This window comes from Microbacterium sp. (assembly GCF_048259935.1).
Taxonomy (GTDB): domain Bacteria; phylum Actinomycetota; class Actinomycetes; order Actinomycetales; family Microbacteriaceae; genus Microbacterium.
The window spans coordinates 1-111486 of the sequence record NZ_JBLXHF010000007.1; the positions used below are offsets into that span (position 1 = coordinate 1).

Genomic DNA, 111486 nt, shown 5'->3' on the forward strand with positions numbered 1-111486 from the left:
GAGAGTTTCCTCGAAGGATCACACGGTGACCGCGCCTACGTCGGAAGCGACGAGCCGGCCACCGCGGGCTACACCACCTTAAGGGGCACTACTGCCTCCAGGCCGAGCAAGAGCGCGCGCTCCCCGCCTCCGTGGGCCGGGTGTTCTCGGAGGCCCTCGCGGGCACCGTCACGACCGGAGCATGGACGGAACTCCACCGCGCCGACCCGGAGACGTACCGAGAGATCCAGGCGGCGGAGATCCCAGGGCTCGCGGACGAGGTTCGCCGGTTCGGGATCCTCGCGGAGCGTCAGGTGGAGCCGGATCAGTTCGCGGTGCGCTGAGCCTCCCGGGCTGGTCGAGCGCCTCGGTGTCTGCGGATGCCGGGGCGCTCACCGGTAGTTGAGGCTCCGGTCATGTCATGATCGGCTGGACACTGTACTTAGGAGGGACCGTGGCCAAGCCAAACCGGTCGATGCTCGCCGCGATCGGCGAGGTGGCGAATGAGTCCGCTCGCGTCGATGAGCAACTTCGCGAGGTATTCACCCTCCTGATCGAGTCTCCGTACGGAGAAGTCATCAGTGCGGGAGAGGACACGGGCCGTCTCGTCCAACTGTGCTTGCGCGTAGCCGGATTCAACAGACGCGTCCCCGACGAAGCAGTGGAATTTCTGCGCACGATCTGTCAGTACATCGATCAAGTCCGGCTTGACCGCAACTTTCTCATCCACTCGGTCTGGGAAAAGGTCCCCGACTCGAAAGAGCATGTCGGGATACGGAGCAAGCGCCCCGCCACCTCCGGGCGAACTGAGACGAGCGAGGCCTTCAGGTGGACCCTTGAGCAAGCGCTCGACACCGCCGAGGCTTATCGGCTCGTCTCGCAGTCGCTCGGGCAATTCATTGACGGCGTCTTCCCGGGTGAGCGGAAGCCCCGGGTCATCTCTCGCCACAGGTGGGCCGAGATGACAGGTGCGATGAATAAACTGAGCGCTCTGCTGATGCCGCCAGCCGCCCCGTGACCCCGCATTGCAAGTGGCTGAAACCGTCGCTACTCTGCCGTCGCGTTCTCACGCTCGACTGCCAGCCGAGAACGGCTGAGACGCGACATCACCGAATCTGGGACCTCCTGATCACCACAGGCACCCACGTAACGCTCTAGGAACGCAAGTTCACGCGGGTACTCCCGGAGACGGCGCAGAACGACGGACATCTGCTCCGATGGCCAGGGGTCAGGGACCTCGCCGGTCACGCCCGTCTCGCGCTCGGCTGCGTAGATGCACTGCTCTAGCAAGTCGCGCGCCTCTTCCATTCGCTTCTGCCGCTTGAGTTCCGAGATCGTGGGCTTCAGTAGAGGCCAGTATTGGCCCTCGACTGCACCAGCGGCACGGCGGGCCTCCTTGTGGGCTTCACGCGCCGCTTTCTCAGCCTCCTTGCGCGCTCGCTCCGCCTCCCGCTCGGCGTAGTAGGCATCGGCCTGTTGACGCTCAGCGGCATAATCCTTCTCACTCTCACGGTCACCAGAGAACATGAGGGTCACACGCGAGCGCCAGGTCCCGTCGTCGTTGCGAGCCCAGATGCGGGCCAGGACAGTAGCGACGTTGCCTCGTCCGACCCCGGCGCAGACGCGGGCGATCGCCGCGCTGACCTCCTGCGGGACGTGTCCGACCTGCTCGCCCATGACAACAACGCGGACAGCGTTCCGGTCGTATTTGTTGTTCGGCTCAGGGACGAGGTAGGCGGTCTGCATGGTGACGCCGCCCTCCGCCCGCCCGAGTCCCCGGAAGATCTTGCCGATGCCGTCGCGGTAGTAGGCCTCTCCGGACACTTCGATATCCTCGCGGAACGAAACGAGGACCTCTCGGGAAGGTGGGACGGGAGCGGCTCGCGGTGTGGTCGCGGGCGTATGTCTCGCCTTGTCGCCGCCGAACAGTTTGGACAGGAACCCGGCCATTGGTGCCCTCTCGAGATTAGCGGGCACTCAAACCAGCCCGTTTGGCGAGAGTCTAGCGAGCGACCACTCTTCCGAGGCTATTGCGCTTCGACTAGATCCCGTGCATCTTCGACCGCTCCGATTTTCGCGGTCGCGGTCGCGACCCGGACGTTGAATCCGGCTCCGCCTGCCTTTCGACTTGCTTCAACGAGCATGCCGATCGGGCTGTCGGGACTCATCAGTTCCAGAGGCTCGGCTTCCCGTTCACGGAGCGATGACGCAGGGGGCAGGACGCTTGCGAGAGCGAGGTCGCCGTCCTCCATCATGACGAAGAGATTTGCGAACCCAGCACTCCACGCCACGCGCTCGAAGACGTCGCCGATCGATTCGTCAGCGAACGCGACCACAACGGGTTTTGAGCCGTCGATGCCGGTGACCTTCAGGAACGAGTTCACGCCTGGGCGAGAGATCGCGCCGAGGATGGCGGCGGTGTGTGCTCGACGCTCAGCGCTTACTGACGTGCGCATTGATCCATTCCTTCTCTCGTTGCTCCCATGTTGCAAGCATGAAGTCGTACTGTTCAGTGTATTGATCTTCTACTGTGTTGGGGCTAGTAATCGACTCGATAGTCGTTCTCACTTCTTTGCCCTTGGTGAAGTCGTGACTGTGAACTGTGTCGTGGGTGGAGTCTATGCGGAACAGGTCTTCCCAGCGGTAGGGCCCGCCGACCTGATGACAGATCGCGAAGTCGATGCACTTTCCACGATGACTATTGGACCTGACGAACAGGCGGCTCTTGGGAGACAACGCGAATGAAAGTTCGCTCGGTGGATCCCATTCCTCCTTCGGCGGACGTTCCCACAGGGTGGGCTCGGCGGCGGCGGACGCTTGCTTTTTTGCGACTCTCTTCGCCTGCCGGTTGTTCCGGCGGCTGAACTTGCCGTTCCGACCCACCTGGTCACTCTACTGATACAGCCAGACGACGTCGCTCCGCGCGTGCCAGATTCGTGCCACTAGGGGGCCATTCGTGCACAACTCCACCCAACAGGGCCGAACGACCGAGGCCCGGGATCCGCTTGATTCTGCGGGATCCCGGGCCTCCGGATAAGCCGTAGCGCCTGCTTTGCAAGCAGGATGTCAGGAGTTCGAATCTCCTAGGCTCCACAGATAGAACCCCCGGAATCGTCCAGATTCCGGGGGTTCTGCAGTTTTCCACATGTTAACAATTCCTGTTAACAACTTGGGTGCGCTCCGTGCCTTTCGCCCAGGTCGCAAAAAGCGTCGCTTTCAGCGCGGCTGAGCGGCCTCTTTTGCGACCTGAACCGTCATTCGCTCGGGTCTTCGGCGAGGACGTCGGCCGCGGCCGTGTCGTCGGAGTCATCCGTGTCTTCTGCAGCATCCGTGTCTTCGGAGTCGGAGGGAACGACCGTCGGCGGGTCGCCCTTCCCGTCCTCGGCACCGAGGTTGTCACCCTCTCCCGGCTCCGGCGACGGCTCCGTACTGATGTCGTTGCGGTTGCTCTCAATGCTCATCTTCGTTCCCTCCAGTCGGACGATGTGCTCGTGTGGGCGACGATACGCGCAGAGGCATCCACGCACGCGTCCCTTGACAACAACGACCTCGAGTGTTCTCGCATCGTCCGCCCAGGTCGCAAACGACGCCGCTTTCAGCGCGGCTGAGCGGCGTCTTTTGCGACCTGAGCGGCTCGTTGCGGCGGAGTCACGTGCGGCGCCGGCGCACTCCGTCGGCGAGTTCAGCGAGGGCTGCGGTCGTGGCATCCCACCCCATGCAGGCATCCGTCACGCTTTGTCCGTGGGTCAGGCGCGTGCGTCCGGCTGCGATGTCGAGCTTCTGGGCTCCGGCGACGAGGTTGCTCTCGAGCATGACGCCGGCGATCGCCGCACCGTCGGCAGCGATCTGCTCCCCCAGTTCGCGGGCCACGACGGCCTGACGCACGTGGTCCTTGCCGCTGTTGGCGTGGCTCGCGTCGACGACCACGCGCGGGGTGAGCAATGCAGCATCCAACCGGCGCGATGCCTCTGCCACGTGCGAGGCGGCGTAGTTCGGGCCATCGGCCCCGCCGCGCAGAATGATCGACGTATCAGGATTACCGGTCGTCGCCACCAGGCTCGCGCGCCCGTCCTCACCGATCCCGAGGAACGCCTGTGGAGCGGATGCCGCGGACGCAGCATCCAGCGCCACCTGAAGCCCACCGTCGGTACCGTTCTTGAAACCGATCGGCATCGACAGACCGGATGCCAGCTGACGGTGGATCTGGCTCTCAGTGGTGCGTGCGCCGATGGCGCCCCACGTGATGAGGTCGGCGGTGTACTGCGGGCTGATCGGCTCGAGGAACTCTGTGGCACACGGCATCCCGAGGGCTGTGACGTCGCGCAGGAATCCGCGCGCCATGCGCAGTCCGGTCTCGATGTCGTGGCTGCCGTCGAGGTGCGGGTCGTTGATGAGACCCTTCCACCCGATCGTCGTCCGTGGCTTCTCGAAGTAGGTGCGCATCACGATCAGCAGATCATCGCGGTGCGTCTCGGCCTCTCGCACGAGCTTGCCGGCGTACTCGAGACCCGCCGCGGTGTCGTGGATCGAGCAGGGGCCGACGACGACGAGCAGGCGATCGTCCTCCCCCGCCATGATCGCGCGCACCTCATCGCGGGTGCGCGCGACAAGAGCAGAACGCTCATCGCCGATCGGCAACTCAGCTGCGATGTCGCCCGGAGTGGGGAGAGTGGTGAATTTCGCGACGTGCAGGTCGGCGGTGGATTCGGTGGCGGTGATGGTGCTCATGGGTCCTGTCCTCTGTCGGAGACGGACCCCCGGATGCAGAGCCCGCCGAAACGGCGAAAGCCAGAGCAAATGCTCTGGCTTGTCGGCTCTGAAGGTTGGTGGGCGCTACTTCTGCACCGGCCCCTCCAGAGCCGACTCGAAATACGCATACCAACGGGTTGTCATGCGAATGATCCTACCCCATCCGCTACCCCTCGGTTCCACCGAACCTGCAAAACCACGCCGAGACCGCAGCGTATCGGCGCAGTCTCGGCGTGGTTTTGCAGGTTTGCGAGGGGGACGTCAGCGCAGGGGCGTGAAATCGCGGTTGGCGATGTGCGCCGGGCGAGAAGACTTCGCGGCGAACGGATCGACCAGCGCGTTCTCGACGCTGTTGAACACCATGAACACATTCGATCGCGCGTACGGGGTGATGTTGTTTCCCGAACCGTGCATGATGTTCGAGTCGAACCAGAGTGCCGAGCCTGCGGCTCCTGTGAACTGATCGATCCCGCACTTCTCGGCCAGCGCGGTGATGGCGGCATGACTGGGCACACCCGCCTCCTGTGCCTGCAGCGACTGCTCGTGGTTATTGTCGGGCGTCTCGCCGACAGCAGGCACGAACGTGCGGTGCGAGCCGGGCATCACCATGAGCCCGCCGTTGAACGGATAGTTGTCGGTCAGTGCGATCGACAGACTCACCGCCCGCGGCAGCGGCATTCCGTCTTCGGCATGCCAGGTCTCGAAGTCCGAGTGCCAGTAGAAGCCGGTGCCGGTGAAGCTCGGCATGTAATTGATGCGGGTCTGGTGCAGGTACACCTCTGACCCGACGATCTGCCGGGCCCGATCCAGCACCTTCGGATCACGGGCGAGAGCGTCGAGCGTGCCGCTCAGCTTCTCTACCTCGAACACCGAGCGCACCGTGCCGGTGGTGCGCTCGGTGATCATCCGAGGGTCGTCCTGCAACGCCGGATCCGCGGCCAGTCGGTCGAGCTCACTCGTGTACAGCGCGACGTCATTGCCGGAGATGAAATCGTCGATCATGGTGTATCCGCGCCGCTCGTGAGCTTCGAGCTCGGCCTCCTCGAAGGGGCCGTCGCCGTCAGATCCCCACACGGCCGGCTGCGTGCGAGCGATAAAATCACTCGGTGTGGCCAGTCGGGTCGGGAACAGGTCCTCTGCGGACGTCGTAGTTGTCATGCTTCGTTCTCCTGTCTCTCGTGCGGTGGTGAGTCGTGCGGTGGTGAGTCGTGCGGTGGTGAGGGATGCTGCGGATCAGACCGGTTCGGTCACCAGCGGGTACACGCCGTTCTCGTCGTGCACCTCGCGTCCGGTGATCGGCGGGTTGAACACACACACGGTGCGCATCTCGGTACGCGGACGCACCTCGTGCTTGTCGTGATCGTTCAGCAGGTACAGCGATCCCGGCGAGAGCTGGTGGGTCTCTCCAGTCGCGAGGTCGGTGATCTCGCCCTCGCCCTCGACGACGAACACGGCCTCGATGTGATTCGCGTACCAGAACTGGTTCACGGTCCCGGCGTACAGTGTGGTCTCGTGCACCGAGAAGCCCACCTGCTCCTTCGCGAGAACGATGCGCTTGCTGCGCCAGTTCTCGGTCTGGATGTCGGCGTCGGTGTCGGTGATCTCGTTGATGGTGCGGACGATCATGCGGGGGTGTTCTCCTTGTCTTCGATGTCGCTTTCGATGGTCAGGTGGGCGGATGCTGCGGCATCCGGGTTCGGCTCGCCCAGCACCGCACGCACAGACTCGTCGATGATGCGCAGGCCTCGGTCGAGCTCGGCATCGGTGATGGTGAGTGCGGGAAGGATCTTCATGACCTCGCCCTCTGGCCCTGAGGTCTCCATGAGCAGCCCGCGCTCGAACGCGGCCCGGCAGACGGCATCCGCCAGCTCACCCGAGGGGAACTGCAGTCCGCGGGCAAGCCCGCGTCCCTTCGCGAACAGCTCGTGCTGCGGGTAGCGCGCGGCGATCATGTTGAACCAGCCCTCGACGCGTGCGCCCTTGGTGATCGTCGAGTCGCGCAGCGCGTCATCGGTCCAGTAGCGGCGCAGTGCCGCGGCGCCGGTCGCGAACGCTGGACCGATTCCGCGGAAGGTGCCGTTGTGCTCGCCCGGCTGCCAGATGTCGAGTTCGGGCTTGATCAGGGTCAGTGCCATGGGGATGCCGTAACCGCTGATCGACTTCGACAGACACACGATGTCGGGGACGATGCCGGCCTCTTCGAAGCTGAAGAAGTCCCCGGTGCGGCCACAGCCCATCTGCACGTCATCGACGATGAGCAGCACTTCGTGCTTCTTGCAGAGGGTTGCCAGCTGACGAAGCCATTCAGCGCGTGCGGCGTTGATCCCGCCCTCGCCCTGCACAGTTTCGACGATCACTGCGGCAGGGGTGTTCAGGCCGCTGCCGGAGTCTTCGAGCAGGCGCTCGAAGTAGAAGAAGTCCGGGTAGTCGCCGTCGAAGTAGTCGTCGAACGGCATCGGCGTCGCGTGTACGAGCGGCACACCAGCGCCGCCGCGCTTGAGCGAGTTTCCGGTGACAGAGAGCGCACCGAGCGTCATGCCATGGAAGGCGTTCGTGAAGTTGATGACCGATTCGCGGCCGGTGACCTTGCGCGCGAGCTTCAGTGCGGCTTCGACGGCGTTGGCGCCACCGGGGCCGGGGAAGACGACCTTGTAGTCGAGGTTGCGCGGTTTGAGCAGCACCTCGTCGAACGCCTCGAGGAAGTCACGGCGGGCCGTGGTGAACATGTCGAGCGAGTGCATGACACGGTCATCGGCCAGATAGTCGATGAGGACCTTCTTCAGTTCAGGATTGTTGTGTCCGTAGTTGAGCGCTCCGGCACCTGAGAAGAAGTCCAGGTACTCGGCGCCCGACTCGTCGTACATCACGCTGCCGACGGCCCGGTCGAACACGACCGGCCACGAGCGCGAGTAGCTGCGGACTTCGGATTCCAGCTGGGTGAAGATATTCATTTGGAGTGGTTCTCCTCCTTGTTGTCGTCGTGCGGGGAGTGCACGCCGCCCGAGGTCAGGCGGATGGCGACGGCTACATCGGCGGACCGATCTCGTACAGCCGTTCAGGATCGTGGAGATCGGCGTCCGGCCCCTCGAGGCTCAGATGCGCGGTCTCGAAAAGGGGAGTGACGGTCATCGGCGCATTGCCCCAGCGCGCCGCGAGGCTGCCGAAAGTGCGCTGCGAGGCGACGTTGTCGTCGGTGATCGTCGTCTGCAGAGTGCGCACGCGGGGCTCGACCGTGGCGTCGTGAATCAGTGAATCGAGCATCCGTCCGGCGAGGCCCAACCCGCGGAACCCGGCATCGACGGCGACCTGCCAGACGAAAAGGCAGGAGGGGTCGGCAGGACGCCGGTAGCCCAGGACGAAACCGGCCGGATGCTCGTCGACGAGCGCGATCCGGCACGTCGAGGCGAAATCTCTGGCGTACAGAACGTAGGCGTAGGAGGAGTTCAGATCGAGGGTCTGCGAGTCGCGTGCGATGCGCCAGAGGTCGATGCCCTCGTCGATGCGTGGAGGACGAATCAGGCTCGTCCGGCCTGACTGCGCATCGATATGCGCAGCGTGTGGTGACCTTCTCGGCTCAGTCGAGCCGGCGGAAGTCAGAGCGTGTCACCACCCCGGATCGGGGCGCACGTGGAGAGAAGAAGCATCCTCTCCACAGTGTCATGCCGACCGCTCGACCTCAAATCAGCGTGCCGCCTGACGCACTCGCTCGGCGAGGAAGGTCAGATCAGCATCGGTCAGCGCTGTCACGGCGTACGCCGTCGGCCACACGTTTCCGTCGTCGAGCTGGGCTGCGGTATCGAACTCGAAGGTCGCGTAGCGCACCTTGAACTTGGACTTCGGCTTGAAGAAGCAGACCACTTTGCCCGCCTCGTTCGCCCACGCCGGCATCCCGTAGTAGGTCTTCGGCATCAGGTGAGGTGCGTTCTCGGTCACCATTGCAGAGAGCTTCTCGCCCAGCATCCGGTCTTCGTCGGGCATGTCGGCGAGTTTCGCGCGGATCTCTGCCGCGCCCTCGGCACGCGCCTCTTCTGGGCTCTTCTTCGCGCGCGACTTCTTCGTCTTGCTCTCCGCCAGCTTGGCCTTCATCGCGTCGCGTTCTTCGAGGGTGAAGTTCTTCTCGCTCATGTTGTTCTCCTTCGTCATGCCTCCAGAGTACGAATCCGCGGGTACCTGCCGCTTCTCGATTTCTGATGCATCCAGAGGCGATATGGGATGCTGGGGCCATGACCGCACTCCCGCACGATGACGTCGATTCCGGTGGCCTGCTCGAGTACTCCGTGGTCTTCACCGACCGCTCGCTCAACCACATGTCCGCCCGATTCATCGAGGCGATGCCCCAGATCCTGAACATTCTGGAAGAGGCATACAACGCACACACCTCGGCGATCGTCCCCGGCGGCGGCACCTACGCGATGGAGGCCGTCGCGCGCCAGCTCGCGACCGGTCGACGCACGCTCGTGGTGCGCAATGGCCTGTTCTCGTTCCGCTGGTCACAGATTCTGGATGCCGGGGGCATCAGCGACGACGTCACGGTGCTCACCGCACACCCCGAGAGCGACGACGTGCAGGCGGCCTGGTCTCCCGCACCGATCGAGAACGTCGTCGCAGCGATCCACGCTCGCCGGCCGGAGGTCGTCTTCGCCCCGCACGTTGAGACCGCTGCGGGAATGATCCTGCCCGACGACTACATCCGCACTCTCGCTGAGGCGACGCACGAAGTCGGCGGTCTTCTGGTGCTGGACTGCATCGCCTCGGGTGCGATGTGGGTCGATATGCAGGCCCTCGACGTCGACGTACTGCTCAGCGCACCACAGAAGGGGTGGAGCGGAACGCCGTGCGCCGGGTACGTGATGCTCAGCGAGGCGGGTCGGGATGCCGTGGTCACTCGGCCGTCGACCAGCTTCGCGATGGATCTTGGCAAGTGGCTGTCGATCGCCGACGAATACCGCGCGCGACGTGCGGCGTACCACGCGACGATGCCGACTGATGCGCTGCTCCGCAACCTCGGTGCCATGATCGAGACCCGTGACCGAGGCTTCGAAGCCCTGCGTGATGCGCAGATCGAACTCGGCACGCGCGTGCGCGAGCTGCTGGCGTCGCGCGGGTTGCCGTCGGTTGCGGCATCCGACTACGCGGCCCCCGGCGTCGTCGTCGTGCACACCGACGACCCCGCGCTGAAGTCGGGTGCGGCATTCAAGGAGCAAGGGCTGCAGATCGCGGCCGGCGTCCCGTTGCACTGCTATGAACCGGCCGGCTTCTCGACCTTCCGCCTTGGCCTCTTCGGGCTCGACAAGCTCGCTGACGTCGACGGCACGATCGCGCGGCTGGAGAAGGCACTCGACGCGATGGGGCGCTGAGCCCGCGTGAGGCCTGACAGACTGGCGCGATGACCACGATCTTCACCGGCCGCATCCGCCCCCTTGCCGCTGACCCGGACGAGATCGCCGAAGCGCTCGTCGTAGAAAACGGCCGCATCGTCGCACTGGGCACCGCAGTGGCGCTCAAGGCGCAGCATCCGGACGCCGACATCGTGGCGCTGGACGGCTGGGTCATGCCCGGTCTCATCGAGCCCCACGGGCACCCCGGGTACTCGTCCATTCTGCTGTCGCACCTGGTCGTCGACATCCGCCCGGTCACGATCCCGGATGCCGCGGGCGTCCTGGCGGCGCTCCGGGCTGCGCTGGCGGCATCCGGCGGCGAGGCCGTTTTCGCGAACGGCTGGGATGCGCTTCTGCAGCGCGGGCTTCCCGATCCCGACATCCACTGGCTCGACGATCTCGCCGGCTCCACTCCCCTGGTCATCATCCACAATTCCGGACATTCCGCGTACTTCAACAGCGCCGCCGCACTCGCCGCCGGTGTCGATGCCACTACCCCCGACCCACCCGGCGCGCGATTCGGACACGAGGATTCCGGTGCGCTGAGCGGCGTGGCCGTCGAGGAGGCGGCGGTCGAACAGGTCGTAGCCCCGATGCTCGCGACGGCGCAGCAGCATCTTCCCGAGCTGCTTCTCGCGCACCTTCAGGATCTCTCCCGCCGCGGGATCACGACGGTCTCCGACCTCTCGTGGAACGCCGAGCTCAACCCGCTGATTGACGCTCTGCACGCGCAGGGCGAGCTTCCCGTGCGCTTGCGGTGGTACGAGATGTCCCGACCGGGCGGTTCCGTCACCGCACGCGGTGAGGGCGACGCGGTATCCCGTCAAGTCGGCGTGAAGACCTGGTCGGACGGCTCTCCCTGGATCGGCAATATCGCCACGTCCTTCCCGTACCTCGACACCAAGGCGACGCGCGGCCTCGGCCTCGAGCCGCACCACGTCGGCGAGGCGAACTACACGGCGGCCGACCTGCTCGCCATCGCCGAGCCGTACGCCGCCGCGGGATGGCAGCTCGCCTGCCACGCGCACGGCGACCTCGCGGTCGAATCCACACTCGATGTGTACGAGCAGATCATCACCCGGCACGCGCTCGCAGATCACCGCTTCCGGCTTGAGCACTGCGGGGCCATGACGCCCGCGCAGTTCGCTCGCGCAGCATCCCTCGGCGTCACCGTCAGCCTGTTCGTCGACCACATCACCTACTGGGGTGAGGTGCTCGTCGATGATCTGTTCGGCGCGGAGCATGGCGGCGCGTGGGCGGATGCTGGCGCCGCCTTCGCCGCGGGCCATCGAGCGACGTTCCACAATGACGGCTGGGTGACGCCGAACGAGCCCTTCCGCAATATGGCGGTGGCGCAGACCCGTACCACGCGCGATGGCTACCGGATGCCCGGTGGCACACCCGTCACGCGCGCACAGGCCCTTGCGGCCCAGACGAGCAACGCCGCCTGGCAGCTGTTCAGCGAGCACGAGGTCGGCAGCCTCACCCCGGGATTGTTCGCGGACTTCATCGTGGTGGATCGGGATCCCGTGACAGTATCCGCCTCCGACCTTGCAGACACGGTCGTTCTCGCCACCTACCTGGCCGGATCGAAGGTCATCTGATCGGGATACGTAAGCGCTCCCACTAGGGTTGACGCATGGATCTGCGCGTCGCTGCGTACGCGGTAATCACCGATGATGACGACCGCGTCCTGCTTGCGCGCTGGACCGGAGGCCGCCGCGTCGCGTGGACGATGCCCGGTGGTGGCCTGGAGCCGGGCGAGGATCCCGAAGACGCCGTGCGCCGCGAGGTTCGCGAAGAGACCGGCTACTCTGCGCGGGTGCTCGAACTGCTCGGCGTCCACTCGCGGGTGATCCCCGCCAGTCGTCGGTCGCCGACATCGGATGCTCCGCTGCACACTCTGCGCATCGTCTATCGTGCAGCGATCACCGGTGGCAAGCTCCGCTTCGAGGAGAACGGCTCGACCGACATGGCGGGATGGTTCAGCGTGCCCGAACTGGCCGGCCTGCAACGCGTCAAGCTCGTCGACATCGCGCTGCGAATGGCCGAGATCCTCTGATTACTCGGGAGCCGAGTTACTCGGGAACCGAGATGTCGGCGACGGTCGCCCCGTAGGCGGCGATGAGCGCGTCGGCATCCACGAACAGGCTGTATCCGTGTGCTCCGGCGCCCATCGCGATGCGCTGGCCGACGATCGACTCGTCGGCGTAGATCGGCCAGTCGGTCGAGCTGCCGATCGGAACGATCGTGCCGCGTTCGAAACCGGTTGCGGAGAAGGCGAGGTCCGGCTCGGGAAGGCGCAGCTTGTTCACTCCGACGAGTGCGCGCAGCTTCGGCCACGAGATCGAGCGTCCGCCGGGGATCAGCGCGAACAGGTAAGTATCGTCGCGGCGCTTGACCACGAGGGTCTTCACGATGCCGGATGCCGCAATGCCGAGAAGCGCGGCAGCGTCATGGAGGCTGCTGGCTTCAGGCCGTTCGCGGATCTCGATGTCGAGGCCACGAGTGACCGCGGCATCCCGAACGCGGTCGAGGCTCACGCGTCAGGTGCAGAAAGCGGGTCGTCTGCGACCCAGAGCTCGTCGTCTGCGCGCAGTGCCTGCCACGCGGCGTAGAGCACGCCAGCGGCTGCCGCTGCACCGAGCACGATCGCGATGACCGATCCGATGCCAGGGCCCTGCTTCTTCTTGACGATGCGACCATTGGTGACGGTCAGTCCCTGGCGCTTGGCGTTCGCGACGTCCCATGCAGAGAGCGCACTGCCGACGACACCACCGACGAGAGGGACGACCTTGTCGTCGACGACGTGGCGACCGATCTTGACGCCGCGTTCGACAGTCGGTGCCACATTGCGCTTGTAGGCGTCCTGGACGATCGGGAAGACCTGCTCGCGGCCGACGTTGCCGAGCTGGCGACCGGCCTCACGTGCGATCCCGGCCGCGTGGCCGACGAGCTCCTGCTGGTGTTCCCAGAGCTCGTTCGCGTCGTTCTGCAGACGGCGCAGTTCCTTTTTCCGCTTGCGGGTGAGGCTCACAATGTTCTCCTGTCGATGTGGAGTACGGGTTCACTATCTTGCCAGACGAGTCTGTGTGCCCGCACTGATTGTGCCGACCCTTGTCAACGGATCGCCGGCGCGCTATGTTCACGTGCCGGCTTTGGGCCAGCATCCGGCAAGCTCTGAGAGAATATCCTCATGCCTCAGCACTCACACGTTGCCACCATCCACACCAACCATGGCGACATCGTCGTCAACCTCTTCGGCGATCAGGCCCCGAAGACCGTCAAGAACTTCGTCGGCCTCTCCGACGGAACCCAGGACTGGACCCACCCCGCCACGGGCAAGCCGGGCGAGGGCGCTCTCTACAAGGACGTCATCTTCCACCGCATCATCCCGAACTTCATGATCCAGGGCGGCGACCCGCTCGGTCAGGGCGTCGGCGGCCCCGGCTACAACTTCGACGACGAGATCAACATGGATCTCAACTTCAACGAGCCCTACATCCTCGCCATGGCCAACGCAGGTCTTCGCCGCAACGCCATCACGGGCAAGGCTGAGGGCACGAACGGCTCGCAGTTCTTCATCACCACTGACCCGACGCCGTGGCTGCAGGGCAAGCACACGATCTTCGGTGAGGTCGCAGACGACGCGTCCAAGAAGGTCGTCGACGCTATCGCGGCTGTTCCCACCGCTGCCGGTGATCGCCCGGTCGAGGACGTCGTCCTCCAGTCGGTCGACATCGTCGCGGTCTGATTCCGCACTCTCTGGCCGATCCGGATGACGTCTTCTGAATTCGCGAGCAACCGCGACAACTTCTGCTATCGCCATCCGGATCGGCAGAGCTTCGTGCTCTGCCAGCGCTGCATGCGCACGATCTGCCCTGAATGTCAGACGCAGGCTGCCGTCGGCGTGATCTGCCCGGAGTGCATGAAGCAGCAGCAGCAAAGCCGCACTCCCGCGCAGAAGCGCGCGCAGCGCCAGTGGGGACGCCGGTCCGCCAGCTCGCTCACCATGGCAACGCGCAGCGGGAAGCCCGTCGTCACCTACGCGCTTCTCGCCATCACCTCGTTCATCGGGCTGGTTCAGCTCATCCCGGGCCTCGGCGACCAGATCTCCGGCGCCCTCCTCTTTCACGCGGCTTATCTGTACCCGAGCCTGTCGGGGATGCCGTTCGAGCCGTGGCGTCTGCTCACGGCGATCTTCGTGCACGGCGGATTCATCCATCTGGCGCTGAACATGCTCGCGCTGTGGATGCTCGGTCAGAATCTCGAACCGATGCTCGGCCGCGTCCGCTATCTCGCGCTCTATCTGATCAGTGGGCTCGGCGGATCGGTGATGGTCGCCCTGCTCGCCCCGAATACAGCGACTGTCGGAGCATCTGGATCGATTTTCGGCCTGCTCGCAGCGCTCCTGATCATCGGCCGGCACATCGGTGCGAACGTCACCGGAATCCTCATCGTGCTCGCCGTGAACTTCGCCTTCGGTTTCTTCATCGGCGGCATCGCCTGGCAGGCGCACCTCGGCGGCGCCATCGTGGGCGCGCTGATCGCGTTCATCTACACGCGCACCCGGCGCCGCGCGCAGCGCAGGTGGCAGATTCTTCTGCTCATCGCGGTCGTTGTCGTACTGATCCTCGTGGTGGCGTTCATCCCACCTCTGATCATCACGGCTTAACCGCCCGGTCAGAAGTTGTTAACAGGCTTCTCCACCCCTGTGAATAACAACCGTGTAATTCTCCCCAGGCTGTGGACAGACCTGTGGATAACTTCGGGCTCGACGGGTAGGTCAGACTTCGAGGATTCCGTCCTTCGCCGCCGACGTGGGCGGGAGATGCCTCGTTGCTAGATCTTCCATCAGGTGCACTGACGCATAGAGCGCCGGAGAGACGCGTCCCGCGTCGTCGAACACCCGGATGCTCCGCCGCAGTCGTCCCTGTGGATAGTGAGGGTGACGGAAGCTGACCGCCACGCGCGTACTCGGCCATTCGCCGACGACCGTTGTTTCGGCGTCACGCAGACCGGGGCCTGTAGACCCGAATTCGCGCTGGACAGCCGCCACGGCGGCCTGCCGGTCGGCGACACTGATCTCGACGAGATTCCAGCGGATGCCACGAACGTCAGTGGCACGGGCTCCGGTGCGGATACGTGCACGATCAGAGCGGCATGCTCGCCGTCGTCGAAGGCGAATGCTGCACGATGGTCGACGGTGATGGATCTCTGGATGCCGTCGACGCAGAGCACCGCGAGCTCGTGGTCCACCGACCACGCTTCACGCCAACGGGCGAATTGTCCGCTCATGCCGATCAGTGTAGAAGCCGACTCCGCATCCGATAACGCAAAATACCCCCCGCCGAAGCGAGGGGCATCTCGAACAGATCAATGGGCAGTCATCGCCACCGGGTCGTCATCAAGAAGCCGATCAGTGCGATGCCGAGGCCGATGGCGAGGTTCCATGAGCCGATGCCGGGAATCGGGAACTGCATGCCCGAGATGTAGAAGACGAGGATCCACGCGAGCCCCAGCAGCATGAAGCCGAGCATGACGGGCTTGAACCAGACGGCGTTGGGGGCGGCGTCGCCCTCTGCCCGTTCGACGACGGGTTCTTCATTCTTGCGGTCACGTGCCATGCCGTCATTCTACCCATGAGAGCCCGTTCCGCCCGCTTCCGCGGGTGATGGCAAACTTCGCCGGATATGATCACGCCTATGACCGCACCCTCCTCGCTGCCCACTCGGCGCGCGCGACGTCGGCGCGTGCGGCCGCGAGCAACCTTCACAAGCGTCCTCGGCGAGCTGCTGCTGACGGCCGGCGTGGTCGTGCTGCTGTTCGTCTCATGGCAGATGTGGATCGGTGACATCATCATCGGCGCACAGAGCAACAGCGAGGGGCACGCTGTCTCCGAGGAGTGGGCTCAGCTTCCCGTGCCAGAGCCGCCACCGGTCACCACAGAAGAAGATGGCGACGTCTGGTACGAGCCACCGGTGCTGGCGCACCCGGAGCACGGCATGAAATTCGCGCAGATGCTGATTCCGCGCTTCGGCCCCGACTACAACGTCGCGATCGCCGGTGGCACCTCGCGCCCGGTCACCCTCGACAACGGATGGATCGGGGTGTACGACCAGTCCGCCATGCCTGGTCAGGTCGGCAACTTCTCGATGGCCGGGCACCGCACCACGTGGGGCGCACCGCTGAACCGCATGGACAAGCTGCGTCTTGATGATGCCATCGTCGTCGAGACGCAGGAGGGCTGGTACACCTACCGTTTCCGCACGCTCGAGTACGTCACCCCCGACAAGGTCGATGTGCTGCTGGACGTGCCGCAGGTGCCGGGAGCCGCGACAGGCGAGCGGTATATGACGCTCACGGCATGTTCGCCCCTCTACTCCCTCGCCGAGCGCATAGTCGGCTACGCCGTCTTCGAGGGCTTCCAGCCGCGCGCCGAAGGACCACCGGCATCGCTCGAACCCGTCGCCGAAGTCGCACCCCCGTCCATCTAGGAGCACTGACATGTACGCAGCGCTGTGGCGCATCCTTCCCGGCCCGTGGTGGCTGCGCGTGCTGATCCTGCTCGTGGCGGTCGCCGCGATCCTGTACGGGCTGTTCTTCTACGTCTTCCCGTGGGTGAGCCCGATCATCACGCCGAACGAGGTCGACCTGGAATGAGCGTGCGGGTGCTCGTGGTCGACAACCACGACAGCTTCGTGCACACGCTCGCCGGGTATCTTCGCGAACTCGGCGCGCTCGTCGACATGATCGAATCGGATGCCGCAGACACGGCCGGCTTCTCAGACCTGCTCCCCCGCTACGAGGGCGTGCTGCTCTCGCCCGGCCCCGGCCGACCACGAGACGCCGGAGCCTGCGTAGACATCGTGGCGCTGTGCGCCGAGATGCGGATGCCGCTGCTCGGCGTCTGCCTCGGACATCAGGCCATCGGTGCGGCGTTCGGGACGGAAGTGTCAGAGGCGCCGGAGCTCATGCACGGAATGGTCTCCACCGTGGAGCACGACGGATCGCTGCTGTTTGAGGCCATCCCCTCGCCCGTCGACGTCGGCCGGTACCACTCGCTCGCCCTCGCCGAAGCCGAACTGCCCGCAGAGATCGCCGTCACGGCGCGCACAGCATCCGGCACCGTCATGGCGATCGCGCACCGCGACCTTCCGATCGTCGGGGTGCAGTTCCACCCCGAGAGCGTCCTCACCGAGCACGGATACCGCCTGCTTGCGAACTGGCTGGCGTCGATCGGCGACACTCACGCTGTCGACGCGGCGGCCGCGCTGCATCCGCTCAGCCGGTAGTTCGGTAGTTCCGGTAGTCCCCGTCAATGATCGCCGCCGGCGAGCTGATCGAGCAGGTGATCGAGCACGCCGCCGAGCACCTCGAGGCCGTCGCGCACTCCCCCGGTCGACCCGGGCAGATTCATCACCACCGTGCGCCCTGCGATCCCCGCGCGTCCACGCGACAGCAACGCCGTCGGCGTCTTCTCGGCGCCCAGACGCCGCAGCTCTTCCGAGAGGCCGGGAAGTTCGGCATCCAACACCGAGAGAGTGGCCTCGGGCGTGCGATCATCCGGCGACACCCCCGTGCCCCCGGTGGTCAGCAGCACGTCGGGATGTTCGGCCAGTACCTGCGGAAGCGTGCTGGCGACGTCAGCATCCGCGACGATGATCGGCTCGGGTGCCTCGAATCCGCGCTCGAGAAGCCACTCGCGGATCACGGGACCCGTGCGATCGGCGTAGTGCCCGTTCGCCGCCCGCGTCGAGACGACGATCACGCAGGCGCTGCGGCTCATTCGATCGACCAGTCGCCGCTCTTGCCACCGGACTTCGCGAGCACCTTCACGTCAGTGATCACAGCGCGATTGTCGACCGCCTTGATCATGTCGTAGAGCGTGAGGGCGGCGATGTTGGCGGCGGTCAGCGCCTCCATCTCGACGCCCGTCACGCCATTGGTGACCGCGGTGGCAGTGATCGTGACGCGGTCGCCGGCCGGTTCGAGGTCGACGGAGAGCTTGGTCAGCGGGAGCGGATGGCACAGCGGAATCAGGGTGGACGTCTGCTTCGCGCCCATGATCCCCGCCAGCCGCGCGGTGCCGAGTGCCTCGCCCTTCGGCAGCGACCCGTCAGCAATGCGCGAGACCACCTCGGCGGTCGTGACGAGCACGGCCTGCGCGCGCGCTTCGCGTCGGGTGACCGCCTTGTCGGTGACATCGACCATGTGCGCCGAGCCGTCGGCGCGCAGGTGGGTCAGGTCAGTCATCGATCCTCCAGATCTTCACGTCGGCGCTCTCGGGGTGCATGCCTATCCCCCGGCGAACTGAGGCAGCACATCGATTGCGAGGCCTGCGGGCTGTGCGTGATCGCGGGTTACCACACCGTCGACGAGGAACGACCCCGATCGCAGCACGCGCGCCATCGGCTGCCCATAGGACGCGAGCAGGCGATCGTGCACATCACCCACCGTCGGGGCGGACTCGAACGCGAGCGATTCTTGCTCGCGCCCTGCCGCTTCGGCTGCTGCCGCGAAATAGCGCACTGAGACGTCCGACATGTCTCGATCCTATTCCCTGGCCCGACCCGCCCCGACGGGACACCGTGGTGGGTACGCTGAACGCATGATCCCGCTCGTTGATCCGGGTCCGGTGCTCGAGCCCGAACGCCTGGAACGCTACAGCCGACAGCTGATGCTGCCCGGCTTCGGTGAGCAGGCGCAACGGCGTCTGCGGGCATCGCGAATTCTCGTCGTCGGGGCGGGAGGACTCGGCAGCGCCGTCGTGCCTGTTCTCGCTGCTGCCGGGATCGGCACGATCGGGGTCGCGGATGACGACATCGTCGAGCTCTCCAACCTGCACCGTCAGCTCAGCCACGGCGTCGTCGACATCGGCACGCGCAAGACGTCGTCGTTGGCAGACACTGTGCGGGCGATCGACCCGGATTGCCGCGTGGTGACTCACGATCTTCGCCTCAGCGCTGCGAATCTGCCCGAGATCCTCTCGAACTATGACCTGGTGATCGACGGCAGCGACAACTTCCCCACCCGTTACCTCGTGAGCGACGCGGCATCCATGGCAGAAAAACCCCTGATCTGGGGGTCAATCCTGCGGTTTCAGGGGCAGGTGGGGATCTCGTGGGAAGCGCACGGCCCCACGTACCGCGACCTGTTCCCGTCGCCGCCACCGCCCGAGGACGCGCTCTCCTGCGAGCTCGGCGGCGTGCTGCCGAGCCTGTGCCCGGCCGTCGGATCCTTCCTCGCGACCGAGGCGATCAAGCTCATCACCGGGATCGGCGAACCGCTGATCGGACGCGTCCTCGTCTACGACGCCCTGAGTGCGAGCACGCGAGAGATTCGCTACGCGCGTCCCGCCGACGCGCAGCCCGTCACGGAGCTGATCGACTACGACCTGTTCTGCGGGCTGACCTCGGATGCTGATGACACCGCTGTCTCGGCCGCGGAGCTGCTTGCGCGGTTGCGGGCGGGGGAGAACCTCGCGCTCATCGATGTGCGCGAGCTCGTCGAAGTGGAGGGCCGCCGGATTCCCGGCAGCATCCACCTACCGCTCGGCGAGATCGAGGACGGCCGCATGCCGGATGCCACGGGCGAGGTGGTCGTGTACTGCGAACGTGATCCGCGCGCGCGGCGGGCTGTCCACGAACTCCGTGAACGGGGGATCGAGGCGCGCTATCTCGCCGGCGGCATCCGCTCGTTCGTCGAGATCGGGGGAGAGGTCCTCAGCGGAGCGATCGTGCACGTCTGAGCGCTCACCCGCCGATGTAGCTCATCTCGATGCGGTTGCGCGCCTGGCGAAGCCCCGGTGTGAGTTCGGATCGGATCTCGGAGTAGCGATCATCGCGCGCCCCCCAGATGGATGCCATCGCTGCGGCGAGCTCGTCATCATCGGCCCCGCCGCGCAGCAGAGCCCGTAGGTCGTGACCCTCGCTGGCGAACAGACAGGTGAAGAGCTTGCCCTCTGTCGAGATGCGGGCGCGATTGCACGTGCCGCAGAAGGCGTTCGTGACCGAGGAGATCACGCCGATCTCACCACCGCCATCGCGGTAGCGCCAGCGCTTGGCGACCTCACCGGTGACGACCGGGGCGATCTGCTCGAGCGGATGGACGGCGCTTATGCGAGCGATGACCTCGGCGGAGGGAACCACCTCGTCGAGAGACCAGCCGTTGGTCGTGCCGACATCCATGTACTCGATGAAGCGCAGCGTGAAGGGGGAGTCCTTGAAGTGCGAGGCCATTTCGACGATCTCACCATCATTCACCCCGCGCTTGACGACCATGTTGAGCTTGATCGGACCGAGCCCGGCTTCATGCGCGGCGTCGATGCCCGCGAGAACGCGTGCGACCGGGAACCGAACGTCGTTAATGCTCTGGAACAGCTCGTCATCGAGTGAGTCGATCGAGACCGTGACGCGGGTGAGTCCCGCAGCCTTCAAGGCTGTGGCCTTGGTAGCCAGAGCAGAGCCGTTCGTGGTCAGCGCGATCTCCAGCGGCTCGCCCTCTGGCGTGCGGAGGGCGGCGAGCCGCTCGATGAGCTCTTCGATGCCCTTTCGAAGGAGCGGTTCGCCTCCGGTGAGGCGGATCTTTCGGACACCGTGAGCCGCCGAGACCCGGCAGATCCGCTCGATCTCCTCGAAACTGAGGAGTTCATTCCGGTCGAGGAATGCATAATCACGACCGAATACCGTTTTCGGCATGCAGTAGACGCAGCGGAAGTTGCACCGGTCCGTGACCGAGATCCGCAGGTCGCGCATCGGACGGTCGAGGCGGTCGCGAACGCCCGAGGAGACCAACTGACGCGCGCCCGCACGGGAGGTGTGCTCGCCGTGACCTGCAGCAGTCGACATCGCAGAAACCTCCCTCTGAGTGGAACGCTAGCACCACTCAGCGCACGGGGCGCACTGAGACGTCCGTGGGTAACAGGGCGAACGACAGACGAGCACCAGGGCGCAGGTCGATCTCGACGGCCGCAGACGAAGAGCAGTCGACGGCGAACTCCGGGTGCTCGGTCGTCGTGATCCGGATGCCCCCGGGAATCGGCTCGAGAGTCTGCACGGATCCGGTCCACCCGATCGCCGGGTCAGTGCGCGGAGCGTCCGAGTCGCGCACCCGCACCGCGCTCGGAGCGAAAGCGGCCGAGAGCTCGTCGCCTTCACGGGCGCCCTCGGCAGCGGGGAGCACCAGCGCAGGTCCTTCGGCAGCCGAGAGCACCAGCCGGCCCTGGGCATCTGCGCGTCCGAACACGAGATTCACGCCGGCGAGGGCGGCGACGAACGCAGAGCCAGGGTGACCCAGCACCTCGCGAGTCGTGCCGTGCTGCACGACCGCACCACCCTGCAAGACCGTGGTGCGCCCGGCGAGCACGACGGCGTCGAGCACGTCATGAGTGACGAGAACCATCGGGATCCCGCGGCGATCGCGCAGCTCGGCGATCAGTCGACGTGCGTGGGCGGCCGTCTGCGCATCGAGTCCCGAGAACGGTTCGTCGAGCAGCAGAGCCCCGGGGTTTGCGGCGAGTGCACGGGCGATGGCCGCACGCTGCTGCTGTCCACCCGAGAGCTGCGATGGGCGTCTGCTCTCGAAGCCGGCGAGGCCGACCTCTTCGAGCAGACGGCCGGCTTCCGCGCGAGCATCCGATCGCTTCCTGCCCTGAGCCCGCGGACCGAAGGCGACGTTCTCGAGCACGGAGAGGTGCGGGAACAGCATCGATCGCTGACCGAGAAGGCCAACCCGGCGGTGCTCGGGCGGCACACGTCGCCCATCCGCGGCGTGGAGCGCGATGTCGCCCAGGCTGATCGTGCCGGTGACGTCACGGACGTGGCCGGCGATCGCACCCAGCAGCGTCGACTTGCCGGCGCCGTTCGCTCCGAGGATCGCGAGGATCTCGCCAGGCTCTGCGCGGATGGCCGCATCGAGCGCGAACCCACCGACCCGCGCACGGACGTCGGCGGTGAGGGCGCTCATCGGAGCGCTCCCGGGCGCCAGCCGCGCATGAGCACCAGTACGGCGATCGCGACGAGGATCAGCATGAGCGACAGTGCGATGGCGGTGTCTTCGCGCACGCCCGCACCGTTGAAGGCCGTGTAGATCGCGAGCGGCATGGTGCGCGTGACACCGGGGGAGTTGCCGGCGAACAGCGCCGTGGCGCCGAACTCGCCGAGCGCTCGGGCGAAGCACAGCACGGTTCCCGCGAGGATGCCGGGGGCAGCCAGCGGCAGGGTCACTCGGCGGAACACCGTCATCCGGTTCGCGCCGAGGCTTGCGGCGACGCGCTCATGGCCGGTGTCGATTGTGCGCAGTGCTCCTTCGACGGAGATCACCAGGAACGGCAGCGCGACGAACGCCTGGGCGATCACGACAGCGGTCGTTGTGAAGGGGACCCGGATGCCGACGACGTCGAGCGCGCCGCCGAGCAGGCCGTTGCGGCCGAGCAGCGAGAGCAGCGCGATACCGCCCACCAGCGGCGGCAGGACGAGGGGGAGCGTGGTCAGAGTGCGCAGAACCGCAGCAGGGCCTGCGGAGCTGCGAGCAATGAGCATCGCCAGCGGGATGCCGAGCACCACGCAGATGATCGTGGCGATGGATGCTGTCAGCAGCGACAGGCCGAGCGCCTGCTGAGCCTCGGGGGAGACGATCGCGGTGGCCATCTCTGACCAATCGAGCCGAGCGATCAGCGCGATGAACGGCAGCAGAAGCAGTACAGCGCCGATGGCTGCGGGGACGAGAAGCCAGAGCGGGAGCCCGCTCGACGTCGAACGCGCAGCTCGGAGAAGGCGCGGCTGACTCAAGGGGCACCGAACCCGAAGGACGCGAGCACCTTTTGACCTGTGGGGGAGAGCACGTAGTCGACGAAGGCGGCCGCGAGGGCGGGGTTCGGAGCATCCGCCAGCGAGACGATCGGATATACGTTCACGAAGTCGTCGGCGCTCGCGATCTCGACGCCGGTCGCTTCCTTGCCGGCCGCCTGGATGTCGGTGCGGTACACGAGCCCGGCATCCGCCTCTCCCGACTTCACCTTCGAGAGCACCGCGGTGACGTTCTGCTCCTCGCTGGAGGGGGTGATCGTGATTCCTGCCGCCTCCATCAGGTTCTGCGATGCCGCGCCGCAAGGAACGTCAGCCGTGCAGAGCACGATGATCAATTCGCTGTCCGCGAGGGAGTCGAGACCCGTCACAGCGAGCGGGTTGCCCGGGGCCACCGCGATCTCGAGGGTGTTCGTGGCGAATGGCGCGGCGTCGCCGGCGAGAGCGGTGTCGGTGACCTTGGTCATGGTGCGCTCATCTGCCGAGGCGAACACATCAGCCGAGGCGCCCTCCAGGAGCTGGGTGGCGAGCACAGAGGAACCGTCGTACGTGATCGGGCGCACATCGGCGCCAGGGTGCGCGGCTTCGAAGCCGCTAGCCAGCTGGTCGAAAGCGCCAGAGAGGGATGCTGCCGCAAACACCGTCAGCTCGCCGCCCGAAGAATCGGACGGGGGCTCTGCTCCCGCGGAGCATCCGGTCAGCGTGAGCGACAGCCCCACGACGAGTGCGGCAACGGCGCGCACCCTCACGCCGAGGCTTCCTTCTCGGTCTCGAGGATCACCATGGTCGCCTTCACAACAGCGACGCCCTTGGAACCGACTTCCAAGCGCAGGTCGCGCGCGGCCTCTGCCGACATCAGCGACACGATGCGGTGGGGTCCGCTCTGCAACTCGACCTGCGCCATCAGCCCGTCGATCGTGACTTTGGTGACGAGGCCGACGAAGCGGTTGCGGGCGCTGCTGCGGACCTGGCCGACATCAGCGGGATCGATCGACATGGTCTTGGTGTGCACGGCGAGCTCCGCGCCGTCAACGACCTGCACACCGGCCGAGTCGTGGTTCAGCGAAAGGACGCCGGTCTGCACCCAGCGCCGCACGGTGTCATCGCTCACACCGATGAGTTCTGCGGCCTCGCTGATCCGGAAATGCGTCATGAATGAGAGCATATCTCCGCATCTGCGGATCTGAGGGTCTGGCGGCCAGATGAAAGGATGGACGGATGCGTCAGATATCGGTGTGGCGGGAACCGGGCATGCCGGCGCTCATCGGCATGGTGACTGCGGGGTTCTCCGGGTACGCACTGCTCATGCCGATCGCTCCGTTGTGGGCGGCTCGCGGGGGAGCTGACGAGGCAGGCGTGGGCGCGGTCACCGGCGTCTTCATGCTGTTCACCGTGCTCGTGCAGCTGTTCGTGCCCGCGGCGATCCGGCGGTTCCGGTGGACGCCCGTGCTCGTCGTCGGACTCTTCCTGCTCGGGGCGCCTTCTCTCGCTCACCTGCTCTCCGACGCGCTGCTGCCGATCCTCGCACTCGCCGCGGTCCGGGGCGCGGGCTTCGCGGTGCTCACGGTGTGCGGCAGCAGCGCGGTCGCCGAACTCATCGACCCGGCCCACCGCGGTCGCGCGATCGGCGCCTTCGGCCTCGGCATCGCCGCACCCCAGGTGCTTCTTCTGCCGGCTGCTCCGTGGCTCGCCGAGCATCTGGGGGCGGGGGCGGTCTTCGCGCTCGCGACGATCCCGCTCGTAGGCATCTTCTTCGCCGTGAAGCTCGGGCGGCGCCTCGACGCTCTGCCGCCGCATCCTGAACCTGAGCCCGGCGCACATCGCGGACTGCGACGGTACATCGGTCTGCTGCCGCCGATGTTCCTGCTGCTCGGTGTGACACTCGCCGGTGGTGCGCTCATCACCTTCGTGCCGCAGCTCGGCGTCTCCGCGGTGACGGCGATGGTGGGTCTTCTGCTGCTCACCGGACTCGCCGCGCTCGCCCGGTGGGGGATCGGCACCTTCGCCGATCGGTTCGGGGCACGTCGCATCCAATGGCCGTTCGTCCTGATCGCGAGCGGCGGGATGGCCATGATCGCGTGGTCGGTGACCGCGGAGGGACGCACCAGCGCGCTCCTCGCTGGCATGGCGCTGGTCGGCATCTCCTACGGTGCGCTGCAGAACCTCACACTCGGGGTAGCGTTCGAGGCGGTACCGCGGCGGGATCACGTCGTCGCGAGCGCCGTGTGGAACATCGGCTTCGACACCGGAACGGGAATCGGCGCGGTCGTCGTCGGCGCGCTCGCCTCGGCATTCTCGTTTCCGCCCGCCCTGCTGTGCGCCGCGGCATTGTCTCTGGTGACGTTGCCGCTCGCGTTCGTCGGGGTGCTCGGCCGGGCTCACCCCGCCGCAGAGCCGGGCGGATGACCAGCGCGATCGAGGCTACTCGCCGGTGCAGTACCGCAGCTCGACGTCGGAGTGCACGTTGACGTCACCCGGCGCCGCGGACATCGACGACACCGTCGCCGGGTTCGTGGCGGGGCAGTCTGCCGACTCCGTCTTGAGCGCGTTCAGCCCGAGCTCTTCGAGCTTCGCGACGGCGGCATCCACTGTCCACCCCGTCACATCCGGAAGGGTGACGCGCCCGCTGGCGACGACGAGGTTCACGACGGTCTTGGGGGTCACCTTCGCCCCCTCCTTCACATTCGTCACCTCGAGGACGGTGTCGGCCTGACTGGCCGGATCATTCCGCGGAGTCACGCTGCCGAGTTCGAGACCGACATCGGTCAGCGCTTGCTTGGCTGCGGCCTGGGAGAGCCCGACGAGCGAGGGCACCTCGACCGTCTCGGCACCGGTGGATACGTACAGCGTCACCCGCTGGCCGATCTTCACAGACTGTCCCGCTATCGGGTCGGTGCGGATCACATTGTTCTGCGCGACGTCGGCACTGGACTCGTAGACGATCGCCGACTGCAGATCCAGATCGAGCAGTTCGTCCTGCGCGCGCTCGTACGACACATCGACGAGGTCGGGCACGAGCCTGGCGTCTGCAGGTGCCTGTTCGGCGCGCGGCATCATCAGCACCCACAGCAGCACCGAGACGAGCAGCACCGCCAACAGCGCGACACCCGCCCAGATCCACGCCACCGGCGGACCGGACTGCGTGCGCGTCATCGTCGTATCGGTGCTGAGCTGTCGCAGCGAGCGAGCCGTCTCCTGCGCCTGGCGCGGGCTCGGGCCGTAGAGCTCGCTGGTGAGAGCGCCGAGTTCCTTCTTCGTCGGCGCCTTGCCCGACATGGCTGAGTCGAGCGCGAGACGGAAACTCGCGGCATCCGGGTACCGCTGGTAAGGATCCTTCGCCATCGCGCGCAGCACGATCGGGTCGAGTGCTCGCGGGGCATCCTCATTGACCTCGGTCGGCGGCAGAGGCGCTTCGCTCACGTGCTGGTACGCGACAGCGACGGGGGACTCGCCGCGGAACGGCTGACGGCCGGTGAGAAGTTCGTAGAGCACCACGCCTGTGGAGTACACATCGGTCCTGGCATCCACCGGCTCGCCCTTGGCCTGCTCAGGGGAGAAGTACGCGGCTGTTCCGAGGATCTGCGTCGTCTCGGCCACCGTCGACGACGAATCCGACACCGCGCGTGCGATGCCGAAGTCCATGACCTTGACCTGGCCGCTGTCGGTGACCATGACGTTGCCTGGCTTGATGTCGCGATGGACGACGCCTGCGCGGTGCGAGTAGTCGAGCGCCTCGAGGATGCCGTCGACGTACCTGATCGCATCGTCGGCGGGGACGGGGCCCTTGGCGATGATGTCTTTCAGAAGCCGACCGCTGACGAGCTCCATGATGATGTACGGCTCACTGGCAACCCCCGCGCTACCGGAGGTCGACGGGTCGCCCGCATCGAAGACGCGCACGATCGACGGATGCGACATGCGTGAAGCGGCCTGCGCTTCCATCCGAAAACGCGTGCGGAACGCAGTGTCGCGAGCGAGATCCGGGTCGAGGATCTTGATGGCGACGTCGCGCCCGAGCGTCATGTCGTAGCCGCGATAGACCTTCGCCATTCCGCCATGGCCGATGAGTTCACCGACGCGGTATCGCTCAGCGATGATGCGCGGCTCTTCAGACACAGTGCTTTCCCCCTGAAATGGCAATGGTGTGGACTACGTAAAGGTAAGGTCAGCCCGCGTCTTCTTCGTTATCGCCACTATCGGGAGTGGGCTGTCCCGGGGTGATGGTGACCGACATCTGCGGGGAGACACCCGACTCGCGCTGGTCGGCTCCGCCACCGGAGCAGAGCGCCGTGTACGTGGCTGTGGCCTGCAGTCCTGCACCGCCGAGTGTGATGTCCGCGTTGCGAGTGCCGGGGTCGAAGGTGCGCGCGGTGCTGCCATCGGTGAAGGTCGCGTTCGTGATGCTCACCTTGTAGCCGCTGAGATTTCCCGTGCCGCTGGGGCAGGTGAAGTTCGTCCAGTTCAGCGTCACCGTGGTGCCCGTGATGGGGTCGCCCGAAATGGTCGGAGCGTTCTGCGGTGCACCGATCTGCACCCGGTCCGCGAAGAGCGTGAGGGTGATGGATGCGCCCTGCTCGAGGTCACCGCGCGGGTTCACCGACTCGACGGTTCCGACCTTGTCGTCCGACGGCGCTGCCGTGGAACCTGTCTGGCACACGGGGACGAGACCGGCAGCAGTCGCCGTCGCCATGGCATCGTCGCAGCTGAGGCCGACCAGGCCCAGTCCGTCGACGCTCACTCGCGTCGGCTCGGGCGTGGGAGTGTTCGTCGTCGGCTTCGCCGACGGTTTCGCGCTCGTGGCCGGCGCGGAAGTGGACGTCGGATCGGCGTCAGGGGTGCCAGGGTTCAGAAGCGCGAAGAGCGTTCCGCCCAGCACGAGCACCAGCAGCACAATCAGCGCGATCAACGGCCAGGTCCACGCGCTGCGCTTCTTCTTGCCGTTCTCTTCGGCGACCTCATCGGTAGGAACCTGAGCGGTCGTCGGCAGGATGCGCGTGGCGCCGTCGTCTCCGGTTGTGAGAAGACGGGTGGCGTCATCGCCGGCGACTCCGCCCGTTGCGATGGCGGGAACCGCGATCGCGGCGGAGTTCAGGTCGCCACGGCGAAGCGCCTGCGCGGCACGCGCGACGGTCGCCGACGAAGAGGGCCGGTCGGCTGGCTTCTTCGCGATCATCGCCATGACGAGGTTCTGCACTGGGATCGGCACGGTCGGCGGCAGCGGCGGAGGCTGCTCATTGATCTGCGCCATCGCGATCGCGACCTGCGACTCGCCCGTGAAGGGACGCTTGCCTGCGAGGCACTCGTACGCGACGATTCCCAGCGAGTACGTGTCGGTCGCGGGGGATGCCGGGTGACCCGATGCCTGCTCGGGGGAGAGGTACTGCACCGTTCCCATGACCTGGCCAGTAGCCGTCAGCGGCACCTGGTCGGCGATGCGGGCGATGCCGAAGTCGGTGATCTTGACGCGGCCATCCGGGGTGATCAGCAGGTTTCCCGGTTTGATGTCACGGTGCACGAGGCCTGCGGCATGCGCCGCCTGCAGCGCCGATGCCGTCTGAGCGACGATGTCGAGGGTCTTGTCGGCGCTCAGCGAGCCATCGCGCTCGATGACCGTGGAGAGGGCTTCGCCCGGGACGAGTTCCATGACGAGGAAGGCACTGCCGTTCTCCTCGCCGTAGTCGAACACACTCGCGATGCCCTCGTGGTTGACGAGAGCGGCATGTCTGGCTTCGGCGCGGAAGCGCTCGAGGAAACCAGGATCCCCCATGTACTCGTCCTTGAGGATCTTGATGGCGACGGTCCGCCCGATGACATGGTCGGTCGCTTCCCAGACCTCACCCATGCCACCGATCGCAATACGCGACTGGAGCTCGTATCGACCACCGAACGACACACCCTGCGTCGGCCTCATCTGTTAAGCACCGCCTCAATGATCTTCTTCGCGATCGGGGCGGCGAGCGTGTCACCGGATCCCGACTGTCCCATACCGCCGCCGTTCTGGACGACGACCGCCACTGCGACCTGCGGATCATCCGCAGGCGCAAAGCCGGTGAACCATAACGTGTACGGTTCATCGCCGTCGTTCTCGGCCGTTCCCGTCTTACCGGCAACGTCGATTCCGTCTATTCTTGCACCTTGTGCCGCGCCATCCCTGACGCTTGCCACCATGGATTTCGTCACGGCATCCGCGACGTCCGCCTCGGTCGCACGGCCGAACTCCTCGTTCGGGTACTCGCGCACCGTCGAGAGGTCGTTGCCGATCACGGCATCCACCAGATGGGGCTTCATCACCACTCCGTCGTTGGCGAGCCCAGCAGAGATCATCGCGACCTGAAGGGCGGTGGCAGTGACCTTGCCCTGACCGAAACCGGTCAGCGCAGTCTGCGCATCGTCGAGCACGCGCGGGTAGCTGGAAGCTGTCGTCTTCAGCGGCGTCTCGAGCTCCTGATTGAAGCCGAACTTCTCAGCCATCTTGAAGATCTCCTGGCTGCCGAGTTCGACCGCCAGCTCTGCCATCGGGATGTTGCAGCTGAGCTTGACCGCTTCGGCGATGGTCACCGTCGGCCCATCTCCGCACGTGCCGCCCCAGGCATTCGACACCTCTGCGCTGGAGCCGGGGAGGGTGTACCGGGCGGGATTGGGGAGGGTCGACTCTGGCGTCCACTCTCCGGTGGCGTACGCGGCGGCAGCGACGAGGACCTTGAACGTGGACCCTGGAGGGCTGGTCTGGCTCGTCGCGGCGTTGATGAGCGGGTTCGGCTTGAGCTCGTCGAGGGCGTTGTACGCCGCATCGGCCTCGCTCGCACTGTGGACGGCGATCTGGTTCGCGTCGTAGCCGGGAGTGGAGACCATCGCCAGGACTCGGCCAGTGGCCGGCTCGATCGCGACGGCGGCGCCCTCCAAGTCGCCGAACGCCTCATACGCGGTGCGCTGAGCCGCGGCATCCAGGGTCAGTCCCACGCTCAAGCCGGTCTGCGCCTGACCCGAGACGATGCGTTCGATCTCGGAGAAGAATGCCGCAGCGCCGGTGCCTGAGAGCTCGGCGTTCAACGCGCGCTCGATCCCGGTCGACGACTGCAGCGCGGGGTTGAAGTAGCCGGTCACATCGGACCACATCGGTGAATCGGTGTACACGCGCTGGTACTGGAACTCGTCGTCCGTCGGCACCGAGGTCGCGATCGGCATCCCATCGACGATGATCGACCCGCGCTGGATCTCGTAGCTGTCCAGCAGGGACCGCGTGTTGCGTTCGGACTGCGCGAGGCTATCGGCCTGCACGACCTGGATCCAGCTGGTCGCCACGAACAGCGACAGGAACATGAACAGCATCACGATGCTGAGGCGGCGCATCTCTTTCGTCATCAGCCGATCACCACCCGAGGCTGGCGGCGCACGCCGTCAGAGATCCGAAGCAGCAGAGCGACGATCAGCCAGTTGGCGACCAGTGATGATCCGCCGGCGGCCAGGAACGGCGTCGTGAGACCCGTGAGCGGGATGACGCGGGTCACGCCGCCGACCATGATGAACACCTGCAGAGCGATCGTGAACGACAGACCGGTTGCCAGGAGCTTGCCGAAGTCGTCTTGCCCTGCGACCCCGATACGAAGACCGCGGCTGACGAAGACCATGTACAGGCAGAGGATCGCGAACAGCCCGATGAGTCCGAGTTCTTCGCCGAGGCTCGGGATGATGTAGTCGCTCTGCGCGAGCGGCGTGATCTGCGGGCGGCCCTGTCCGAGGCCCGTGCCGATGAGGCCGCCGTGAGCGAGCCCGAAGATTCCCTGCACAAGCTGGAAGCTGCCGCCCTGCGCGTCGACGATCTCCGGGTTGAAGGCATCCAACCAGTTGCGGAAGCGCCCCTGCACATATGCGAGGATCTGCGTGGCGACGAGCACACCGGCCGCGACCATCGCGAGACCGATCAGCACCCAGCTCGTCTTGCCGGTGGCGACGTAGAGCATGGCGATGAACAGGCCGAAGATCAGCACGCCGGTGCCGAGGTCGCGCTGGCTCACGATGATTCCGAGCGAGATCAGCCATACGACGATGACGGGACCGAGCTCGCGCATGCGCGGCCAGGTGATCCCGAGGAACCGCTTGCCGACGGACGTCAGACTCTCCCGGGTGCGCACGAGATAGCCCGCGAAGAAGATCGCCAGACAGATCTTGGCGATCTCGCCGGGCTGGAACGCGAACATCCCGCCGATCGAGACCCAGACGTCGGCGTTGGCGCCGGTGGCCCCAAGCCCTGGGACGAACGGCAGCAGCAGCAGCAGGATGCCGGCCAGACCGAAAAGGTAGGTGTACCGGAACAGGATTCGGTAGTTGCGCAGCACGATGACGACGACGATGGCGCCAGCGAGCGAGATCGCCGTCCAGGCGAGCTGCTTCGTGGAATACGCCGTCCAGCCCGTGTAGTGCTTGGCGATGTCGATGCGGTAGATCATCGCGATGCCGAGGCCGGTCAGGAGCGTCGCGATGGGCACGACGAACGGATCGGCATCGGATGCGACGAACCGCAGCACGATGTGCAATGCGAAGGCGAGCACCGCGAGGCCGCCGCCGATGAAGAGGATGAACGGGTCGATGAAGCCGAGCGCGCCCAGCTGCACCAGCGCGAGGGCTGCACCGCTGATGGCGCAGGCGAACAGCAGGAGCCAGAACTCACGGTTGCGCTGGGTCTGCGGCAGTCGCATCCGCTTCAGTGCTTTGATGACAGCGGTATCGGCGGCGACGTCGGTGGTCATCCGATCACCTCGACGTCCGTTTCGTGCGCGGCGCCCTGCGGCGTCGACGTCGGCACGGGAGTCGGGGCCGGAGGCGGCGGCGTAGGAATCGGGGTCGACGAGATCTCGCCGGTGACCGCCTCTTCACCCGCGCGCAGACGGTCGACGATCGCCTGCGCGTCAGAAAGCGAGCGGGCGTTGATCGTGCGCTCGACAGAGGCGCGCTGGTACGGCGGGAGGTTCGCGAGCAGGATGCCGGTGTCTTCGATCTCGGTCGAGAGCGAGATCGGTCCGATGTTCTGCTGCACGCCCTGGAAGATCACGACGCTGTCCTCATCGGCGCCCACGAAGTAACGGGTCTGCGTCCAGTTGTAGGCAAGGAGCCCGCCGCCCGCGAGAGCGAGCACGACGATGACGAGGGCAGCGATCCATCCGGCTCGTCGACGCTTCGCGCGCCGACGGTCTTCTTCGATGAGCTCTTCGAGGTAGTCGGCGGCCGGTTCGAAGTGCGAAGGATCGTTCGCGGCCTGACGGACCGGATGCAGCCAGCTGGTGCGGCCCGCGCGCGCCGGCGGGATGAGAACGCCCGAGGGGGTCGAGGCTGCACCGACGATGGTCGGCGTGCCGGAGGAGAGCGGGTGGTGACCACCGGTCTCGACGATCACGATGGTGACGTTGTCTGGTGCGCCGCCGTCGAGCGCCTGCTTGAGCAGGTTGTCTGCCGTGCGTCCTGGGGTGAGGTCCAGACGCATCGCTTTGAGGATGTGTGCTTCGTCGACGACGCCGGAGAGTCCGTCCGAGCAGAGCAGCCAGCGGTCGCCGGGGAGGGTCGGCATGACGAAGAGGTCGAGCTCAGGGTCGTGGTCCATGTCGCTGAGTACGCGCATGAGCACCGAGCGGCGGGGGTGGTACCTGGCTTCTTCTGGAGTGATGCGCCCGGAGTCGACGAGGCGCTGCACGAAGGTGTGGTCGGCGGTGATCTGCGTCAGCTCGTCGTCGCGGTAGAGGTAGATGCGCGAATCGCCGATGTGGCCGATGACGGCGTGGTCGTCGACCATGACGATCGCGCTGACCGTGGTGCCCAGGCCCGCAAGCTCTGGCCGTTCCTTCGCCGCGCGGATGAGGTCGCCCGCCGCGGTGGTGACTGCGGCCTGGAGCTCGGCCTGCGCGTCATCGGTCGACGCGAATGCCTGATCGAGCTGCTCGAGCTGGTGGATGGCGATGCTGGATGCCACGTCTCCACCGGCGTGACCGCCCATGCCGTCGGCGACCACGAAGAGGTTCGCACCGGCGTAACCGGAGTCCTGGTTGTTGGACCGGACCTTCCCGGTGTGGGAGATCGCGGATGCAGATCCTTCGAAGACCATGCCGGCTTCAGGCTCGCAGCTCGAAGGTCGTGGCGCCGACCTTGACGGCGTCGCCGACACTGATCGATGCCGGAGCGCTACCGAGGCGCTTGCCGGCGAGGAAGGTTCCGTTCGTCGAGTCGAGGTCCTGGATCGCCCAGTTGTCGCCGCGCACCAGCAGCAGGCGGGCATGGTGACTGGACGTGTAGTCGTCGCGGATGACGAGCGCGGACTCGCTCGATCGGCCGATGGTCATCGATTCGTGCCCCAGGGGTAGTTCGAGGCCCGCTTTCGGACCGGAGGTGATGACGAGCTTCGAGACGCTGGAGGTCGTGGCAGGTGAGCCGTTCTTGGGGGCGGCCTTGGGCTTTGCGTCGCGGGGCGGGGCCGCAGGTGCGGCCGCGGGGGCGCCGGCGGATGCTCCGACAGGAAGCTTTCGCACCTTCACGCCGAAGAGGTCAGCGCGAAGAGAATAGACGACGCCGAAGACGAAGAACCACAGCAGCACGAGGAAGCCGATGCGCAGTAGCAGGAGGACGAGTTCACTCATCGTGCGCCTCCGCCTGCTGCGACGGCGATCACACGGAACACGAGGTCTGTGCGGCCGATCGTGATCGTGGTGTCAGTGGGCAGCGGTGCTTCGCGCACCTTCTCGCCGCTCACCTTCGTGCCGTTGGTCGAGCCGAGGTCGCGCATCATGGCGCGCTCGCCGTCCCAGAGGATCTCGACGTGCTTGCGGCTGGATCCGGCATCCGAAATGGTGACGTCGGCGTCGCCGCCGCGGCCGATGACGGTGCGGGCCTTGGTGATGGTGTGACGACGTCCGTCGACGTCGATGACTGCCTGCCAGGTGACGCGGCCCTCGGCCGTGCCCGAGCCCACGCGCACGGTGCCGGTGGCGACCTTCTCGTCGGCTTCGAGCGTGATCGAGAGCGGGCCGGCGAAGCTGTAACCCTGGGACTTCGCGTGCTTGGTGAGAAGCGCATGCAGTTCGTCAGTCAATGCGGCGCCGAGCCCGCGCATCCGATCCAGATCATCGGCGCTCAGGCGCACCAGATAGCTGTTCGGGGCGATGATGCGATCGCGGCTGACGACGGCCGCCTTGATGTCGGCCTCGCGGCGCAGCGCGGACGCGATCTCCACCGGCTGGATGCCGCTGCGGAAGGTCTTGGCGAACGCACCGTTGACGGCGCGCTCAAGACCCTTCTCAAAGCTGTCAAGTAGTCCCACTGGGCTCCTCTGGCATGGCGGCGGTAGACATATCGTAGCCAGGTGTCCTGGACGTGTGCCGTTTCGGAGTCCTCCAATGGCGTTCTGAGCCAGTGAAATCGCGTGATATCCTCGTGAAGTTGGGTTCTTCGGAACGCGACGCTCGCGCGAGTGGCGGAATGGTAGACGCGCTGGCTTCAGGTGCCAGTGTCCTTATGGACGTGGGGGTTCAAGTCCCCCCTCGCGCACGCGAATGAAAGGCTCCCGACCTGGGTTTCAGGATCGGGGGCCTTTCGCATATCCGCTGCCTCGTGAGACGAAGGTTCGGTAGTCCTCGAGCGATCGCTGGGCGTATGAGGTGGCCCAGTCGAAGAGCGCTTCACCCGCAGCCTTTCCCGTGCCGAGGTATCCACTAACCTCGGCGGCCTGCGGTGCCTGCGCGTGCGATCGTGCCAGTGTGATCGCGCAGGCCTGCGCATAGGTGGTGAAGGGTCCGTCTTCGAGCTCTTCGATTTCGATGCCGCCCTTCATGTCGTGAAACTGCCTGACATAGAGGTCGAGGTCGCTGATCGTCGAGTCCGAGTGGCGCAGCGATCCGAGGAAGGGGTCGCTCAGCGCTTGCAGAATGCGCTGCATCGCGACGACTCGAGCGCCCTGTCCGAATGCGTCGACGAGGGCGTCCAGCTCGGGCGGCTGCGCGATGCCGCCGTATCGCGCGAGCACGCTCGCCTCCGCCTGCTTCGACTGCAGGATCAGAGAGTTGCCGTCGCCGTCTTCGAAGAGCGAGAGCGCGCAGCGCGTTCCCACGCTGCCGACTCCAACGACGCGACGGATGACGTCGACCGCGGTGTAGTGGCGCAGGAGCATGTTGATGTCTGCGCCCGCAGTGAGCAGATAGCGCTGCATCAGCGCCGTGAGAAGTCGGTGCAGTTCGGCGCCGACCGGCACCATGGTCGGGGGTGCCGGGACGAAACTGAGTGTGCCGTGCTCGCTTCGCTGCGTGAGCTTGCGGGAGGCACGCTCACCGGTGCGCTTCTTGGCCTGCTTGATCGCACGCTTGAACACTCTGCGAGATTTCGGATCCATGATCGTCGTGCTTACCGCTGCATCGAAGTGCGTGAAATACCGTTGCAGTGGCGAGGCCTCGGCTGCGGCACGCATCGCGAACGCGTAGGTCGTCACCGCCGTGACCACAGCTTCTCGTACGACGCCTTCGTCGCGCGCGGTGCTCTGACCCGCGATGACCACGCTCGCGAGGAGCCGCTTCAGGTCCCATTCCCATGGCGCCCAGGCGGCTTCGTCGAAGTCATTGAGATCGAATACGAGGGTGCGCTGCGGCGAGGCGTAGAAGCCGAAGTTCGCGACGTGCGCATCTCCGCACGATGGCACCAGGATGCCGGTGTGCGGTTCGGCGGCGAGATCGGCGGCCATGATCGCTGCGCCGCCCCGGTAGAAGGCGAACGGGTTCTGGCCCATGCGCTCCGCGCGCAGAGGAACCAGGTCCTGAAGTCGCCTTGCGTTCTGCTCGTCGATGATCCCCATGGGATCGCGCGGAGCGCTTCCGATCGCAGCCAGCGAATTGCGGGGGAGAGCCTTGCGACGGTTCTCTCCGGACGCACGGCGCTCCGCGCGACTGGGCGGAAGGCTCGGTAGTGAGTGATTCATCGCGATCGCCCCTTCTGCGCCGGTTCCCCAAAAGCTATAGCTACGGGATGCCGCGGACAAGGGGCGCGCGGATCGCGGGCGCGGGGGTTGCCGGTGCGCGGGGGGATCGCAGGCGCGTGGGATGGAAAACGTGGCGGGGAGGGCGGGTTCGGCCGCGAAATCCATCCCGCGCGACCGATACGCGGCTCAGATCCAACCGCGCTCCTCGGCCATGAGTACGGCCTGCTGGCGGGTGGCGACGTGCAGCTTCGAGAGCACGGCCGAGATGTGGTTGCGCACGGTTCCGGGTGCGAGTGACAGGGCCCGGGCGATCTGACCGGTCGTCTCGCCGCGGCGGCCCGCGCGCAGTACGTCGAGCTCGCGTTCGGTGAGCGGGCTGCGCTCGTCGCTCAGCGCGTCCGCGGCGACCTCCGGGTCGACATAGCGCGTGCCGGCCGCGACGCGGCGGATGACCTCCGCCACTTCGTCCGCACCGCGAGACTTCGGCAGGAACCCCGCCACACCGGATGCCAGCGCTCGCCGCAGCACGCCAGGGCGAGCATGCCGGGTGACGACGACGCAGCGCGCGGTGCTCGTGCGCCTCAGCCGCTCGGCCACCTCTACGCCGTCGAGTCCAGGCATCTCGAGATCGAGAAGGCAGATATCGGGCTGAAGCTTCTCGGCGAGGGCCACTGCCTGCAGCCCGTCGGCGCACTCTGCGACCACGTCGATGTCGTCTTCGAGGCGCAGCAGCGCCGCCAGAGCCGACCGGATCATCGCCTCATCATCGGCGAGCAGCACACGGATCATCGGCCCGCCTCCGCACCGATCGCAGAACCGGGCACCGTCACGATCACGTGGAACTCTCCCTTGCCGCGGTCCATGTGCACGTCGCCGCCTGCTTCGGTCACACGCCGCGTGATCCCCTCGAGCCCCGAACCGCCGCCTGTGTCCGCAGAATCATGCGGCGCATCATTGCTGATCTCGTATCGCCAGTACCTGCCGTCCCGTGAGAGCGACAGCGACAATCGCGCCCACTTGCCGCCGCCGTGCCGCAGCACGTTGGTGGTCGTCTCGCGGATGACCGGACCCAGAACGGATGCCGGTGCCGCGGCCGCATCGGCAGACACCGCGGCATCCGCTGTCGTTCCTGCCGCACGCAGAAGATCCACGGCGTTGGCGATCTCGTCGGGCAACGGCACCCCGCGAAAGCGCATCGCGAGGTCGCGCGTGCCCTGGCGCGCGTCAGCCACGCTGGTGCGCGCGAGTCGCAGCTGTTCGAGCGCAGCATCCGGATCATCTTTTCCGAGCAGACGCTCGGCGAGTTCGAGCTGCAGGGCGATCACCTGCAGATGATGCCCCTGCAGATCGTGAACGTCCGTCGCGACCCGCAGTCGCTCCTGTGTCGCACCCAGGCGAGCCTCGGCGGCGCGCGCACGGTCGAGGGTGACCAGCACATCCCACCACCACAGCGACATCACCGTCATCGCCGGGAGCATGACGGCGAAGAACGTGAACAGCCACCAGCCGCTGCTCTCGCGCACATCCACGTCTGTGAACGACGTACGCAGATCGATGAACGACAGTGCGCCGAGCACCACCATCACAATGACCAGCAGTCGCACGCGAATGCCGCGCGGCCAGTTCAGCAGCATCAGCGATTGTGCAATCGGAAGTGCGCCGAACACCCAGATTCCGGTGAGGACGCCGGCCAGCACTCCGAAGACGACAGCGACTGCCATCGGGACGACGATGCCGCGCCAGTTCGCGAACGGCCCGGCGGAGTCATCGCGGTGGCGATACTGCAGCAGCAGAGGCACGCTGGCCGCACACCACAGGAGGCTCGTGACTCCGACGACCGCGACGACCAGCGGATCGGTGTCTCTGCCGACGAGCACCGTCAGCCAGATCAGCGCCACCATCACCTGGAAGATCATGACGCCGCTGACCGTGTACCACCAGGTCGCCGTGATGCCCTGACTCAACCGGCGTGCGCCGAGCGCATCGGGCAGACCGGAATCGGGCAGAAGGGCACTCATGCCTTCAAGCCTATGGGCGTGACAGATGTCACCCATCGGCCATGCGAACTGCCCGCACAGAGGTGACAGCATGACACTTCTGGAATTCCGGTCGCTCGACTGGACTGTAGTCATGAACCTCATCGAGACTTTCCAGAACCTTGTCGCCCAGGTGCCAGAGCTGGTGCAGCCGCTCATCATCGCCCTCGCCGGGGCCGTTCCCTTCATCGAGGGGGAGGGCGCTGCGACCATCGGCATCCTCGGCGGCATCCCTCCGGTGATCGCCGCGATCGCCGCGATCGTCGGCAACTTCGCCTGCGTTGCGATCGTCGTGCTGCTCAGTGCGCGGGCCCGTGCTGCGGTCGTGAATCGGCACCGCGCGAAGGCGCTGGTCGGCGCCGATGGCGTGGCCACCGGGAAAGCGGATGCTGCCGCTCACAGCGTCCACGTCGAAGACGAGAGCGCACGCAAGACCGCTCGCAAGCAGAAGTTCCAGCGGGCGCTCGACCGCTACGGCGTTCCCGGTGTGAGCCTGCTCGGACCTCTTCTGCTGCCCACGCAGTTCACCGCCACGATGCTCGCAGCGATCGGTGTCGGCACCGCCCGTGTGCTCATCTGGCAGGCCGTCGCGATCATCGGGTGGACGACGGGCATCTCGATACTGGTCAGCGGCATCGTACACTTCGCGGTCTGAGGCCACCGGCCTCGCGCCGCTAGATTGAGATCATCTCTCGCACTGCACCCTTCTCATCCACCGGCCGAGGCGTCGCGGCATCCGTCCTCGCTTCGGTCCTGTTCGGCGTCATCAGTCTGCTGGGCGGGCACCTGGACGGGTTCTCGTCCGAGGAGACGACAGCCTGGCGGGTGCTGTTCATCCTCGCAGCCCTCGGCGCGGTGCACGTCTCTTCTCAGGCGCGCAGACAGTTCAAGACGGTGGTGTCACGGATCGCGCGCAGCCCGAAGCTGATCGTGATCGTGCTCGTGAATACAGCGATCATGTGGGTGCAGCTGTGGGTGTTCATGTGGGGCCCCGCCAACGGGCATGCGCAGGACATCGCGTTCGGCTACTTCTTACTGCCGCTGGTGATGGTCGTCGTCGGGCGCGTGTTCTTCCACGATCGTCTGCACGCTCTGCAGTGGGCGGCGGTGATCGCCGCCGCCTTCGGCGTCCTCGCGCAGGCGGTGATCGCCGGGGGAGTGAACTGGCCCGTGCTGATCATCGCCGGTCTGTATCCGGTCTACTTCGCCCTGCGGCGGTGGGCGGGCATCGACTCGATGCAGGTGTTCTTCATTGAGATCGCCCTGCTCGCTGTGCCGGCCATCGTCGTGATCGTCACCTCATACACGGCTCACCCTGGCCGCGGAATACCGGCGGCATGGCCGATGGTGCTGATCATGGCGACGCTGAGCGCGGTGGCGATGATCTGCTACATCCTCGCCTCACGTCTGCTGCCGCTTTCGCTGTTCGGTCTGCTGTCTTACCTTGAGCCATTGCTGGTGCTGGGCGCCTCGCTGCTTCTCGGCGAGATCCTGACGACCGCCGACGCGTTCGTCTACGCCCCGATCGTGATCGCCCTGGTGCTGCTCGGTTTCAGCGGCGGACGCCGACGGCGCGCACACCTCGAAGAGCCGCCGCTGTAGTCATCAGGCCGAAGGCTACAAGGGTGGACGAACGAGACGGGGCTTGCCGGGCACCCGCAGGTGTCGGCAAGCCCCGTCTCATCTGGCGCTCAGATCACTTGTCGAAAGCGTCCTTGACGTCGTCGCCAGCCTTCTTCATGTCAGCCTTGGCCTGATCCATCTTGCCCTCGGCCTCGAGCTTCTCGTTGTCGGTCACCTTGCCGGCGGCTTCCTTCATGTGACCGGCCATGTCCTCAGCGGTGTGCTTCGCCTTGTCTCCAATGCCCATTGATCCATTCCTTTCGTCGGCGGGATCCGTGTTCCTCACCCTCGCACCGCGGTGTCGATCCGGCGAAGGGGTTGACGTCTCGCAGACGAAAAGCTAGTCATCCGACGAACGCGCCGACGCGTCATCCTTTTGATGGATCAGAAACGAGTTGCGCCGCGCTACGGTCAAGGTGTCGTCTGGCCGATCGAGAAAAAGGTGGACTCATGAGCGTCGAAGACACCGCGGTATCCGCTCCCACCCGCAAGGAGTGGATCGGACTCGCCGTTCTGGCGTTCGGGCTCGGCCTCATCGTGCTCGATGGAACCATCGTCGGCGTCGCGCTGCCGGTCATCATCAGCGATATCCATCTCGATCTCACCGACGCGCAGTGGGTGAACAGCCTGTATGCCGTACTGCTGGCGGCGCTGCTGCTGTCGACCGGGCGGCTTGCAGATCGGTGGGGACGCCGGCGGATGTTCCAGATCGGACTGGTGATCTTCGTCGGCGGCAGCATCCTTGCGGCCATGTCGGATGCCGCGGGAACCCTGATCGGGGCACGCGCCGTGCAGGCGGTGGGCGCCGCGCTGATCATGCCTTCGACGCTTTCGACTGTCAACGCGGTCTTCCGCGGCAAGTACCGGGCGGCCGCATTCGGGGTGTGGGGAGCGGTCATCTCGGGAGCTGCTGCCATCGGACCGCTCGCGGGCGGCGCGCTCACGCAGTGGGCATCGTGGCACTGGATCTTTCTGGTCAACATTCCCCTCGGCATCCTCGTGTTCATCGGGGCGATGCTGTTCGTTCCTGAGACGAAGGGCGGCAAGGCGCGCCCCGGCGCGGATGTCGACGGCGCGCTGCTGAGCGCGATCGGTTTCGGAGCGCTCGTGTTCGCCGTCATCGAGGGGCCGGATATCGGCTGGTGGAAACCGACGGCGAAGTTCGAGCTCTTCGGCTGGGCTTGGCCGATGGATGCTCCGGTCTCGGTTGTTCCGATCGCTTTCGCTATTGCGGTTGTCGCACTGACGCTCTTCGTGGTGTGGGAGCGCCACCGCGAGAAGGTGCGCCGCTCGGCCATCCTCGACCTCTCGCTCTTCGGCTTCCCCACCTTCTCGTGGGGCAACGTGACCGCGGCGATGGTCGCCGTCGGCGAGTTCGCGATCATCTTCGTGCTTCCGCTCTATCTCATCAATGCGCTCGGCCTCGATGTCATGGGCGCGGGGCTCGTCTTGGCCGCAATGGCCGTGGGGGCGTTCTTCTCGGGCGCATCCGCGCGCCATCTCGCCGCGCGATTCGGGTCACCGGGCACGGTCCTGATCGGCCTCGGGCTCGAAGTGATCGGCATCGGCGCCCTCGCCCTGCTCATCACGAGCACGAGCCCGGGGTGGCTCGTCGCGCTGCCGCTCATCGTTTACGGCCTGGGCCTGGGGCTCGCATCCGCGCAGCTCACCGGCACGGTGCTCCGCGACGTTCCCGTCGAGGTGTCCGGCCAGGGCTCGGCGACCCAGAGCACGGTCCGGCAGATCGGCTCCGCGTTCGGTACCGCATTCGCCGGAGCGACGCTGTCTGTCGCGCTCGCACTGACGCTTCCCGCCTCGCTCGATGCCGCAGGGGTGAGCGGAAAGGCCGCCGATCAGCTCGCAGAGACCGCGCGCCAGTCGGCCGGAACCGTGATCGGTCAGCTGCGCGGAGAGGGAGACAAGAGCGCGCTCGGAGACCAGACCACCGCAGCAGTGGATGCCCTCTCGGCAGGGTTCACCGACGCCACACGCTGGTCGCTGCTGATCGCCATGGTCTTCCTGCTGCTGGGCTTCATCGGCGCCCTGCGCCTTCAGCGCGCTTCACGCTAGCCGTGCCTGCGCGCGGCGGGCGGGGTGAGATCTCCACCTTTTGAGCGATGTCCGGATGCGCGTGCGCTGATGGGCTGGAAGCATGACAGCAATTCGTGCGCGTTTCTCCGATCGGCTCACCTCGCGAAGAGGCGCGTGGATCTCACTCGGCATCGTCCTTCTCGTCTTCGTCGCCCTGTTCGGCCTGTTCAGCCGAATCGATGCGCCGTCGGGAAATGAGACGGCGCCGGCCGACTCGGAGTCCGCGCAGGTGAGCGCACTGCTGGACGAATTCCCGGATGCTGACGAGCAGTCCGTCATCGTCGTCGCTTCGCGGGCGGATGCCGGGGTGCTGACAGCATCCGATCTTGACGCCCTTGACGCACTTGCACCGACCCTCGACGAGCACACCGGGCTGCAGTCCTCGCCGCCGAGCGTCAGCGACGATGGCAAGGCGGCGGTGATCGTCGCGCCCATCACGGTCGGCGAGGACAACTCCGAGACTGCTGAGATCGTCAAGGAACTGCGGGCGTCGATCCCACAGATCGACGGGGTGACGCTGCAGGTCACCGGCGGGCCCGCCTTCGGTGCGGACATCACGTCGTCGTTCGACGGCGCCGACTTCACGCTGCTTCTGGTGACCATCGTCATCGTCGCGCTGCTGCTGATCATCACCTACCGCTCTCCGGTGCTCTGGCTGCTGCCACTCATCGTGGTCGCGTTCGCCGATCAGCTGGCGGGCAAGGTCATCGGCGCGCTCGGCTCCTGGCTCGATCTGCAGTTCGACGCCGGCATCATCAGCGTGCTCGTGTTCGGAGCGGGTACGAACTACGCCCTCCTTCTCATCTCGCGCTACCGCGAAGAGCTCGCCGTGAACGACGACCATCGTGCCGCGCTCAGCACGGCGTGGCGCAAGACGGTCCCCGCGATCGTGGCATCCAACGTCACCGTCGTGCTCGCACTCCTCACCCTCGCGCTCGCCGTGATCCCCGGCACTCGCGGGCTCGGCATCTCGTCTGCCGCCGGACTGCTGATCGCGCTCGCCGCAGTGCTGTTCGCGCTGCCACCGATTCTCGCCGTGTGCGGACGTCGCGTGTTCTGGCCGTTCGTGCCGAAGCCCGGTGCGCCTGCGCGTCGAGAGTCGGTGTGGCACAGCATCGCCACCGGAGTCTCGCGTCGCCCCGTGGTGAGTCTGGTCTCAGGCCTGGCGCTGCTTGGAGTGATGGCAACGGGGCTCATCGGCACGAGTGTCGGTCTGGATCAGGTCGAGAAGTTCCGCGTGCAGTCCGAATCGGCGGCCGGGCTCGAGACTCTCGGGGCACATTTCCCCGCAGGGGAGGCGCAGCCGATGTTCATCGTCGCCTCGAGCGCTCACGCCGACGAGGTGCTGGCGGCCGTCGAAGACGTCGACGGGGTCGTGCGCGTGCATCCGACCGGCAAGACCGCCGACGGCGATCTCACACGGATCATGGTGACCGGTGAGTACGCGCCGGGCACCGCCGAGAGTCTCGACCTCGTCACCGAACTGCGAGACATCGTGCACGACGTGCCGGATGCCGATGCGCTCGTGGGTGGGGCGACGGCGACTGACCTCGACGCTCGCGCCGGCAACATGCACGATCTGCTGCTCATCGCCCCGCTCGTGCTCGCGGTGTGCTTCATCGTGCTCCTCGTGCTGCTGCGCTCGATCCTCGCCCCGGTTCTGCTGCTGCTGGTGAACCTCGTCAGTGCGGCCGCGGCGATCGGTGCAGGTGCGTGGCTCAGCCGAGTGGTGTTCGATCAGCCCGCACTCGACCTGCAGGTGCCGCTGCTGGCGTTCCTCTTCCTCGTCGCGCTGGGCATCGATTACACGATCTTCCTCGTGCATCGTGCGCGTGCGGAGGCCTCGGTCGTCGGCACGCGTGAGGGAATGGTGCGGGCGGTGTCGCACACCGGTGCGGTCATCACCAGTGCAGGCATCGTGCTGGCTGCGGTATTCGCCGCCCTTGGCGTGCTGCCGCTGGTGACCCTTGGCCAACTCGGACTGATCGTCGGGGTCGGCGTCGTGATCGACACTCTCGTGGTGCGCAGCGTCATCGTTCCGGCGCTGTTCAGCATCATCGGAGACCGGATCTGGTGGCCGAGCTCGCGCCCGACGGCCGCGAGGCCGTGAAACTCGACACGATTCGGGAATTGTCCCCCAAATGGGGGACAAGCCTGCCGATCCTGGGTTAGTGTATTTTCGACGCACCCTCCGGTCGTCTTTGGCCCTCACCGCTCCCCCCGCGGTGAGGGCCGTCTTCGTTCCTGGGCACTTGCAACATTTGGATTAACATCCGAGCGAAGCTATTCCCCTCAGACAGTGCGCAGATAATGTGGGCATCGTCGGGGCATCCAGCGCCGATGACATCCAGCAGAACGGCAGTACATGAGCACCCAAGGCACGGTCAAGTGGTTCAACTCGGAGAAGGGCTTCGGCTTCATCTCCCCCGACGACGGCGGCGCTGACGTCTTCGCGCACTACTCCGCCATTGATTCAAGCGGCTACCGCTCACTCGACGAGAACCAGCGCGTCGAGTTCGATGTGGCGCAGGGCCCCAAGGGCCTGCAGGCCGAGAACATCCGCCCCCTCTGAGGGTCGATTTCCATAGAGCTCCCTGCTCGAGAGCACGCTACCCGCGTGCATCGGCGGGGAGTTCTGTGGCTTAAGCGGCCTCTGCCTGCAGAAGCAGCGCGTGCAGAGTTTCGGCGTCGGACGCGCGGTATGCGGCGCCTTCCGCCTCGACGGCATCCCCGAAGCCCCACTCGGAGAAGATGACCGGGATGCCGAAGTGAGCTGCCCCTTCGACGTCGTGGTGCCGATCGCCGATGAGCACCGGCCTGGATACGTCAGCCCCAGCGGCCTCAAGGCGTTCCAGAGCCCACCCGATCACATCCGCCTTGCCGTCCGCGCGACCGATTGCGCCGCTGCGTGCGCCGGAGATCGCGGTGAACAGACCGATCAGCTCGTTGTGCTCGAGGATCGCGCGCACCTGATTCTCGGGCTTCGTGCTCGCCGTCGCCTGCGGGATCCCAGCCGCCGCAACCGCGCGGATCACATCGGGAACGCCGGGGTAGATGTCGACCGATGCCGCGTACCCGTCGCGGGCGGCGAGAGTGCGGTAGCGGATGAGAGCCTCATCGGCCTGCTCGGAGCTGAGCCCGGCCAGGAGCTGGAATGACTCGTGCATGGGCGGTCCGACCCAGCGCGGAAGGTCTGCGACGTCGGGGGCCGGCAGCCCGAAGGAGGCGAGCACCTCGAGCAGACGCGGGAAGATGCCGGGAGTCGCATCGGCGATCGTGCCGTCGACGTCCCACAGCACACAGGTGTAGGGAGAGAGAAGCATGCCTCCAGCCTATGGTCAGAACAGCCGCGGGATTCCGGACTCGATGCCCTTCATGTCGTCATAGTCGAGCACGAGGCAGCGGATGCCGCGGTCTTCGGCGAGCACGCGCGCTTGAGGCTTGATCTCCTGAGCGGCGAAGACGCCCTGCACCGGTGCGAGATGCGGATCGCGTCCGAGCAGCTCGAGGTAGCGGGTGAGCTGCTCGACGCCGTCGATGTCGCCGCGGCGCTTGATCTCGACCGCGATGGCGGCGCCCGTTGCATCCCGCACCATCAGATCGACCGGCCCGATCGCCGTCGGGTACTCGCGACGCACCAGGGTCGCGCCTTCGCTGATGCGATCGACCTGCTCCGCGAGGAGTCGCTGCAGGTCGGCCTCGACGCCGTCCTTCTGCAGGCCGGGGTCGATGCCGAGCTCGTGCGCTGAATCGTGCAGCACCTCGTAGATCTGCACGCGCAGCGCATCGCCGGTCTTCTTGTGCGTGACGCGCCAGACGTCGATCACACCTGCGTCGGCCTCATCTTCGCCCGGCTCCTCGACCGTGAGCGTGCACGGCGGGCTCATCCAGTTCAACGGCTTGTAGCTGCCGCCATCAGAGTGCACGAGCAGACTGCCGTCGCCCTTGTGCACCAGCAGTCGGGTCGCCAACGGGAGGTGGGCGTTGAGGCGACCGGTGTAGTTCACGGAGCAACGGGCAATGACGAGGCGCACGCGAAGAGCCTACTTCGTCTCGGCGAGGACGCTCTCTTTCACCAGCGGCTTCGCCGCCCCGGAGAACAGTCCGGATGCCACGACCAGCGCGACCAGGATGAACAGGGTGTTCAGCAGCCCGATGTGCTCGCTGATGAGGCCCAGCACCGGCGGGCCGCCGAGGAAGGCGATGTATCCGATCGTCGCCGCCGCGCTCACGCGCGCTGCCGCCTTCGCCGGGTCATCCGCCGCCGCCGACATGCCCAGTGGGAACCCGAGCGATGCGCCCAGGCCCCACATTGCGGCGCCGAGCAAGGCGAACGGAAGCGAGGGGGCGAGGATGAACAGCAGGATGCCGCCGGCTGCCGTCACCGCGAGAACGCGAAGCACGAGTACCCGGCCGAAGCGGTCGACGAGCGGTCCGCCGAAAACCCGCACTGTGGTCATGCACACCGAGAACACGGTCAGAGCGGCGGCGCCCATCGCGGTTCCACCGCCGTGGTCCTCGGCGGTGCCGAGTGCGAGCCAGTCGTTCGCCCCGCCTTCGGCGAATGACATCCCGAGCATCACGACGCCGAGGGCATAGGTGCGCGGTTCGCGCCAGGCAGACAGCGCGTCGTGCATCCGCTCGCGCCAGTGCGGCTTCTCGCCTGACTCTTGCGGGTCGAGCGTGGCTTTGCGGTCAGGGACGTGGGCGAAGCACACGAACGCCAGCACCAGGATGACCACGGTGATCACGGAGGTGTGCACGACGACAGAGAGCTGGGCGTCAGCCGCCACCCAGCCGAGCCCCGCTCCGATCACGGTGCCGAAGCTGAAGAAGGCGTGGAACAGCGGGAGGATCGTCTTCCCCGCCACCTGCTCGATCGCAGTCGCCTCGACGTTCATCATGACGTCGAGGGCCCCGTTGCCGAAGCCGAACAGCGCGAGACCGACGATCACGACCGGGAACGACATGAGCACGCTCGTGCCGACTCCGAGGAGCGCGAGGCCGATGGACAGCATGATCATCATTGCCAGCATCCCGCGGCGCGCGCCGGTGCGCGCCATCACCGCAGGTCCGGTCGAGATGCCGAGGATCGACGCGATGCCCATGCCGAGCAGCAGAAGACCGATCTGCGCATTGTCGATCTCGAGCATCCGCTTGATGTCCGGAACCCGAGAGGCCCACGTCGCGAACGACATGCCGCTGGCGAGGAAGATCGCGAAGACCGCGTTCCGCCAGCGTGAATACTGCGCGCGAGTGAGCGTTGATTCCATCCTCACAGAGTATCGAATCGATTCGATGCACAAAACTCGGAGCGGCTATCCTCGAGATATGACCGCACCATCCGCACCGCGTCGGGCGACTCTCTCCGATGTCGCCCATGAAGCCGGAGTGTCCACGTCGACAGCATCCGTCGTCTTCAGCGGTAAGACGAAGGTGTCAGACGCGACCCGTACGCGCGTGCTCGCCGCAGCGGAATCGCTCGGCTACACCGGCCCCGACCCGATGGCGGCTTCCCTCCGCCGCGGCAGGAGCGGAATCGTCGCCGTCGTCCTCGAAGGGCAGCTGCGCACTGCGTTCCTCGATCCGGTCACTATCCCGATGATGGACGGCCTCACCGACGGTCTCGCCGATCTCGGCGCCGGCGTGCTGCTGCTGCGCGATGAGCCCGGTGACGACGGGGTGTCCTCCCTCAATACCGCCCCGGTCGATGCGGCAGTCCTGATCGGATGCTCCGCTCGGTTCCGCGCATCGCTGGACATCGTGCGCGGCAGAGGGCTGCCCGTTGTCGTGATCGAAGGCGACGCCGGTGAAGGCATCCCGCGCATCACGCTGAACAATCACGACGCGGCAGCCGAGATCGCCGGCCACATCAGGGACCTCGGTCACACACGTGTAGCGATCGTGACGCTACCGGCGGGAGGCGACCGCCAGCGCGGCCTGCTCACACCAGAGCGGCTTGCCCTGGCCACGGTGGAGGTCACCGTCGAGCGGCTCGATGGCGTGCGCGAGGTCTACCCCGACGCGATGGCGCTCGCGACGAAGGCGAGCTCGATCGATGAGGGCGTGATCGCCGGGCGCACGCTGCTCGAGGACCCCGCGAACCGCCCCACTGCCGTCCTCGCACAGAGCGATCTGCTCGCGGTCGGTGTGATCCGCGCGGCAGAAGAGCTCGGGCTGCGCGTTCCTGAAGACCTCAGCGTCGCGGGCTTCGACGGCGTTCGCGTCGATGGCATCGGCGACCACGTGCTCACCACGATGGTCCAGCCCGCGGTCGAGAAGGGGCGAGCGGCCGGCGAGCAGGTCGCACGGATGCTGCGCGGAGAGCAGGCCGAATCGTTGCACCTGACATGCCGATTCCGTCAAGGAACCACCACCGGCGCTCCCGCACACTGACGGTTTCGCATCGGGGAGAGCCAGCTCCGGGTAAACTGGGAAAAACCCGCCCGCCTGTGCCTTTTCCGGCCGACGAGCCCTTGAGGAGCCGCCGATGATCGTGCTCCTTGCGGTGTTCCTCCTCGGGGCTCTCGTTCTTCCCGTTCTGGTGCGCTGGCTCGGAGCACAGGCTTTCGCGGTCGCGGCTCTCGTTCCTGCTGCGGCGTTCGTGCACGCGCTCACTCTGACCCCGCAGGTGCTCGCGGCAGACCCCTCGCCGTTCGAGTCCGTGGCGTGGATCCCGCAGCTCGGCCTGAATCTGTCGATGCACATGGACGTGCTCGGTTGGGTGCTCACTCTGATCGTCACGGGCGTCGGTGCCCTTGTACTGCTGTACTGCCGCTGGTACTTCTACGACGACACCACTGATATCGGGCAGTTCGCCGGCGTACTGCTCGGCTTTGCGGGAGCGATGTACGGGCTCGTCCTCACCGACGACATCATCATGCTCGTGATGTTCTGGGAGATCACCAGCATCCTCTCGTACCTGCTCATAGGCCACTACCGTCGTCGTGCAGCCAGCCGTCGTGCCGCACTCCAGGCCCTGCTGGTGACAACCCTCGGCGGTCTGGTCATGTTCGTCGGAGTGGTGCTGCTCGCGGTCGACACCGGAACGACGAGTATCTCGAGGATCTTGGAGATCGCGCCGTCCGGTCCGCTCGTCAACGCCGCGATCGTCATGCTGCTGATCGGTGCGATCAGCAAGTCGGCGATCTTCCCGTTCCACTTCTGGCTTCCTGGCGCGATGGCCGCTCCCACCCCGGTGAGTGCGTATCTGCACGCGGCGGCGATGGTGAAGGCCGGCATCTATCTGATCGCCCGGTTCGCTCCGATCTTCGCGCTGTCCGCGCCGTGGCGGCCGATCGTCATCTCGCTTGGTGTGTTCACCATGCTGCTCGGCGGTTTCCAGGCGCTGCGTGAGACCGACCTCAAGCGCGTGCTCGCATTCGGCACGGTGAGCCAGCTCGGCTTCTTCACCGTCATGGTTGGCTACGGCACGCAGGCCACAGCGCTGGCAGGGCTTGCGCTGGTCATCGGGCATGCGCTGTTCAAATCAGCGCTCTTCCTCATCGTCGGCGTCATCGACCGTCAGCTCTCCACGCGAGATATCGGCGAGCTATCCGGCGTCGGCAGACAGGCGCCGGTCATGGCGACCGCGGCATTCATCTCGGTGGCATCGATGGCGGGGATCGCCCCGACGATCGGATTCGTCGCGAAGGAATCCGCGCTCACCAGTCTTCTGGACGACGCGATGGGCGGCTCGGTCTGGGGCCTTGTGGCCCTGATCGGCGTCATCCTCGGATCTATGCTGACTGCGGCATATGGCGTGCGCTTCCTCTGGGGAGCGTTCTGGCGCAAGCGTGACAAGCAGGGCGCGCCGATGCCGGACACCGTCTGGCCGGACCCACCCGTCGGGTTCCTCTCGGCGCCGATCATCCTCGCCGGCCTCACACTTGCCGCGGGCCTCGGCGCCCCCGCACTCGACGTCGCACTACACGGCTATGCGGTCACCGCCATTCCCGGCCTGGATGCCGAGGGCGTGCCGACCGAGGGCACCGGCCACCTGGCGCTCTGGCACGGGTTCGAGCCGGCGCTGGGCATCTCGATCGCCTCGATCCTGCTCGGGATCGGGCTGTTCCTGCTCACTCGCCGCACTGGCTGGGATGCCAAACCGCGACTGCTGCCCTTCACCGCGGCGGATGCCTACGCGTTCGTGATGCGCGGTGTCGACCGGCTCTCGGTCCTCACCACGACGCTCACCCAGCGTGGTTCACTGCCGGTCTATGTCGGAACGATCTTCGTGGTCTTCGTGGCAGCAGAGGTTACTGCCCTTCTCGCGAGCGATGTCGAACAGCTCAATCTGTCTGCGTGGCACACTCCGACGCAGATCGCTGTCGCACCGATCATGGCGCTCGCCGCCGTCTTCGCCGTGCAGGCGCGCAAGCGCTACACGGGCGTCGTGCTCGTCTCGGTCACCGGACTCGGCATGGTCGCGCTCTTCGCGACGAGCGGCGCACCTGACCTCGCCCTCACACAGATCCTCGTCGAGACCGTCACCATGGTCACCTTCGCTCTCGTGCTTCGCCGCCTGCCGTCGCGCTTGGGGGAGCACAACGCGTCGGTGTCGCGCATCCCCCGTGCGCTCCTCGCGATCGGCACAGGTCTCACGATGGCGTTCGTCGTCATCGTCGCGACGCAGTCGCGCGTCGCAGAGCCGATCTCGGTCGGTTTCCCCGAACTCGCCTACCAGCTCGGACACGGACAGAACGTCGTCAACGTCGCGCTGGTGGACCTGCGCGGCTGGGACACCATGGGCGAGCTGTCGGTTCTGGTGCTCGCGGCCACGGGTGTGGCGTCCCTCGTTTTCGTCACCCATCGCGCCGACATGCTCTCGGCCCGCCCGGCCCTCCCCAAGCGGCTTCGGCGACGAGCGCGGATCATGCCGCTCGTCGAGACGACAGAGGGTGTGCGCTTCCAGACCGCAGAGAATCGCAGCAGTCCTCGTGCGTGGCTGGTGGGCGGTCAGCAGATGAACCCGGAGAACCGCTCGATTCTGCTCGAAGTCATCGTGCGCATCCTCTTCCACACGATCATCGTGGTCTCGATCTATCTGCTCTTCGCCGGCCACAATCAGCCAGGTGGCGGATTCGCCGGCGGCCTGGTCGCGGGAATGGCGCTGGTGATGCGGTACATCGCCGGCGGTCGCTGGGAGCTCGGGTCTGCGGCGCCCACCGATGCTGGCCACCTGCTGGGCGCGGGGCTGCTGCTCTCGGTCGGCACCGCTGTCATCCCGCTGTTCTTCGGTCTTGCACCGCTGACCAGCACGTTCTGGGAATGGGAGATACCCGGTATCGGTCACATGGAGTTCGTCACGTCGACCGTGTTCGACATCGGCGTGTACCTGGTCGTGATCGGTCTCGTGCTCGATGTGCTGCGCAGCCTCGGTGCCGAGGTCGACCGCCAGACGCAAGAGCTGCGCAGTCGGGCGGTGGGCGCCTGATGGATGTCTCACTCACCCTCATCATCGTCATGGCGATTCTCTTCGCCGCCGGCGTCTACGCGATGCTCGAGCGCAGCCTGACCCGGGTGCTCATCGGATTCATGCTGCTCGGCAATGCGACGAACCTGCTGCTGCTGATCGTCATGGGCGTACCAGGCAACGCCCCCTTCTTCGACCCTTCGGCAGGCTCAGGGACCGGCGACCTCAGCGACCCGCTTCCCCAAGCGCTCACGCTCACCGCCATCGTTATCACGTTCGCCGTCACCGCATTCCTGCTCGCGCTGATCTACCGCTCGTGGCAGCTGGGCCAGGCCGACACCGTCGAGGACGATGAGGCAGACATCGCGCTTCGCGCACGTACGGATGCTGACGAAGACGTGCTCGACGACGATGAGGACATCGACGACGAAGAAGCCACCACCGACTTCGTCGACGTGCGCACCTCGCCCATCACCGTGCTGCACATGCGGGATCACCCGTCGATTCACGATGACGCGCCCGTCGACCGGTCGTGGGATGCCGCGGCATTCGACCCTTCGACAGGCTCAGGGACCGAAGCGGGGCCAGGGACCGACTCCGACGATGAGGGGGACCGCACGTGAGCGCGCTCGTCCCGCTGCTCGTCGCGCTTCCGCTGCTCGGCGCTGCCATCACTCTCGTCTTCGGGCGGAGCCCCCGACTGCAGGTGCTCGTCACCGTGGCGAGCCTCACGGCCGTCGCCGTCATCGCGGCCATTCTGCTGTTCGTCGTCGATCAGGGCGCGCCGCTCGCGGTCTCGGTCGGCGGGTGGCCGGTGCCGTTCGGCATCGTGCTCTACGTCGACCGGCTCGCAGCGCTCCTCGTGCTGATCTCCAGCATCGTGCTGGTCGCGGTTCTGCTCTTCTCGATCGGTCAGGGTGCCGCCGATGGGGCGGATGAAACCCCGATCTCGATCTTCAACCCGTCGTATCTGATCCTCGCTGCCGGGATCTTCAATGCCTTCATCGCCGGCGACCTCTTCAACCTCTACGTCGGTTTTGAGATCCTGCTGGTCGCCTCGTACGTGCTGATCACTCTCGGCAGCACCGAGTCGCGCATCCGAACCGGCGCCGTGTACATCGTCGTCTCATTGGTCTCATCGATCATCTTCCTCGCGGCGATCGCGACGATCTACGGTGCACTCGGCACGGTGAACATGGCGCAGATCGCCGAGCGGATGACCGAGCTGCCGCAGGACACGCAGCTCGTGCTGCACCTCATGCTCGTCGCAGCCTTCGGCATCAAGGCCGCGATCTTCCCGGTCTCGTTCTGGCTGCCGGACTCCTACCCGACGGCGCCGGCGCCGGTCACCGCGGTGTTCGCCGGATTGCTGACGAAGGTCGGCGTCTACGCTCTGATCCGCACCGAGACGCAGCTCTTCGCCAGCAATGACATCAACATGCTGCTGCTGATCATTGCGCTGGCGACCATGACCGTGGGAGTTCTCGGCGCTGTCGCGCAGGCTGAGCTCAAGAGGATCCTGTCGTTCACCCTGGTCAGTCACGTCGGTTACATGATCTTCGGTTTGGCCATCGCGACCCCCGCGGCGATCGGCGCGACGGTGTACTACATCGTGCACCACATCATCGTGCAGACGACTCTGTTCCTGGCCGTTGGACTCATCGAGCGCCGGGCAGGAAGCACCTCGATCTTGCGAGTGAAGGGACTGCTGAAAGCGGCGCCGCTGCTCGCCGTGCTCTACTTCGTCCCCGCGATCAACCTCGGCGGCCTGCCACCGTTCTCCGGATTCATCGGAAAGTTCGCGCTGTTCGATGCTGCGGCCGAGGTCGGTACCCCGATCATGATCGTGCTCATCTTCGGCGGCATCCTGACCTCGCTCCTGACTCTCTACGCACTCATGCGCGCATGGAACCTCGCGTTCTGGCGCGAAGAGGAGGACTCCACCGAGACGGACGGGCGCGTCTCGTATCTCGGCAATGCTCCGGCCGCCGACGAGCAGCAGGAGCGTCGCCGCATTCCGAAGATCATGACCGTTGCGACCGGCGGGATGGTCGGTGTGACACTGATGCTCACCGTCTTCGCCGGCCCGCTCTACGAACTGTGCGCGAGCATCGGCGAGTCCCTGCTGCAGCCGGTGAACCTCATCCAGCTGGAAGAGGAGGCGAGTCCGTGAGCCCCGAGAGCCGGCGCACCATCGTGCGTGACATCCTTCTGCAGCTGCCGTTCCTCGCCTGGCTGATCGTGCTGTGGATGCTGGTGTGGAACCAGTTCACGGTGCTCTCTTTCGTCACAGGCCTGCTGGTCGCGATCTTCGTCACGCGGGTCTTCCGACTGCCGACGATCGAACTGTCCGGCCGCATCAACCTCTGGTACGTGGTGCTGTTCGCCGTGCAGTTCGTCTGGGCGATCGTGCGCGGCGCCGTTGCGGTCACCATTCAGGTGTTCGACTTCCGGCGCCAGCCTGGTGCCGCCATCATCGGCGTCGACCTTCGCTATGCAGACGACCTGATCATGACGCATGTCTCGATCACAGCGTCGCTGATCCCCGGTTCGCTCGTCGTCGAGACCGACCGCGACCGCGGCATCCTGTATCTGCATGTGATCGGCGTGCGCAATCTCGACGACGTCGAGGAGCAGCGCGCGGGCGTGCTGCGGTGGGAGCGCAGGATTGTTCGGGCGCTGGGTAGCCCCGCGCAGTATCGTGCACTGAAAGCCGACGAGCGGGCGGAGGGCAAGGCATGAACTGGCTCATGTTCGTGATCTTCGTCGTCTTCAGCGTCGCGGCGCTGCTGACGGTGGTCCGCATCATTCGGGGTCCGTCGATTCTCGACCGCGCCGTGGCATCCGATGTTCTCCTCACCGAAGTGATGTGTGTGATCGGGGCCGAGATGGCGATCAACGGACACACCCGCAGCATTCCGGTGCTGCTGATCATTGCCGCCGTGGGCGTGTTCGGGTCGATCGCTGTCGCACGATACGTCGCGCGAAGGGACAACACGACCTCATGAATGTCCTCGGTTTCGAAATTGCGGATGCTGTCATCGACGTCACCGTGCTCGTCTTGATCCTGCTCGGCGCACTGCTGTGTCTCTCAGCGGCGGTCGGACTGCTGCACTTTCGCGCCGTGCCTTCGCGGCTGCATGCAGCAACGAAGCCGCAGGTGCTCGGACTCATGCTGATCTGCCTGGCCATCGCGCTGTCGCAGCGGTCGGTGGGCGGAATTCTGCTCGGGGTGGCCCTTGTCGCCCCGATCGTGCTGATGCAGTTCGCAACCGCGCCGCTGTCGGCCCATATCGTCGGGCGCCAGGCGTATCGGAACGGGACATCCGAGGAGCGCACGCTCGTCGTGGACGAGCTCGCCGAGTCGAAGCAGACCCCACCCGCTGCGGGCTGAGGTGCGGAGGTAGCAGATGAGTGCACAGCCGGGGTGGTACGACGCCGGAGTCCCGGGGCAGCAGCGCTGGTGGGACGGCGTGCAATGGACCGGGCATGAGCGCGCGGTCGCAGTGGCGCCGCAGCCGGTATCTGCACCCTTGGTGCATACTGCGCCGATGGGCTGGTATCCCGTGGTCGGAACTGCGGACGTTCGGTGGTGGGATGGCGCAGGCTGGACCCCGTACCGTCTTCGCGACGGCAAGCTGCGGCCGGATGCGTTCGCCATCGAGCCCGGACGCCTGGGCATCGTCTTTGGCATCGTGTTCATCGTGCTCGCCATCTCGCAGTACAGCACATACAGCCTGTCGGGTGAGCCGGTGTTCGCCTTCACTCCGGTGCTGTTCTTCATCGCCGGAATTCTCTGGTTGATCGGCGGCATCCGCGTCACCCGCGTGCAGAAGCTCGCTGTGCCCACGACGGCGCCGGTGTTCGATCCGCTGACGCGGCCGTTGCCGGGCGAAGTAGAAGGTGCGGGCGCCGGCTGGTTCCCCGTGTCAGGGCAGATCGCGCGCTGGTGGACCGGTGCTCAGTGGAGCCCGTACATCGCGCAGAAGTTCGGTGTGCGGCCGACCCAGTACGGGCCGCGCGCCTACCGGAACTCGATGATCCTCGGTTGGGTACTCGTCGGACTCGGCGTGCTGGCCGCACTTCTCGGCGTCGCCTTCGTGGGCGCGCTCGGCTGGGCGGCAGCGGTGGTCATCATCCCGGCAGGGGTCTTCGCCTTCGTCGGTGGCCTCGTGCTGCTGATGGTCTACATCCGTCGCTACACGATGATTCTGCCGCCGCAAGCCCCGCCGCTGCGCTGAGGTGCCGCGCTCTGTCGTGGGCGCCGGTCGGGTCAGAGGCGGCGGGCGAACTCCGTGATCAGGTCGGCGGCGAGTTCCGCGTCGCTGATCAGCGTGCCGTGGCCATGGTCGGGGATCTCTTTCAGATCGGCCGGGCCCGGCACGAGGGAGAGGATCTCGCGGCACCACGACACAGGTGCGAGCGGGTCGCGCGCACCGCGCAGCACGAGCACGGGGCACTTCACCTGCGCATAGGCCTTCTCGGGTTCGTGCACCACGGTCGCACGGATCTTCCTGATCAGGTGCGGCCCGCCGCGCAGGTATTCGCGCGCACCGCGCAAAAGCACGATCGGACGTTCGCCCATCAGGTCGCGCAACAGGTAGGTCGCCTGCTCGCGCACGCTGCGTGAAGCGCTGTTGACGGTAGGTCCTGCCAGGACGAGTCCGGCGATGAGGGACGGATGCCGCGCCGCGAGCTCCGCACCGATCTGACTGCCCATGGAGTGGCCGATGATGACGGCATCCGAGACGTCGATACTGCGCAGGAATGCCGCAATGAGGTCGGCGTGCCGGGCCATCGTCAGAGTTCGAAAGGGTTCCGGGGCTTCGCCGAAGCCGGGCAGATCGAGCGCGATGATGCGCCCAGGAAGGCGTTCGCTGAAGTCGAGGTAGACGCTGCGGCCCATGCCGATGCCGTGCAGCAGCACATATGGGCGCTCGCCGGTTCCGAAGTCCTCCGCGACGAGCGTCGCACCACCATGCTCGGATTCGACGATGGATGCGGGAACACCCTCAGGAGCAAGCAGACGTTCTGGCACCATACGACCCTAACGCGTCACACCACGACCGAGAGGTCAGAGCACGGCCGAGAGGAAGTCCCTCGTCCGCTGCTCCTGCGGGTTGCTGAAGATGTCTTCCGGCGCGCCCTCTTCGACGATCCGCCCGCTGTCGAACATCAGCACCCGGTTCGACACGTCGCGCGCGAACTGCATCTCGTGCGTGACGATCAGCATGGTCACATCGGTCTCGCGTGCAACGTCGCGCAGGATGTTCAGCACCTCGCCGACCACCTCGGGGTCCAGCGCACTGGTGACCTCGTCGAGCAGCAGGATCTCGGGCTCCATGGCGAGAGCCCGCGCGATCGCCACGCGCTGCTGCTGACCACCGGAGAGCTGGGTCGGGTGCGCGTTCTCCTTGTCGGGGAGTCCGACCTTCTCGAGCAGTGCACGGCCCCGCGCCAGAGCATCCTTCTTCGACATGCCGAGCACGTGCACCGGGGCCTCGATGATATTCTCGATCACCGTCATGTTCGGGAACAGGTTGAACTGCTGGAACACCATGCCGATGCGCTTGCGCATCTCGTTCTTGTGCTTCTCTTTCAACTCGACCCGCTTGCCGTCCTTCTCATAGTGAGTGAGCGGATTGCCGTCGATGTGCACGTACCCGGCGTTGGCCTCTTCGAGCGTCATGACCAGGCGCAGGATCGTCGTCTTGCCCGATCCGCTCGGCCCGATCAGGGTCACGCGGTCGCCCTTGCGGACGGTGAAGTCGAGATCGTGCAGCACGACGTGATCGCCGAAGCGCTTCTCGACCTTGTCGAAGCGGATGGCGGGCACGGCACCGTCGTCCAGTGCGATGGCACCGGTGTGGGTATCAGGGTTTGTGGACAAGGCGCTTCTCCAATCGACCGATCAGCAGGGAGGTGGGGTAGCTCGCGGCCAAGAACAAGAGGCCAGCGAGAGTGATCGCTTCGACGTAGCGGAAGTGTTCGCCGCCGTAGAGCTGCGCGGTCTTCACCATGTCGGCGACGAAGATGACCGACACGAACGGCGTCTCCTTGAACATGGAGATCACGTAGTTGCCCAGGGACGGGACGGTCGCCCGTACCGCCTGCGGGATGACCACCGCGGTCCACGTGCGACGGCGTGACATCGACAGGGCGGTCGTCGCCTCCCACTGTCCGGGGTCGATCGAGTCGATTCCCGCCCGATACACCTCGGCCATATACGTGGCGTAGTGGATGCCGAAGATCGCAATGCCGATGATGATCGGCGGGATGTCGATGCCGAGCGCGAGCAGTCCGTAGAGGCCGAACAGCAGCTGCACCACGATCGGTGTCATCCGGATGAAGTTCATCACGAAGGTCACGATGGCGGCGACGGGGCGAGGAGCGCTGCGGCGGACCAGAGCGATGAGCAGCCCGAGGACAGCCGCGATCGCGCTGCTGACGACGGTGATCACCAGCGTGACGGTGAGGAAGCTCCAGAGCATGTCGGGCAGTGCGCCCCAGACGTGGTCCCAGTTCCAGGGGAAGGAGTCGTCGGACATCACACGCTCCCCTCTGGTTCGGTGATGGGCTCGGCGATGGCCTCGGGCTCGGCGACGGTCTCAGGGGCGGCGACCGCGTCGCGCCACCGCGTGCTCTGGCCGAGCCGGTGCTTGGCGCGCGCTTCGAGCGCGTTCATGATCAGCGAGAGCAGGTAGGCGATGACGAAGTAGATGATGAGCCCGAGTGTGTAGGCGAAGAAGACGTCGGTGTTGATGCGCAGTTTGTTCAGCTCGGCGGTGAGATCGACGATCGTGATCAGATAGACGACCGCCGTGCCCTTCAGAAGCTGGATGAGCAGGTTGTTCAGCGACGGGATCATCAGTGCCCATGCCTGGGGGAAGATCACTCGCCACATGCGCTGCGTGCGCGACAGGCTCAGCGCCGTCGTCGCCTCCCATTGGCCGGCTGGCACGGAGTTGATCGATCCGCGTACGACTTCGGCGCCGTAGGCACCGTAGTTCAGACCGAGTGCCAAGATTCCGGTGAACACCGGCGGCAGCTCGAGGTTGAACGGGGGGAGGGGCAGCACGAAGAAGAAGAAGAAGAGCTGCACGAGCAGCGACGTACCGCGGAAGAACTCGATCACCACGCGGGCGAACCCGCGCAGCAGAATGTTGTCGAACCGGGCGAGCAGCCCGAGTCCGATGGCGATGATGAACGCCAGCAGGGCGCCGCCCACAGTCAGCTCGAGGGTTATAAGGAGCCCGTCGAGGATCTGGGGCAGCGCCCGCTGGAGCGCTTCGAGATTGTCAGTCACTGAGACGGAGGGACTCAGCCGAGTTCGCCAGCGCAGAGCTGCTCGGTGGTCAGATCTGCCGGCGGCAGGTTCTCCGCGGTGAATCCGAACGGCTCGACGAGGTCGAGGTACGACTGCTCGTCACCGGTGATCTTGGCGAGCTCCTCGTTGTAGGCCTCCAGAAGCGCGGTGTCGTCCGGACGGAACACCGTCGCACCGGCGCCGATCTGCTCGACACCGTCGATCACCTGCACGAAGGCTTCGGTGGTCTCGAGGTCATCCATGTCCTCGGTCATCCAGTTCAGCGACACCGCGGTCAGGGCGAAAGCGTCGGCAAGGCCGGCCTGCACGGCCTCAAGGCCCGCGCTGGCGGAGTCGACCTGCACTGTGTTCGTGATGCCGAGGTCCTTGGCGTAACCGTCTTCGATGGCTCCGGATTGCACGGCGAGCTTGATGTCGCCCGCTGCGGCGACGGAGTCGAGATCACTGAGGTCCTTCGGGTTGCCTTTGGGCACGGCGAGCGTCGTGGTGTACATGATCTCGGGATCGCTGAATGCTGCTTCGGCGCAGCGGTCGGGGAGGATCGACATGCCTGCGCTGATGACGTCCCAGCGGCCCGCATTCAGCCCGGGGATCAGGTTGTCCCAGGCGACCTCTTCGATCTCGATGTTGTCGATGCCGAGGTTTTTGAAGATCTGCTCGTGCATCGCGATCGTCGCACCGGTGGGCTCGCCGTCCTCGACCCAGGAGTACGGCTGCTCGGAGGCGACGGCGAGCGTGATCGTGCCCTCCTCCTGTGCCTTCTCGAGCGTGCTCATCCCCTCGGTGTCATCGGAAGCGCAACCGGCGAGCAGGCCGAGAGCAAGGGTTCCGATCGCCGCGGTGGCAATGCTGGTTCGTAGCGTTCTCTTGGTCATGGTGCCCCAGACTATGGAATCTGTCGGCATATGTACAGTCAGACGCGCAGATTGTCGACACGTATACAAGAATGTGATCTTGGGGCAGACTGAGTTGCCGAGTCGGCTTCGCTTCTGGCCGAGGAGGATCGACAATGAGATGTTCGCTGTTTCACGCACGACCAGACGGCAACGGTCGAAAGGGATATTCATGGCCTCACACACACCTCGCGCGGTGACGCCGATTTCTATGGTGCGCGTCGCGCGCCCGTCAACGGTCGATCTGATCACTGCGGAGCTGCGCAAGGCGATCTTCACCGGCGCGCTCCCGGTAGGAAGCCCCATCGGCGAGGTCGAGATGTCCTCCCAGCTCGGCGTCAGCCGCAGCCCGCTTCGGGAGTCGACCCAGCGACTGGTGCAGGAAGGCCTGCTGACAGCATCCCCCGGTCGAGGTATGCGCGTCAGCGTGATCCGTCCCGACGAGGTCGCCGACGTCTACGACGTCAGGCTCGCGATCGAAGCACAGGCGGCACGGCTCATCATCAAGGCGGGTGCGGCCTCGGTGCTCGATGCGCTTGAGGCCGCGTACGCGCACCTCGTCGAGCTCAGTGACGGCGACGACGCCATCGCCATCGGTGACGCCGACCTCGAGTTCCACCGCCTGCTGGTCGACTCCGCCGGAAGTCGTCGCCTCTCGCACTACATGGCGACTCTCGTCATCGAGATGCGCATCGCCAGCTTCAGCGATCCGAACGGCTATGCCGTGCGGCGCTCGATCTCCGAGACGTACCGCGGACTTCTCGACGCGCTCGCCGCGGGTGACGCGGCGGCCGCTTTCGCAGCGCTCGAGCAGCAGTTCGCCGAGGCGGTCGCGCGACTCACCGGCAAGGACGAGAGCGTCGAGACGGTCGAGCGCGTGGTGACCGACGTGATCCCGACCATCACGCCGATCGAGATCACCGAAGAAGTCTGAGCGCTACTTCGCGGGCGTCAGCACCAGTGTGTCGACGGTCGCCTCGGCGACGGCATCCGGGCTGAAGGCCCATACCGTCTGGATGCCCGCGGCCCAGTCCTCGGTCTGATCGACGTAGTGCTGGTGGAACGCGTGACCGGATGCTCCGGTGAGGTGGTTCCACGAGGAGCTGTCGAAGTCAGCCAGATCGATGACCATGCGCATCGAGGGCACGGTCGTCGTGGCGTAGGACTCGCCGATGCTCCACCCGGTGGCATTGACGACGGATGCTCCGCCGCCGACCGGGTACGGTCCGCGGTTGAATAGCGCCTCGATCGGTGCGATTCCAGAGGAACCGAGAGTGTCACTGGTGAGTGTGATGGCGTGCAGGTCGCCCCAATTCCACCGCGAGGCGACATTGCCCTGCAGTGAGACGAGCTCGTCGTAGGCCTGCTCGGCAGAGAGGGTGAGCATCTCGTCCATGCCGTTCACGTCGATCTGCTCATTCGTCCAGAGCGGGTCGCTCGGATCATCGAGCAGTGCGTCCATGACGGTGAACAGGCGGCTCTGGCTTCCGTACGGCAGCGGCTCTTCGCGGTTCGCGAAGACGTTCAGCACGAGGTTCGACCAGAGCACGTTCGCGTAGGCGGCGGCTGCGGAGTCGGCGTTGTTCTGCGCGTCCCAGGTGCGAAGAAGCGCCACGGCCTCCTTCGGTCCGTCGCCTGCGACCTCGACGTCGGCCATGACCGTTGCCAGCTTCTTGCCGACCCACATCTGGTTGTCGTTCTGAATATCACGCATATCCTGCGCGGTGATGGGCCCGGCGGCCGCAGTGCGCTCGATGAGGTAGGCGATGCGAGCGGCACGGTAGCCGTAGTCCCAGTCACGCGAGAGGAAGTAGTCGTAGTCATCGGTCACGATGGCGTTGTTCGCCGTGACGATGTAGCCCGACGACGGGTTGTACGAGACGGGAAGTTCTTCGAACGGAATGTAACCGGTCCAGTCGTAGGCGCTGTCCCAGCCCGGCTGCGGCAGCCAGCCGTCGCCGGCGCCGCGGATCGGCAGCCGGCCAGGGGCCTGGTAGCCGATGTTGCCGTCGATGTCGGCGTAGATGAGGTTCTGCGCTGGCACATCGAATTGGGATGCCGCGGCGCGGAAGTCCTCGAAACTCTGCGCCGTATCGAGCGCGAAGATCGCCGTTGCGGTTTTCCCCGGATCGAGCGCGGTCCAGCGCAGCGACACGGCGTATTCGCCCGTCATGGCAGCTGCGGCATCCGTCTCGCCCTGCACGAGCGCATCGCCGTCTGCCCAGACGTCGCCGTCGGCGAGCGCGGTGAAGTCGTCGGTGAGTCCCGAGATGATCGGGCCGTGCGCGGTGGAGCGGATCGTCAGATCGATGTCTTCGCCGCCCGCGACCTTCACGGTCTCCTCACGCACATCGAGCGGTACGAGTGCGCCGTCGCGCCAGTATGAGTCGCCGTCGACCTTCTCGATGTAGAGGTCGGCAACGTCGGTCGTGAGATTCGTGAACCCCCACGCGACCTGACTGTTGTGCCCGATCACGATGCCCGGCAGGCCGGAGAAGGAGAAGCCGCCGACATCGAAGGGGCACTCAACGGTGACCTTTGAGCAGCGCAACTGCACCTGATACCAGACCGAGGGGAGCGATGCACCGAGGTGCGGATCATTCGACAACAGCGGCAAGCCACTCTCCGTGAGCGACCCGGAGACCACCCACGAGTTCGAACCGATGCCTTCGCCAACGTCGCCGACCAGCAGGCTTGCCGCCTCGACGACGCTCTCCGCCTCCTGCCACTCGACGGTGGTCACCGCGGTCTGGATAGTGGCGTCATCGCCGGGGTCAGTGGTGAAGATAGCGGGCGCGGCATCCGTTTCGTCCTCCAGCGCGGGGACCGTCGATATCTTCGGGACGATCACGGGGTTCTCATCGAACGGGTACGCCGGGTAGAGCTGCTCGAGCAGGTCCATGCTGTCGGCGGGCGCCGCTTCATCTCCGACTTCCGCGACCAGTAGTGCGCGCTCGGTTTCGTCTTCGATGTTTGTGCGCAGATCCCACGCCATCGCCTTCAGCCAGGCGACCGAGTCGGCGGGTTCCCATGGCTCGACTTGGTAGTCGGGGTTCTGTATGCCGAGAACGGCATACTCCAGCGAGAGCTTCGCACCGTCGCGCGTGGAGAGGTAGGCATTCACGCCGTCGGCGTAGGCCTGGTAGTAGGCGAGCGTGGTTTCATCCATCGCCTCGACTTCCTGCTCGGCGACGTCGCGCCAGCCGAGAGTGCGCAGGAACATGTCAGTCGGCGCCTGGGATTCACCGAACATCTCCGCGACGCGGCCGGATGTCACGTGCCGGCGGAAGTCCATCTCGAAGAAGCGATCCTGCGCGTGCACGAAGCCCTCTGCAAAGAACAGATCGTGCGAGGAGTCTGCCGTGATCGTCGGCACGCCGAGACTGTCACGCTGCACACTGACCTGGGCCTTCAGCCCGTCGAGCTCAAGTTCTCCGGACGTCTGCGGGAATGAGCGCTGGATTGTCCAGACGACGAAGAAGGCCGCCGCCACGGCAATGACGAGCAGCCCCGCAACGACGCCGAATGCAATGCGTCCGATTCGCGCGCCCAGCGGGCGGCGTGCTGCAGGTTGCGGAGATTCGGTCGTCATTGAGAAGCTCTTTCGGGGTCGTCGGTGGGACTCGGTCTCACCGTTCCCCAGAGCGCGTTTCGGGACGCGCTTTTGGAAGCCTAGCGGGGCCGGGACGATTCGGGATGAGCCGCATCACATGAGCTTCGTTGAATCCAGTGCGCGCAGGAGCTTCTGATTGAAGCTGATGAGCGGGAGTCGCAGCACCAGACCGAGCAGCAGGGCGGGCAGTGCGAACGCGGCGAGCAACCCCAGCGACACCCAGAAGTCGTTCTGATAGATGCCGGCGATGGCGGAGCGCATCGCGTTCACCGCATGTGTGGCAGGCAGGAACGGACTGATGTTCTGGAACCATTGCGGAAGCACCTGCAGCGGGTACGCACCACCGGAGGTGGAGATCTGCACGACGAGCATCAACACGGCCAACGCCTTGCCGGCGTTCCCGAAGGTCACGACGAACGTGTAGACGATCAGCGTGAACACGAGCGACATCACCCAGCCGGTGAGGATGAGCAGGAACGGATGCTCCGGCTGCACCTGCGTGAACAGCACGCTGCCCAGACACACCAGCGAGCTCTGCAGGAAACCGACGAGCGCGAAGATGCCGAACCTGCCGAGGTACTTCTGCGTCGGCGTGAGGACAGGGAGATCGGAGGCAGCGCCCTGCGGCGGATCGACGCGAATCGACACCGAGATCAGGAGCGCTCCCACCCAGAGGGCGAGCACGGTGTACAACGGCGTCATCGCTGCGCCGAAACTGACGACCGAGTAGACCGGCACTCGTTTCAGGGACACGGGCTCGGCAAGATGGGTGGCCAGCGCCTGTGGTTCCGCGCCGATCACCTCGGTGAGCTCACTGAGGTCGCCCGTATCCATGGCCTTGGTCAGAGCGTTGGCGAGAGCATCGAATCGATCTGCCGTCTCGGTGAGGGTGCTCGAGATGTCGGTCGTCAATGATTCTGCGTGCTCGAGTGCCGTGGTCAGCGAATCGGATCCGGAGAGCGACTCCGCGACGGAAGAGAGATCGCTGCCGATCGAATCGACGTCGCCGCCGATGACGGCCAGTGTCTCCGCGAGTGCATCGAGCTTCGGCTGCAGACTGCCTGTGTAGGCGTTCTTGGCGTCGTCCACGGCCGCCTTCGCGTCGGCGATCAGCCCCGTGATCTCGGCATGCGTGGCTTGAACGTCGGCATCGGTGTCGGTGATGTGCGTTGCTGCTTCGTCGAGGCGATCGTGCAGATCCTGTTGTCGTGCGATCGACGCGTCGATGCGGGATACCGCCCGATCGAACGAGTCCAATGCCGATTCCGGTAGGAGCGGGCGGACATTGTTCACGAGGGAGTCACGCAGCTGCTGATTCTGGTCGATCTGGGTCTGTACGCGCGTCGCCACGGCACTGATCGCATCCGCCGAGCTCTGGGATTGCGCATTCAGTGAAGAGAACACACTGTCGACGCTGTCGGCCACGGCCTGATAACTGTCGGCCGTTCCGGCCAGTGCGTCGCCGATCGTCGCGGCAGTCGATGTGAGAACGTCCTTCAGCGATTGAGCGGCGTCCTTTCCGGTGCCCAGCGCGCCGGTGGCGTCCTGGAGCGCGTCGCTTGACGCCGATACGAGCCCTGAGGCTCCGTCGACGAGCGGGCGGCTCGAAGCGATCAGTGAGGTGAACATGTCCGCTGTCGCTGATGCTGCCCGCATCTGCGCGGCCACCTCGCCGGCGTGTGCCTGCAGGCGGGACAGCGCTGTCTGGGTGTCTGCGTCCTCGAGATACCCGGACAGCGAAGTGATGATGTTGAGAGCGACCTCGCTGAGCTTCTCCGTGAAGACTTCGTTGATGCTTGTAGACACTTCACCCGCACCCTGCTCGGTGATCTTCGGTGCGAGCGCGTTCTTCTTCTCGTTCGTGTAGTACTCGATCTTGGTGTCGGAACCGTTCGAGTAGAAGGTCATCATGTCGGCGCTGAAGGTCGGAGGCAGCACGATGGCGGCGTAGTACTCGCCGGACTTCGTGCCGTCGATCGCCTCGTCCTCCGAGGTGATCACCCAGTTCAGATCGTTGTTCGCACGCAGCGCCGAGAGCACCTGCTCGCCGACGTTGAGGCGGATCGGAACGAGGTCGCTCTGATACCCCTCATCGGTGTTGGCGACGGCGACGGTGAGGTTCTTGGTGTTCTCGAACGGATTCCAGCTCGCGATGACGTTGAACCAGGTGAACAGGGACGGGATCACGACCAGACCGAACAGCACGATGACGGCCATGACGTTACTCGTCGCCCGGCGCAGGTCGTGCCGGAACACATGCAGGATGTTCTTCATTCGCGCTCCTGCTGTTCCTGGGTGCCGTCGGCGTCGTCGTCCGGCTCGGGCTTGGTGTCGTCGCGTTCGTCGTCGTGTCCGTCCTCGGGCACGTCATCGGCGGTGCCGTCCGCGTCGCGCGCCTGGTCGACGTCGGCATCCATCGCGAAAAGGTCCTCGAGATCTGCAGTGTCCTCGCCTGGTTCCTCCGCATCCGTGGCGTTGTCCGGTCGCTCGAGTACTGCTGTGCGGGCGGGGGCGGACTCGGTCGGGCCACCGGACGCGGCGACGGCGAGCAGAGACGCATCTCCACTGTTCTCGATGGCCAGCGCCTGGCGCAGGTCTGCTTCCGGCATCTCGCCCACCTCAGCGGCCTGTTCGATGCTCTGTTTGATGTACTCCAATGCGACGAGGACGCCGATGAGGATCAAGCACCACAGTGCCCACAGGCCGAGCATCGTCGCCTTGACATCCGGGACGAGCCAGGCGGCGACGGCGAGCACGGCCATGACCGTGACGCCCACGATGAGAGTGAGTCGCAGCACGGTCGGATACCGATCAGTGAACCGCCGCGCGCGCTGCGCGACCTCCTCGCGGTAGCCGTCGCCGTCCGTCAGCGCATGGATGACCTCCGGCGTGCGACGGCGGCCGGTGATCTGCACATCCTCGCTCACCATCAACTGGCTGTCGGCGAGTCGACGGTTGAACAGCAGTGCGAAGTTTCCCAGTCGGCGGCGCAGGAAGAGCCCCAGCACGAACGCGATCACGACGAAGAGCGCGAGCGCCCCCATGAACTGCCAGTAGTGGCCGCCGTAGAAGCCGCTGATGGTCTCGCGCAGCGCGTCGATGCCATAGGTGAACGGCAGGAACGGATACAGCCCTTGGAAGAAGTCCGGCATCATCTCGATCGGATAGAGCCCCGACGCTCCCGGGATCTGGAAGATCACCAGCAGGATGCACAGACCCTTGCCGACGATGCCGAAACAGACCGAGAGGGCGTAGATGATGCTGAGGTAAGCCAGGCCGATGAGCACGCTGGTTCCGACGAACGCGAATGCGTTCGCGGTCTGCACACCGATGACCAGGTTGCCGACCGAGACGAGCACAGCCTGGAACACGGCGATCGATGCCAGCAGCATCCAGCGCCCCAGGTACGCCTGACGTACGGAAACGCCTTCCACGCCTTCTGTGTCGACTTCGAGTCGCATGATGACCATCAGCACGAACGCACCGATCCACAGCGACAGGTTCGTGAAAAGGGCGGCCATCGCGGAGCCGTACGCCTTGGTGGGGAAAAGGACGTTCTGGTCGACTTCGACGGGGGAGGCCATGAACTGGGCGATCTGGTCCGCATCCAATCCACTGATCGTCGCGAGACGGTCCCACACGTCTGCAGCGCTGAGGGCCAAGACGTCGGTACGTACGCCGCCCAGGCCGGACTCTGCGCCGGCGAGGTTGTCGTCCAGCGCAGTGAGGGCGGTCGAGGTATCAACGAGCTGAGTCTTCAGGCCTGCCAACAGGCTCTGAGCTTGTGTCACCTGGGTTCGCTGCGCACCGAGCGCGGACGAGAACGCGTCGGCGCTAGAAGACAGTGCCGACATCGCGCTGTTGAGTGCGGGGACGCTCTGCAGAAGCGCATCCCGGATGCCACCCGCCGATGTCGAGGCGCTGCTGACAGCGGAGTTGATCGTGTCTGCAGACGCCTTGACGGACTCGATCGTGTTCGAGACGTCCGTGTTCAACTGCGTCAGTTGGTCGAGCACCTCCTGGTCAGCGGTGTTGCGTTCCTTCAGCGCGTCGATGGCCTCGCTGAGACGCTGTTCTGCCTCCGATCCGGCATCGGTGCCGTCGAGTATGGTCTGCAACTGGTCCAGAACCTTGCCGTTCGCCTCGATCACGGCGGAGAGGTCGTCGATCGCCGTACCCACTGCGACGTTCGCCTGTTGCAGGCTCGTCGACAGCGTCGCGATCGACGCATTCATCTTGGATGATGCGTCGGCGAGAAGGGTCGCGCCGGTGACGTACGCAGATGTGACTTTGTCGGTGAACGTCAACAACTCTTGCTGCGCCTCGGCAGCGATGGTCTGGGCCTGCGCGACGGCGCTCTGCACCTCGCCGAGCGCGGCGTCGACGTCACCCAGTGTCGACACGGCGCTGTCGAGCCCCGTCTGGGCATCGGCCAGTCCGGTCTGCAGTTCGGTGATGCGCGTTCGAGCCGTGGCGACTTTGCCGGCTGCGTCATCGAGGGCCGTGACGGTATTGTCTCGCGCATCAGTGAGCCGGCCCTCAGTATCCTCACCGGCATCCTTCAACTGGTCGGTGACGGTCTTCGCGACCACCGACACGAAGGTGCTGTTGATCTGAGTGTCGAGCGTCGAGGCGCCGACATCTGTGATCTTCGGGGCGATCGCGTTCGCCTTCTCGTTGACGTAGTACTTCAGCACGGGGCGCGTGAACTCGCCGGTTGTGATGCTGATGAAGTCGCGGCTGAAATCCTCCGGGATAACGATCGCGGCATAGCTGCGCCCGCTCTTGACGGCATCCATCGCCTCGTCTTCATCCATGAACTCCCAGCCGAGCTGATCATTCTTCTTGAGCTCGCCGACGAGTTCGCCGCCCACATCGATGTCTCCGGTCAGGTCGGAGGTGGCTCCCTCATCTTGATTGACGATCGCGACGCTGACGTTCTGCGTGTTCGAGTACGGATCCCAGAACGCGACGATGTTGAACCAGGCGTAGAGGGAGGGCGTCACGATGACGCCGACGATGATGATCCACGCCTTGCTCACTCGCGCGAGTCGGCCGAGGTCGCGCCGGAAGACGCTCCAGGCGTTGTGCATCAGACCTCGTCCGGGCGGTTCTGTGGCATGTCGAGCATAGGGTGAGATGCGGCCGACTCGACGATCTCGGGACGGGTGGCGATCAGCGCGTCAGCGTCGCGCCAGGACAGGCCGGCGATACTCAGCACGGTGCGCACGGCGGTGGCCGCGGCATCCGGTCCGACGGCGTCGACGCGTACGACCGTGCGGGCGGTCTCTTCGATGAGTCGGGCGAGAACGTCGGCGGGGATGTCGGTACGCAGCGTGTCGGCACGGCGGCCGCGCTCGACGATGCCTGCGACGACCTTTCGCAGCGGCGCCAGCGCGGCGGCGGTGTCGGCCACGTGGGCGTCGTCGAGCGCGATGGAGGTCACCGTCTGGATGTGTGCGACCTCGTGCCAAAGCCGCGAGGCGAGCTGGGCGAGGGCTATGCGGGCGTCGTCGTCGAGGGGCTGCTCGGCGATCGCGTTGAACCGCTGAGCGCCGGCCTTGATGAGCTCGCCGATCAGGGCGGATCGATCATCGAAGTGTCCGTAGAGCGCGCGGCGAGAGAGGCCGGCGGTGCGCGCGATCAGGTCGATCGAGGCGTTGGAGTCTTGCGCGAGCGCGATACGAGCGGCGACCAGGATGCTTTCGCGGTTCGCCTGCGCGTCGCGGCGCGGAGCGCGGAGGTCTGTCATGCCATCAGTTTACGATCTTGCACACTGATGTGCAAGATTGGGCGGCGGATGCTCAGGGCCGGTTGCACCTGCACGACCTGGGAACGCGTGCATGACGGATCCCGCCGCCTGGTCGTGCAAGTGTCCTCGGCTCGTGCATGTGGCCCATAGACGACGAATGGCGGATGCCGCAGCATCCGCCATTCGTGTCGTGAAGAGGTCAGTCGGTGCCGGAGTCGAAGGCTGCGCCCTCGGACGCCGAATTGACCGCATCCAGGTTCTCGTCGGCATCCTCGACCGAGCCGGTGATCTCGGATGCTTCGCCCGCAGTCACACGACCGACGAGCTCGCCGGTCGCACCGCCGACCAGGCCGAGGCTCGCGTACTGCTCGAGGCGCGAGCGCGAGTCGGCGATGTCGAGGTTGCGCATCGTCAGCTGGCCGATGCGGTCGACCGGGCCGAAGGCCGCATCTCCCACGCGCTCCATCGAGAGCTTCTCCGGACCGTAGGAGAGGTTCGGAGAGACGGTGTCGAGGATCGTCCAGTCGTCGCCGCGACGCAGGCGGACCGTCACAGTGCCCGAGATCGTCAGCCCGACCCAGCGCTGGATCGACTCGCGCAGCATGAGTGACTGCGGCTCGAGCCAGCGCCCCTCGTACATGAGGCGCCCGAGGCGGCGGCCCTGCTCGTGGTAGGTCGCGAGGGTGTCCTCGTTCAGGATGCCGTTGACGAGGCGCTCGTAGGCGATGAAGAGCAGCGCCATGGCCGGGGCTTCATAGATGCCGCGCGACTTCGCCTCGATGATGCGGTTCTCGATCTGGTCGCTCATGCCGAGGCCGTGGCGTCCGCCGATCGTGTTCGCCTCGTTCACGAGCGCCACCGGGTCGGAGTACTCGACGCCGTTGATCGCGACGGGGCGACCGGCCTCGAAGGTCACCGTGACGTCTTCGGTCTCGATGGCGACCGAGGGGTCCCAGAACTTCACGCCCATGATCGGGTCGACGGTCTCGAGCGAGACGTTGAGGTGCTCGAGGGTCTTCGCCTCGTGCGTTGCGCCCCAGATGTTCGCGTCGGTCGAGTAGGCCTTCTCAGCGGCGTCGCGGTACGGGAAACCGTGCTCGACGAGCCACTCGCTCATCTCCTGGCGGCCACCGAGCTCGGTGACGAAGTCCGCGTCGAGCCAGGGCTTGTAGATGCGCAGGCGCGGGTTGGCGAGCAGGCCGTAGCGGTAGAACCGCTCGATGTCGTTGCCCTTGTAGGTGGAGCCGTCGCCCCAGATGTCGACGCCGTCTTCCTTCATGGCGCGCACGAGCATGGTGCCGGTGACGGCGCGGCCGAGGGGAGTCGTGTTGAAGTAGGTCTTGCCGCCGGAGCGGATGTGGAACGCACCGCACTGCAGCGCGACGAAGCCCTCTTCGACCAGGGCGGTCTTCGCGTCGACGATGCGGGCGATCTCGGCGCCGTACTCGAGTGCGCGGCCGGGGATCGACTCGATGTCGTCCTCATCGGGCTGGCCGAGGTCACCGGTATAGGTGCAGGGGATCGCTCCCTTTTCGCGCATCCACGCGACAGCGACGGAGGTGTCAAGGCCTCCGGAGAAGGCGATGCCGACGCGCTCGCCGACGGGGAGTGACTGAAGGACCTTGGACATGGTGTCCAGTCTATCGGCGGGCGGCGTGTCGTCTGTGCGGGCGTAATTCGTCAGCGGTGACGCGTCGTTCAGGAGGTCGCGAGCTCGCCCTGGGGCAGATCCGCGTCGACCATGGCCTTGAAGAAGCGGATCACGGCCACGCGGTCATCGTCGCTCATCGAGGCGGCGACAGCGAACCGCCGCGCGTGCTGACGCCCGATCGTGTCACGCGACGACTGCCGGGTGCTCTCGGTGACTTCCAAGCGGGTCGTTCGTCGGTCGCTCGGGTGGGGAACACGCACCAGATGCCCGCCCTCGACGAGTCGGTCGACGAGCTTGGTGGTCGATGCGCCGGAGATGCCGACCTCCCGCGCGATGTCCTTCGGCGTCACGATGCGGTCCTGCTGCGCCGACCGGAGGATCATCCGAATGGCCCGCATGTCGCTCTCATTGAGCTTCATATAGCGCTTCGACGCCTCGGAGAGAGCGCGCGCGGCGTTCTGGTATTCGCGCAGTCCTTCGAGCACGCGGAAGCATCGATCGACTTCGTCCGCGGAGAGTCCGGACTGGTCGATGAGGTCGGAGTCTTCCGAGAAGTAGCGCATCGCTACCTTCCTGTGCCCTGCGCCTGTGCTCGGCGACGGTGCCCTGTGATCCCATGGTGCACGATCCCATCATAGCTGTTACGCTTGGCTAACTTCTAGCTGGGCTAATGAAAGGATCTCGTCGTGGAGATGATCGTGCTCGTCGATGACGAGGGTGCTCCCATCGGGACCCAGCCGAAGTCCGCGGTCCACGGCACCTCGACGCCGCGCCACCTCGCGTTCTCCTGCCATGTTCTCGATGAGGACGGTCGGCTCCTGGTGACCAGACGAGCGCTCGGCAAAGTCGCCTGGCCGGGGGTGTGGACCAACTCCGTGTGCGGGCATCCGCAACCCGGAGAGAGCATGGAGGACGCCGTCCGCCGGCGGGCGGAGTTCGAACTCGGGATCACGGTGTCCGAGATCGTCTGCGCCCTTCCCGACTTCGGCTATTCGGCCCGTGATGCCTCAGGCATCCAAGAGAACGAGCACTGCCCTGTCTTCATCGCGCGGGCCGTCTCGACGCTCGATCCCAACCCTGACGAGGTCGCCGAGATCCAGTGGACGACCGTGTCAGCTCTGACGACGGCAGTCGATTCCACCCCATGGGCGTTCAGTCCTTGGCTGGTCGCGCATCTTCCCGAGCTCGTCCCGCACTTCGCGTCCACCTCGTCGAGAGCGGGAGATCATGTCTGACGCAACCGCCGATCTGCGCCCGCTCACGCTCACCTTCGAGTCGAGACTGGCCGAGGTCCTCGCTCGAGGTCAGGAACGCTCACGAGGGTTCGGCGCACCGTATGCGCAGCTCTGGGAGTCGTTGACGGCGATGGCGCACGGCGGCAAGAAGGTCCGCCCCCGCCTGCTTCTGGATGCTTACGAAGCGCTCGGTGGCATCGACGAACGCGCTGCCGTCGACGCGGCGTGCGCCGTCGAACTCCTCCACCTCGCGCTGGTCATCCACGACGATGTGATCGACAAGGATCTGATGCGGCGCGGCGAGATGAACATCACCGGGCGGTTCGCGTCCGAGGCGATGGTGCGGGGTGCTTCCCGTTCGGACGCGCGCGCCTGGGGCGAGGCATCCTCGCTCTTGGCCGGAGATCTCATGCTCACGACCGCGCACTCTCTGCTCGCGCGACTGGACATTCCAGAAGATCGTCGGCACGCTGTTCTCGATGTCTTCGACGACACGATCTTCGAGAGCGCCGCAGGCGAGCACTGCGACGTCTGGCTCAGTCTGCACCTCGACCAGGCGCACCCAGAGGATGTGCTGACGATGATCGATCAGAAGACCGCGTCGTATTCATTCGCCGCTCCGCTCGTGCTCGCGGCCGTCCTCGCGGGTGCACCCAGGGATCTGATCGACGAGCTCACTGCGATCGCTCGTGGCATCGGAGTGATCTACCAGCTGCGTGACGACGTGCTCGGCGTGTCCGGCGATGAGCGGCAGACCGGAAAATCCACGCTGAGTGATCTGCGCGAAGGCAAGGAGACGCTGCTGATCGCCTGTGCACGCAACGATCCCTCCTGGTCCGAAGTCGCACATCTCTTCGGCGATGCCACCCTCAGCGTCGCCGACTCCCAGCTCCTGCGACGGGTGATCGAGGAATCCGGAGCGACGGTCTTCGTGGAATCGGTGATCGCAGAGCGCTGCGAACAGGTGCATGCCGCGATCGAATCCGCGACGCTGCCGATCGCGCTGCAGGAGCAGCTGACCGCTCTGACCACGGCGTGCGCCACCAGGACCTCATGAGCTGCGACGGACTCGACCTCTACAACGAGACTGCGCGCGAGAGCGCGTCCGTGGTCATTCGCCGGTACTCGACATCGTTCAGCTGGGCCAGCCGTCTCTTCGACCCTGTCGTTCGCGACCACGTCGCCCGCATCTACGCGCTCGTGCGGCTCGCGGATGAACTCGTCGATGGCCCCGCTGAGGCCGCGGGGGTGGATGTCGATATGCGTGGCGTGATGCTCGACGAACTCGAAGCCGAAACGGCACGCGCCCTGCGGCTCGGGTTCAGCACGAACCTCGTGGTGCACGCATTCGCTCTCTCTGCACGCGAGTACGGGATCGACATGGAGCTGTGCCGCTCATTCTTCGCGTCGATGCGGCGCGACCTTGATACGGAGACCTTCGACGCCGCAGAGCTCGACGAGTACATCTACGGGTCGGCCGAGGTGGTCGGGCTGATGTGTCTGGCGGTGTTCGAAGCGGGCGTGAAACGCGCCCCTGAGGAGCGGGAACTGCTCACAGGCGGCGCGCGAAGCCTCGGCGCTGCCTTCCAGAAGGTCAACTTCCTGCGCGACTACGCCGAGGACCACGACGATCTCGGACGAGCCTACTTTCCCGGTACAGCGACGGAGCTCACCGAAGCCGTCAAGACCGACATCGTCCGATCGATCCGAGATGACCTGCGGGTCGCCGATCGCGCCGTCCCGCTGCTCGCGCACAGCTGCCGCGCGTCGGTGTGGGCGGCGCAGGAGATGTTCCGAGAGCTCACCGATCGCATCGAATCGACACCGGCCTCCGTGCTGGCCCACACTCGAGTCCGCGTTCCGAACCTTGTGAAGGCTCGCATCCTCGCTCGCGCTCTGGCGAAGAAGGCGGCCCGATGAGTCCCTCACGCGTCGTCGTCATCGGTGGAGGAGTGACCGGCCTCGCGGTGGCGAGCCTGTTGGCCAAAGACGGGCATCGCGTGACCGTGCTCGAGAAGAACCTCGATCTCGGGGGCCGCGCCGGATCCTGGGAACAGGACGGGTTCACCTTCGACACCGGCCCGTCGTGGTACCTCATGCCCGAGGTCTTCGAACATTTCTACCGGATGCTGGGCACGACGACAGCCGAACAGCTCGACCTCGTCAGGCTCGACCCCGGCTACCGCGTCTACGGTGAGCCGCACGGCGGCGCATTCGCTGAGCCGATCGATGTTCGCAGCGGAGCAGATGCCGCGGCAGACATCTTCGAGAGTCGCGAACCGGGTGCAGGCAATCGCATCCGCCGCTATCTGGAATCCGCGACGAAGACGTATCGCGCCTCGGTGCGCTCGTTCCTCTACAACCCGTTCTCGTCGTGGCGCGACTTCACCGCGCGGGCGGTGCTCACCGCTGCGCCGGCTGTGGTTCCGCTGCTCACGCGCTCGCTGTGGGCGTTCGTCTCTCGCCGCTTCCGGGACCCGATGCTCCGACAGATCCTCGGCTACCCCGCGGTGTTCCTCGGCACGTCTCCGTTCCAGGCCCCGGCGCTGTACCACCTGATGAGTCACATGGATCTCGTCGACGGAGTGCAGTATCCGATCGGCGGATTCCGGGCGTTCATCACGTCTCTCGTCGATATCGCGTCGCAGAACGATGTCGAGATCATCACCGGGAGCGACGTGCGGTCGATCCTCAGCGTGAATGGGGCGGTGCAGGCGGTCGAGTACGAACGCGACGGTCAGATCCATCGCCTGGATGCCGACATCGTCGTCTCGGCGATCGACGAGCACCACACCGAGACTGCTCTGCTCGACCCAGAGGATCGCTCCTATCCGGCAGCGCGCTGGGAGAAACAGGTCACAGGTCCCAGCGCCGTGCTCATCATGCTCGGCGTCGAGGGCGAGCTTCCCGAACTCCTGCACCACACGCTGTTCTTCTCGGACGACTGGCACGACAACTTCGACGCGATCTTCGGCGCGTCGCCTCGCGTGCCCGGTGCGCCCTCACTGTACGTGTGCAAGCCCAGCGCTTCGGATGACGGTGTGGCACCAGCGGGTCAGGAGAACCTCTTCGTGCTCATTCCGCTTCCTCCCGACACGACCATCGGTCACGGCGGAGTAGCAGAGACGGGCGACTCGCAAGTGGAAGCCGTCGCCGATCGGGCGATCGGACAGATCGCCCAGTGGGCGGGCATCCCCGGCCTGGCCGATCGCATCGTAGTGCGACGCACAGTGGGCCCAGCCGACTTCGAAGCGCAGTTCAACAGCTTCCGCGGCAGTGCGCTCGGCCCCGCGCACACCCTCGGCCAGAGCGCGTTCTTCCGCGGCGTGACACGCTCGCGCCGGGTCGACGGGCTGTTCTACGCGGGAGCGACGTCTGTTCCCGGAGTGGGGCTTCCGATGTGCTTGATCAGCGCCGAGCTCGTGCTCAAGCTCGTGCGTGGCGATCATTCCCCCGGACCATCGGAGATCCGATGAGCTGGATCTATGCTGCCGCGCTTCTGACCAGCACTGCGTGCCTGGTGCTGCTGGATGTGCGCTTCCGGCTCGTGTTCCGACTCCGCCCCACAGCATCCGCGGTCGCGCTCGCCATCGGTGTGCTCTTCTTCATCGGCTGGGATGCCGCGGGGATCGGTCTCGGAGTGTTCCGGCATGTCGACTCGCACTGGGCCACCGGCGTGCTGCTGGCTCCGGAGTTCCCCATCGAAGAGCTGCTCTTCCTCATCTTCCTCAGCTATCTGACCCTTATCCTGCTGAGCGGCTGGCAGCGCCGGTGCGAGCGGAGGGACCAGCGATGACATATCTGCTTCTCTCGCTGCCGTTCGTCGGCGCAAGCCTCGTGGTGTTCATCGTCGGTGCGGTCCAGGCGCGTCGACGTGGCGACCTCGGCCGCTACTTCTCAGCATGGGCTGTGGCGACGCTCGTTCTGCTCGTTCTGACCGCAGTGTTCGACAACATCATGATCGCCGCCGGATTCTTCGACTATCGAGAAGACGGAATCTCCGGCATCCGTCTGGGGCTCATGCCGATCGAGGACTTCCTCTATCCTCTCGCCGGCGCACTTCTGCTCTCGGGCGTCTGGCAGCTGCTCGGTGCCACACCTGAAAAGAGGAGGTCACGATGACTGATCGGCCCTCGACGATCCGCACTCTGCTCATCGCATCCCGCCCACTCAGCTGGATCAACACGGCGTTTCCGTTCGCGGCCGTCTATCTGCTGACGACCGGGCGGATCGATGCCGCCTTCCTCATCGGAACGCTTTTCTTCCTCGTGCCGTACAACCTCGCGATGTACGGCGTGAACGATGTGTTCGATTACGAATCCGATCTCGCCAACCCGCGCAAGGGCGGGGCAGAGGGGGCGAAGCTTCCTCCCAGCCTTCACCGCACGACGCTCATCGCCGCCGCCGTGCTGGCGGCCCCGTTCGTGGTCGCTCTGGTCGTGCTGAGCGCGCAACGTCCGATCTCCTGGGCTGTGCTCGCCGTGAGCCTCTTCGCGGTCCTCGCGTACTCGGTGCGCGGACTGCGGTTCAAAGAGATCCCGGTGCTCGATTCGATCACCTCCTCCACCCACTTCGTCACCCCGGCGCTGTACGCCATCGCGCTCGCCGGGACGACGGTCACGCCGGCGATCACCGTGACGATGATTGCGTTCTTCTGCTGGGGGATGGCCAGCCACGCGTTCGGCGCCGTGCAGGACATCGTGCCCGACCGCGAGGCGGGCATCGGATCGATCGCCACAGTGCTCGGAGCGACCGCGACCGTACGATTCGCCGTGGCACTGTGGCTTGTCGCCGGTGTGCTGATGCTCTTCACCCCGTGGCCTGCGGCCCTGGCTGCGGTCGCGGTACTGCCCTACATCGTCATCGTCGCCCCGTACCTGAGCGTCGATGATGCGCACTCGGGGACGGCCAACCGTGCGTGGCGCCGGTTCCTGATCATCAACTATGCGGTGGGCTTCGTCGTCACGATGCTGCTCATCTGGTGCGCGACGGAGGGACTGTTCTCATGACGCGCGTGCTTGTCACCGGAGCAACCGGATACGTGGGCGGCCGCCTGGTGCCGCAGCTGCTGGATGCCGGATACGAAGTGAGCGTGTACGTGCGCTCGGCCTGGAAGCTGCGCGATGTCCCCTGGCGCAGCAGGGTGAAGGTGTTCTCGGGCGACCTGTCCGACCCTGTCGCCACCCGGCGGGCCACCAACGGCGTCGACGTCGCCTTCTATCTGGTGCATTCCATGAGCGCCGGCCGCGGATTCCAGGACGCGGAGAAGCTCACCGCCCAGACGTTCGCCGAGGCGGCCGCCGCGTCGGGTGTGCAGCGCATCGTGTATCTCGGCGGACTGCATCCGGACACCGGCGATCTCTCCGAGCATCTCGCCTCCCGCGCGGCGGTCGGAGAGGTGTTCCTGAACTGTCCCGTGTCGGCCATCGTCTTCCAGGCCGGGATCGTGATCGGATCGGGCTCAGCGTCGTTCGAGATGATCCGGCACCTCACCGAGGTGCTGCCATACATGCCCGCGCCCCGGTGGGTGCGCAACCGCGTACAGCCCATCGCCATCCGCGACGTGCTGCGCTACCTCGTGCGCGCGGTCGCGGTCACCGGTGACCTCAACCGGACCTTCGACATCGGCGGGCCCGACATTCTGCGCTACGGCCAGATGATGAACGGCTACGCGGTCGAGGCGGGTCTGCCGCAGCGGCACATCGCGGCGTTGCCGGTGCTCACTCCATGGCTCGCCTCGCAGTGGGTGGGTCTGGTGACCCCTGTTCCCCGGCAGATGGCCGTGCCGATCATCGCTTCGCTGCAGAACGACTGCGTCGTGCGCGAGCGCGACATCGACGAGTTCATCGCCCCGCCCGAGGAGGGGCTGCTGGCGTACCGCACTGCCGTTCGGTACGCCCTCCATCGCGAAGCCGACGGCGAGGTCGAGACCAGTTGGCAGAACGCGACCGTGCCCGGCGCTCCGAGCGATCCGCTGCCGAGCGACCCGGAGTGGGCAGGGCACACGGTCTTCACCGACCTGCGTGAGCGCCGCACCGCGGCATCCCCGGACGCAGTCTGGAACGTGATCGAGGCGATCGGTGGCGACAAGGGCTGGCACTCGTTCCCGCTCGCGTGGGCTGCGCGAGGGTGGATCGACAAACTCGTCGGCGGAGTGGGGATGCGCCGAGGACGGCGGCATCCCTCCCGCGTGAACAGCGGAGATGTCATCGACGTCTGGCGCGTCGAATCCATCGAACGCGGGCGGATGCTGCGGCTGCGAGCCGAGATGCGGATGCCGGGGCGAGGGTGGCTGGAGCTCGGGGTCGCGCCCGCCGAGGAAGGCAGTACCTACCGGCAGCGCGCCGTGTACTTTCCCAAGGGGCTCAGCGGTCGCCTGTACTGGCTCGTGCTGCTGCCGTTTCATGGGATTATCTTCAACGGCATGGCACGCAGCATCCTGCATGAGGCGGAGCAGAAGGGAACAGCACGATGAACGATTCGACGCGACGGCAGACGAAGCCACCGGCAGCCACGGGGGTGCACCTCGCGGAGGGCGCCGTCGTGCCTTCGGCGACGGATGCGACCCGCGACGGCGCCGAGCACACGACGGTGCCGCAGGCGTACGACGCGATCCTGCTCTCCGGCTTCGGCGGCCCAGAGGGACAGGATGACGTGCTGCCGTTCCTGCGCAACGTCACCCGTGGCCGCGGCATCCCCGACGAGCGGCTCGAAGAGGTGGCGCACCACTATCGCCACTTCGACGGCGTCAGCCCGATCAACCAGCAGAACCGTGAACTGCTCCACGCGCTGCGCACGGCTCTCGCGGGTGAAGGGATCGAACTTCCGGTGTACTGGGGCAATCGCAACTGGGCGCCGTATCTCGACGAGGCGCTGGCGGAGGCGTCGGCCGATGGCGTCCGGACGATGATCGCCATCCCCACGAGCGCCTACTCGTCATACTCCTCGTGCCGCCAGTATCGCGAGGACTGGGCCGATGCGCTGGAGGCGTCGGGATCGCAGAAGACCCTGCAGATCGACAAGGTGCGTCAGTACTTCTCGCATCCGGGGTTCATCCGTCCCTTCATCGAGGGTCTGCGAGACGCGCTCACCGCGGCACGCCTGGCCGGTCACGACGACTCGCACATCGAGGTGCTCTTCTCCACCCACAGCATCCCGACCGGGGACGCGGCGCACTCCGGTGGCGCGGTCTTCGCCGGCGTCGACGGCGGCGGGTACGTCGCAGAGCATCTGGCGGTCGCCCGCGAGGTGATCGCCAAATCGGCACCAGAGGTTCCCTGGCAGCTGGTGTTCCAGTCGCGCTCCGGTCCGCCGTCGCAGCCATGGCTCGAACCCGATATCAACGACACGATCGAGGCGCTCGAGGGACGGACGGCTGTGATCGTCGTCCCCCTGGGCTTCGTGAGCGACCACATGGAGGTCATGTGGGACCTCGACACCGAGGCGCGCGAGACCGCGGAAGAGCACGGTCTGTGGTTCGCTCGGACCCCGACTCCCGGCACGCACCCTGCCTTCGTCAGCGCGCTTGTCGACCTCGTACGCGAGCGGATTCTCGGCGTGCCGGTCGAACGACGCCTCAACGAGACCGAGATAGGCCCGTGGTTCGATGTGTGCCGCGGCGGATGCTGCGAGAACCCGCGGCTCGGATTCAAGCCGGCGATCGCGGGGCTTCAGCCGTAGCATCCGCCCCCGATTCGGGGCGGATGCTACGGACGAGGGGGCTCAGTACCCCGGGTAGTCCTGCATCCGCGTTTCGAACTCTTCTCGGTCAGCCTCGCTGAGCAGCTGCGGGGCGAGGAAGAAGATCTGCAGACCCTCCAGCGGCTCACCGGTCTTCGCGCTGTCGGCCTCGCGTTCGGCGCGCAGCTCGCCAGCGGGGTCATTCGAGAGGTCGTACACATTGGCGTAGAACCGCAGCGGATCGGGGTAGTTGTCGGTGTACCACTCCCACGTGTGCTGCGTGTACGGGTCTGCGGTGCCGTAGAACTTCTCCAGGATCGTGTCGTCCAAGCTCGAGGTCGGCTCGTTGAACGAGTACATCCCGTAGAAGCCACGATCGACCAGCACATCCTCGATCACGCGCATGACGGCGAGCTTGCGGTCGTAGTCCTGGATCTGCTCGTTCGTCATCCACGGTACGGAGATGTACTGCACGAGCATCGACTCGCCACCGTATCCGTTGCGTTCGGGGCGCAGGTCCTCTGGTCCGACTTGCGTCCACGTATACCCGAAGCGATCGCTGAGGCGCTGGCGGATCTCGGCTGACGCGGCATCGCTCTCTGCTCGCACCTCTTCGAGTGACGGCTGCGCGAGAACCTCTCCCGCCGATAGATCCTGGACTCCCGGATATGCGGCTTCGTGTCGCTGCTGCGCGGTCTGCTGCCCGCGGTAGCTTCCGGATGCCGAGGTCTGCAGCGCGCTCATCGCGCCCACCGTCGCGACATTCAGCAGCAGGGTGATCACCAGAGCGGATGCTCCGAGCACCCGTCCGCGCGGCGAGAACAGCGCGGCGACGATCGTTCCCCCCACGATCAGCTGCAGCACCAGCATCGTGGCGCCGTAGATCAGATCGGTTCCGCCGGCGAACAGCGTCGCGAGCAGGGTCAGTGCGAACAGTATGGCGGCGACCAGCGCGATCCACCCGATGGCACCGGCGGACTGCTTCTGGGCCGTGGTCTCAGTGCTGCTGACGAGCGGAGCAGTCGGGAACAGCGGCGGCTGCGCGTCCCGGCGCCTCGCGCCCTGGTAGCCACCGGGCGGCGGAAGAGGAGGCGCGCCCTCGGCGCCAGCGATGTAGCGGGCCCGCTTCGGATCTACCATGGCTTGTCCGTCCCGCCGCCGGGTGCGTCTTCATCGCCCTCGTTCTGCTGTCGCTCCTCGGCGCCCTGCTCGAGCTTCTTCTGCAGCTCGTCGAGCTTGTCCTGGTTTGGCTGAGTCTGCTGCTGCTCATCGCCCTGGTCAGGGTTCTGCTGCTGATCGCTCTGCTGCTGCTTCTCCTGCAGACGGGCCTGCAGCTCGCCGAGCGTGTCGCTCATGCTGCGGTCAGGGTCAGGTGACTGCTGATCGGCCTCTTCGCTGTTGCACTCCTCGGGCGTCTCGGCGGTCACCTTCAGCGCCTCGCCGTACCGCTGCACGGAACCCGGGCCATCACCGTCCGCGCGTGCGGCATCGCCCTGGCGCTCGATCACGAGCGCGAGATTCACGCGCACGGCGCAGACCTCGAGACCGGAGGCCAGTGGCAGCGCCTCCTCGAGCTTGCTGCGGGCGGCATCGAGCTCTTCCGCGCCCGCGAGGGCGGTGCCCAGGTTGTAGGGAGCCTTGTACGGCTCGAACCAGTTCAAGAAGTCCTGGCTCTGCGCGGCCGAGGCCGAGCCCGAGTAGTCGCCCACGACGTAGGTCGAGATCGCCTGGTGGGCGAAGCCGTACATGCTCAGCAGTTTGCCGACGAACAGCAGCGCCGCGAGAGTGAGCGGCAGAGTGCCGATCAGAACCCAGCTCCGGATGCGCCGGCGACGCCGATTCGCCGCGAGAAGAGCGGCCGGGGCATCCGCCTGCGTGGGAAGGGTCATGCGCCACCCCCTCGAATCGCGAGCCCGCGCAGCTGCGTCACGAGGATCGTGGCGCGTGTGAGCTCGACTCCGAGCAGCGCGACGATGAGCAGGGCGAAGATCCAGTACAGCTCGATGACGTTGCCCACCGATCCCCCGATCCCTGAGCCTGTCGAAGGGTTCGTCGTCGTGGTCGGCGCTTCTGGCAGGTCGAGTGTGGTCCCGGCGTCTCGAAGCTGGAGCGGTACACCCAGCTCATCCGCGATCGCCTGCAGGTTCGCCTCATCGAGCACCGACATGGCCGGTGCGCCCTGATACTCGATGTACTCGCCGCCCCCGCTTTCGGTCCCTGAGCCTGTCGAATCGGTCCCTGAGCCTGTCGAACCGGTCCCTGAGCCTGTCGAAGGGTCGCCGGAGGTGATCTTCATCGGGCCGCCCTCGCTCGTGCCGTAGCCGAGTACTTCACCGCCATCGATGAATTCCGCGCTGCCCGCGAATGATTCCGGTTCGGTCGTCACGGTCTGCTCACCATCGCCCAGATAGAACACCATGCGCGAGCGGTCGGGAGCGGATTCCGCCGCCGCGGCGAGCGTGGCTTCGAGCATCGTGCGTGCGATGCCGATCGAGCTGCCCCGCGACTGCGATGTGACCTCGGGCTGCAGGATGTCAAGCGATGAGATCAGCGCAGTGGTGTCTGTCGTCAGCGGTAGTCGCTGTTCCGCCGCGGCGCCGAAAGTGATCAGCGCGAAGCGCGCACCCGGATACTCATCGACGATCGACTGCACATCGGTGCGCACGCCCTCGAGCCGTGGCTGGTCGCCGTCCCAGTCCTCTGCGACGATGCTCGCCGTGGTGTCGAGCACGATGACGATGTCGGTATCGGTTGCCAGAGTCTGCACGGCACCGCCGGGGATGCCCGGACGCAGCAGCATGAAGAAGCACGCCAGCAGCATCACCAGGCGCAGCGACCACATACCGGTCCCTGAGCCTGTCGAAGGGTGTCCGCGCGTCAGCATCCACACGGCGATGGCCGCGACCGGCGCGAACAGCAGGATCAGCAGGAAGATGTTGAGGACGGGCTGGAAGATCACAGGCGCACCCTCCACATCAACACGATGAATCCGAGGGCCAGCACGAACAGCACGGCGATCCACACGTTCGGGGTGTCGGTCCAGACCACTTGTGCCTGGCCGCGCAGCTCGGTGGCATCCTGCTCCTGCACGTCGGCGATGATGTCGGCGACCGTCGTCGTGTCGCGCAGCCCGTAGGCCTCGCCGCCCGTCGCCTCGGCGGCGGCGACCAGCTCGTCGCTGATCTCGGTGTTCACTCCCTGCACGGGGTTGAGGGCGAAAACGCGCACACCGGCGGATGCTGCGTAGCTCGCAGCCTCCTCGAGCGAGACGATGGAGGCCCCGGCGAGCTCGTTGTCTGTGGCGAGGATGATCGAGCGGCTGCGTTCGTCGTCACGGTGATCGAAGCGCATGGCACAGGATGCGAGACCGTCGCCGATGAGCGAGGCGCCGGGGCCATTGAGAGTGCCGACCCAGTGCTCCGGGATCTCCTCCATGTAATCGAAGCTCGAGCGGATGCTCTCGAGGTGCGTGCGGATGAACTCGTAGTCATCGGTCAACGGGAAGACCTGCACAGGAGAGCTGTTGAAGATCGTCAGCCCGATGCGCTCGCCTTCGAAGCCGTCGAGCAGCTCTTCGAACACCGTGAGCACTTCGACGTCGACGTCGCTCATGGACCCTGAGACATCCAGGCACAGCATGATGTCGCGGCTGGTGTTCACCGGCTGGATCGTCTGGGACGACATCGGCCGGGCGGCGACCACGCCGCCGATGACCGTTGCGATCACGCCGAGGGCGATGACGCCGGCGAGGGCGGCAGTGCGTCGCTGCACGGCGCGACGGAACGAGGGGAGCGCCCGCAGACGTTCAGCACGGGCGATCGGCGCGCTCGGTGCCCACTGGTGCCGCGCGCCCCGCTGCAGGCCGATCAGCAGGCCGGTGCCGATCGCGACGACGATCACCGCGACGACGATGAGGACGACCCACCAGTTCGCTAGTGCCATGTGGCCACCACCTTGCGGGCGGCCTCTGCGCCGGCGTGCGGGTCGAGGGCTGCGCCTCTGCGGAAGGCGTTCGGATAGTAGTGCCGAGACATCGCTTCGACGAGCGCCGGCTGCACACCCATCTTCACGAGGTCGTCGAGCGCGAGCACGGGAGCCTCGAGCCCGCTGTACTCGTTGACGAACGCGCGCACGACGCGGCTCAGCTCGAGGTTCGCGCTGCGCGCAGTCAGGGTTCCCGCCCGGTATGCGGCCTCGATCCGAGTGATCTCCGCGTCATATTCCATTCGAAGCATAGAAAGCACATCGCCCGTCGGCGGAGCGATCGGCATGTGACCGGCAAGCGTGATGCTGCGCTTCGGACGCGTGAGGAAGAACAGCAGCCACACGGCGAGAGCGAGCAGGGCAAGGATGCCGAGGGCAAGGAAGATCCAGCCCCACCCGTACTGCGCGGGAGGGTACAGCTCGTCAGCGGCGGACATGCGCCCTCCGATTCAGCAGGCGCAGCAGTTCTCCCACCGCGGCATCCTGCGTATCGAGAGCGGTGCGGCTGATCTCCAACCTGTCGAGCAGATCATCGCGTCGCGCGGCATCCGCCTGGGATTGCGCGGCGATCTCGCCGAGCACCTCGGGGTCACCGTGCAGGAAGTCCGGGACCGCCCAGCGCGTGCTCACATCTGCACGCTGGCCCCCGAAACCCGGATCCCTGAGCCTGTCGAAGGGAAGTACGGGGTCGGCATCGCGCAGCGTGATCCACAGCACGTCATGCTGCACGCGCAGGCGGCGCAGCATCCGCTCGGTCTCATCGGTGACGGGCGCATCATCGGTGACGATCACGACGATGCACCGCTTCGCGACCGTGCGCGCGACGTACGAGAGCAGCGCGTCACGATCGCTGGGTGCGCTCGCGTTCGCGATCTCGTGATCGAGTGCGCGCAGCGCGTGCTCGAGCGCCCCTTCGCTGCGCCCCGGTGCGCGCCGGCGGATGCGCTGGGCGTCGCCGTGCACGACGCTGAAATCGTCACCGTGCCGAAGGGCGAGGATGCCGAGGGCGCCGGTGGCGAGGATCGCGAGATCCTTCTTCGGCTTCTCATCGTGTGCGAGCGCGGTCATCGAGAGTCCGGTGTCGACCACGAACAGCACCGTGTGCATGCGGTTCGCGCGGTGGCGCTTGACGAGCGGCTCCCCCATCCGCGCGGTCGCCCGCCAGTCGATATCGCGCACCTGATCGCCGTACTCGTACTGGCGCAGGTCCTCGAAGTCGAGGCTGCGCCCGTGCAGAAGCGACGCGTAGGCGCCGTCGAGCGCATGCATCGACTTCTGCGACGAGTGGATGAAGAGCTTGCTCTTCACCTGCGTGATCAGGCTTGCCATGTTCCTCCGGTCCCTGAGCCTGTCGAAGGGTCAGGGGGTCGGGACTGCGCCGAAGATCTGGTCGATGATCTCCTCGCTCCGGATGCCCTCGGCATCCGCCTCGAACGTGAGCAGCACCCGGTGGCGGAGCACGACGTGACGGAGGGTGCGGATGTCTTCCGGCAGCACGTGCGTGCGTCCCTGGAGCAGCGCGAGGGCGCGGGATGCCTGCAGGAAGGCGATGCTTGCTCGAGGGCTGGCGCCGTACTTGATGAAACGCGCGCGGTCCTCGCCGATGTAGGGCCCCGGGTTTCGCGTGACGTAAGCAAGCTGGACGATGTAGTTGCGGATCGAGGCATCCACATAGATCTTGGATGCTGTCTCCTGCAGCGCCAGGACATCTTCGAGCGTCACTGCGCTGGTGACATGCCGGTCGGGGTCGAGCACGCCCGAGTCGATGCGTCCGAGGATCTCGAACTCCTCTGCCGGGCTCGGGTACTCGACGATCTCCTTCAGCAGGAACCGGTCCATCTGCGCTTCGGGCAGCTCGTAGGTGCCCTCCTGCTCGATGGGGTTCTGCGTCGCGATCACGAGGAAGGGCTTGGGGAGGTGGTGCACCTCGCCGCCGATCGTGGTCTGGTGCTCCTGCATCGCCTCGAGCATCGCCGACTGCGTCTTGGCGCTCGAGCGGTTGATCTCGTCGAGCAGCACGAAGTTCGCGTGTACGGGACCGAGAACAGTGCGGAAGGACCCGGTCTGCGCGTCGTAGATCTGGTTGCCGGTGATGTCGCTGGGCAGCAGATCGGGCGTGCACTGGATTCGCTTGAAGCTCGCCTTGACGGTGTCGGCGAGGGTGGATGCCGCGGTCGTCTTCGCAAGTCCGGGAACGGACTCGAGCAGAATGTGGCCGCCGGCGATGAGCGAGACCAGCAGGCTGGTGCGCAGCCGCTCCTGCCCGACCATCTTCGCCGAGTAGGAGTCGGAGATGACCTTGAGGATGTCGCTGGCGTGCGACATCTCGGCACTGGTGGGGCCGTCGCCGGTGCCCTGGGGCGGGGTCGCGGGGGTCGCAGCGACTGCCGGCCGTGGCGCGGGGGGCCGAGGTGGGGGAGGGGGAGCGGCGGGAGCCTTCGGGCTGGCGGCGTTCGACTCGTCCATCACTGTCTCCTCGTGTGCGCGGGGGAAGGGTGCTCCGATCTCCCCCGACACAGCGTAATCGCCGCATCCGAATCGGGTATCCCGAGCGAGCGGGGAGAGATGCCCATCTGTCCCCGCTGGACGGTCAGATCGAGTCGTGGAGAACCTGGGGTGTCGAGCCGCGGCGGCGGCCCACCCAGACGACGAGGGCGGCGACACCGATGATCGCGACCGCGATGCCGATGATGTAGCCGGAGACACCCAGATATCCGCCTGGGACCTGGTGCGGGTCGAGGAAGGGATAGGGGTACCACCAGGGGTCGCCGGTCGCGGGTGCGATGATCATGTTCGCGCGGACAAGGGCGTAAAAGGCCCAGACGACCGGGAAGATCGCCGCGATGGGCACCGTGCTCCACGGCAGCACTCGCCGCTTCGGAGACGCGCGTATGGCCACCAGGTCGACATGTTTCCTCCGCGGTCACTGTAACCCCTCCGTTAGGATGGGAAGGCCCGAGAAGGGCCAGCTCATCAGTCGGTGCGAACCCGACGAAAGCAAGGGGGACACCCATGCCAGGAATTGTGATCGTCGGCGTCCAGTGGGGCGACGAGGGCAAGGGAAAGGCCACTGACCTTCTCGGTGACCGCACCGACTGGGTGGTGAAGTTCAACGGCGGCAACAACGCTGGCCACACGGTTGTGGTCGGCAACGAGAAGTACGCGCTGCACCTGCTGCCCAGCGGCATCCTGTCTCCCGGCGTCACGCCGGTGATCGGCAACGGCGTGGTCATCGACCTCGAGGTGCTCTTCGACGAGCTCGAGGCGCTCTCAGCGCGCGGCGTCGACGTCTCGAAGCTGAGGGTGAGCGCGAACGCGCACATCATCACGCAGTACCACCGCACGCTCGACAAGGTCACCGAGCGCTTCCTCGGCAAGCGCAACATCGGCACGACCGGCCGTGGCATCGGCCCGGCATACGCCGACAAGATCAACCGCGTCGGCATCCGCGTGCAGGATCTCTACGACGAGAACATCCTGCGCCAGAAGGTCGAGGGCGCACTCGACCAGAAGAACCACCTGCTGGTGAAGGTCTTCAACCGTCGTGCGATCACGTGCGACGAGATCGTCGACGAGCTGCTCTCCTACGCCGAGCGGCTGCGCCCGATGGTCGCCGACACCGGGCACCTGCTCGACGAGGCGCTCCAGCGCGGCGAGGTCGTCGTGTTCGAGGGCGGCCAGGCCACGATGCTCGACGTCGATCACGGCACCTACCCGTTCGTGACCTCGTCGACGGCGACGGCTGCGGGTGCGGCATCCGGATCTGGTGTGGGGCCTGGGCGTCTTGACCGCATCGTCGGCATCGTCAAGGCATACACGACCCGTGTCGGGTCTGGTCCGTTCCCGACCGAGCTGCTCGACGAGCGCGGCGAGTGGTTGCGCAAGACCGGTTTCGAGTACGGCACGACCACCGGCCGTGTGCGCCGTACGGGCTGGTACGACGCCCCGATCACCCGGTACGCGACGCGGGTGAACGGCATCACCGACCTGGTGCTGACCAAGCTCGACATTCTGACCGGTCTCGAGGAGATCCCGGTCTGCGTCGCATACGAGGTCGACGGCGAGCGTTTCGACGATGTGCCGGTGAACCAGACTGACTTCCACCACGCGAAGCCGATCTACGAGTACTTCCCCGGCTGGTCAGAAGACATCTCCGTCGCCCGCACCTTCGACGACCTGCCGAAGAACGCGCAGGACTACGTGCTCGCGCTCGAGAGGATGAGCAATACGCGCATCTCGGTGATCGGTGTCGGCCCGGAGCGCGACGAGGTCATCGTTCGTCACGACCTCGTGTGATCGTTGCCGTCCGGGTGTCGGGCTGTCGGGAGGGGTCGCGAGTTGTCGCTTCCTTTTGCGGGAGGGGTCGCGGATTGTCGTGTGAATGCCGATATGGCGACCAGATGCGACACCCGAACGCGGTGAAGGAGCGACGATGACGCAGTTCTGGATCGGCGGATACGGCACCGACATGGGCGGCGATGCCAGCGGCATCGGTCTGCTCGAGGGCGATGAGGGGCGCGAGCCCACCACTCTCGCCTACCGTGGCACCGTCGCAGCCGCTGCGTCGCCGTCGTGGCTGGCGCAGCATCCCTCCCTCGATGTCGTCTACGCGGCGCTCGAAGGATCCGGAACCATCCAGGCTTTCGTGCGCAACGGCGAAGCCTCACTTGCGCCGCTGGGCGCGCCGATCGACGCGGGCGAGGCGGTGTGCCACCTCGCGGTCGCGCCGTCCGGTGCGTATCTCGTGGCCAGCTGTTACGGCGACGGCCGTGTGGTGCGGATCGCGTTGGATTCCGCCGGACGGCCAGGGTCGCCGACGGTAGCGGATGCCGCAACCGACCCCTACGGCACAGCGGGAGATCTGCGCTCCGCCGATCTCACCGACGTCCTGGCCTCTCTCGCGGCGCCGGCCGAGGAGTTGTCCGAGCCTCCGCGCTCCGGACTGCTCCTGTTCGACGAGGTGCTGGGGGTGAACGCTTCTGCACCAGAGCCCGAAGAAGACGCTCCGGTGGAAGACGAGCCGGCTCGCCGCTCGCACGCGCACGCCGCGGCATTCCTGCCTGACGGGCGCATCGCGACGACCGATCTCGGCTTCGACCTCGTGCGCATCTGGCGCATGACGGCGAACGGGCTCACGCAGGACCACCGAGTCGTTCTGCCGCACGGCGTGGGACCGCGCCACATGGTCGTGCACCCGAGCGGGCACCTGCACGTTGTCACCGAGTACTCCGGCGAGGTCTTCACTCTCGCCGCCGGTCAAGACGGCTACTGGGGTGCGATCTCGGCTGTCACCGCGGCTCCTGGAATGCAAGAGGGCCTCGACTTCCCCTCTGAGATCTCGCGTTCGCGCGACGGAGAGACGCTGTACGTCTCGGTGCGCGGCAGCAACACGGTCGCGGCGCTGCGCGTGCGCGGCTCAGGCGAGAGCATCGAATCGTTCGCGCTCGCCGAGTCCGGAGTCGACTGGCCGCGGCACCACCTCGTGCACGACGGTGCTCTGCTTGTGGCGGGGCAACGATCAGGCGCTATCAGCGTGCTCGACCTCGATGAGCGCACGGGTGCGCCCCGCGGCATCCGCCATCGCGCAGCGGCGCCCTCGCCGACCAGCATCCTGCTCGCTCGCTGACCGCGCTCCTGCTCCTCCGGCGCGGACGGCGCACGTCCCGCCGATACACCTGTCAGTCCAGATCACGCTCGTATGTCCAGATCCGGCCAAATCGACTGACGTCCGTGATCCGGGCTGACGAGTGTGCGATGGTGCCCAGGCGGGAACAACCCCGGTGACATCGCGTTGCACTTGGGCAAGACTGGTGCGGTACCGGTTCCGACGGAAGGCGACGCTATGCCCACGGATGAATACGACCTGATCGTCCTCGGGGGCGGCCCGGTAGGCGAGAACGTTGCGGACCGAGCCGTGCAGGGCGGACTCACCGCGATCATCGTCGAGAGCGAGCTCGTCGGCGGCGAATGCTCATACTGGGCGTGCATGCCGTCGAAGGCACTGCTGCGGTCCGCGCAGGCGCTTCGGGCAGCCCAGCATGTGCAGGGCGTGATCGGTGGGGAGCTTGATCCTGCCGGAGTCCTCGCCCGGCGCGATTCGTTCACGAGCGACTGGTCGGATGCTGGACAGGTGAAGTGGCTGGAGTCGGCCGGCATTGATCTTGCTCGCGGTCACGGCCGCATCACCGGCCCGCGCGAAGTCACCGTGACGGCCGAAGACGGCACCACGCGGATTCTCACGGCGAAGCACGCGGTCGCGATCAGCACCGGCACGGATGCTTCGATCCCACCGATTCCCGGGCTTGCCGAGGCCAGTCCATGGACGAGCCGCGAGGCGACGAGTGCGCAGGAGATCCCGGCATCCCTCGCCATCATCGGCGGCGGAGTCGTCGGTGTCGAGATGGCCACCGCCTATGCCGGGCTCGGTGCACAGGTCACGCTGATCGCGCGCGGTGAGCTGCTCTCGGGGATGGAGCCGTTCGCGGGCGAACTCGTCGCCGCGAGTCTGCGCGATCTGGGCGTCGAGGTGCGCATGAACACCAGCACCGAGAAGGTGACCCGAGCTGGCGACGGCGTCATGGTCGCTCTCGGCGATGGCACAGAGGTCACGGCATCCGAGGTTCTCGTGGCGACCGGGCGCACCCCGCGCAGTGACGACATCGGCCTCGAGACGGTGGGTCTGGAGCCTGGGAAGAGCATCCCGACCGACGACACGCTGCGTGTGCCGGGCCACGACTGGCTCTACGCCGTCGGCGATGTCAACGGCCGAGTCCTCTTGACGCACCAGGGCAAGTACCAGGCCCGTGCGGCAGGCGATGTGATCGCCGCCCGCGCGAAGGGCGATGACGTCGATGACGCCGCGTGGGGGCGTCACGTCGCCACCGCGGATCACGCCGGGGTGCCGCAGGTCGTGTTCGCCGATCCCGAGGTGGCCTCGGTCGGTCTCACGGCCGCGGCGGCGCAGGATGCGGGATTCCAGACGCGCGTGATCGACTACGACCTCGGTGGGGTGGCAGGCGCGAGTCTGCGCGAAGACGGGTACAGCGGGCAGGCGCGGATGGTCACAGATTCCGAGCGCGACGTCATTCTCGGCATGACTTTCGTGGGTCCTGATGTCGCCGAGCTGCTTCATGCCGCGACCGTGGCGATCGTCGGCGAAGTGCCGATCAAGCGCCTCTGGCACGCGGTGCCGTCGTATCCCGCGGTCAGCGAGATCTGGCTCCGTCTGCTGGAGGCATACGGGCGCGAATCTGCCTAGATCCGCCCCGCATGTCCGACCATTCCCATAGGCTCGAAACCGAACCGAGGAGACACCATCATGAAGGCTGTACTCGCAGGAACCGTGATCGCCGAGGCAGATGACAGCGACCTCATATCGATCGAGGGCAACTGGTATTTCCCGCTGTCCGCCGTCGAAGACGGTGTGCTCGTAGAGAGCTCGACGCCGTACACCTGCCCGTGGAAGGGCGAGGCGCAGTATTACTCCGTAGTCGTCGACGGTCAGACGTACGCCGACCGGGCCTGGGGTTATCCGCATCCGTACGCGAGTGCGTTCGAACGGGTGGGCAAGGACATCTCCGCGCACATCGCTTTCGCCCCTGACGTGGAGGTCGGGCCGTAGCGGTCTGCTCATGATCGAGTTCCGCTCAGTATCGAAGAGGTTCCCCGACGGCACGCTGGCTGTCGAGGATTTCAGTCTCGTATTGCCTTCGCGCAAGACCACCGTCTTCGTCGGGTCATCCGGATGCGGCAAGACGACGCTGCTGCGAATGATCAACCGCATGGTCGAACCCACCAGCGGACACGTCGAGATCGACGGTTCGAGCGTGCTCACCGGCAACCCGGTGGCTCTGCGCCGCAGCATTGGCTACGTCATGCAGAACTCGGGCCTCATGCCGCACTTCTCGGTCATCGACAACGTCGCGACCGTGCTGCGGCTGAACGGCACATCGAAGAAGCAGGCGCACGACCGCGCACGTGACCTGCTCGACACGGTGGGCCTTGATCGCTCGCTGGCCGATCGGTATCCGAGTCAGCTCTCCGGCGGTCAGCAACAAAGGGTGGGGGTCGCCCGGGGCCTTGCCGCCGATCCCAACATCCTGCTGATGGATGAGCCCTTCGGCGCCGTTGACCCGATCGTGCGCGCAGACCTGCAGCAGGAGCTCATCAGGCTGCAGCGCGACCTCGACAAGACCGTCGTGTTCGTCACGCACGACATCGACGAGGCGTTTCTGCTCGGCGATCAGGTCGTCATCCTCGACAAGGGCGCACGCATCGTTCAGGTCGGCAGTCCGAGCGAGATCATCGAGAACCCGGCCGATGAGTTCGTCTCCGCATTCATCGGCACTGAACGGGGCAAGCGGGCACTGCGCATCAAGCAGACACCGCGCGGTCGCGTCGTGGTCGATTCCGATGGGCGCACCCAGGGCGCGCTGCTCGACGACGCGGATGCCAGTGAGCCGAGCGCTTCGACAGGCTCAGCAATCGGCTCCTCGGCCCCTGAGCCTGTCGAAGGGTCCGGGCCCACACCATGACCTGGGTCGTCGACAATCTCGACCTGATCTTCGGACTCGCGCTGACGCATCTGCGGCAGAGCGCGATCGCCATCGTGATCGGGTTCATCCTGTCGCTGCCGCTGGGGTGGATCGCGTGGCGGTACCGGCTCGTCCGCGGCCCGATCATCGTCCTCACGGGCCTGCTCTACACGATCCCTTCTCTCGCGCTGCTGATCCTGCTCCCCTCGGTGCTCGGTTACCAGGCGCGCCTCGAGATCAACCTCGTCGTCGGCCTCACGATCTACGCCGTGGCGATCCTCGTGCGCTCGGTCGCCGACGGTCTCGATTCAGTCGACCCCGACATCCGCCAAGCAGCCACTGCAGTCGGTTACGGAGGGCTGCGCCGGTTCTGGACCGTTGATCTTCCGCTCGCTGGCCCGGTGATCCTCGCAGGTCTCCGGGTGGCTGCGGTCAGCACGATCTCGCTCGCCACGGTGGGCATTCTCGTCGGCGTCGAGAACCTCGGCTACCTGTTCACGAACGGACTGCAGCGCCGCATCATCCCCGAGGTGCTGGCCGGCGTGCTCGCGGTCGTCATCATCGCCCTCGTGATCGATCTGCTGCTCATGCTCGCCGGGCGCGCGATCATGCCGTGGACGCGTGCCGCATCAACGGCTGGGCCGCGCCGACGCACCCTGCCGATGAGGGCCGCCGCATGAATCTCTTCGCAGAGGCGTTCGCCTGGCTGTTCTCGCCCGAACGGCTCGAGGGTCAGTACGCACTGCCGATCCTGCTCGGTCAGCACCTCTTCTACACGGTGATCTCAGTGCTGATCGCGGCCGTCATCGCTGTGCCGACCGGCTGGGCGATCGGCCACACCGGTCGCGGGCGCGAGGTCGCCGTCGCCATCTCGGGTGCGGCCCGTGCTGTCCCGTCGTTCGGGCTCATGGTGCTGCTCGTCCTGCTGCTCGGTGTGCTGCGGGTGCCAGAGGCTGCGACGATCACGTTCGTACTGCTGGCGATTCCGTCGCTGCTCGCCGGTGCCTACACCGGGCTCGAAGCCATCGACCGACGCGTGATCGACGCCGCACGCGCCACGGGGATGACGCAGTGGCAGGTGTTCTGGAAGGTCGAGGTGCCGCTCGGCATGCCCCTTCTCGTCGGCGGCCTTCGCGCGGCGACCCTGCAGGTCATCGCCACGGTCACCATCGCCGCCTATGTGAACCTCGGCGGACTCGGCTGGCCGATCATCCAGGGCATTCCGCTGCGCCGCTTTGATCAGGTGCTCGGCGGTGCGATTCTCGTCGCCGTTCTTGCCCTCATCGTCGACCTGCTGCTCGCCTTGGCCCAACGAGCCGCGGTGCCCGCCGGCATCCGCGCCGCCGAACCTCGTACGATCTCACCGCGCGCGTCGCGTCGCGCAGCAGCATCCACAGCATCCGTCTGACTCCCCACCAGAGAGGAACATCATGTTCACCGCACGCAGATCACGCTTTGCCCTTGCGACCGGAGTCGCGCTCGTCGCCGCTCTCGCGCTCGCCGGCTGCTCCAGCAGCAACCCGCTCGACGCCCCCACCGAAGAGTCCTCCGCTGGTGGCGCTACCGACACGATCGTCGTCGGATCGCAGGCCTACTACTCGAACGAGATCGTCGCCGAGATCTACGCGCAGGCGCTCGAGGGTGCCGGATACACCGTCGACCGCCAGTTCAACATCGGTCAGCGCGATGCGTACATGCCCGACCTGGAATCCGGTGCGATCGGGCTGTTCCCCGAGTACACCGGCAACCTGCTCGAATACTTCGATGACGCAGCCGTCGCCACCAGTCCGGAAGACGTCTACGCCGCCCTGCAGGACGCACTGCCCGATGGCCTCACCGCACTCGACTACGCCGAGGCTAGCGATCAGGACACCTACACCGTGACGAAGGAGTTCGCCGCGGCGAACAACCTCAAGACCATCGCCGACCTCGCGAATGTCAGCGAGCAGGTCACGATCGGCGGAGCGCCCGAGTTCGAGCAGCGTCCGTATGGCCCGGCAGGTGCGAAAGAGGTCTACGGCGTAGACCTCGCGTTCTCGGCGACGGGCGATACGACCCTCGAATCGCTGCTGGCCGGCAAGGTGCAGGTCGCAGACATCTACAGCGCCGACCCCGCGTTCGAGACCGAAGACATCGTCGCGCTCGAGGATCCCGAGAGCCTCATCCTCGCCTCGAACGTCGTGCCGATCGCGTCCAGTGATATCGCCGACGAGATCGCCAGCGTCATCAATGCGGTCAGCGCCCAGCTGTCGGCCGACGACCTCGTCGCCCTCGGTGTGCAGAGCACGGTCGACCAGAAATCTCCCGACGAGATCGCGAAGAAGTGGCTGACCGACAAGGGTCTCATCTGACCTTCGCAGGGCGACCTCGCGGCGGTGTGTGAGAAGGCTTGAGAGAATGGGCGTATGCCCGGACCCACACTCACCGCACGCGAGGTCGCCCAGCGGCTCGACATCCCCTTGGAGATGGCCACCCGCCACGGGCTTGACAGCGGAATGAGCGAAGAATCACTCACCGCGCTCGAACAGGATCCGCCGGCCTGGCTCGTCCAGTCGCGCGCGAACCGCAAGAAGGGTGCGCGTCCGGTCTGGGCGACTTTGACGTGCGTCGTCTGCGGGTTCACCGAGTCGGCGCGCCCTAAGAAGTGGTGGCCGGAGTTCACGTACCTCAGCTGCCGCACGCACGCGCCGCAGGATCTTCCTGCCGCGGCATCCGATCAGCACCGCACCGAGATCGAAGGCGTCGGCAGCCGATTTATCGGCATCGTCGACGTGACCGTCTGACTGCGACCCTAGACGCGAGAATCCTGCCTCGGAATCCAGAGCTTGTTGATGATGATGAGGATGGATGCAGTGACCGGTACAGCGACCAGCGCTCCGAGCAGGCCGAGTAGCGTGCCTCCGACGAGTGCGCCGATCACGACCAGTGAGCCGGGGATCGAAATAGCCCGGTTCATGACCCGCGGCGTCAGGAAGTACGACTCCAGCTGCATGTAGACCAGGTAGATCACGGCGAACACCAGCGCGAGGATGGGGTCGGTGAACAGTGCGATTCCGGTTCCGATCACCCAGAAGATGAGTGAACCCACCAGAGGGATCAGCGTGATGAGGAAAGCGACGACCGCTAGCAGCAGCGGGAATGGCAAGCCCATCACCGTATACAGGATCAGCACGATCATCGAGTTGATGAAGGCCAGAATCACCATGCCCATCACATACCCGCCGACCGAGTCGGTGATCTGCTCGGTGATGGCGGCGGTGTTGGCGCGGTCGCGGGCCGGCACCAGACGCAGCATGGCCTGCTTGATGGTCGGCAGTGTGGCGACGAAGTAGATGACCAGCACGAGAACGATCACCATGCCGGAGATCCCGCTGGCAATCGACGCGCCGACCTGGAGCGCTCCGCCGCCGATGGTGGCGATGTTGCTCGGGTTGGTGAGGAAGTGCTGCACGTCGGCGACAAGATCCTGGAACTGATCGCCGAATTGCGTGTCGAGCGCTTTATAGACATCGCTCGAGGTGAAGTCGCTGATGAGCCCTGGCACGCTCTTGACGAACGAGGCGATCTGATCGACGACCGTCGGAATGATCGTCCACAGCACGAGGCCCAGTACGACGAGCAGCGCAACGAGGACGATCACCACGCTCCATCCACGGCCGACGCCGCGGCGCCCGAGGAAGCGCACGGCCGGGTCGAGTCCCAGCGCGGCGAAAAGCGCGAGCGCGATGTAGATGAGTACGGTGGAAAGGTTCGACAGCGCGAATCCGAGCAGGATTGCACCGAGTCCGCCGAGAGTGACGAGGAACCCGAAGGTGAACGGCCGATCGATGCGCGTCCATACCGACCGCGATGACGGCTCCGGCTCGACGACCGGCTTCGGTGAGATCGAGGTCTCTACCGGCTCGGGCTTGGGTGCCTTCCGCTTCTTGGCTGCGGTCTTTGCGGCACGCGTCCGCGATGCCGGCGCGGCGGGAGTTTCTGGCGCCGTCACCTTGGCGGAAGAGCCGGACTCGTCGGATCCGGCGGGCAAATCGTTGCTCATGCGCCCACTCTAGAGGTCGTCGGCGCGATATCGTCATAAGCGTCGACGAACAGGGAGAGCCATGACCGACGCTGAGGACGCCCGCGCCGAGTTGCTGCGCCTGCGCGGCACGATCGACAACATCGACGCCGCACTGATCTATATGCTCGCCGAACGATTCCGCGCCACCCAGCAGGTCGGCATTCTCAAGGCCGAACATGCGATGCCGGCATCCGATCCACGTCGTGAAGAGCAGCAGGTCTCGCGCCTGCGCGCTCTCGCCGAAGAGGCGCACCTCGACCCCGAGTTCGCCGAGAAGTGGTTCAACTTCGTCGTGGCCGAGGTCATCCGTCATCACACCGAGGCGGCCGAGGGACGCTGAGCTCCTACGCGGTGATGACGCGTCCGCGCACGAGCCCCTCGACGGCGAGCGTGTAGGCGCGCCCCACCTCGGCATCCGGCACCGGCCGCTGGCCGGCGAAGAGCGCGTGACTGCCGGGTGAGTTCTCGAGAACGTTCGGTGAGACGGCATTGATGCGGATGCCGCGCGGCGCCTCGGCGGCGGCCGTGACGATCCAGGATTCCAGCGCGCCGTTGGCGGCGGCCGCGGCGGCACCGGTCGGGATCGGCTCACGGGCGAGCACGCCGGTGGTGACGGTGATCGATCCGCCGTCGCGCACGTGGTCGAGAGCCGTGCGGGCGATGTTTATCTGCGACAGCGCCTTCGATGTGAATGCCGTCAGGTAGTCGTCGCGGGTCAGGTCTGTGAGGTGCGCGAACGGCACAGATCCGGATGCCACCACCACAGCATCCACCTCGCCCACGCGCTCGAAGAGCGAGCGCACCGATGCGGGATCGGTGGCATCGACGGTCCACTCGCTGCCGCGTGATGCGCGCAGCACGTCGTGTCCACGCGACTCGAGAGTCGACACGACGACGGCGCCGATGTGGCCGGATGCTCCGATGACCAGGATCTTCATGTGCTTGATCCTAGCCGTGACATTTCGGAGGTTCCGCGAATAGGCAACGTCCAACGTTAGGCCCAGGCTAACGAGAAGGCCACCGAATCCGAATTGCTAATCGAGGTGTTCGCCCGCACTCTGGGGAGAGGCTCGGCGGTCGTCTCGAGCTGCTTGCGTAAGCGCCCGCTCGCCCACGAAGACTAAGTAGAACGGAAGTCATCATGAAATCACTGGAGCGACGAGTCCTATTCGGGGCGGCCTACTACTACGAGTACCAGCCGCCGCACAGACTAGGCTCGCGCGAGCTGGAGCGGGACTTCCGGCTAATGCGCGAGGCAGGGTTCACCGTCATTCGAGTAGGGGAGTCGGTGTGGTCGACGTGGGAGCCCACCGACGGGCAGTTCGAACTCGACTGGCTTCAGCCGGTACTTGATGCGGCGTCGAACAACGGTATCGGCGTCATCTTGGGCACCCCTACCTACGCGCTGCCAATGTGGCTTGCTCAGAAGCACCCTGAAATCAACGTCGACAGAAGCACCGGGCATCCGATGGGTTGGGGTGCGCGCCAGGAAATCAACTACGCGCACCCCGCGTTTGTCCGTCATGCCGAGCGCGTCATTCTGAAGATCGTCGGGCGGTACGTGGACCACCCCGCATTGATCGGTTTTCAGGTCGACAATGAACCGGGAAACGAACTCTTCCACAATGCCGACGTGTTCGAGAAGTTCGTGGAATGGCTCCGCGCACGGTATGGGACGGTCGATCGACTCAACGACGAATGGGGTCTAACGTACTGGTCGCATCGGCTTTCGTCATGGGATGACGTGTGGAAACCGGACGCCAACCTGCAGCCGCAGTACGACCTGGCATGGCGACGCTTCCAAGCCTCCATTACCACCTCGTTCATCGGTTGGCAGGCCGACGTCATTAGGGAGCAGCTTTCCGTGGCCGGTCGCGAGGACCTCTTCGTCACCACGTGCATGTCATATGAACGACCCACACTGCAGGACGACGAGCTGGCAGAACAGCTGGATATAGGCGCTGGGAATCCGTACTACCGCATGCAGGATGGGCTCGAGCTACCGGACCATCGTGAGTTCGATCAACACTGGACAACGTCAGGCGTGTGGGCTCTCTACGCCACCGCTGACCGGATGTATGCGTCACGGCAGGCGCCGTTTCTTGTGACCGAGACCAACGCCGGAGCGATCGGGATGGCGTGGTCCAACGAGCCCGCTTTCGACGGGCAGTGGCGCCAAGCCGCCTGGGCGCTGGTCTCCCGTGGCGCGACGATGATCGAATACTGGCATTGGCACACGCTCCACTACGGCGCAGAAACCTATTGGGGCGGGATTCTGCCCCACAGCCAGGAACCGGGGCGCGTTTACACGGAGATTGCACGCATCGGAGCGGATTTTGCCGCGGCCGGCGACCGCGTCACAGAACTGAAACCAGAATCCGATGTCGCGATCCTGTTCTCTAACGAGAGCAAGTGGGCGCTAGAGGAGCATCCCGCGCTGAGCGCGTCGCTCGGGGGCCCGCCGATACCCAACACGCGGTCCTACCAGACCGTCGTCGACGCCTTCGTGCGGGGCGCTTTCGACGCGGGGCATCAAGTCAACTTTGTCCACCCCAGGCAACTCATGGCCTGCGTGCCGGCGGCCTACGCGGCCGCGCATCCCGTGCTCGTGGCAGCGGCCTTTACCGTTGCTCGCGATGAGGAGCTTGGCTGGCTGAAGGCGTACGCCGAGTCCGGGGGTCATCTCGTCCTGGGCATCCGTACCGGATTCGAGGACGAGGAAGCTCGCGCGCGTCTCGACCGCAAGCCTGCTCTCCTTCATGAAGCCGCGGGGGTGAGATACGACGAATTCAGTAACCTCTCGGAACCGCTCCCGGTGGTTACTGAGCATGCCATGGTGTCGACAGGGTTCACCGCGCCTGCATCGGCGCGCGCTACTCTCTGGGCGGATTCTTTGATCGCTGCGGAAGGAACGGAGGTGCTTCTGAGCTACGACCACCCGCATTTTGGTCGGTATCCCGTCGTAACGACCCGCAACTACGGCGCCGGTCGTATCACCTACGTAGGCACTGTTCCCAACCTCCCGCTCGCCCAGAGCATTGTCGATTGGGCGGTTGAGGCTGTAGCCGAGCGACCTGGCGCGCTATGGAAGAGTTCTTCACTCACGCAGACGGTCACAGGCGCGTCAAACCGCCACGGCGAGCGAATTCGCTTCGTGCACAACTGGAGCTGGGGCCTTTCCGAGTTCACTATTCCGGGGCCGGCCGAGGACGTCCTCAGCGGCGAAAGGTTCAGCACGGGACAGATAATTCAGCTCGACGCATGGGATGTGCGCATTTTCGCGGAGATTTCCTGACGCGTCTGCGCGGCACTCAAGCCTGAACTGCTTCTAGCTTGCGGTCGGCGGGCAACGTGAGTCACGTGCTGCGGCGATCACGCCCGCGTCGCCGCAGCACGCATATGGGTCAGGCGTCCGTGCCGTCCCGAAAGAGTCTTCCGAGCCAATCCACTCGTGCCTGCACGGCGGCTCGGGACAGCATGGCCTGAGGAGCCATCGAGTCGAACCCATGGAACCCTCCCGGCCACACGTGCAACTCCGCCACACCCCCCGCTGCCCAGATCCGGGTTGCGTACAGCACGTCTTCATCGCGGAAGCTGTCCGCCGATCCTACGTCGATGAATGTGGGCGGTAGTCCTGAAAGATCCGTGGCGCGCGCGGGCGCAGCATATGGAGATATGTCGTCGCTGCGCTCTGCGCCGAGAAGTGCCGTCCAGCCGACTTCGTTGTCTGCCTGGTTCCACATTCGCTGTGACGCCATTTGCAGCACAGACGCGCTGTTGTTTCGATCGTCGAGCATGGGAGACATGAGTATCTGTCCCTTCAGAGGCGGGGCGCCGATGTCGCGACTGAGAAGTGCGACCCCGGCGGCCAGACCTGCCCCCGCGCTGCCTCCGATAAGCACGACTTGTTCCGGGTCGGCGCCGATTTCAGCCGCGTGAGTGATAGTCCAGATCAGCCCGGCGTAGCAGTCTTCCACAGGACCGGTGTGCTGCGTCTCAGGAGCCAGACGGTACTCGACGGACACCACGGCCGCGCCGATCGTCTGACCCAGCGAGACAATGTCGGAGAGCACGTCCCTCGCCGTGCCGCTGAACATGCCGCCGCCGTGGATATAGAACAACACGGGGGTCGGCCGGTTCGACCTGGTGGGTCGGCAAACGATCAGTGTCACGTCGGGTGCGTCTAGCGGACCCGCCACTGTTCGTTCCTCAACGAAGTACTCTCCATCCTTCTCGAGTTCCTCGTTGGTGGGCCGGGGCATGAAACTCTCGGCTCCGGCCCGCATTTGCGGGATGGACTGAACGGTCAGCGGGGGGAAGTCGGGCATGTCCGCGACAACGACGCCCGCCTCCGCGTCGTAGGGCGGGCGCGGTCCGATGTGGGGAGGCGTAGCGTCGCTTTCGGTGCTCATCGTGGCGCGTTCAGCTCTCGCGGCCTTTACCAGTGACCCGTAAACTCCCGCGCTCGGCTTGGGGGTGCGGTGGAATGTCTCCCGGTCCACTGCATGGAGGCCGAGTTTGGGCCCGTACCCGCCGACCCACTCGAAGTTGTCCATCAGGGTCCAGTGGCAGTATCCGAGAACGGGTGTCCCCGTCTCGATGGCCTGCAGCAGACCCTTCAGCGAGGGCTCAATGAAACTGGCCCGGAGCGAATCGTCGTCGGTGGCGATCCCATGCTCGCTTACGAGGACTGGAACCCCGCTGACCTCGTAGGCATACTCCACCGCGCCGCGGAGTGAGTCGGGCTCGACGGCGGTTCCCATCGCGTTCACCGAGACGCCGGGTTGTGGCGGGACCGAGCCGTCTGGGCCGTAGATTTCGCGCTCATAGTTCTGCACGCCGATGAAGTCGTCGTCCTTCGCGAGCTCAAGCCAGTGGTCGTACACCTCTGCGCGCTTCTGGTCCCGCACCGTTTCCCCGCCGGCGATAGCCACGTCGTCGACGATGGCAATGGACAGACCGACGGGAAGGTCGGGTCGGTGGGACTTGATGACATCCTTGGCTGCACGGTGGCCGTTGGTCATCCCGGCGCGCATGTCGGCGAAGTCTTCCTTAAGCATGACGTTGCCGGCGCGGTAACGCTCGACACCGGCGGCCTCGCTCGCAGCCTCCAAGGTTGCGCGCTGCAAGTTCGCGACGAACTCAGGCATATTCACCCAGGTCAACAGTTCAGGCAAGTTCGGTTCGTTGAACGTGACGGCGAGGGCGATACGATCGCCGAACCTCTCCATCACCACGCCACAGTAGCGAGCGAACAGCGAGGGTGCTTCAGGGTTCAGCCACCCGCCCTCCTTGGCAAACCAATGGGGGGAGGTGAAGTGGTTGAAGGTCACAAGTGGGGCGAGTCCGCGAGCAAGGCATCCGTCTACCATGGCTTCGTAGTGATCGAGAGCCTCTTCAGAGAACGAGCCCTGCACCGGCTCCACGCGGGCCCACTCCACCGAAAAGCGATACGCGTTGAGGTGCATGGCGACGGCGAGATCGAGATCGGATTCCCACAGCTCCCAGCCATTGGTGGCCCTGCCTGAACGCTCTTGAAAGACCGTCGGAGTGACGTTCTCTAGGAACCAGGTGTCGCTGTTGACGTTGTCGCCTTCGTTCTGGTGGCCTGCTGTCGCTACTCCCCAGTAGAAGCTAGCCGGGAACGTTGTTGCGGGCATGAGTGATTCCTCTCTGACGCCCCTTTTCGGGCGTTGCTCATTGTGCCGTACGTGTTCGTACAATGAAAGCAGGTTTCAGCTTAGTCACCTAGACATCGCCATCTTAGGTGTTCGCTAACGCACATCCGACTGAATCCACATGGCCAAATCGGCCGAGGGGGTTCACGATTGAGTCAGGTCGCTTCCCGATTGGCGATCTTTGACACCGAAGTCCGCAGCACGCACCGATCACAGGAGATCAGGATGTCTCGTTTTTACCCACCTCGCGGCGCCGCCGTTCTGGCCGTCGTCGCCGTATCTGCCCTAGCGCTCACCGCATGTTCCGGATCCGGCGGCGGTTCCGAGAGCGGGGGAGCCGCCGATACGAGCAAGCTTGTCATCGCGTTGGAGTCTGACCAGGCGGCGTTGGGATACGACCCATTGCGCTACAGCGCCGGGCAGCGGTTCTTTTTCGAGGGCATCTACGACTCGCTCTTCGTGCTCGACGAGGAAGGCGCGGTCGTCCCCAAGCTCGCGACGAACTTCGAGTACAGCGCGGATCAGACCCAGCTGACGATTGACCTAGACACTTCCGCTACATTCCAGGACGGCACCGCGCTGAGCGCCGAGCTCGTCAAAGAGAACCTGGACTCGCGAGACGATCCCGACTTGGACGCGTACAACGGCTTCGCCGCCGGGGGTCAGAACGAGATCACCGATGTCACCGTCGTGGACGATGACACTGTGACTCTCACTTTCGCGGCCCCGAAGCCCGGTTTCGAAGCAAACCTGGTCTTCCCGGCTGGTGTCATTGTTGGTCCCAGCGGCATTGCCGATCGGAATTCGCTCGACTCGACGCCGGATGGGTCTGGGCCTCTGATGGTCGACGGTGATGCCACCATCAAGGGCAACTCTTACCTTCTCGTGAAGAAGGAAGACGACGCCGACGCCGACGCGTACCCGTTCGATTCTTACGAATTCAAGCCGATCATCGACCCGCAGGCTAGGGTCAACGCCGCCATCTCTGGAGAGGTCGATGTTGCGTACATCACCTCGGACACGCAGGCGCAGGTGGAATCGGCCGGGGTTGGCCTCGTGGCCAACGGTGGCACCATTCAGAACCTCATCGCATTCGACAAGTCCGGAGCAACCGCTCCCCAGTGGGGCGACCCGCGTGTTTTCCAGGCATTGTCGATGGCGATCGACCGAGACGCATTTGTAAATGCCGTGCACCCCGGTGAAACTCCCACCGCCAACGCACTTCCCGCCGACAGCCCGGGATACCTGCCGGAGCTGGACGAGCAGTACGCATACGACCCGGATGCGGCGAAGGCGCTCCTCGCGGAAGCGGGCTACCCGGATGGGTTCTCCTTCGACTTCAGCATCGGAGCCGGCAGCCAGCGGGATCTCGAGGCGTTGCAGCCGTATTGGGAGGCAATCGGTGTCACTGTCAATCTGAAGAACGCGTCTTCCACTGAGCAAGCCTTTGCGGTTGTTCAGACCGAGCCGCTAGGCGGGTTGATCCCGCTCACGTGGACCAACCCTCCGGGGAACGTGTTCGGTGTCCTGTTCGGGTTCGCGAACTTCCACGGCGCCGAGAACGCTGCTATCCAGGGTGGCGCGGGCGCGTACGGCGCGGCCCAGGGCGACGAGGCGGCTCAGGCGACGGCATTGAAAGACCTCAACCGCGCGATCGTGGATTCGGGATGGCTCATTCCCATCTACGAGCAGCTCGCCCCCTGGGCATATAACACCTCGAAGGTCGCAGAACTGACCTTCGCGGGTGCGGAGGTCTTCCCAATCCTCGCGACCATTCAGCCCGCGTCCTAACCTGATGTCGGTGTTGGCGGGCGTGCCCGCCGACACCGACATCGCAGGGAGTGATGATGTTCTTCTTTGTACTGAAACGGATCGCGTGGGCGATCCTGACGTTGCTCGTCGCCTCGGGGATAGCTTTTATACTCGTTCACGTTTCCGGGTCTACCCCCGGAGGGGTGGCACTCGGACAGTCGGCGACGCCGGAACAGGTGTTTGCCTATAACGAATCCGTGGGTTGGTACGAGCCATGGATTGTGCAGTACGCACAATGGGTGGGTCAAGTTCTGCAGGGCAACCTCGGGGTCTCGCTGATCGACGGTCGCCCGATCGGCCCGGACATCGCCAAGCGGCTTCCCGTAACCGCAGCCCTAGCCTTGGGAGGCGCTCTTCTGAGTGCGTTGATCGGCGTCGTTCTCGGCGTCGTCGCAGCCGTCCGAGGTGGTGCGGTAGATCGATTCGTGACCGTGGTGACGGGCATCATGCTGTCGCTACCCGCCTTCTGGGTTGGGATCCTGCTCGTCTACTTCTTTGCAGTTCAGGCCAGACTGCTTCCGGCTACTGGGTTCGTTCCCTTCGAGGTCAATCCCGAGAAGTGGTTCAAGTCGTTGGTGCTCCCGGTCCTCACGATCGCCATCACCTCCGCCGGCTTCATTGCACGCCAGACACGCGCCTCAATGGCGGAATCCTTGGCACAAGAACACATCCGAACCTTGAGAGCTGTCGGAACGCCGGCTTGGCGGGTGATCTACGTACACGCGCTGCGCAGCGCAAGTCTGCCGATCCTGGCCACCGTCGCGGTTCAGTTCATTGTGCTCTTCGGCGGCTCCGTCATGATCGAGCTGCTGTTCGCTCTGCCCGGTATCGGTCAGGCGATGCAGTCCGCCGTCGGGTCCGCCGATCTTCCGTTCGTTCAAGCGCTCGTTCTGGTCGCGACTCTGGTCGTGGTCATCGTGAACGTGCTGCTGGAAACCCTGAACCGCGCTCTCGACCCGAAACTACGGACATCATGACGGTCTCGACCACTGCAATCCTCACCATCCGCCGCTCGGACAAGAAGCGCGCGGGACGACTGCTGCGGTCGCCCCTTGCTGTCATGTCGCTGATCTGGCTCGTCGCCCTGCTGGTCGCGTCTCTCACCGCACCGCTCTGGTTGCGATACGGCCCTTTGCAGCAAGATCTGGCCGCCGTCCTGCAAGGTCCATCGGCAGCCCACCTGCTGGGCACTGATGAACTCGGCCGCGATCTGCTTTCCCGTATTGTGACGGCGGCCGCTTCCACACTCGGAATTGCCCTGATCACGCCTATCATCGCCGTTGCGATCACGGTGCCGGTGACGCTCTGGGCAGTCCGCAGCCGCCGCGCGGAAGACATTATGAACCGCGTCAGCGAGATCGTGATGTCGCTGCCCGGAACCGTCATCATTCTGGCCTTCATCGCGGCAGTAGGCACGAACATGCCTCTGGTGATGGTGCTCTTCGGTGTGTTGCTGTTCGGCGCGCTTTACCGCATCCTTTTCGGCCAGGCCAAGAACCTCCAGCAGCAGCTGTTCGTCGAGGCCGCGGCGGTGGACGGCGTCAGTCCGACGGTCACAAGCTTTCGGCACGTGCTGCCGAACATGTCCACCACGGTGATCGTTCAGTTCGTGCTCTTCTTCGGCGTGGGCATCATGCTGCAAGCTGGGCTGGCCTTCATCGGCCTGGGGCCACAGCCCCCCGAGCCCACCTGGGGTGGGATGATCCAGACCGCATCACGGTTCATTTTCCAACAGCCGTGGATGATGGTCCCCACGGGAGCGGTCCTCGCGCTCACGATCATTGCTGCGAATTCGCTGGCGGACGTCCTCTCGGGGGGTGCGGCAACGCCCCCGCCTTTGGTTGCGTTGCGCCGCAAGAAGAGCAAGCCCGCAAAGGACGCAGAGCACGTGGTCGCACCGACATCGTCCGGCGCCGCGCTTCCCGCCGAAGCCACAGCCCTGTTTCCGGTTGAAACCACTGGGGACCTGCCGGAGGTGGTGGGGACACTTCCGCCGAGCACCCCCAACTCGAGCGCGCCTGATCTCACCGCTCAACGCCCCACACCCGATGAGGGTGCCGAGACCGGCGAGCTCATCGTGGAAGATCTCGTTCTGGGCGTAGATGGTGGTCCCGCCCTAGTCACAGGAGTCTCTCTTCGGGTGCAACCAGGGCGGGTCATGGGCCTCGTTGGAGAATCCGGCTGCGGTAAGAGCGTCACCTCTTACGCGCTCCTTGGGCTGCTCTCACCAGGCCTGTCGGTCCGTTCGGGGCGAATCCAGTGGGGCAATATCGACCTGGCGAAAGCCGAAGAGCCGGCCCTCGCCAAGGTCCGCGGTCACGAGATCGCGTTCATCTCGCAAGAGCCCAGCCGCGCACTGGACCCCATGTTCACCGTCGGATGGCAACTGTCGACCGCGGTCAAACGTCTGCGTCGCGTCACCGCACGGGAAGCCCAGCGCATCTCAGCGCAGCTGCTCGCCGACGTGGGCATCATCGATGTTCCGCGCGTGTTGAAGAGCTATCCTCACCAAATCTCAGGAGGCATGGCCCAGCGGGTGGCGATCGCGCTAGCCCTAGCCGGGTCACCACAGCTACTGGTGGCTGACGAACCCACCACCGCGCTGGACGTGACCATCCAGGCGGAAATCCTCGCACTACTGAGGGGATTGGTCACGGAACGCGGAATGTCCATAATTCTGGTCACGCACGACCTGGGTGTAGTTGCGGACATCTGCGACGACGTGTCCGTCATGTACGCGGGACAAATCGTTGAAACGGGATCGGTACGGGACGTCTTGCTCCGGCCCGAGCACCCCTACACGATGGCGCTCCTTGCGGCAGACCCGCACGCCATCCTGGAGTTCGCTGGCACAACACGACTCGCCTCCATTCCCGGGCAAGTACCTCTTCCTGGGTCGTGGACCACAGGGTGTCGGTTCGCGCAACGCTGCCGCTTTGCGCGCGAAGAATGCACGACGCCCATCCCCCTATTCCCTCGGGCTGAGGGCGAGGGTGGCGTCCGTTGCGTTCGCCGTGACGAGGTGCGCGGACGACAGGAAGAATGGCGCCAACCGATCGCTATCGGAGGAGACCTATGAGCACCTCACCAGTCCAGCGCGACCCGTCCACGGCCGTATCCGAGACGCCGTTGCTCGAAGTTCGTAATCTGGTCATCCGTTACAACAAGAAGGGCGCTCCCGCTGTCGACGACGTGTCGTTCACGATCGCTCGCGGAGAAACGCTCGGCCTGGTAGGGGAGTCGGGTTCGGGTAAGACGACGATCGGGCGAGCGATCCTCGGTCTTCAACCCGTGACGAGCGGCCAGATCCTGTTCGAGGGGCGCGACATTACCAAGACCAGCGCCACCCAGCGCCGCGCACTCCAGGGAAACTTGCGCGCGGTCTTCCAAGATCCGTTCTCCTCTCTCAATCCCCGACGCCCGATTGGCGATGCCATCACCGAACCGATGCGTGTCGCAGGCGTGCCTCGCAACGAACGCGACCGTCGGGTGAAGGATGTGCTGGACGCGGTGGGGCTTGCCCCAGGGTCCGAGACCCGCTTTCCGCGACAGTTCTCCGGTGGCCAGCGTCAGCGCATCGCCATCGCCCGCGCACTCGTGACCGATCCTCGCCTGGTGGTGTGCGACGAGGCCGTCAGCGCTCTGGACCTGTCGACGCAAGCGCAAGTGCTGAACCTCCTCGCCGATCTACGGGCTGGCAAGGATCTCGGCTATCTCTTCATCGCGCATGACATGGCTGTGGTCGAGTTCTTGGCCCAGCGGGTCATCGTCTTGAACCGGGGAAAGCTGGTCGAGGAGGGCGCCACGCTCGAGGTGATGAGGAAACCTAAACAGCACTACACCCGCGTTCTCATGGCCGCCTCGCCCGTGCCAGATCCGGACGAGCAGGCCCGTCGACGAGCAGCGTGGCAGGCACTTAGAGACTCGGCTAAGGCCGCCTGAATTGGTTGATCCCGCGCCGTCGAGCTAGTAGAAGCGCGCGTCGACGAGCGGAGATAGTTCCTGCGCGGCTTCACGGAATGCCTTCACCATTGGGTTCAAGCTGTCCTTCAGGCTTCACAGCACAATGGTTGCCGACTCGATGTCGCTGATTGGTACGAAAGCAAGTTCGTCTCGGCGATAGTGCGCGCTGGCACTCTGACCGGCAATGTTCACGCCCGCGCCAACTGCTGCGGGATGAGGCGAAGGCGGCCGCCCGTTAGCTTGCGTCTAAGGCTGGAATCGGTTCGCGCAGCTCTCCGTTGTCATCGAGCGGCGAGAGATCGCGGGCGGTGGCACGGAACGTCTGCACCACGGGGCTGCGATTGTCGCGCAGGCTCAGCAGGTGGATGCGTGCCGGCGGGATGTCGGCGATCCGAATGAAGGAAAGTTCGGGGCGACGGTAGTGGTGCGCGGCCGACTCTCCTGCTATGTTGACGCCTGCGCCGGCGGCGACGAGTTCGAGAAGCCCTTCAACGCTGTCCGCCGTTGGTCCTCGTCGGGGGTGCGTGCCGTCCGGGCGCGGGTCGACGACCCACCAGTCCACAACCTCGGCAGGACCGGAGCCGACCGTGACGAACACCTCGTCTGACGTCTCGTCGATCGACATCTCCGCACGCCCAGCGAACCGGTGGTCGTTGCGCACCACGAGCACACGCGGCTCCTGCCACATCGGCTCCGAGCGGATGCGCGGCGGTGACGGTACTGGAGGTGCGAACACGACGTCCACGCGACCAGCTTCGAGCTCGTGGAAGACCTCGAAGAAGCCCATCCGGCGCATCTCGATGCGGGCGTTCGGAATCCGCTGCAGCGTGGCTGCGATGACTGCTGTGGTGAGCGTGCCCGCACCGGCGGCGACCACGCCGACGCGCAGCCCCGGCGCTTCGGCTTGCTGGCGGATCCGCCGTCCCCAGTCAAGCACCTGGTCGTGGTCGTCCTGCAGTCGGCGGGCGAGCGGCAGAAGCTCACGGCCGTGAGCGGTGAGTTCGACGCTGCGCGGGCTGCGGTCGAAGAGCTTAACGCCCACCTGGCGCTCGAGTCGGCTGATCTGCTGGCTGAGTGACGGCGGCGTGATGTTCAGACGCTCAGCGGATCTCCCGAAGTGCAGCTCTTCGGCGAGCACACAGAAGTATCGGATGACGGGGATCGAGATGTCCATGCCCTGATATTAGCCCGAGCCTAACGTCAAGTAGCTACTTCGAACTTCCTTTCGGCATCTGCGCGGCCAAGACTAGACAGGTATAGGGAGCCGCACCGGCGCGCCCCAGTCCCGCTCTGCGGGGTTTGCTTTCAAGGAGGTAAGCATGACCATATTCGCCCTCGATGACCCCGATAAGGTCGCCTTCGCCGGCGTCTTGCCCGCCGCTCCGAAGCCGTATGTGCTCGGCAACGGCGAAGGCGAGCGCTCGCTCGTCTTCGACCAGCTGTTCACGATCCTCGCCTCTGGTGACGAGACCAGCGACCAGTACGGCGCGTGGACGATGAAGGCACGGATGGGTGATCGGATCCCCGGGCACGTTCACCATCAGACTCACGAGTTCTTCTACGTCGTCGACGGCGAGATCTCGGTATGGATGGATGACCAGGCCGATTACCACAGCAAGACCACGCTCGTGACAGGTGACTTCGCGTTCGTGCCCGCGGGCATCGTGCACGCCTTCAAGATCGAGAACACCACGACGGTGTTCGGTGCGGGAACCGCCGGCTTCGAGCGCTTCTTCCACGCGATCGGACAGAAGACCGACGTCACCGAGCCTGAGGGTCTCTATGTGCCGCCGTTCGAGGTTATGCGTGCTGCCGGCGAGAAGTACGCCACTCAGTTCATGCCTGACTTCCAGTTCAGGGACTGACCGCGAACCGTGACCTCTTTCCGCGAAGTCGACGTGGCGCAGCAGGACGGATACCGACCGCTGTCGCTTGATCTGCGCACCCCCGACATCGAGGGTGCGCCGCTGGTCGTGTTTTTACACGGTGGCGGGTTTCTTCGCGGTAGTCGCAAGGTCTTCACCCCGGGGATTGCAGATGCAGACTCCTTCGATCGCATCGTCGCGGCAGGTCTTGCCGTGGCATCCTGCGAATACCGATTGAGCGGGGAAGCATGCTTCCCCGCTCAGCTGGACGACGTGGATGCTGCGCTCGCATGGTTGCAGGAACACAGCGGTGCCTACGGCGTGGACGCGTCGCGAATCGTGCTCTGGGGTGTCTCAGCAGGTGCCACGATCGCCGCTCTCGCCGGACTCCGCAGGGACGACATTGCCGGGGTCGTCGACTGGTTCGGACCCGCAGACCTCTTCACGATGGCCGAATACGACACGCGGGAAACGGCAGAGGCCACCAGGGAGGCGCGGTGGCTCGGTGGGCCCGCCATGCAGAATCCTGATCTTGCTCGTGCGGCCAGCCCAGCGCTTCAAGTGCACCCGCAGGCGCCGCCATTCCACATCGCACACGGCACTGCCGACACTCACGTGCCGATCGCGCAGAGTGAAGAGCTTCTGAGTGCGCTGGACGCTCACGGCGTCCCCGCGCATCTGCACCGCGTGCAGGGCGGACAACACTTCTGGCAAGGTGTGGCAGACACCGCCCCGCTCTTCGACTCTGCTATTGACTTCACCCGGCGCGTGACACGCCTCGACACTAAGGACACCGATGTCTGAAACTTCCCCGCTTTTTCCCGCTTTCCTCTGGGGGGCCTCTGTTGCCGGCCACCAGGTCGAAGGGGACAACACCAACAGCGACACGTGGTTCCTCGAGAACGTGGAGCCCACCGTCTTCGCAGAGCGCTCGGGCAAAGCGTGCAACAGCTGGGAGCTGTGGGAGACCGACCTTGATCTCGTTGCGAACCTCGGGCTGAATGCCTTCCGCTTCTCCACCGAGTGGGCGCGGATCGAACCGGAGGAAGGCGTTATCGATAAGTCTGCGCTCGACCACTACGAGCGCATGGTCGATGGGTGCCTCGCCCGGGGGATCTCGCCGGTCCTCACCTTCAGCCACTTCACCCTGCCGCACTGGGTCGCAGCGCGAAGCGGATGGCTTGATCCAGACATGCCCGATCGGTTCGCCCGGTTCTGTGCCGCAGTCACGGCCCGCCTGGGTGACCGCGTCGCCGCCGCAGTCACTCTCAACGAACCGAACCTGCCGCATCTGCTGAGCTGGATCCTCCCCGAGGCCGTGCATGAAGCTAGCCGTGCGACTCTCGATGCAGCCAGCCGCGCTGCCGGAGTCGAGCGATATCGGACTGCCAACGTCATGATTCCCGAGGACTTCGAGGCGACCCAGGAGGGAATGACCAGAGGGCACCTCGCGGCACGCGCAGCGGTCAAGGCCGAACGTGCGGATCTTCCGGTGGGCCTGTCGATCGCGATGGTTGACGATGTCGCCCTTGCGGGCGGAGAAACGATCCGCGACCGTAAGCGAGCGGAGATCTACGACCACTGGTTGGATCTGGCTCAGGGCGATGATTTCATCGGGGTCCAGAACTACGAGCAGCTCACTTACGGGCCCGAGGGGGAGATGCCTGCCCCGGCCGATGCGTTGCGCAATCAATCCGGACAGGCGGTTGCTCCTGCGTCTCTGCGTGGTGCCGTCGAGTACGCCCACCAGCGCAGCGGCAAACCGGTATTCGTCACTGAGCACGGCATCAGTACGACCGAGGACGCGGTGCGTGCAGAGTTCACCGCAGCGTCGATCGATGGGCTGCTCGATTCGATGGCCGAACGCACTCCCGTCCTCGGCTATCTGCACTGGTCGCTGATCGACAACTTCGAGTGGATCTTCGGATACGCCCCGCGGTTCGGCCTGCATGAGTTCGACCGAGAGACGTTCGTGCGCACGCCCAAGCCGAGCGCGCACCGCTACGCGGAGATCGTCCGCGCGAACCTCGAGCCGCTCGTCGCGCGGACATCGACGTCATGACGGCGATCATGATCAGTCCTGCTGAGGTGGCTCTCGCGGCGCCCTTGTTGCGGACAGCGTTCTCGCTCGACCATGGTCATGGCAAGGTCATCCGTGCCACTCTGTCGCTGAGCGCTCTTGGCATAGTCGAAGCGTGGCTGAATGGGGAGCCGACTTCGGACGAACTGCTGGCGCCGGGGTGGACCAGCTACGAATGGCGCATTCGCCTCGTCGAGCATGACGTCACTGCGCTGGTCACCAGCCAGAACGCACTCGTGCTCAGAGTCGGGCACGGTTGGTACTCCGGTCATCTCGGCTTCACCGGGCAGCGTGAGGTGTACGGCCACGAGCGTGCCGCGTATGCGGATCTGC

At 65.7% G+C, this 111486-nt stretch carries 113 protein-coding genes and 2 tRNA genes (1 of these 115 only partly in view); 56 read left to right on the forward strand and 59 right to left on the reverse strand.

Features of this window, described 5'->3' with window-relative positions:
* Positions 1-140: 140 nt before the first annotated feature.
* Both ACN0RC_RS12240 and ACN0RC_RS12245 read left to right on the forward strand, forming a co-directional pair.
* A complete protein-coding gene (locus ACN0RC_RS12240) occupies positions 141-323 on the forward strand; it encodes a hypothetical protein (protein WP_417512109.1) in 183 nt (60 codons plus the stop codon).
* A 110-nt stretch (positions 324-433) separates the two neighbouring features.
* Positions 434-997: a hypothetical protein gene (locus ACN0RC_RS12245; protein ID WP_417512111.1), complete on the forward strand. Its 564-nt coding sequence runs from the start codon at positions 434-436 to the stop codon at positions 995-997.
* Between the two features lie 29 nt (positions 998-1026).
* On the opposite strand, the gene ACN0RC_RS12250 is transcribed toward ACN0RC_RS12245, so the two are convergent.
* The 3 genes from ACN0RC_RS12250 to ACN0RC_RS12260 form a co-directional block, all read right to left on the reverse strand.
* Complete coding sequence (locus tag ACN0RC_RS12250) at positions 1027-1803, reverse strand: HIRAN domain-containing protein (RefSeq protein WP_417512112.1); 777 nt, start codon at positions 1801-1803, stop codon at positions 1027-1029.
* Between the two features lie 203 nt (positions 1804-2006).
* On the reverse strand, positions 2007-2435 hold the full coding sequence (locus tag ACN0RC_RS12255) for a hypothetical protein (RefSeq protein ID WP_417512114.1): 429 nt from the start codon (positions 2433-2435) through the stop codon (positions 2007-2009).
* Positions 2413-2862: a hypothetical protein gene (locus tag ACN0RC_RS12260; protein ID WP_417512116.1), complete on the reverse strand. Its 450-nt coding sequence runs from the start codon at positions 2860-2862 to the stop codon at positions 2413-2415. The genes ACN0RC_RS12255 and ACN0RC_RS12260 overlap by 23 nt, the downstream gene beginning before the upstream one ends.
* A gap of 133 nt (positions 2863-2995) precedes the next feature.
* Here ACN0RC_RS12260 and ACN0RC_RS12265 point away from each other — a divergent pair.
* A tRNA-Ala gene (locus tag ACN0RC_RS12265) sits at positions 2996-3072 on the forward strand.
* A gap of 161 nt (positions 3073-3233) precedes the next feature.
* On the opposite strand, the gene ACN0RC_RS12270 is transcribed toward ACN0RC_RS12265, so the two are convergent.
* From ACN0RC_RS12270 to ACN0RC_RS12300, 7 genes are all read right to left on the reverse strand, one after another.
* Positions 3234-3440, reverse strand: a complete 207-nt coding sequence (locus tag ACN0RC_RS12270) for a hypothetical protein (RefSeq protein ID WP_417512117.1) — start codon at positions 3438-3440, stop codon at positions 3234-3236.
* 187 nt (positions 3441-3627) lie between these two features.
* Positions 3628-4707, reverse strand: coding sequence for a 3-deoxy-7-phosphoheptulonate synthase (locus tag ACN0RC_RS12275; protein ID WP_417512119.1), 1080 nt, complete (start codon positions 4705-4707; stop codon positions 3628-3630).
* A gap of 282 nt (positions 4708-4989) precedes the next feature.
* Positions 4990-5886, reverse strand: a complete 897-nt coding sequence (thpD, locus tag ACN0RC_RS12280) for an ectoine hydroxylase (protein ID WP_417512121.1) — start codon at positions 5884-5886, stop codon at positions 4990-4992.
* Positions 5887-5961: 75 nt separating this feature from the next.
* Positions 5962-6354, reverse strand: a complete 393-nt coding sequence (locus tag ACN0RC_RS12285) for an ectoine synthase (protein WP_417512122.1) — start codon at positions 6352-6354, stop codon at positions 5962-5964.
* On the reverse strand, positions 6351-7679 hold the full coding sequence (gene ectB, locus ACN0RC_RS12290; RefSeq protein ID WP_417512124.1) for a diaminobutyrate--2-oxoglutarate transaminase: 1329 nt from the start codon (positions 7677-7679) through the stop codon (positions 6351-6353). The genes ACN0RC_RS12285 and ectB overlap by 4 nt, the downstream gene beginning before the upstream one ends.
* A 73-nt stretch (positions 7680-7752) precedes the next feature.
* Positions 7753-8325 (reverse strand): diaminobutyrate acetyltransferase, encoded by a 573-nt coding sequence (ectA, locus tag ACN0RC_RS12295; RefSeq protein ID WP_417512379.1) that lies wholly within the window; start codon positions 8323-8325, stop codon positions 7753-7755.
* A gap of 84 nt (positions 8326-8409) precedes the next feature.
* Positions 8410-8871, reverse strand: coding sequence for a hypothetical protein (locus ACN0RC_RS12300; protein WP_417512126.1), 462 nt, complete (start codon positions 8869-8871; stop codon positions 8410-8412).
* Positions 8872-8951: 80 nt separating this feature from the next.
* Between ACN0RC_RS12300 and ACN0RC_RS12305 the strand changes: the two genes are divergently transcribed.
* Genes ACN0RC_RS12305 through ACN0RC_RS12315 form a run of 3 tightly spaced genes read left to right on the forward strand, consistent with a single transcriptional unit; the run spans position 8952 to position 12168 of the window.
* A complete protein-coding gene (locus ACN0RC_RS12305; protein ID WP_417512127.1) occupies positions 8952-10085 on the forward strand; it encodes an aminotransferase class V-fold PLP-dependent enzyme in 1134 nt (377 codons plus the stop codon).
* Positions 10086-10114: 29 nt separating this feature from the next.
* Positions 10115-11710: an amidohydrolase gene (locus tag ACN0RC_RS12310; protein WP_417512129.1), complete on the forward strand. Its 1596-nt coding sequence runs from the start codon at positions 10115-10117 to the stop codon at positions 11708-11710.
* A gap of 35 nt (positions 11711-11745) precedes the next feature.
* Entirely contained in the window at positions 11746-12168 is a 423-nt protein-coding gene (locus ACN0RC_RS12315; RefSeq protein WP_417512131.1) for an NUDIX hydrolase, read from the forward strand.
* A gap of 16 nt (positions 12169-12184) precedes the next feature.
* On the opposite strand, the gene ACN0RC_RS12320 is transcribed toward ACN0RC_RS12315, so the two are convergent.
* Together ACN0RC_RS12320 and ACN0RC_RS12325 are read right to left on the reverse strand one after the other, a co-directional pair.
* Complete coding sequence (locus ACN0RC_RS12320; protein WP_417512133.1) at positions 12185-12649, reverse strand: aminoacyl-tRNA deacylase; 465 nt, start codon at positions 12647-12649, stop codon at positions 12185-12187.
* Positions 12646-13143, reverse strand: a complete 498-nt coding sequence (locus ACN0RC_RS12325) for a DNA helicase (RefSeq protein ID WP_417512135.1) — start codon at positions 13141-13143, stop codon at positions 12646-12648. Before ACN0RC_RS12325 ends, ACN0RC_RS12320 begins: the two co-directional genes overlap by 4 nt.
* 159 nt (positions 13144-13302) lie before the next feature.
* On the opposite strand from ACN0RC_RS12325, the gene ACN0RC_RS12330 reads away from it, so the two are divergent.
* On the forward strand, positions 13303-13860 hold the full coding sequence (locus tag ACN0RC_RS12330; RefSeq protein ID WP_417512137.1) for a peptidylprolyl isomerase: 558 nt from the start codon (positions 13303-13305) through the stop codon (positions 13858-13860).
* Positions 13861-13884: 24 nt separating this feature from the next.
* Positions 13885-14781, forward strand: a complete 897-nt coding sequence (locus ACN0RC_RS12335; RefSeq protein ID WP_417512139.1) for a rhomboid family intramembrane serine protease — start codon at positions 13885-13887, stop codon at positions 14779-14781.
* Between the two features lie 179 nt (positions 14782-14960).
* Here ACN0RC_RS12335 and ACN0RC_RS12340 read toward each other — a convergent pair whose 3' ends face one another.
* Positions 14961-15404, reverse strand: a complete 444-nt coding sequence (locus ACN0RC_RS12340) for a hypothetical protein (RefSeq protein WP_417512141.1) — start codon at positions 15402-15404, stop codon at positions 14961-14963.
* A gap of 89 nt (positions 15405-15493) precedes the next feature.
* Entirely contained in the window at positions 15494-15733 is a 240-nt protein-coding gene (locus ACN0RC_RS12345) for a cell division protein CrgA (protein ID WP_417512143.1), read from the reverse strand.
* A 78-nt stretch (positions 15734-15811) separates the two neighbouring features.
* Here ACN0RC_RS12345 and ACN0RC_RS12350 point away from each other — a divergent pair, with 78 nt between their 5' ends.
* The 3 genes from ACN0RC_RS12350 to ACN0RC_RS12360 are packed head-to-tail and all read left to right on the forward strand — an operon-like array spanning position 15812 to position 17401.
* Positions 15812-16603: a class E sortase gene (locus ACN0RC_RS12350; RefSeq protein WP_417512144.1), complete on the forward strand. Its 792-nt coding sequence runs from the start codon at positions 15812-15814 to the stop codon at positions 16601-16603.
* Positions 16604-16613: 10 nt separating this feature from the next.
* Positions 16614-16769: a hypothetical protein gene (locus tag ACN0RC_RS12355; RefSeq protein ID WP_417512146.1), complete on the forward strand. Its 156-nt coding sequence runs from the start codon at positions 16614-16616 to the stop codon at positions 16767-16769.
* The gene (locus ACN0RC_RS12360; protein ID WP_417512148.1) at positions 16766-17401 is read left to right on the forward strand and encodes an anthranilate synthase component II; all 636 of its coding nucleotides are present in this window, start codon (positions 16766-16768) and stop codon (positions 17399-17401) included. Before ACN0RC_RS12355 ends, ACN0RC_RS12360 begins: the two co-directional genes overlap by 4 nt.
* A gap of 23 nt (positions 17402-17424) precedes the next feature.
* Here ACN0RC_RS12360 and ACN0RC_RS12365 read toward each other — a convergent pair whose 3' ends face one another.
* Genes ACN0RC_RS12365 through ACN0RC_RS12375 form a run of 3 tightly spaced genes read right to left on the reverse strand, consistent with a single transcriptional unit; the run spans position 17425 to position 18653 of the window.
* Complete coding sequence (locus tag ACN0RC_RS12365) at positions 17425-17895, reverse strand: MogA/MoaB family molybdenum cofactor biosynthesis protein (protein ID WP_417512150.1); 471 nt, start codon at positions 17893-17895, stop codon at positions 17425-17427.
* Positions 17892-18362, reverse strand: coding sequence for a cyclic pyranopterin monophosphate synthase MoaC (gene moaC, locus ACN0RC_RS12370; RefSeq protein WP_417512152.1), 471 nt, complete (start codon positions 18360-18362; stop codon positions 17892-17894). The genes ACN0RC_RS12365 and moaC overlap by 4 nt, the downstream gene beginning before the upstream one ends.
* 42 nt (positions 18363-18404) lie before the next feature.
* Positions 18405-18653, reverse strand: a complete 249-nt coding sequence (locus ACN0RC_RS12375) for a MoaD/ThiS family protein (protein ID WP_417512154.1) — start codon at positions 18651-18653, stop codon at positions 18405-18407.
* Between the two features lie 64 nt (positions 18654-18717).
* Here ACN0RC_RS12375 and ACN0RC_RS12380 point away from each other — a divergent pair, with 64 nt between their 5' ends.
* The gene (locus ACN0RC_RS12380) at positions 18718-19857 is read left to right on the forward strand and encodes a ThiF family adenylyltransferase (RefSeq protein ID WP_417512156.1); all 1140 of its coding nucleotides are present in this window, start codon (positions 18718-18720) and stop codon (positions 19855-19857) included.
* Positions 19858-19861: 4 nt separating this feature from the next.
* Here ACN0RC_RS12380 and moaA read toward each other — a convergent pair whose 3' ends face one another.
* From moaA to ACN0RC_RS12405, 5 genes are read right to left on the reverse strand one after another with little or no spacing between them, the layout of a single operon-like run.
* Entirely contained in the window at positions 19862-20956 is a 1095-nt protein-coding gene (moaA, locus tag ACN0RC_RS12385; protein WP_417512160.1) for a GTP 3',8-cyclase MoaA, read from the reverse strand.
* A 37-nt stretch (positions 20957-20993) separates the two neighbouring features.
* The gene (locus ACN0RC_RS12390) at positions 20994-22073 is read right to left on the reverse strand and encodes an ABC transporter ATP-binding protein (protein WP_417512162.1); all 1080 of its coding nucleotides are present in this window, start codon (positions 22071-22073) and stop codon (positions 20994-20996) included.
* Entirely contained in the window at positions 22070-22897 is an 828-nt protein-coding gene (locus tag ACN0RC_RS12395) for an ABC transporter permease (protein WP_417512164.1), read from the reverse strand. Before ACN0RC_RS12395 ends, ACN0RC_RS12390 begins: the two co-directional genes overlap by 4 nt.
* Positions 22894-23661 (reverse strand): molybdate ABC transporter substrate-binding protein, encoded by a 768-nt coding sequence (gene modA, locus ACN0RC_RS12400; RefSeq protein WP_417512166.1) that lies wholly within the window; start codon positions 23659-23661, stop codon positions 22894-22896. The genes ACN0RC_RS12395 and modA overlap by 4 nt, the downstream gene beginning before the upstream one ends.
* Entirely contained in the window at positions 23658-24065 is a 408-nt protein-coding gene (locus tag ACN0RC_RS12405) for a TOBE domain-containing protein (protein WP_417512168.1), read from the reverse strand. Before ACN0RC_RS12405 ends, modA begins: the two co-directional genes overlap by 4 nt.
* A 65-nt stretch (positions 24066-24130) precedes the next feature.
* On the opposite strand from ACN0RC_RS12405, the gene ACN0RC_RS12410 reads away from it, so the two are divergent.
* Positions 24131-25318, forward strand: a complete 1188-nt coding sequence (locus tag ACN0RC_RS12410; protein ID WP_417512170.1) for an MFS transporter — start codon at positions 24131-24133, stop codon at positions 25316-25318.
* A gap of 15 nt (positions 25319-25333) precedes the next feature.
* Here the strand turns inward: ACN0RC_RS12410 and pknB are convergent, their stop codons facing one another.
* The 7 genes from pknB to ACN0RC_RS12445 are packed head-to-tail and all read right to left on the reverse strand — an operon-like array spanning position 25334 to position 34214.
* On the reverse strand, positions 25334-27028 hold the full coding sequence (gene pknB / locus ACN0RC_RS12415; protein ID WP_417512172.1) for a Stk1 family PASTA domain-containing Ser/Thr kinase: 1695 nt from the start codon (positions 27026-27028) through the stop codon (positions 25334-25336).
* Positions 27029-27077: 49 nt separating this feature from the next.
* A complete protein-coding gene (locus tag ACN0RC_RS12420) occupies positions 27078-28823 on the reverse strand; it encodes a serine/threonine-protein kinase (RefSeq protein ID WP_417512173.1) in 1746 nt (581 codons plus the stop codon).
* The gene (locus tag ACN0RC_RS12425; protein ID WP_417512174.1) at positions 28820-30274 is read right to left on the reverse strand and encodes a peptidoglycan D,D-transpeptidase FtsI family protein; all 1455 of its coding nucleotides are present in this window, start codon (positions 30272-30274) and stop codon (positions 28820-28822) included. The genes ACN0RC_RS12420 and ACN0RC_RS12425 overlap by 4 nt, the downstream gene beginning before the upstream one ends.
* A complete protein-coding gene (locus ACN0RC_RS12430) occupies positions 30274-31659 on the reverse strand; it encodes an FtsW/RodA/SpoVE family cell cycle protein (protein WP_417512176.1) in 1386 nt (461 codons plus the stop codon). The genes ACN0RC_RS12425 and ACN0RC_RS12430 overlap by 1 nt, the downstream gene beginning before the upstream one ends.
* Positions 31656-33005: a PP2C family protein-serine/threonine phosphatase gene (locus ACN0RC_RS12435; RefSeq protein WP_417512178.1), complete on the reverse strand. Its 1350-nt coding sequence runs from the start codon at positions 33003-33005 to the stop codon at positions 31656-31658. The genes ACN0RC_RS12430 and ACN0RC_RS12435 overlap by 4 nt, the downstream gene beginning before the upstream one ends.
* A gap of 7 nt (positions 33006-33012) precedes the next feature.
* Entirely contained in the window at positions 33013-33534 is a 522-nt protein-coding gene (locus ACN0RC_RS12440) for an FHA domain-containing protein (protein ID WP_417512180.1), read from the reverse strand.
* Positions 33531-34214 (reverse strand): FhaA domain-containing protein, encoded by a 684-nt coding sequence (locus ACN0RC_RS12445; RefSeq protein ID WP_417512182.1) that lies wholly within the window; start codon positions 34212-34214, stop codon positions 33531-33533. Before ACN0RC_RS12445 ends, ACN0RC_RS12440 begins: the two co-directional genes overlap by 4 nt.
* A gap of 144 nt (positions 34215-34358) precedes the next feature.
* Here ACN0RC_RS12445 and ACN0RC_RS12450 point away from each other — a divergent pair.
* A tRNA-Leu gene (locus ACN0RC_RS12450) sits at positions 34359-34441 on the forward strand.
* A gap of 28 nt (positions 34442-34469) precedes the next feature.
* Here the strand turns inward: ACN0RC_RS12450 and ACN0RC_RS12455 are convergent.
* From ACN0RC_RS12455 to ACN0RC_RS12465, 3 genes are all read right to left on the reverse strand, one after another.
* A complete protein-coding gene (locus ACN0RC_RS12455; protein WP_417512184.1) occupies positions 34470-35858 on the reverse strand; it encodes a DUF2252 domain-containing protein in 1389 nt (462 codons plus the stop codon).
* Positions 35859-36044: 186 nt separating this feature from the next.
* Positions 36045-36647 (reverse strand): response regulator, encoded by a 603-nt coding sequence (locus ACN0RC_RS12460; protein WP_417512186.1) that lies wholly within the window; start codon positions 36645-36647, stop codon positions 36045-36047.
* Positions 36644-37876: a sensor histidine kinase gene (locus ACN0RC_RS12465; RefSeq protein ID WP_417512188.1), complete on the reverse strand. Its 1233-nt coding sequence runs from the start codon at positions 37874-37876 to the stop codon at positions 36644-36646. The genes ACN0RC_RS12460 and ACN0RC_RS12465 overlap by 4 nt, the downstream gene beginning before the upstream one ends.
* 112 nt (positions 37877-37988) lie before the next feature.
* On the opposite strand from ACN0RC_RS12465, the gene ACN0RC_RS12470 reads away from it, so the two are divergent.
* Positions 37989-38549, forward strand: coding sequence for a small multidrug efflux protein (locus tag ACN0RC_RS12470; protein ID WP_417512380.1), 561 nt, complete (start codon positions 37989-37991; stop codon positions 38547-38549).
* A 32-nt stretch (positions 38550-38581) separates the two neighbouring features.
* Positions 38582-39496, forward strand: a complete 915-nt coding sequence (gene rarD / locus ACN0RC_RS12475) for an EamA family transporter RarD (protein ID WP_417512381.1) — start codon at positions 38582-38584, stop codon at positions 39494-39496.
* 94 nt (positions 39497-39590) lie between these two features.
* Here rarD and ACN0RC_RS12480 read toward each other — a convergent pair whose 3' ends face one another.
* Positions 39591-39764: a CsbD family protein gene (locus tag ACN0RC_RS12480; protein WP_417512190.1), complete on the reverse strand. Its 174-nt coding sequence runs from the start codon at positions 39762-39764 to the stop codon at positions 39591-39593.
* A 203-nt stretch (positions 39765-39967) separates the two neighbouring features.
* On the opposite strand from ACN0RC_RS12480, the gene ACN0RC_RS12485 reads away from it, so the two are divergent.
* From ACN0RC_RS12485 to ACN0RC_RS12495, 3 genes are all read left to right on the forward strand, one after another.
* Positions 39968-41587 carry an MFS transporter gene (locus ACN0RC_RS12485; RefSeq protein WP_417512192.1) on the forward strand — a complete coding sequence of 540 codons (1620 nt, stop codon included), beginning with the start codon at positions 39968-39970 and terminating at the stop codon, positions 41585-41587.
* Positions 41588-41669: 82 nt separating this feature from the next.
* Positions 41670-43718: an MMPL family transporter gene (locus tag ACN0RC_RS12490; protein WP_417512194.1), complete on the forward strand. Its 2049-nt coding sequence runs from the start codon at positions 41670-41672 to the stop codon at positions 43716-43718.
* Between the two features lie 255 nt (positions 43719-43973).
* Positions 43974-44180, forward strand: coding sequence for a cold-shock protein (locus ACN0RC_RS12495; RefSeq protein WP_417512196.1), 207 nt, complete (start codon positions 43974-43976; stop codon positions 44178-44180).
* Between the two features lie 70 nt (positions 44181-44250).
* Here ACN0RC_RS12495 and ACN0RC_RS12500 read toward each other — a convergent pair whose 3' ends face one another.
* From ACN0RC_RS12500 to ACN0RC_RS12510, 3 genes are read right to left on the reverse strand one after another with little or no spacing between them, the layout of a single operon-like run.
* Complete coding sequence (locus tag ACN0RC_RS12500) at positions 44251-44931, reverse strand: HAD hydrolase-like protein (RefSeq protein ID WP_417512198.1); 681 nt, start codon at positions 44929-44931, stop codon at positions 44251-44253.
* Positions 44932-44946: 15 nt separating this feature from the next.
* Entirely contained in the window at positions 44947-45642 is a 696-nt protein-coding gene (nucS, locus tag ACN0RC_RS12505) for an endonuclease NucS (protein ID WP_417512200.1), read from the reverse strand.
* A 9-nt stretch (positions 45643-45651) separates the two neighbouring features.
* On the reverse strand, positions 45652-46881 hold the full coding sequence (locus tag ACN0RC_RS12510; protein WP_417512202.1) for an MFS transporter: 1230 nt from the start codon (positions 46879-46881) through the stop codon (positions 45652-45654).
* Positions 46882-46939: 58 nt separating this feature from the next.
* Between ACN0RC_RS12510 and ACN0RC_RS12515 the strand changes: the two genes are divergently transcribed.
* The 8 genes from ACN0RC_RS12515 to ACN0RC_RS12550 all read left to right on the forward strand — a co-directional run bounded on the left by ACN0RC_RS12515 (position 46940) and on the right by ACN0RC_RS12550 (position 55264).
* Positions 46940-48004 (forward strand): LacI family DNA-binding transcriptional regulator, encoded by a 1065-nt coding sequence (locus tag ACN0RC_RS12515; protein ID WP_417512204.1) that lies wholly within the window; start codon positions 46940-46942, stop codon positions 48002-48004.
* 94 nt (positions 48005-48098) lie between these two features.
* Entirely contained in the window at positions 48099-51044 is a 2946-nt protein-coding gene (locus ACN0RC_RS12520) for a Na+/H+ antiporter subunit A (RefSeq protein WP_417512206.1), read from the forward strand.
* A complete protein-coding gene (locus ACN0RC_RS12525; RefSeq protein WP_417512207.1) occupies positions 51044-51646 on the forward strand; it encodes a Na(+)/H(+) antiporter subunit C in 603 nt (200 codons plus the stop codon). Before ACN0RC_RS12520 ends, ACN0RC_RS12525 begins: the two co-directional genes overlap by 1 nt.
* On the forward strand, positions 51643-53196 hold the full coding sequence (locus tag ACN0RC_RS12530) for a Na+/H+ antiporter subunit D (protein WP_417512209.1): 1554 nt from the start codon (positions 51643-51645) through the stop codon (positions 53194-53196). The genes ACN0RC_RS12525 and ACN0RC_RS12530 overlap by 4 nt, the downstream gene beginning before the upstream one ends.
* On the forward strand, positions 53193-53765 hold the full coding sequence (locus ACN0RC_RS12535) for a Na+/H+ antiporter subunit E (RefSeq protein ID WP_417512211.1): 573 nt from the start codon (positions 53193-53195) through the stop codon (positions 53763-53765). The genes ACN0RC_RS12530 and ACN0RC_RS12535 overlap by 4 nt, the downstream gene beginning before the upstream one ends.
* On the forward strand, positions 53762-54031 hold the full coding sequence (locus tag ACN0RC_RS12540; RefSeq protein WP_417512213.1) for a monovalent cation/H+ antiporter complex subunit F: 270 nt from the start codon (positions 53762-53764) through the stop codon (positions 54029-54031). Before ACN0RC_RS12535 ends, ACN0RC_RS12540 begins: the two co-directional genes overlap by 4 nt.
* A complete protein-coding gene (gene mnhG / locus ACN0RC_RS12545) occupies positions 54028-54417 on the forward strand; it encodes a monovalent cation/H(+) antiporter subunit G (protein ID WP_417512215.1) in 390 nt (129 codons plus the stop codon). The genes ACN0RC_RS12540 and mnhG overlap by 4 nt, the downstream gene beginning before the upstream one ends.
* Positions 54418-54433: 16 nt before the next feature.
* Positions 54434-55264, forward strand: coding sequence for a DUF2510 domain-containing protein (locus tag ACN0RC_RS12550; RefSeq protein ID WP_417512216.1), 831 nt, complete (start codon positions 54434-54436; stop codon positions 55262-55264).
* A 32-nt stretch (positions 55265-55296) separates the two neighbouring features.
* Here the strand turns inward: ACN0RC_RS12550 and ACN0RC_RS12555 are convergent, their stop codons facing one another.
* The 5 genes from ACN0RC_RS12555 to ACN0RC_RS12575 are packed head-to-tail and all read right to left on the reverse strand — an operon-like array spanning position 55297 to position 59225.
* On the reverse strand, positions 55297-56061 hold the full coding sequence (locus tag ACN0RC_RS12555; RefSeq protein WP_417512218.1) for an alpha/beta fold hydrolase: 765 nt from the start codon (positions 56059-56061) through the stop codon (positions 55297-55299).
* 36 nt (positions 56062-56097) lie between these two features.
* The gene (gene ehuA, locus ACN0RC_RS12560; protein ID WP_417512220.1) at positions 56098-56913 is read right to left on the reverse strand and encodes an ectoine/hydroxyectoine ABC transporter ATP-binding protein EhuA; all 816 of its coding nucleotides are present in this window, start codon (positions 56911-56913) and stop codon (positions 56098-56100) included.
* Positions 56897-57571: an ectoine/hydroxyectoine ABC transporter permease subunit EhuD gene (ehuD, locus tag ACN0RC_RS12565; protein ID WP_417512222.1), complete on the reverse strand. Its 675-nt coding sequence runs from the start codon at positions 57569-57571 to the stop codon at positions 56897-56899. Before ehuD ends, ehuA begins: the two co-directional genes overlap by 17 nt.
* Positions 57571-58329 (reverse strand): ectoine/hydroxyectoine ABC transporter permease subunit EhuC, encoded by a 759-nt coding sequence (gene ehuC / locus ACN0RC_RS12570; protein ID WP_417512224.1) that lies wholly within the window; start codon positions 58327-58329, stop codon positions 57571-57573. The genes ehuD and ehuC overlap by 1 nt, the downstream gene beginning before the upstream one ends.
* 14 nt (positions 58330-58343) lie before the next feature.
* Positions 58344-59225: a transporter substrate-binding domain-containing protein gene (locus ACN0RC_RS12575; RefSeq protein WP_417512226.1), complete on the reverse strand. Its 882-nt coding sequence runs from the start codon at positions 59223-59225 to the stop codon at positions 58344-58346.
* A gap of 190 nt (positions 59226-59415) precedes the next feature.
* Between ACN0RC_RS12575 and ACN0RC_RS12580 the strand changes: the two genes are divergently transcribed.
* A complete protein-coding gene (locus ACN0RC_RS12580; protein ID WP_417512227.1) occupies positions 59416-60177 on the forward strand; it encodes a GntR family transcriptional regulator in 762 nt (253 codons plus the stop codon).
* A gap of 3 nt (positions 60178-60180) precedes the next feature.
* Here ACN0RC_RS12580 and ACN0RC_RS12585 read toward each other — a convergent pair whose 3' ends face one another.
* The 6 genes from ACN0RC_RS12585 to ACN0RC_RS12610 all read right to left on the reverse strand — a co-directional run bounded on the left by ACN0RC_RS12585 (position 60181) and on the right by ACN0RC_RS12610 (position 70822).
* Positions 60181-62835 (reverse strand): penicillin acylase family protein, encoded by a 2655-nt coding sequence (locus ACN0RC_RS12585; RefSeq protein ID WP_417512229.1) that lies wholly within the window; start codon positions 62833-62835, stop codon positions 60181-60183.
* Positions 62836-62949: 114 nt separating this feature from the next.
* Positions 62950-65130, reverse strand: coding sequence for a YhgE/Pip family protein (locus ACN0RC_RS12590; protein WP_417512231.1), 2181 nt, complete (start codon positions 65128-65130; stop codon positions 62950-62952).
* Positions 65127-67949 (reverse strand): YhgE/Pip family protein, encoded by a 2823-nt coding sequence (locus tag ACN0RC_RS12595; RefSeq protein ID WP_417512233.1) that lies wholly within the window; start codon positions 67947-67949, stop codon positions 65127-65129. The genes ACN0RC_RS12590 and ACN0RC_RS12595 overlap by 4 nt, the downstream gene beginning before the upstream one ends.
* On the reverse strand, positions 67949-68608 hold the full coding sequence (locus ACN0RC_RS12600) for a TetR/AcrR family transcriptional regulator (RefSeq protein ID WP_417512235.1): 660 nt from the start codon (positions 68606-68608) through the stop codon (positions 67949-67951). Before ACN0RC_RS12600 ends, ACN0RC_RS12595 begins: the two co-directional genes overlap by 1 nt.
* 199 nt (positions 68609-68807) lie before the next feature.
* A complete protein-coding gene (gene argG, locus ACN0RC_RS12605; RefSeq protein ID WP_417512237.1) occupies positions 68808-70238 on the reverse strand; it encodes an argininosuccinate synthase in 1431 nt (476 codons plus the stop codon).
* 68 nt (positions 70239-70306) lie between these two features.
* Positions 70307-70822, reverse strand: a complete 516-nt coding sequence (locus ACN0RC_RS12610; RefSeq protein ID WP_417512238.1) for a MarR family winged helix-turn-helix transcriptional regulator — start codon at positions 70820-70822, stop codon at positions 70307-70309.
* Between the two features lie 129 nt (positions 70823-70951).
* Here ACN0RC_RS12610 and idi point away from each other — a divergent pair, with 129 nt between their 5' ends.
* From idi to ACN0RC_RS12655, 9 genes are read left to right on the forward strand one after another with little or no spacing between them, the layout of a single operon-like run.
* Positions 70952-71494: an isopentenyl-diphosphate Delta-isomerase gene (gene idi, locus ACN0RC_RS12615; protein WP_417512382.1), complete on the forward strand. Its 543-nt coding sequence runs from the start codon at positions 70952-70954 to the stop codon at positions 71492-71494.
* Entirely contained in the window at positions 71487-72551 is a 1065-nt protein-coding gene (locus ACN0RC_RS12620) for a polyprenyl synthetase family protein (RefSeq protein ID WP_417512240.1), read from the forward strand. The genes idi and ACN0RC_RS12620 overlap by 8 nt, the downstream gene beginning before the upstream one ends.
* Positions 72548-73414 carry a phytoene/squalene synthase family protein gene (locus ACN0RC_RS12625; protein ID WP_417512242.1) on the forward strand — a complete coding sequence of 289 codons (867 nt, stop codon included), beginning with the start codon at positions 72548-72550 and terminating at the stop codon, positions 73412-73414. Before ACN0RC_RS12620 ends, ACN0RC_RS12625 begins: the two co-directional genes overlap by 4 nt.
* Positions 73411-74970 carry a phytoene desaturase family protein gene (gene crtI, locus ACN0RC_RS12630; RefSeq protein ID WP_417512244.1) on the forward strand — a complete coding sequence of 520 codons (1560 nt, stop codon included), beginning with the start codon at positions 73411-73413 and terminating at the stop codon, positions 74968-74970. The genes ACN0RC_RS12625 and crtI overlap by 4 nt, the downstream gene beginning before the upstream one ends.
* Positions 74967-75290 carry a lycopene cyclase domain-containing protein gene (locus tag ACN0RC_RS12635; protein WP_417512246.1) on the forward strand — a complete coding sequence of 108 codons (324 nt, stop codon included), beginning with the start codon at positions 74967-74969 and terminating at the stop codon, positions 75288-75290. The genes crtI and ACN0RC_RS12635 overlap by 4 nt, the downstream gene beginning before the upstream one ends.
* Entirely contained in the window at positions 75287-75616 is a 330-nt protein-coding gene (locus ACN0RC_RS12640) for a lycopene cyclase domain-containing protein (protein WP_417512248.1), read from the forward strand. The genes ACN0RC_RS12635 and ACN0RC_RS12640 overlap by 4 nt, the downstream gene beginning before the upstream one ends.
* Positions 75613-76503: a prenyltransferase gene (locus ACN0RC_RS12645; protein WP_417512250.1), complete on the forward strand. Its 891-nt coding sequence runs from the start codon at positions 75613-75615 to the stop codon at positions 76501-76503. The genes ACN0RC_RS12640 and ACN0RC_RS12645 overlap by 4 nt, the downstream gene beginning before the upstream one ends.
* Positions 76500-77969 carry an SDR family oxidoreductase gene (locus ACN0RC_RS12650; RefSeq protein ID WP_417512252.1) on the forward strand — a complete coding sequence of 490 codons (1470 nt, stop codon included), beginning with the start codon at positions 76500-76502 and terminating at the stop codon, positions 77967-77969. The genes ACN0RC_RS12645 and ACN0RC_RS12650 overlap by 4 nt, the downstream gene beginning before the upstream one ends.
* On the forward strand, positions 77966-79174 hold the full coding sequence (locus ACN0RC_RS12655; protein ID WP_417512254.1) for a ferrochelatase: 1209 nt from the start codon (positions 77966-77968) through the stop codon (positions 79172-79174). The genes ACN0RC_RS12650 and ACN0RC_RS12655 overlap by 4 nt, the downstream gene beginning before the upstream one ends.
* 42 nt (positions 79175-79216) lie before the next feature.
* On the opposite strand, the gene ACN0RC_RS12660 is transcribed toward ACN0RC_RS12655, so the two are convergent.
* The 8 genes from ACN0RC_RS12660 to ACN0RC_RS12695 form a co-directional block, all read right to left on the reverse strand.
* Positions 79217-80314 carry a hypothetical protein gene (locus ACN0RC_RS12660; protein ID WP_417512256.1) on the reverse strand — a complete coding sequence of 366 codons (1098 nt, stop codon included), beginning with the start codon at positions 80312-80314 and terminating at the stop codon, positions 79217-79219.
* On the reverse strand, positions 80308-81063 hold the full coding sequence (locus ACN0RC_RS12665) for a hypothetical protein (RefSeq protein ID WP_417512258.1): 756 nt from the start codon (positions 81061-81063) through the stop codon (positions 80308-80310). Before ACN0RC_RS12665 ends, ACN0RC_RS12660 begins: the two co-directional genes overlap by 7 nt.
* The gene (locus ACN0RC_RS12670) at positions 81060-82133 is read right to left on the reverse strand and encodes a VWA domain-containing protein (protein WP_417512259.1); all 1074 of its coding nucleotides are present in this window, start codon (positions 82131-82133) and stop codon (positions 81060-81062) included. The genes ACN0RC_RS12665 and ACN0RC_RS12670 overlap by 4 nt, the downstream gene beginning before the upstream one ends.
* Complete coding sequence (locus tag ACN0RC_RS12675) at positions 82130-83116, reverse strand: VWA domain-containing protein (protein WP_417512261.1); 987 nt, start codon at positions 83114-83116, stop codon at positions 82130-82132. Before ACN0RC_RS12675 ends, ACN0RC_RS12670 begins: the two co-directional genes overlap by 4 nt.
* The gene (locus tag ACN0RC_RS12680) at positions 83107-83595 is read right to left on the reverse strand and encodes a hypothetical protein (RefSeq protein WP_417512262.1); all 489 of its coding nucleotides are present in this window, start codon (positions 83593-83595) and stop codon (positions 83107-83109) included. Before ACN0RC_RS12680 ends, ACN0RC_RS12675 begins: the two co-directional genes overlap by 10 nt.
* Positions 83582-84487: a DUF58 domain-containing protein gene (locus tag ACN0RC_RS12685; RefSeq protein WP_417512264.1), complete on the reverse strand. Its 906-nt coding sequence runs from the start codon at positions 84485-84487 to the stop codon at positions 83582-83584. Before ACN0RC_RS12685 ends, ACN0RC_RS12680 begins: the two co-directional genes overlap by 14 nt.
* Before the next feature lie 30 nt (positions 84488-84517).
* Entirely contained in the window at positions 84518-85483 is a 966-nt protein-coding gene (locus ACN0RC_RS12690; RefSeq protein WP_417512383.1) for an AAA family ATPase, read from the reverse strand.
* A gap of 265 nt (positions 85484-85748) precedes the next feature.
* On the reverse strand, positions 85749-86057 hold the full coding sequence (locus ACN0RC_RS12695) for a Pr6Pr family membrane protein (RefSeq protein WP_417512266.1): 309 nt from the start codon (positions 86055-86057) through the stop codon (positions 85749-85751).
* Positions 86058-86170: 113 nt separating this feature from the next.
* Here ACN0RC_RS12695 and ACN0RC_RS12700 point away from each other — a divergent pair, with 113 nt between their 5' ends.
* The 9 genes from ACN0RC_RS12700 to ACN0RC_RS12740 all read left to right on the forward strand — a co-directional run bounded on the left by ACN0RC_RS12700 (position 86171) and on the right by ACN0RC_RS12740 (position 94475).
* Complete coding sequence (locus tag ACN0RC_RS12700) at positions 86171-87454, forward strand: adenylosuccinate synthase (RefSeq protein WP_417512268.1); 1284 nt, start codon at positions 86171-86173, stop codon at positions 87452-87454.
* Between the two features lie 136 nt (positions 87455-87590).
* Positions 87591-88784, forward strand: coding sequence for a lactonase family protein (locus tag ACN0RC_RS12705; RefSeq protein ID WP_417512270.1), 1194 nt, complete (start codon positions 87591-87593; stop codon positions 88782-88784).
* A 216-nt stretch (positions 88785-89000) separates the two neighbouring features.
* Positions 89001-90416, forward strand: coding sequence for a dihydrolipoyl dehydrogenase family protein (locus tag ACN0RC_RS12710; RefSeq protein WP_417512271.1), 1416 nt, complete (start codon positions 89001-89003; stop codon positions 90414-90416).
* Positions 90417-90476: 60 nt separating this feature from the next.
* Positions 90477-90779, forward strand: coding sequence for a DUF427 domain-containing protein (locus ACN0RC_RS12715; protein ID WP_417512272.1), 303 nt, complete (start codon positions 90477-90479; stop codon positions 90777-90779).
* A gap of 10 nt (positions 90780-90789) precedes the next feature.
* Positions 90790-91692: an ABC transporter ATP-binding protein gene (locus tag ACN0RC_RS12720; RefSeq protein WP_417512274.1), complete on the forward strand. Its 903-nt coding sequence runs from the start codon at positions 90790-90792 to the stop codon at positions 91690-91692.
* Entirely contained in the window at positions 91689-92372 is a 684-nt protein-coding gene (locus ACN0RC_RS12725; RefSeq protein ID WP_417512276.1) for an ABC transporter permease, read from the forward strand. The genes ACN0RC_RS12720 and ACN0RC_RS12725 overlap by 4 nt, the downstream gene beginning before the upstream one ends.
* Positions 92369-93100 carry an ABC transporter permease gene (locus ACN0RC_RS12730; protein WP_417512278.1) on the forward strand — a complete coding sequence of 244 codons (732 nt, stop codon included), beginning with the start codon at positions 92369-92371 and terminating at the stop codon, positions 93098-93100. The genes ACN0RC_RS12725 and ACN0RC_RS12730 overlap by 4 nt, the downstream gene beginning before the upstream one ends.
* A 22-nt stretch (positions 93101-93122) precedes the next feature.
* Positions 93123-94043 carry an ABC transporter substrate-binding protein gene (locus tag ACN0RC_RS12735; protein WP_417512279.1) on the forward strand — a complete coding sequence of 307 codons (921 nt, stop codon included), beginning with the start codon at positions 93123-93125 and terminating at the stop codon, positions 94041-94043.
* 54 nt (positions 94044-94097) lie between these two features.
* Positions 94098-94475 (forward strand): DUF5997 family protein, encoded by a 378-nt coding sequence (locus tag ACN0RC_RS12740; RefSeq protein WP_417512281.1) that lies wholly within the window; start codon positions 94098-94100, stop codon positions 94473-94475.
* Between the two features lie 8 nt (positions 94476-94483).
* On the opposite strand, the gene ACN0RC_RS12745 is transcribed toward ACN0RC_RS12740, so the two are convergent.
* On the reverse strand, positions 94484-95734 hold the full coding sequence (locus ACN0RC_RS12745) for an AI-2E family transporter (RefSeq protein ID WP_417512282.1): 1251 nt from the start codon (positions 95732-95734) through the stop codon (positions 94484-94486).
* A gap of 61 nt (positions 95735-95795) precedes the next feature.
* On the opposite strand from ACN0RC_RS12745, the gene ACN0RC_RS12750 reads away from it, so the two are divergent.
* The gene (locus ACN0RC_RS12750) at positions 95796-96095 is read left to right on the forward strand and encodes a chorismate mutase (protein WP_417512284.1); all 300 of its coding nucleotides are present in this window, start codon (positions 95796-95798) and stop codon (positions 96093-96095) included.
* A 4-nt stretch (positions 96096-96099) separates the two neighbouring features.
* Here the strand turns inward: ACN0RC_RS12750 and ACN0RC_RS12755 are convergent, their stop codons facing one another.
* Positions 96100-96693 carry a short chain dehydrogenase gene (locus tag ACN0RC_RS12755; RefSeq protein WP_417512286.1) on the reverse strand — a complete coding sequence of 198 codons (594 nt, stop codon included), beginning with the start codon at positions 96691-96693 and terminating at the stop codon, positions 96100-96102.
* Positions 96694-96896: 203 nt separating this feature from the next.
* On the opposite strand from ACN0RC_RS12755, the gene ACN0RC_RS12760 reads away from it, so the two are divergent.
* Positions 96897-99050 (forward strand): beta-galactosidase, encoded by a 2154-nt coding sequence (locus tag ACN0RC_RS12760; RefSeq protein ID WP_417512288.1) that lies wholly within the window; start codon positions 96897-96899, stop codon positions 99048-99050.
* 109 nt (positions 99051-99159) lie between these two features.
* Here ACN0RC_RS12760 and ACN0RC_RS12765 read toward each other — a convergent pair whose 3' ends face one another.
* Entirely contained in the window at positions 99160-101415 is a 2256-nt protein-coding gene (locus ACN0RC_RS12765) for a family 1 glycosylhydrolase (RefSeq protein WP_417512289.1), read from the reverse strand.
* 243 nt (positions 101416-101658) lie between these two features.
* Between ACN0RC_RS12765 and ACN0RC_RS12770 the strand changes: the two genes are divergently transcribed.
* The 4 genes from ACN0RC_RS12770 to ACN0RC_RS12785 are packed head-to-tail and all read left to right on the forward strand — an operon-like array spanning position 101659 to position 107187.
* A complete protein-coding gene (locus tag ACN0RC_RS12770; RefSeq protein ID WP_417512290.1) occupies positions 101659-103224 on the forward strand; it encodes an ABC transporter substrate-binding protein in 1566 nt (521 codons plus the stop codon).
* 53 nt (positions 103225-103277) lie between these two features.
* Positions 103278-104222, forward strand: coding sequence for an ABC transporter permease (locus ACN0RC_RS12775; protein WP_417512292.1), 945 nt, complete (start codon positions 103278-103280; stop codon positions 104220-104222).
* Positions 104219-106324, forward strand: a complete 2106-nt coding sequence (locus ACN0RC_RS12780; RefSeq protein WP_417512293.1) for a dipeptide/oligopeptide/nickel ABC transporter permease/ATP-binding protein — start codon at positions 104219-104221, stop codon at positions 106322-106324. The genes ACN0RC_RS12775 and ACN0RC_RS12780 overlap by 4 nt, the downstream gene beginning before the upstream one ends.
* Positions 106321-107187, forward strand: a complete 867-nt coding sequence (locus ACN0RC_RS12785) for an ATP-binding cassette domain-containing protein (protein WP_417512294.1) — start codon at positions 106321-106323, stop codon at positions 107185-107187. Before ACN0RC_RS12780 ends, ACN0RC_RS12785 begins: the two co-directional genes overlap by 4 nt.
* A gap of 256 nt (positions 107188-107443) precedes the next feature.
* On the opposite strand, the gene ACN0RC_RS12790 is transcribed toward ACN0RC_RS12785, so the two are convergent.
* Positions 107444-108382 (reverse strand): LysR family transcriptional regulator, encoded by a 939-nt coding sequence (locus tag ACN0RC_RS12790; RefSeq protein ID WP_417512295.1) that lies wholly within the window; start codon positions 108380-108382, stop codon positions 107444-107446.
* Positions 108383-108527: 145 nt separating this feature from the next.
* On the opposite strand from ACN0RC_RS12790, the gene ACN0RC_RS12795 reads away from it, so the two are divergent.
* The 4 genes in view from ACN0RC_RS12795 to ACN0RC_RS12810 are tightly spaced (at most 9 nt apart) and all read left to right on the forward strand, a layout consistent with a single transcriptional unit that may run on beyond the window.
* On the forward strand, positions 108528-109073 hold the full coding sequence (locus tag ACN0RC_RS12795) for a quercetin 2,3-dioxygenase (protein ID WP_417512297.1): 546 nt from the start codon (positions 108528-108530) through the stop codon (positions 109071-109073).
* A 9-nt stretch (positions 109074-109082) separates the two neighbouring features.
* Positions 109083-109877, forward strand: coding sequence for an alpha/beta hydrolase fold domain-containing protein (locus tag ACN0RC_RS12800; protein WP_417512298.1), 795 nt, complete (start codon positions 109083-109085; stop codon positions 109875-109877).
* Positions 109870-111135, forward strand: coding sequence for a glycoside hydrolase family 1 protein (locus ACN0RC_RS12805; RefSeq protein WP_417512300.1), 1266 nt, complete (start codon positions 109870-109872; stop codon positions 111133-111135). Before ACN0RC_RS12800 ends, ACN0RC_RS12805 begins: the two co-directional genes overlap by 8 nt.
* Positions 111132-111486 carry the 5' end (the start) of a family 78 glycoside hydrolase catalytic domain gene (locus ACN0RC_RS12810; RefSeq protein ID WP_417512302.1) on the forward strand. The gene runs 1877 nt beyond the window's last position, so only the first 355 of its 2232 coding nucleotides appear in the window; its start codon is at positions 111132-111134; the stop codon falls past the right edge of the window. Before ACN0RC_RS12805 ends, ACN0RC_RS12810 begins: the two co-directional genes overlap by 4 nt.

Bases quoted from the DNA above. Each gene is read 5' to 3' on its own strand.
- ACN0RC_RS12425 (WP_417512174.1), bottom strand. From the start codon at position 30,274: ATGACGAAAGAGATGCGCCGCCTCAGCATCGTGATGCTGTTCATGTTC.
- ACN0RC_RS12680 (WP_417512262.1), bottom strand. From the start codon at position 83,595: ATGTCCGCCGCTGACGAGCTGTACCCTCCCGCGCAGTACGGGTGGGGC.
- ACN0RC_RS12745 (WP_417512282.1), bottom strand. From the start codon at position 95,734: ATGAGCAACGATTTGCCCGCCGGATCCGACGAGTCCGGCTCTTCCGCC.
- ACN0RC_RS12640 (WP_417512248.1), top strand. From the start codon at position 75,287: ATGACATATCTGCTTCTCTCGCTGCCGTTCGTCGGCGCAAGCCTCGTG.
- ACN0RC_RS12805 (WP_417512300.1), top strand. From the start codon at position 109,870: ATGTCTGAAACTTCCCCGCTTTTTCCCGCTTTCCTCTGGGGGGCCTCT.
- ACN0RC_RS12580 (WP_417512227.1), top strand. From the start codon at position 59,416: ATGGCCTCACACACACCTCGCGCGGTGACGCCGATTTCTATGGTGCGC.
- ACN0RC_RS12650 (WP_417512252.1), top strand. From the start codon at position 76,500: ATGACGCGCGTGCTTGTCACCGGAGCAACCGGATACGTGGGCGGCCGC.
- ACN0RC_RS12355 (WP_417512146.1), top strand. From the start codon at position 16,614: ATGTACGCAGCGCTGTGGCGCATCCTTCCCGGCCCGTGGTGGCTGCGC.
- ACN0RC_RS12785 (WP_417512294.1), top strand. From the start codon at position 106,321: ATGAGCACCTCACCAGTCCAGCGCGACCCGTCCACGGCCGTATCCGAG.
- ACN0RC_RS12480 (WP_417512190.1), bottom strand. From the start codon at position 39,764: ATGGGCATTGGAGACAAGGCGAAGCACACCGCTGAGGACATGGCCGGT.
- ACN0RC_RS12595 (WP_417512233.1), bottom strand. From the start codon at position 67,949: ATGCACAACGCCTGGAGCGTCTTCCGGCGCGACCTCGGCCGACTCGCG.
- ACN0RC_RS12685 (WP_417512264.1), bottom strand. From the start codon at position 84,487: ATGGCAAGCCTGATCACGCAGGTGAAGAGCAAGCTCTTCATCCACTCG.
- ACN0RC_RS12460 (WP_417512186.1), bottom strand. From the start codon at position 36,647: ATGATCCGTGTGCTGCTCGCCGATGATGAGGCGATGATCCGGTCGGCT.
- ACN0RC_RS12315 (WP_417512131.1), top strand. From the start codon at position 11,746: ATGGATCTGCGCGTCGCTGCGTACGCGGTAATCACCGATGATGACGAC.
- ACN0RC_RS12330 (WP_417512137.1), top strand. From the start codon at position 13,303: ATGCCTCAGCACTCACACGTTGCCACCATCCACACCAACCATGGCGAC.
- ACN0RC_RS12600 (WP_417512235.1), bottom strand. From the start codon at position 68,608: ATGACAGACCTCCGCGCTCCGCGCCGCGACGCGCAGGCGAACCGCGAA.
- ACN0RC_RS12775 (WP_417512292.1), top strand. From the start codon at position 103,278: ATGATGTTCTTCTTTGTACTGAAACGGATCGCGTGGGCGATCCTGACG.
- ACN0RC_RS12645 (WP_417512250.1), top strand. From the start codon at position 75,613: ATGACTGATCGGCCCTCGACGATCCGCACTCTGCTCATCGCATCCCGC.
- ACN0RC_RS12635 (WP_417512246.1), top strand. From the start codon at position 74,967: ATGAGCTGGATCTATGCTGCCGCGCTTCTGACCAGCACTGCGTGCCTG.
- ACN0RC_RS12275 (WP_417512119.1), bottom strand. From the start codon at position 4,707: ATGAGCACCATCACCGCCACCGAATCCACCGCCGACCTGCACGTCGCG.
- ACN0RC_RS12410 (WP_417512170.1), top strand. From the start codon at position 24,131: ATGCGTCAGATATCGGTGTGGCGGGAACCGGGCATGCCGGCGCTCATC.
- ACN0RC_RS12495 (WP_417512196.1), top strand. From the start codon at position 43,974: ATGAGCACCCAAGGCACGGTCAAGTGGTTCAACTCGGAGAAGGGCTTC.
- ACN0RC_RS12730 (WP_417512278.1), top strand. From the start codon at position 92,369: ATGAATCTCTTCGCAGAGGCGTTCGCCTGGCTGTTCTCGCCCGAACGG.
- moaA (WP_417512160.1), bottom strand. From the start codon at position 20,956: ATGTCGACTGCTGCAGGTCACGGCGAGCACACCTCCCGTGCGGGCGCG.
- ACN0RC_RS12405 (WP_417512168.1), bottom strand. From the start codon at position 24,065: ATGACGCATTTCCGGATCAGCGAGGCCGCAGAACTCATCGGTGTGAGC.
- ACN0RC_RS12390 (WP_417512162.1), bottom strand. From the start codon at position 22,073: ATGAGCGCCCTCACCGCCGACGTCCGTGCGCGGGTCGGTGGGTTCGCG.
- ACN0RC_RS12720 (WP_417512274.1), top strand. From the start codon at position 90,790: ATGATCGAGTTCCGCTCAGTATCGAAGAGGTTCCCCGACGGCACGCTG.
- ACN0RC_RS12465 (WP_417512188.1), bottom strand. From the start codon at position 37,876: ATGAGTGCCCTTCTGCCCGATTCCGGTCTGCCCGATGCGCTCGGCGCA.
- ehuD (WP_417512222.1), bottom strand. From the start codon at position 57,571: ATGTCCGACGACTCCTTCCCCTGGAACTGGGACCACGTCTGGGGCGCA.
- argG (WP_417512237.1), bottom strand. From the start codon at position 70,238: ATGTCCAAGGTCCTTCAGTCACTCCCCGTCGGCGAGCGCGTCGGCATC.
- ACN0RC_RS12590 (WP_417512231.1), bottom strand. From the start codon at position 65,130: ATGAAGAACATCCTGCATGTGTTCCGGCACGACCTGCGCCGGGCGACG.
- ACN0RC_RS12715 (WP_417512272.1), top strand. From the start codon at position 90,477: ATGAAGGCTGTACTCGCAGGAACCGTGATCGCCGAGGCAGATGACAGC.
- ACN0RC_RS12380 (WP_417512156.1), top strand. From the start codon at position 18,718: ATGATCCCGCTCGTTGATCCGGGTCCGGTGCTCGAGCCCGAACGCCTG.
- ACN0RC_RS12255 (WP_417512114.1), bottom strand. From the start codon at position 2,435: ATGCGCACGTCAGTAAGCGCTGAGCGTCGAGCACACACCGCCGCCATC.
- ACN0RC_RS12345 (WP_417512143.1), bottom strand. From the start codon at position 15,733: ATGGCACGTGACCGCAAGAATGAAGAACCCGTCGTCGAACGGGCAGAG.
- ACN0RC_RS12485 (WP_417512192.1), top strand. From the start codon at position 39,968: ATGAGCGTCGAAGACACCGCGGTATCCGCTCCCACCCGCAAGGAGTGG.
- ACN0RC_RS12300 (WP_417512126.1), bottom strand. From the start codon at position 8,871: ATGACGAAGGAGAACAACATGAGCGAGAAGAACTTCACCCTCGAAGAA.
- ACN0RC_RS12285 (WP_417512122.1), bottom strand. From the start codon at position 6,354: ATGATCGTCCGCACCATCAACGAGATCACCGACACCGACGCCGACATC.
- ACN0RC_RS12365 (WP_417512150.1), bottom strand. From the start codon at position 17,895: ATGAGCCGCAGCGCCTGCGTGATCGTCGTCTCGACGCGGGCGGCGAAC.
- ACN0RC_RS12420 (WP_417512173.1), bottom strand. From the start codon at position 28,823: ATGAGGCCGACGCAGGGTGTGTCGTTCGGTGGTCGATACGAGCTCCAG.
- ACN0RC_RS12310 (WP_417512129.1), top strand. From the start codon at position 10,115: ATGACCACGATCTTCACCGGCCGCATCCGCCCCCTTGCCGCTGACCCG.
- ACN0RC_RS12515 (WP_417512204.1), top strand. From the start codon at position 46,940: ATGACCGCACCATCCGCACCGCGTCGGGCGACTCTCTCCGATGTCGCC.
- ACN0RC_RS12795 (WP_417512297.1), top strand. From the start codon at position 108,528: ATGACCATATTCGCCCTCGATGACCCCGATAAGGTCGCCTTCGCCGGC.
- ACN0RC_RS12540 (WP_417512213.1), top strand. From the start codon at position 53,762: ATGAACTGGCTCATGTTCGTGATCTTCGTCGTCTTCAGCGTCGCGGCG.
- ACN0RC_RS12765 (WP_417512289.1), bottom strand. From the start codon at position 101,415: ATGCCCGCAACAACGTTCCCGGCTAGCTTCTACTGGGGAGTAGCGACA.
- ACN0RC_RS12270 (WP_417512117.1), bottom strand. From the start codon at position 3,440: ATGAGCATTGAGAGCAACCGCAACGACATCAGTACGGAGCCGTCGCCG.
- ACN0RC_RS12305 (WP_417512127.1), top strand. From the start codon at position 8,952: ATGACCGCACTCCCGCACGATGACGTCGATTCCGGTGGCCTGCTCGAG.
- ACN0RC_RS12760 (WP_417512288.1), top strand. From the start codon at position 96,897: ATGAAATCACTGGAGCGACGAGTCCTATTCGGGGCGGCCTACTACTAC.
- ACN0RC_RS12435 (WP_417512178.1), bottom strand. From the start codon at position 33,005: ATGGTCTTCGAAGGATCTGCATCCGCGATCTCCCACACCGGGAAGGTC.
- ACN0RC_RS12470 (WP_417512380.1), top strand. From the start codon at position 37,989: ATGAACCTCATCGAGACTTTCCAGAACCTTGTCGCCCAGGTGCCAGAG.
- ACN0RC_RS12735 (WP_417512279.1), top strand. From the start codon at position 93,123: ATGTTCACCGCACGCAGATCACGCTTTGCCCTTGCGACCGGAGTCGCG.
- ACN0RC_RS12755 (WP_417512286.1), bottom strand. From the start codon at position 96,693: ATGAAGATCCTGGTCATCGGAGCATCCGGCCACATCGGCGCCGTCGTC.
- ACN0RC_RS12660 (WP_417512256.1), bottom strand. From the start codon at position 80,314: ATGGTAGATCCGAAGCGGGCCCGCTACATCGCTGGCGCCGAGGGCGCG.
- ACN0RC_RS12655 (WP_417512254.1), top strand. From the start codon at position 77,966: ATGAACGATTCGACGCGACGGCAGACGAAGCCACCGGCAGCCACGGGG.
- ACN0RC_RS12360 (WP_417512148.1), top strand. From the start codon at position 16,766: ATGAGCGTGCGGGTGCTCGTGGTCGACAACCACGACAGCTTCGTGCAC.
- ACN0RC_RS12710 (WP_417512271.1), top strand. From the start codon at position 89,001: ATGCCCACGGATGAATACGACCTGATCGTCCTCGGGGGCGGCCCGGTA.
- ACN0RC_RS12790 (WP_417512295.1), bottom strand. From the start codon at position 108,382: ATGGACATCTCGATCCCCGTCATCCGATACTTCTGTGTGCTCGCCGAA.
- crtI (WP_417512244.1), top strand. From the start codon at position 73,411: ATGAGTCCCTCACGCGTCGTCGTCATCGGTGGAGGAGTGACCGGCCTC.
- ACN0RC_RS12500 (WP_417512198.1), bottom strand. From the start codon at position 44,931: ATGCTTCTCTCTCCCTACACCTGTGTGCTGTGGGACGTCGACGGCACG.
- idi (WP_417512382.1), top strand. From the start codon at position 70,952: ATGATCGTGCTCGTCGATGACGAGGGTGCTCCCATCGGGACCCAGCCG.
- ACN0RC_RS12350 (WP_417512144.1), top strand. From the start codon at position 15,812: ATGACCGCACCCTCCTCGCTGCCCACTCGGCGCGCGCGACGTCGGCGC.
- ACN0RC_RS12625 (WP_417512242.1), top strand. From the start codon at position 72,548: ATGAGCTGCGACGGACTCGACCTCTACAACGAGACTGCGCGCGAGAGC.
- thpD (WP_417512121.1), bottom strand. From the start codon at position 5,886: ATGACAACTACGACGTCCGCAGAGGACCTGTTCCCGACCCGACTGGCC.
- ACN0RC_RS12750 (WP_417512284.1), top strand. From the start codon at position 95,796: ATGACCGACGCTGAGGACGCCCGCGCCGAGTTGCTGCGCCTGCGCGGC.
- ACN0RC_RS12490 (WP_417512194.1), top strand. From the start codon at position 41,670: ATGACAGCAATTCGTGCGCGTTTCTCCGATCGGCTCACCTCGCGAAGA.
- ACN0RC_RS12575 (WP_417512226.1), bottom strand. From the start codon at position 59,225: ATGACCAAGAGAACGCTACGAACCAGCATTGCCACCGCGGCGATCGGA.
- ACN0RC_RS12725 (WP_417512276.1), top strand. From the start codon at position 91,689: ATGACCTGGGTCGTCGACAATCTCGACCTGATCTTCGGACTCGCGCTG.
- ACN0RC_RS12430 (WP_417512176.1), bottom strand. From the start codon at position 31,659: ATGACCACCGACGTCGCCGCCGATACCGCTGTCATCAAAGCACTGAAG.
- ACN0RC_RS12455 (WP_417512184.1), bottom strand. From the start codon at position 35,858: ATGAATCACTCACTACCGAGCCTTCCGCCCAGTCGCGCGGAGCGCCGT.
- ACN0RC_RS12770 (WP_417512290.1), top strand. From the start codon at position 101,659: ATGTCTCGTTTTTACCCACCTCGCGGCGCCGCCGTTCTGGCCGTCGTC.
- ACN0RC_RS12520 (WP_417512206.1), top strand. From the start codon at position 48,099: ATGATCGTGCTCCTTGCGGTGTTCCTCCTCGGGGCTCTCGTTCTTCCC.
- ACN0RC_RS12335 (WP_417512139.1), top strand. From the start codon at position 13,885: ATGACGTCTTCTGAATTCGCGAGCAACCGCGACAACTTCTGCTATCGC.
- ACN0RC_RS12510 (WP_417512202.1), bottom strand. From the start codon at position 46,881: ATGGAATCAACGCTCACTCGCGCGCAGTATTCACGCTGGCGGAACGCG.
- moaC (WP_417512152.1), bottom strand. From the start codon at position 18,362: ATGACTGACCTGACCCACCTGCGCGCCGACGGCTCGGCGCACATGGTC.
- ACN0RC_RS12780 (WP_417512293.1), top strand. From the start codon at position 104,219: ATGACGGTCTCGACCACTGCAATCCTCACCATCCGCCGCTCGGACAAG.
- ACN0RC_RS12525 (WP_417512207.1), top strand. From the start codon at position 51,044: ATGGATGTCTCACTCACCCTCATCATCGTCATGGCGATTCTCTTCGCC.
- ectB (WP_417512124.1), bottom strand. From the start codon at position 7,679: ATGAATATCTTCACCCAGCTGGAATCCGAAGTCCGCAGCTACTCGCGC.
- ACN0RC_RS12610 (WP_417512238.1), bottom strand. From the start codon at position 70,822: ATGCGCTACTTCTCGGAAGACTCCGACCTCATCGACCAGTCCGGACTC.
- ACN0RC_RS12665 (WP_417512258.1), bottom strand. From the start codon at position 81,063: ATGACCCTTCCCACGCAGGCGGATGCCCCGGCCGCTCTTCTCGCGGCG.
- ACN0RC_RS12700 (WP_417512268.1), top strand. From the start codon at position 86,171: ATGCCAGGAATTGTGATCGTCGGCGTCCAGTGGGGCGACGAGGGCAAG.
- ACN0RC_RS12585 (WP_417512229.1), bottom strand. From the start codon at position 62,835: ATGACGACCGAATCTCCGCAACCTGCAGCACGCCGCCCGCTGGGCGCG.
- ACN0RC_RS12740 (WP_417512281.1), top strand. From the start codon at position 94,098: ATGCCCGGACCCACACTCACCGCACGCGAGGTCGCCCAGCGGCTCGAC.
- ACN0RC_RS12440 (WP_417512180.1), bottom strand. From the start codon at position 33,534: ATGAGTGAACTCGTCCTCCTGCTACTGCGCATCGGCTTCCTCGTGCTG.
- ACN0RC_RS12690 (WP_417512383.1), bottom strand. From the start codon at position 85,483: ATGTCGCACGCCAGCGACATCCTCAAGGTCATCTCCGACTCCTACTCG.
- ACN0RC_RS12705 (WP_417512270.1), top strand. From the start codon at position 87,591: ATGACGCAGTTCTGGATCGGCGGATACGGCACCGACATGGGCGGCGAT.
- mnhG (WP_417512215.1), top strand. From the start codon at position 54,028: ATGAATGTCCTCGGTTTCGAAATTGCGGATGCTGTCATCGACGTCACC.
- ACN0RC_RS12375 (WP_417512154.1), bottom strand. From the start codon at position 18,653: ATGTCGGACGTCTCAGTGCGCTATTTCGCGGCAGCAGCCGAAGCGGCA.
- ACN0RC_RS12340 (WP_417512141.1), bottom strand. From the start codon at position 15,404: ATGAGCGGACAATTCGCCCGTTGGCGTGAAGCGTGGTCGGTGGACCAC.
- ACN0RC_RS12620 (WP_417512240.1), top strand. From the start codon at position 71,487: ATGTCTGACGCAACCGCCGATCTGCGCCCGCTCACGCTCACCTTCGAG.
- ACN0RC_RS12675 (WP_417512261.1), bottom strand. From the start codon at position 83,116: ATGGCACTAGCGAACTGGTGGGTCGTCCTCATCGTCGTCGCGGTGATC.
- ACN0RC_RS12550 (WP_417512216.1), top strand. From the start codon at position 54,434: ATGAGTGCACAGCCGGGGTGGTACGACGCCGGAGTCCCGGGGCAGCAG.